General features: G+C 67.2%; 105 protein-coding genes, 1 tRNA gene, 1 other RNA gene, 1 pseudogene and 1 riboswitch (2 of these 109 running past the window's edge). Of the genes and pseudogenes, 52 read left to right on the top strand and 56 right to left on the bottom strand.

Annotated elements, in window-relative coordinates; genetic code table 11:
* Positions 1–642 carry the 5' portion of a response regulator gene (locus tag FFI87_RS12455; RefSeq protein WP_012364426.1) on the bottom strand. 84 nt of this gene lie to the left of the window's left edge, so the window shows 642 of its 726 coding nt (coding positions 1–642); the start codon lies at positions 640–642; the stop codon falls past the left edge of the window.
* 221 nt (positions 643–863) lie between these two features.
* Between FFI87_RS12455 and FFI87_RS12460 the strand changes: the two genes are divergently transcribed.
* Positions 864–1,415 (top strand): Spy/CpxP family protein refolding chaperone, encoded by a 552-nt coding sequence (locus FFI87_RS12460; protein WP_012364427.1) that lies wholly within the window; start codon positions 864–866, stop codon positions 1,413–1,415.
* A gap of 68 nt (positions 1,416–1,483) precedes the next feature.
* Here FFI87_RS12460 and FFI87_RS12465 read toward each other — a convergent pair whose 3' ends face one another.
* Positions 1,484–2,182, bottom strand: coding sequence for a pirin family protein (locus tag FFI87_RS12465; protein WP_138847342.1), 699 nt, complete (start codon positions 2,180–2,182; stop codon positions 1,484–1,486).
* 363 nt (positions 2,183–2,545) lie between these two features.
* On the opposite strand from FFI87_RS12465, the gene FFI87_RS12470 reads away from it, so the two are divergent.
* From FFI87_RS12470 to FFI87_RS12485, 4 genes are all read left to right on the top strand, one after another.
* Positions 2,546–3,322 carry an ABC transporter substrate-binding protein gene (locus FFI87_RS12470; protein ID WP_006755689.1) on the top strand — a complete coding sequence of 259 codons (777 nt, stop codon included), beginning with the start codon at positions 2,546–2,548 and terminating at the stop codon, positions 3,320–3,322.
* Between the two features lie 229 nt (positions 3,323–3,551).
* The gene (locus FFI87_RS12475; RefSeq protein WP_006755688.1) at positions 3,552–4,241 is read left to right on the top strand and encodes an ABC transporter permease; all 690 of its coding nucleotides are present in this window, start codon (positions 3,552–3,554) and stop codon (positions 4,239–4,241) included.
* Positions 4,238–4,951, top strand: a complete 714-nt coding sequence (locus FFI87_RS12480; RefSeq protein WP_011657623.1) for an ABC transporter permease — start codon at positions 4,238–4,240, stop codon at positions 4,949–4,951. The genes FFI87_RS12475 and FFI87_RS12480 overlap by 4 nt, the downstream gene beginning before the upstream one ends.
* A gap of 18 nt (positions 4,952–4,969) precedes the next feature.
* Positions 4,970–5,749 (top strand): ABC transporter ATP-binding protein, encoded by a 780-nt coding sequence (locus FFI87_RS12485; RefSeq protein ID WP_011657624.1) that lies wholly within the window; start codon positions 4,970–4,972, stop codon positions 5,747–5,749.
* 55 nt (positions 5,750–5,804) lie between these two features.
* Here the strand turns inward: FFI87_RS12485 and FFI87_RS12490 are convergent, their stop codons facing one another.
* A complete protein-coding gene (locus FFI87_RS12490) occupies positions 5,805–6,302 on the bottom strand; it encodes a GNAT family N-acetyltransferase (RefSeq protein WP_012364431.1) in 498 nt (165 codons plus the stop codon).
* Between the two features lie 139 nt (positions 6,303–6,441).
* Here FFI87_RS12490 and FFI87_RS12495 point away from each other — a divergent pair, with 139 nt between their 5' ends.
* Both FFI87_RS12495 and FFI87_RS12500 read left to right on the top strand, forming a co-directional pair.
* Positions 6,442–7,368, top strand: coding sequence for a LysR family transcriptional regulator (locus tag FFI87_RS12495; protein WP_138847341.1), 927 nt, complete (start codon positions 6,442–6,444; stop codon positions 7,366–7,368).
* Between the two features lie 580 nt (positions 7,369–7,948).
* A complete protein-coding gene (locus FFI87_RS12500) occupies positions 7,949–9,034 on the top strand; it encodes a porin (protein ID WP_041489944.1) in 1,086 nt (361 codons plus the stop codon).
* Positions 9,035–9,201: 167 nt separating this feature from the next.
* On the opposite strand, the gene FFI87_RS12505 is transcribed toward FFI87_RS12500, so the two are convergent.
* Both FFI87_RS12505 and FFI87_RS12510 read right to left on the bottom strand, forming a co-directional pair.
* Positions 9,202–9,540: a P-II family nitrogen regulator gene (locus FFI87_RS12505; RefSeq protein ID WP_006398637.1), complete on the bottom strand. Its 339-nt coding sequence runs from the start codon at positions 9,538–9,540 to the stop codon at positions 9,202–9,204.
* Positions 9,541–9,623: 83 nt separating this feature from the next.
* The gene (locus FFI87_RS12510; protein ID WP_138847340.1) at positions 9,624–11,354 is read right to left on the bottom strand and encodes an NAD+ synthase; all 1,731 of its coding nucleotides are present in this window, start codon (positions 11,352–11,354) and stop codon (positions 9,624–9,626) included.
* Between the two features lie 109 nt (positions 11,355–11,463).
* On the opposite strand from FFI87_RS12510, the gene FFI87_RS12515 reads away from it, so the two are divergent.
* Positions 11,464–12,642: a GNAT family N-acetyltransferase gene (locus FFI87_RS12515; protein WP_012364435.1), complete on the top strand. Its 1,179-nt coding sequence runs from the start codon at positions 11,464–11,466 to the stop codon at positions 12,640–12,642.
* Between the two features lie 30 nt (positions 12,643–12,672).
* Here FFI87_RS12515 and FFI87_RS12520 read toward each other — a convergent pair whose 3' ends face one another.
* On the bottom strand, positions 12,673–14,919 hold the full coding sequence (locus tag FFI87_RS12520; protein ID WP_138847339.1) for a glycoside hydrolase family 3 C-terminal domain-containing protein: 2,247 nt from the start codon (positions 14,917–14,919) through the stop codon (positions 12,673–12,675).
* A gap of 149 nt (positions 14,920–15,068) precedes the next feature.
* Between FFI87_RS12520 and FFI87_RS12525 the strand changes: the two genes are divergently transcribed.
* Together FFI87_RS12525 and FFI87_RS12530 are read left to right on the top strand one after the other, a co-directional pair.
* Complete coding sequence (locus tag FFI87_RS12525) at positions 15,069–16,103, top strand: helix-turn-helix transcriptional regulator (RefSeq protein ID WP_138847338.1); 1,035 nt, start codon at positions 15,069–15,071, stop codon at positions 16,101–16,103.
* A 49-nt stretch (positions 16,104–16,152) separates the two neighbouring features.
* Positions 16,153–17,010, top strand: coding sequence for a GIY-YIG nuclease family protein (locus tag FFI87_RS12530; protein ID WP_138847337.1), 858 nt, complete (start codon positions 16,153–16,155; stop codon positions 17,008–17,010).
* A gap of 55 nt (positions 17,011–17,065) precedes the next feature.
* Here the strand turns inward: FFI87_RS12530 and ppa are convergent, their stop codons facing one another.
* Positions 17,066–17,593, bottom strand: coding sequence for an inorganic diphosphatase (gene ppa / locus FFI87_RS12535; protein ID WP_006753432.1), 528 nt, complete (start codon positions 17,591–17,593; stop codon positions 17,066–17,068).
* 208 nt (positions 17,594–17,801) lie between these two features.
* On the opposite strand from ppa, the gene FFI87_RS12540 reads away from it, so the two are divergent.
* The 3 genes from FFI87_RS12540 to FFI87_RS12550 all read left to right on the top strand — a co-directional run bounded on the left by FFI87_RS12540 (position 17,802) and on the right by FFI87_RS12550 (position 21,524).
* Positions 17,802–19,241, top strand: a complete 1,440-nt coding sequence (locus tag FFI87_RS12540; protein ID WP_012364439.1) for an aldehyde dehydrogenase family protein — start codon at positions 17,802–17,804, stop codon at positions 19,239–19,241.
* A 75-nt stretch (positions 19,242–19,316) separates the two neighbouring features.
* On the top strand, positions 19,317–20,075 hold the full coding sequence (locus FFI87_RS12545; RefSeq protein WP_126228310.1) for an SDR family oxidoreductase: 759 nt from the start codon (positions 19,317–19,319) through the stop codon (positions 20,073–20,075).
* A 144-nt stretch (positions 20,076–20,219) separates the two neighbouring features.
* A complete protein-coding gene (locus FFI87_RS12550) occupies positions 20,220–21,524 on the top strand; it encodes an MFS transporter (RefSeq protein ID WP_012364441.1) in 1,305 nt (434 codons plus the stop codon).
* 243 nt (positions 21,525–21,767) lie between these two features.
* Here the strand turns inward: FFI87_RS12550 and FFI87_RS12555 are convergent, their stop codons facing one another.
* Genes FFI87_RS12555 through hemC form a run of 3 tightly spaced genes read right to left on the bottom strand, consistent with a single transcriptional unit; the run spans position 21,768 to position 25,911 of the window.
* Positions 21,768–22,955: a heme biosynthesis protein HemY gene (locus FFI87_RS12555; protein WP_012364442.1), complete on the bottom strand. Its 1,188-nt coding sequence runs from the start codon at positions 22,953–22,955 to the stop codon at positions 21,768–21,770.
* 2 nt (positions 22,956–22,957) lie between these two features.
* Positions 22,958–24,925: a fused uroporphyrinogen-III synthase HemD/membrane protein HemX gene (gene hemDX / locus FFI87_RS12560; RefSeq protein ID WP_138847336.1), complete on the bottom strand. Its 1,968-nt coding sequence runs from the start codon at positions 24,923–24,925 to the stop codon at positions 22,958–22,960.
* Positions 24,925–25,911 (bottom strand): hydroxymethylbilane synthase, encoded by a 987-nt coding sequence (hemC, locus tag FFI87_RS12565; protein ID WP_138847335.1) that lies wholly within the window; start codon positions 25,909–25,911, stop codon positions 24,925–24,927. Before hemC ends, hemDX begins: the two co-directional genes overlap by 1 nt.
* A gap of 217 nt (positions 25,912–26,128) precedes the next feature.
* Between hemC and ppc the strand changes: the two genes are divergently transcribed.
* The gene (gene ppc, locus FFI87_RS12570) at positions 26,129–29,125 is read left to right on the top strand and encodes a phosphoenolpyruvate carboxylase (protein ID WP_138847334.1); all 2,997 of its coding nucleotides are present in this window, start codon (positions 26,129–26,131) and stop codon (positions 29,123–29,125) included.
* A 161-nt stretch (positions 29,126–29,286) separates the two neighbouring features.
* Here the strand turns inward: ppc and FFI87_RS12575 are convergent, their stop codons facing one another.
* Positions 29,287–30,039, bottom strand: a complete 753-nt coding sequence (locus FFI87_RS12575) for a class I SAM-dependent methyltransferase (protein ID WP_138847333.1) — start codon at positions 30,037–30,039, stop codon at positions 29,287–29,289.
* Positions 30,040–30,221: 182 nt separating this feature from the next.
* Between FFI87_RS12575 and FFI87_RS12585 the strand changes: the two genes are divergently transcribed.
* The gene (locus FFI87_RS12585) at positions 30,222–31,031 is read left to right on the top strand and encodes a helix-turn-helix transcriptional regulator (RefSeq protein ID WP_011657642.1); all 810 of its coding nucleotides are present in this window, start codon (positions 30,222–30,224) and stop codon (positions 31,029–31,031) included.
* A 6-nt stretch (positions 31,032–31,037) separates the two neighbouring features.
* On the opposite strand, the gene FFI87_RS12590 is transcribed toward FFI87_RS12585, so the two are convergent.
* Positions 31,038–32,033, bottom strand: a complete 996-nt coding sequence (locus FFI87_RS12590) for a spore coat protein U domain-containing protein (RefSeq protein WP_138847332.1) — start codon at positions 32,031–32,033, stop codon at positions 31,038–31,040.
* A 295-nt stretch (positions 32,034–32,328) separates the two neighbouring features.
* On the opposite strand from FFI87_RS12590, the gene FFI87_RS12595 reads away from it, so the two are divergent.
* From FFI87_RS12595 to FFI87_RS12615, 5 genes are all read left to right on the top strand, one after another.
* Positions 32,329–32,865, top strand: coding sequence for a spore coat U domain-containing protein (locus tag FFI87_RS12595; protein ID WP_138847331.1), 537 nt, complete (start codon positions 32,329–32,331; stop codon positions 32,863–32,865).
* A gap of 6 nt (positions 32,866–32,871) precedes the next feature.
* Complete coding sequence (locus tag FFI87_RS12600) at positions 32,872–33,585, top strand: molecular chaperone (RefSeq protein WP_138847330.1); 714 nt, start codon at positions 32,872–32,874, stop codon at positions 33,583–33,585.
* A 24-nt stretch (positions 33,586–33,609) separates the two neighbouring features.
* Positions 33,610–36,072: a fimbria/pilus outer membrane usher protein gene (locus tag FFI87_RS12605; protein WP_138847329.1), complete on the top strand. Its 2,463-nt coding sequence runs from the start codon at positions 33,610–33,612 to the stop codon at positions 36,070–36,072.
* Positions 36,073–36,181: 109 nt separating this feature from the next.
* On the top strand, positions 36,182–37,591 hold the full coding sequence (argH, locus tag FFI87_RS12610) for an argininosuccinate lyase (RefSeq protein ID WP_012364451.1): 1,410 nt from the start codon (positions 36,182–36,184) through the stop codon (positions 37,589–37,591).
* Positions 37,592–37,663: 72 nt separating this feature from the next.
* A complete protein-coding gene (locus FFI87_RS12615; protein WP_012364452.1) occupies positions 37,664–38,347 on the top strand; it encodes an HAD family hydrolase in 684 nt (227 codons plus the stop codon).
* Between the two features lie 88 nt (positions 38,348–38,435).
* On the opposite strand, the gene FFI87_RS12620 is transcribed toward FFI87_RS12615, so the two are convergent.
* The 5 genes from FFI87_RS12620 to apbC all read right to left on the bottom strand — a co-directional run bounded on the left by FFI87_RS12620 (position 38,436) and on the right by apbC (position 44,152).
* On the bottom strand, positions 38,436–39,266 hold the full coding sequence (locus FFI87_RS12620; protein ID WP_138847328.1) for a lysozyme inhibitor LprI family protein: 831 nt from the start codon (positions 39,264–39,266) through the stop codon (positions 38,436–38,438).
* On the bottom strand, positions 39,266–41,545 hold the full coding sequence (locus FFI87_RS12625) for an arginine/lysine/ornithine decarboxylase (RefSeq protein ID WP_138847327.1): 2,280 nt from the start codon (positions 41,543–41,545) through the stop codon (positions 39,266–39,268). Before FFI87_RS12625 ends, FFI87_RS12620 begins: the two co-directional genes overlap by 1 nt.
* A gap of 81 nt (positions 41,546–41,626) precedes the next feature.
* Positions 41,627–42,196, bottom strand: coding sequence for a dCTP deaminase (gene dcd, locus FFI87_RS12630; protein WP_006398615.1), 570 nt, complete (start codon positions 42,194–42,196; stop codon positions 41,627–41,629).
* 195 nt (positions 42,197–42,391) lie between these two features.
* A complete protein-coding gene (gene sodC, locus FFI87_RS12635; protein ID WP_138847326.1) occupies positions 42,392–42,928 on the bottom strand; it encodes a superoxide dismutase [Cu-Zn] in 537 nt (178 codons plus the stop codon).
* A gap of 132 nt (positions 42,929–43,060) precedes the next feature.
* A complete protein-coding gene (apbC, locus tag FFI87_RS12640; RefSeq protein ID WP_138847325.1) occupies positions 43,061–44,152 on the bottom strand; it encodes an iron-sulfur cluster carrier protein ApbC in 1,092 nt (363 codons plus the stop codon).
* A 9-nt stretch (positions 44,153–44,161) separates the two neighbouring features.
* Here apbC and FFI87_RS34455 point away from each other — a divergent pair, with 9 nt between their 5' ends.
* The 3 genes from FFI87_RS34455 to metG all read left to right on the top strand — a co-directional run bounded on the left by FFI87_RS34455 (position 44,162) and on the right by metG (position 47,695).
* Entirely contained in the window at positions 44,162–44,332 is a 171-nt protein-coding gene (locus FFI87_RS34455; protein ID WP_175710843.1) for a hypothetical protein, read from the top strand.
* A gap of 176 nt (positions 44,333–44,508) precedes the next feature.
* Positions 44,509–45,156 carry an OmpA family protein gene (locus tag FFI87_RS12645; RefSeq protein WP_012364456.1) on the top strand — a complete coding sequence of 216 codons (648 nt, stop codon included), beginning with the start codon at positions 44,509–44,511 and terminating at the stop codon, positions 45,154–45,156.
* Positions 45,157–45,532: 376 nt separating this feature from the next.
* The gene (gene metG / locus FFI87_RS12655) at positions 45,533–47,695 is read left to right on the top strand and encodes a methionine--tRNA ligase (RefSeq protein WP_138847324.1); all 2,163 of its coding nucleotides are present in this window, start codon (positions 45,533–45,535) and stop codon (positions 47,693–47,695) included.
* A gap of 86 nt (positions 47,696–47,781) precedes the next feature.
* Here the strand turns inward: metG and FFI87_RS12660 are convergent, their stop codons facing one another.
* A complete protein-coding gene (locus tag FFI87_RS12660; RefSeq protein WP_138847323.1) occupies positions 47,782–51,864 on the bottom strand; it encodes a translocation/assembly module TamB domain-containing protein in 4,083 nt (1,360 codons plus the stop codon).
* 28 nt (positions 51,865–51,892) lie between these two features.
* Positions 51,893–53,728, bottom strand: coding sequence for an autotransporter assembly complex protein TamA (locus FFI87_RS12665; RefSeq protein WP_138847322.1), 1,836 nt, complete (start codon positions 53,726–53,728; stop codon positions 51,893–51,895).
* A gap of 264 nt (positions 53,729–53,992) precedes the next feature.
* On the opposite strand from FFI87_RS12665, the gene FFI87_RS12670 reads away from it, so the two are divergent.
* From FFI87_RS12670 to panD, 4 genes are all read left to right on the top strand, one after another.
* Positions 53,993–54,181, top strand: coding sequence for a DUF3460 family protein (locus tag FFI87_RS12670; RefSeq protein ID WP_006761252.1), 189 nt, complete (start codon positions 53,993–53,995; stop codon positions 54,179–54,181).
* Between the two features lie 4 nt (positions 54,182–54,185).
* Complete coding sequence (locus FFI87_RS12675; protein ID WP_006754526.1) at positions 54,186–55,058, top strand: segregation and condensation protein A; 873 nt, start codon at positions 54,186–54,188, stop codon at positions 55,056–55,058.
* 269 nt (positions 55,059–55,327) lie between these two features.
* Positions 55,328–56,167: a pantoate--beta-alanine ligase gene (panC, locus tag FFI87_RS12680; RefSeq protein WP_012364461.1), complete on the top strand. Its 840-nt coding sequence runs from the start codon at positions 55,328–55,330 to the stop codon at positions 56,165–56,167.
* 41 nt (positions 56,168–56,208) lie between these two features.
* On the top strand, positions 56,209–56,595 hold the full coding sequence (gene panD / locus FFI87_RS12685) for an aspartate 1-decarboxylase (protein ID WP_006754524.1): 387 nt from the start codon (positions 56,209–56,211) through the stop codon (positions 56,593–56,595).
* Between the two features lie 201 nt (positions 56,596–56,796).
* Here panD and FFI87_RS12690 read toward each other — a convergent pair whose 3' ends face one another.
* The 4 genes from FFI87_RS12690 to FFI87_RS12700 form a co-directional block, all read right to left on the bottom strand.
* On the bottom strand, positions 56,797–57,456 hold the full coding sequence (locus FFI87_RS12690) for a ParA family protein (RefSeq protein ID WP_012364463.1): 660 nt from the start codon (positions 57,454–57,456) through the stop codon (positions 56,797–56,799).
* 125 nt (positions 57,457–57,581) lie between these two features.
* A complete protein-coding gene (locus FFI87_RS12695; RefSeq protein WP_138847321.1) occupies positions 57,582–57,995 on the bottom strand; it encodes a DoxX family protein in 414 nt (137 codons plus the stop codon).
* A 162-nt stretch (positions 57,996–58,157) separates the two neighbouring features.
* Positions 58,158–58,298: a hypothetical protein gene (locus FFI87_RS34460; RefSeq protein ID WP_012364465.1), complete on the bottom strand. Its 141-nt coding sequence runs from the start codon at positions 58,296–58,298 to the stop codon at positions 58,158–58,160.
* A gap of 84 nt (positions 58,299–58,382) precedes the next feature.
* Positions 58,383–59,885, bottom strand: a complete 1,503-nt coding sequence (locus FFI87_RS12700; RefSeq protein ID WP_138847320.1) for a cobyric acid synthase — start codon at positions 59,883–59,885, stop codon at positions 58,383–58,385.
* 75 nt (positions 59,886–59,960) lie between these two features.
* On the opposite strand from FFI87_RS12700, the gene cobU reads away from it, so the two are divergent.
* The 4 genes from cobU to FFI87_RS12720 are packed head-to-tail and all read left to right on the top strand — an operon-like array spanning position 59,961 to position 63,394.
* The gene (cobU, locus tag FFI87_RS12705) at positions 59,961–60,521 is read left to right on the top strand and encodes a bifunctional adenosylcobinamide kinase/adenosylcobinamide-phosphate guanylyltransferase (protein WP_138847319.1); all 561 of its coding nucleotides are present in this window, start codon (positions 59,961–59,963) and stop codon (positions 60,519–60,521) included.
* Positions 60,515–61,459 (top strand): adenosylcobinamide-phosphate synthase CbiB, encoded by a 945-nt coding sequence (gene cbiB, locus FFI87_RS12710; RefSeq protein WP_138847318.1) that lies wholly within the window; start codon positions 60,515–60,517, stop codon positions 61,457–61,459. Before cobU ends, cbiB begins: the two co-directional genes overlap by 7 nt.
* Positions 61,452–62,471 carry a threonine-phosphate decarboxylase CobD gene (cobD, locus tag FFI87_RS12715; RefSeq protein WP_138847317.1) on the top strand — a complete coding sequence of 340 codons (1,020 nt, stop codon included), beginning with the start codon at positions 61,452–61,454 and terminating at the stop codon, positions 62,469–62,471. Before cbiB ends, cobD begins: the two co-directional genes overlap by 8 nt.
* Positions 62,468–63,394 (top strand): cobalamin-binding protein, encoded by a 927-nt coding sequence (locus FFI87_RS12720; protein WP_138847316.1) that lies wholly within the window; start codon positions 62,468–62,470, stop codon positions 63,392–63,394. The genes cobD and FFI87_RS12720 overlap by 4 nt, the downstream gene beginning before the upstream one ends.
* Before the next feature lie 80 nt (positions 63,395–63,474).
* Here the strand turns inward: FFI87_RS12720 and cobC are convergent, their stop codons facing one another.
* The 6 genes from cobC to FFI87_RS12750 form a co-directional block, all read right to left on the bottom strand.
* A complete protein-coding gene (gene cobC, locus FFI87_RS12725) occupies positions 63,475–64,059 on the bottom strand; it encodes an alpha-ribazole phosphatase (RefSeq protein WP_138847315.1) in 585 nt (194 codons plus the stop codon).
* Entirely contained in the window at positions 64,044–64,823 is a 780-nt protein-coding gene (locus FFI87_RS12730) for an adenosylcobinamide-GDP ribazoletransferase (protein WP_138847314.1), read from the bottom strand. Before FFI87_RS12730 ends, cobC begins: the two co-directional genes overlap by 16 nt.
* Entirely contained in the window at positions 64,813–65,868 is a 1,056-nt protein-coding gene (gene cobT, locus FFI87_RS12735; protein ID WP_138847313.1) for a nicotinate-nucleotide--dimethylbenzimidazole phosphoribosyltransferase, read from the bottom strand. Before cobT ends, FFI87_RS12730 begins: the two co-directional genes overlap by 11 nt.
* A gap of 53 nt (positions 65,869–65,921) precedes the next feature.
* Positions 65,922–66,734, bottom strand: a complete 813-nt coding sequence (locus tag FFI87_RS12740) for an ABC transporter ATP-binding protein (RefSeq protein ID WP_138847312.1) — start codon at positions 66,732–66,734, stop codon at positions 65,922–65,924.
* On the bottom strand, positions 66,731–67,729 hold the full coding sequence (locus tag FFI87_RS12745) for a FecCD family ABC transporter permease (protein ID WP_006750004.1): 999 nt from the start codon (positions 67,727–67,729) through the stop codon (positions 66,731–66,733). The genes FFI87_RS12740 and FFI87_RS12745 overlap by 4 nt, the downstream gene beginning before the upstream one ends.
* A gap of 344 nt (positions 67,730–68,073) precedes the next feature.
* Complete coding sequence (locus tag FFI87_RS12750) at positions 68,074–68,514, bottom strand: hypothetical protein (protein ID WP_138847311.1); 441 nt, start codon at positions 68,512–68,514, stop codon at positions 68,074–68,076.
* Positions 68,515–68,575: 61 nt separating this feature from the next.
* A riboswitch (cobalamin riboswitch) is annotated at positions 68,576–68,829 on the bottom strand.
* Between the two features lie 165 nt (positions 68,830–68,994).
* On the opposite strand from FFI87_RS12750, the gene FFI87_RS12755 reads away from it, so the two are divergent.
* The 5 genes from FFI87_RS12755 to FFI87_RS12775 all read left to right on the top strand — a co-directional run bounded on the left by FFI87_RS12755 (position 68,995) and on the right by FFI87_RS12775 (position 71,438).
* Positions 68,995–69,345, top strand: a complete 351-nt coding sequence (locus FFI87_RS12755; RefSeq protein ID WP_006750007.1) for a hypothetical protein — start codon at positions 68,995–68,997, stop codon at positions 69,343–69,345.
* Positions 69,342–69,656, top strand: a complete 315-nt coding sequence (locus FFI87_RS12760; RefSeq protein WP_006478091.1) for a cell division protein ZapA — start codon at positions 69,342–69,344, stop codon at positions 69,654–69,656. Before FFI87_RS12755 ends, FFI87_RS12760 begins: the two co-directional genes overlap by 4 nt.
* Positions 69,657–69,736: 80 nt before the next feature.
* Positions 69,737–69,918, top strand: a non-coding RNA gene (ssrS, locus tag FFI87_RS12765) — 6S RNA.
* 108 nt (positions 69,919–70,026) lie between these two features.
* On the top strand, positions 70,027–70,488 hold the full coding sequence (locus FFI87_RS12770; protein ID WP_006750008.1) for an EVE domain-containing protein: 462 nt from the start codon (positions 70,027–70,029) through the stop codon (positions 70,486–70,488).
* Positions 70,489–70,697: 209 nt separating this feature from the next.
* The gene (locus tag FFI87_RS12775) at positions 70,698–71,438 is read left to right on the top strand and encodes an SIMPL domain-containing protein (protein WP_012364477.1); all 741 of its coding nucleotides are present in this window, start codon (positions 70,698–70,700) and stop codon (positions 71,436–71,438) included.
* A 165-nt stretch (positions 71,439–71,603) separates the two neighbouring features.
* On the opposite strand, the gene lgt is transcribed toward FFI87_RS12775, so the two are convergent.
* On the bottom strand, positions 71,604–72,494 hold the full coding sequence (lgt, locus tag FFI87_RS12780; RefSeq protein WP_011657673.1) for a prolipoprotein diacylglyceryl transferase: 891 nt from the start codon (positions 72,492–72,494) through the stop codon (positions 71,604–71,606).
* An 89-nt stretch (positions 72,495–72,583) separates the two neighbouring features.
* Positions 72,584–73,501, bottom strand: a complete 918-nt coding sequence (locus FFI87_RS12785; RefSeq protein WP_012364478.1) for a LysR substrate-binding domain-containing protein — start codon at positions 73,499–73,501, stop codon at positions 72,584–72,586.
* 135 nt (positions 73,502–73,636) lie between these two features.
* On the opposite strand from FFI87_RS12785, the gene ilvD reads away from it, so the two are divergent.
* Together ilvD and FFI87_RS12795 are read left to right on the top strand one after the other, a co-directional pair.
* The gene (gene ilvD, locus FFI87_RS12790) at positions 73,637–75,310 is read left to right on the top strand and encodes a dihydroxy-acid dehydratase (protein ID WP_138847310.1); all 1,674 of its coding nucleotides are present in this window, start codon (positions 73,637–73,639) and stop codon (positions 75,308–75,310) included.
* Between the two features lie 125 nt (positions 75,311–75,435).
* Entirely contained in the window at positions 75,436–75,765 is a 330-nt protein-coding gene (locus FFI87_RS12795; RefSeq protein ID WP_012364480.1) for a c-type cytochrome, read from the top strand.
* 113 nt (positions 75,766–75,878) lie between these two features.
* Here the strand turns inward: FFI87_RS12795 and FFI87_RS12800 are convergent, their stop codons facing one another.
* The 3 genes from FFI87_RS12800 to FFI87_RS12810 are packed head-to-tail and all read right to left on the bottom strand — an operon-like array spanning position 75,879 to position 78,556.
* Entirely contained in the window at positions 75,879–76,568 is a 690-nt protein-coding gene (locus tag FFI87_RS12800) for a DUF2486 family protein (RefSeq protein WP_138847309.1), read from the bottom strand.
* A gap of 25 nt (positions 76,569–76,593) precedes the next feature.
* On the bottom strand, positions 76,594–77,010 hold the full coding sequence (locus FFI87_RS12805; protein WP_006750016.1) for a DNA polymerase III subunit chi: 417 nt from the start codon (positions 77,008–77,010) through the stop codon (positions 76,594–76,596).
* 34 nt (positions 77,011–77,044) lie between these two features.
* Entirely contained in the window at positions 77,045–78,556 is a 1,512-nt protein-coding gene (locus FFI87_RS12810) for a leucyl aminopeptidase (protein WP_012364483.1), read from the bottom strand.
* 122 nt (positions 78,557–78,678) lie between these two features.
* On the opposite strand from FFI87_RS12810, the gene lptF reads away from it, so the two are divergent.
* Genes lptF through FFI87_RS12825 form a run of 3 tightly spaced genes read left to right on the top strand, consistent with a single transcriptional unit; the run spans position 78,679 to position 81,331 of the window.
* Entirely contained in the window at positions 78,679–79,770 is a 1,092-nt protein-coding gene (gene lptF / locus FFI87_RS12815; protein WP_012364484.1) for an LPS export ABC transporter permease LptF, read from the top strand.
* Between the two features lie 3 nt (positions 79,771–79,773).
* On the top strand, positions 79,774–80,922 hold the full coding sequence (gene lptG / locus FFI87_RS12820) for an LPS export ABC transporter permease LptG (protein ID WP_011657681.1): 1,149 nt from the start codon (positions 79,774–79,776) through the stop codon (positions 80,920–80,922).
* A gap of 25 nt (positions 80,923–80,947) precedes the next feature.
* Positions 80,948–81,331, top strand: coding sequence for a sirohydrochlorin chelatase (locus FFI87_RS12825; RefSeq protein ID WP_011657682.1), 384 nt, complete (start codon positions 80,948–80,950; stop codon positions 81,329–81,331).
* Positions 81,332–81,442: 111 nt separating this feature from the next.
* Here FFI87_RS12825 and cobA read toward each other — a convergent pair whose 3' ends face one another.
* From cobA to FFI87_RS12855, 6 genes are all read right to left on the bottom strand, one after another.
* Entirely contained in the window at positions 81,443–82,192 is a 750-nt protein-coding gene (cobA, locus tag FFI87_RS12830; protein ID WP_012364486.1) for a uroporphyrinogen-III C-methyltransferase, read from the bottom strand.
* 78 nt (positions 82,193–82,270) lie between these two features.
* On the bottom strand, positions 82,271–83,587 hold the full coding sequence (locus FFI87_RS12835; RefSeq protein WP_012364487.1) for a sulfate adenylyltransferase subunit 1: 1,317 nt from the start codon (positions 83,585–83,587) through the stop codon (positions 82,271–82,273).
* A gap of 22 nt (positions 83,588–83,609) precedes the next feature.
* On the bottom strand, positions 83,610–84,572 hold the full coding sequence (gene cysD, locus FFI87_RS12840; RefSeq protein WP_012364488.1) for a sulfate adenylyltransferase subunit CysD: 963 nt from the start codon (positions 84,570–84,572) through the stop codon (positions 83,610–83,612).
* 75 nt (positions 84,573–84,647) lie between these two features.
* On the bottom strand, positions 84,648–85,397 hold the full coding sequence (locus tag FFI87_RS12845) for a phosphoadenylyl-sulfate reductase (protein ID WP_138847308.1): 750 nt from the start codon (positions 85,395–85,397) through the stop codon (positions 84,648–84,650).
* Positions 85,394–85,942, bottom strand: coding sequence for a DUF934 domain-containing protein (locus FFI87_RS12850; RefSeq protein WP_138847307.1), 549 nt, complete (start codon positions 85,940–85,942; stop codon positions 85,394–85,396). Before FFI87_RS12850 ends, FFI87_RS12845 begins: the two co-directional genes overlap by 4 nt.
* A 25-nt stretch (positions 85,943–85,967) precedes the next feature.
* Positions 85,968–87,647, bottom strand: coding sequence for a nitrite/sulfite reductase (locus FFI87_RS12855; protein WP_138847306.1), 1,680 nt, complete (start codon positions 87,645–87,647; stop codon positions 85,968–85,970).
* A gap of 219 nt (positions 87,648–87,866) precedes the next feature.
* On the opposite strand from FFI87_RS12855, the gene FFI87_RS12860 reads away from it, so the two are divergent.
* From FFI87_RS12860 to FFI87_RS12875, 4 genes are all read left to right on the top strand, one after another.
* Positions 87,867–88,808, top strand: a complete 942-nt coding sequence (locus tag FFI87_RS12860) for a CysB family HTH-type transcriptional regulator (RefSeq protein ID WP_126228346.1) — start codon at positions 87,867–87,869, stop codon at positions 88,806–88,808.
* A 151-nt stretch (positions 88,809–88,959) separates the two neighbouring features.
* Positions 88,960–90,117 (top strand): ABC transporter substrate-binding protein, encoded by a 1,158-nt coding sequence (locus tag FFI87_RS12865; RefSeq protein WP_138847305.1) that lies wholly within the window; start codon positions 88,960–88,962, stop codon positions 90,115–90,117.
* A gap of 97 nt (positions 90,118–90,214) precedes the next feature.
* Positions 90,215–90,299, top strand: a tRNA-Leu gene (locus tag FFI87_RS12870).
* A 172-nt stretch (positions 90,300–90,471) separates the two neighbouring features.
* Positions 90,472–91,686: a tyrosine-type recombinase/integrase gene (locus FFI87_RS12875; protein WP_138847304.1), complete on the top strand. Its 1,215-nt coding sequence runs from the start codon at positions 90,472–90,474 to the stop codon at positions 91,684–91,686.
* 616 nt (positions 91,687–92,302) lie between these two features.
* Here FFI87_RS12875 and FFI87_RS12880 read toward each other — a convergent pair.
* From FFI87_RS12880 to FFI87_RS12930, 11 genes are all read right to left on the bottom strand, one after another.
* Positions 92,303–95,155: a DUF927 domain-containing protein gene (locus FFI87_RS12880; RefSeq protein ID WP_186381701.1), complete on the bottom strand. Its 2,853-nt coding sequence runs from the start codon at positions 95,153–95,155 to the stop codon at positions 92,303–92,305.
* 123 nt (positions 95,156–95,278) lie between these two features.
* Entirely contained in the window at positions 95,279–95,605 is a 327-nt protein-coding gene (locus FFI87_RS12885; protein ID WP_138847302.1) for a hypothetical protein, read from the bottom strand.
* A gap of 10 nt (positions 95,606–95,615) precedes the next feature.
* Positions 95,616–95,963, bottom strand: a complete 348-nt coding sequence (locus FFI87_RS12890) for a hypothetical protein (RefSeq protein ID WP_138847301.1) — start codon at positions 95,961–95,963, stop codon at positions 95,616–95,618.
* Positions 95,956–96,168: a hypothetical protein gene (locus FFI87_RS12895; RefSeq protein ID WP_138847300.1), complete on the bottom strand. Its 213-nt coding sequence runs from the start codon at positions 96,166–96,168 to the stop codon at positions 95,956–95,958. The genes FFI87_RS12890 and FFI87_RS12895 overlap by 8 nt, the downstream gene beginning before the upstream one ends.
* Positions 96,161–96,463 (bottom strand): hypothetical protein, encoded by a 303-nt coding sequence (locus FFI87_RS12900; protein ID WP_138847299.1) that lies wholly within the window; start codon positions 96,461–96,463, stop codon positions 96,161–96,163. Before FFI87_RS12900 ends, FFI87_RS12895 begins: the two co-directional genes overlap by 8 nt.
* Positions 96,456–96,632: a hypothetical protein gene (locus FFI87_RS12905; RefSeq protein ID WP_063598016.1), complete on the bottom strand. Its 177-nt coding sequence runs from the start codon at positions 96,630–96,632 to the stop codon at positions 96,456–96,458. Before FFI87_RS12905 ends, FFI87_RS12900 begins: the two co-directional genes overlap by 8 nt.
* A 327-nt stretch (positions 96,633–96,959) precedes the next feature.
* Positions 96,960–97,484 (bottom strand): hypothetical protein, encoded by a 525-nt coding sequence (locus FFI87_RS12910; protein WP_138847298.1) that lies wholly within the window; start codon positions 97,482–97,484, stop codon positions 96,960–96,962.
* The gene (locus tag FFI87_RS34830; protein WP_261378256.1) at positions 97,481–97,792 is read right to left on the bottom strand and encodes a helix-turn-helix transcriptional regulator; all 312 of its coding nucleotides are present in this window, start codon (positions 97,790–97,792) and stop codon (positions 97,481–97,483) included. The genes FFI87_RS12910 and FFI87_RS34830 overlap by 4 nt, the downstream gene beginning before the upstream one ends.
* A 511-nt stretch (positions 97,793–98,303) precedes the next feature.
* A complete protein-coding gene (locus FFI87_RS12920; RefSeq protein WP_138847297.1) occupies positions 98,304–99,953 on the bottom strand; it encodes an RNA-directed DNA polymerase in 1,650 nt (549 codons plus the stop codon).
* A gap of 48 nt (positions 99,954–100,001) precedes the next feature.
* A complete protein-coding gene (locus tag FFI87_RS12925) occupies positions 100,002–101,126 on the bottom strand; it encodes a hypothetical protein (protein ID WP_138847296.1) in 1,125 nt (374 codons plus the stop codon).
* Entirely contained in the window at positions 101,123–101,623 is a 501-nt protein-coding gene (locus tag FFI87_RS12930) for a DUF4365 domain-containing protein (protein ID WP_138847295.1), read from the bottom strand. Before FFI87_RS12930 ends, FFI87_RS12925 begins: the two co-directional genes overlap by 4 nt.
* Before the next feature lie 413 nt (positions 101,624–102,036).
* On the opposite strand from FFI87_RS12930, the gene FFI87_RS12935 reads away from it, so the two are divergent.
* A complete protein-coding gene (locus FFI87_RS12935; protein WP_010114312.1) occupies positions 102,037–102,612 on the top strand; it encodes a recombinase family protein in 576 nt (191 codons plus the stop codon).
* Between the two features lie 202 nt (positions 102,613–102,814).
* Here FFI87_RS12935 and FFI87_RS12940 read toward each other — a convergent pair whose 3' ends face one another.
* Positions 102,815–103,507 (bottom strand): FRG domain-containing protein, encoded by a 693-nt coding sequence (locus tag FFI87_RS12940; protein ID WP_081469718.1) that lies wholly within the window; start codon positions 103,505–103,507, stop codon positions 102,815–102,817.
* Positions 103,508–105,184: 1,677 nt separating this feature from the next.
* On the opposite strand from FFI87_RS12940, the gene FFI87_RS12950 reads away from it, so the two are divergent.
* The 3 genes from FFI87_RS12950 to FFI87_RS34835 all read left to right on the top strand — a co-directional run bounded on the left by FFI87_RS12950 (position 105,185) and on the right by FFI87_RS34835 (position 106,459).
* Positions 105,185–105,742, top strand: a complete 558-nt coding sequence (locus FFI87_RS12950; protein ID WP_012364492.1) for a hypothetical protein — start codon at positions 105,185–105,187, stop codon at positions 105,740–105,742.
* 130 nt (positions 105,743–105,872) lie between these two features.
* Positions 105,873–106,271: a hypothetical protein gene (locus FFI87_RS12955; RefSeq protein WP_138847294.1), complete on the top strand. Its 399-nt coding sequence runs from the start codon at positions 105,873–105,875 to the stop codon at positions 106,269–106,271.
* Positions 106,272–106,333: 62 nt separating this feature from the next.
* Complete coding sequence (locus tag FFI87_RS34835; RefSeq protein WP_012364494.1) at positions 106,334–106,459, top strand: hypothetical protein; 126 nt, start codon at positions 106,334–106,336, stop codon at positions 106,457–106,459.
* A 206-nt stretch (positions 106,460–106,665) separates the two neighbouring features.
* On the opposite strand, the gene FFI87_RS12960 is transcribed toward FFI87_RS34835, so the two are convergent.
* The gene (locus FFI87_RS12960; protein ID WP_138847293.1) at positions 106,666–107,568 is read right to left on the bottom strand and encodes a LysR family transcriptional regulator; all 903 of its coding nucleotides are present in this window, start codon (positions 107,566–107,568) and stop codon (positions 106,666–106,668) included.
* Between the two features lie 117 nt (positions 107,569–107,685).
* Between FFI87_RS12960 and FFI87_RS12965 the strand changes: the two genes are divergently transcribed.
* Both FFI87_RS12965 and FFI87_RS12970 read left to right on the top strand, forming a co-directional pair.
* The gene (locus tag FFI87_RS12965; protein ID WP_138847292.1) at positions 107,686–108,423 is read left to right on the top strand and encodes an SDR family oxidoreductase; all 738 of its coding nucleotides are present in this window, start codon (positions 107,686–107,688) and stop codon (positions 108,421–108,423) included.
* A 76-nt stretch (positions 108,424–108,499) separates the two neighbouring features.
* Positions 108,500–108,631: pseudogene (locus tag FFI87_RS12970) on the top strand (SDR family NAD(P)-dependent oxidoreductase); the annotation flags it as partial.
* A gap of 40 nt (positions 108,632–108,671) precedes the next feature.
* Here FFI87_RS12970 and FFI87_RS12975 read toward each other — a convergent pair.
* Positions 108,672–109,562, bottom strand: coding sequence for an alpha/beta fold hydrolase (locus FFI87_RS12975; protein ID WP_138847291.1), 891 nt, complete (start codon positions 109,560–109,562; stop codon positions 108,672–108,674).
* A gap of 103 nt (positions 109,563–109,665) precedes the next feature.
* On the opposite strand from FFI87_RS12975, the gene FFI87_RS12980 reads away from it, so the two are divergent.
* Entirely contained in the window at positions 109,666–110,562 is an 897-nt protein-coding gene (locus FFI87_RS12980; RefSeq protein WP_138847290.1) for a LysR family transcriptional regulator, read from the top strand.
* Positions 110,563–110,645: 83 nt separating this feature from the next.
* On the opposite strand, the gene FFI87_RS12985 is transcribed toward FFI87_RS12980, so the two are convergent.
* Positions 110,646–111,575: a LysR family transcriptional regulator gene (locus FFI87_RS12985; protein WP_138847289.1), complete on the bottom strand. Its 930-nt coding sequence runs from the start codon at positions 111,573–111,575 to the stop codon at positions 110,646–110,648.
* A gap of 175 nt (positions 111,576–111,750) precedes the next feature.
* On the bottom strand, positions 111,751–112,346 hold the 3' portion of the coding sequence (locus FFI87_RS12990) for an SDR family oxidoreductase (RefSeq protein ID WP_138847288.1). 178 nt of this gene lie beyond the right edge of the window; only the last 596 of its 774 coding nucleotides appear in the window; the start codon falls outside the window, past its right edge — the gene reads right to left on this strand; the stop codon is at positions 111,751–111,753.

A 112,346-nucleotide genomic window follows, 5' to 3' on the forward strand; every position in this document is an offset into this window, starting at 1 on the left:
CGGATCCGTTTCCAGGATGCGGCGCAGGCGCCATACCTGGACGTCGATGCCGCGGTCGGTGCCGTCGTACTCTGGCCCGTGCAGCAGCTCGAGCAGCCGCTCGCGCGTGAGCGTGCGCAGCGCATGGTTCACGAAGATCTTCAGCAGCGCGAATTCGCTGCTCGACAGCGTCGCCGGCTTGCCGTCGACCGACAGCGTGCGCGCCTGGAAGTCGAGCACGAAGCGGCCGAACGCGAACGGCTCGCGCTGCTCGGGCGCCGCCGCCGACGGCGTCGCGCGGCGGCGGCGCAGCACGGCCTGCACACGCGCCAGCAGCTCGCGCGGGTTGAATGGCTTGCCGAGATAGTCGTCCGCGCCGAGTTCGAGCCCGACGATGCGGTCGACGTCGTCCGCGCGCGCGGTCAGCATGATCACGGGGATGTCGTCGCCGGCCGCACGCAACTGGCGCAGCGCGGTGAGGCCGTCCACGCCCGGCATCATCAGGTCCAGCACGATCAGGTCGGGCCGCTCGCGCTCGAGGCGCTTCTCGAGCGTCGCCGCGTCGTGCAGCACGGACACTTCCATCCCCTGGCGCACGAGATAGTCGCGCAGCAGGTCTCGGAGTTCTTGGTCGTCGTCGACGATGAGGATCTGGGTAGTCATGGCTTGAAGTTTACCGCGCGAGCGCGGCGTCGAAGAACGAAACAAAGGGACGAAAGGGTTACTGCGGGTTACGGCGCAAGGGAACTGTAATGCGCCGTAACCCGCCGGCCACCCCGCGTAACACCGGCCGGGACCCGCGCCGCTAACCTGCGTCTTACCGGATGCGGGCACGAATCACCGCGACCCGCATCGCCGGACCTTTGATACAAGGAGTTTCTGAAATGTATAAGAAGACTTCCCGCGTGGCCATTGCCGCCGCCACCGTGCTCGCTCTCGCATTCGGCACCGCGCATGCCGCGCAACCCAACGACATGCCGCCGCCGGGCGGCCCCGGCATGCACCAGATGCACGGCGGCCATGACGGCGGCCCGTTCGGCGTGATCATGAAGCTGCACGACCAGCTGAAGCTCAACGCGTCGCAGGAACAGCAGTGGCAGACGGCCGTCAACACGATGAAGCAGAACCATGAGGCGATGCGCAAGAGCCACGAGCAGATGCGCGAGCAATTCAAGGCGCAGCAGAACCAGCCGATCCTCGACCTGAGCGCGATGCACGCCGCCCGCCAGCAGGCCGAGCAGCAGAATGCGCAACTGCGCGAGCAGAGCGCGGCCGCGTGGCTCGCGTTCTACAACGGGCTGAACGACCAGCAGAAGACCACGGTCAGCACGGCGCTCAAGCAGCAGTTCGCACGGATGGAGCAGCGCCACGAGACGATGAAGGAACGCTGGCAGCAGCACCGCGCGGCCAAGGGCGCGTCGGCGCCGGCGCAGTAAGCCGGCAGGCCGCCCTCCGGGCGGCACCGCGGGGGACGCGCGCTTGACGCCGCGTCCCCCGTTTCATTTCAGGCGACGTCGAACAGCAGCACCTCGGCCGCCCGGCCGCGGGCGAACGCAACCATATCCATGCCGGCGATCCGCGCGCCGTCGCCCTCGGCCAGCGCGTGGCCGTTGACTTCCACATCGCCGCGCGCCACGTGCACGTACGTGCTGCGCCCGGCCGGCACGCCGAAAGCCGTCTCCTCGTCGCCGTCGATCAGCCCCGCGAAGATGCGCGCGTCCGCACGGACCGACAATGCGCCGTCGTCACCGTCGGGCGACGCGACGAGCCGCAGCCGGCCGCGCTTCTCGTCGTCGGCGAAGCGCCGCTGCGCATAGCCGGGCCGCCCGCCCCGCTCGGCCGGCTGCAGCCAGATCTGCAGCAGATGCAGCGGCCGGTCGCACCACGCATTGGTTTCGCTGTGCATGAGCCCCGTGCCGGCGCTCATCCGCTGGACGCCGCCGGCCCGCACGATCGCGCCGTTGCCGAGGCTGTCGCGATGCGCGAGCGCGCCGTCCAGCACGTAGGTGACGATCTCGAGGTCACGGCGCGGCTGCATTCCGAAGCCGCGCGTGGGTGCGATCCGGTCCTCGCTCAGCAAGCGCAGCGCGCCGAACGGCGGATGCGTGGCCCCGGCGTGGCCGGCGAGCGGGAAGCTGCTGCTCGATTCGAGCCAGCCTTGACGCGTATGGCAACGGTCGGCGGCGCGGCTGATCTGGAACATGGGGGTACTCCGGCAGGCGGCGATTCTTTTGCGGGTTTACCTGTACTGTAGGCTCGCCCCCATCCGGCCACAATTCGCCGCCCGCGCACCGCATCGTTGCGCTCACGAATCCAATGGACGCAATACTCGTTGCGAATACCACGATTGCCGCAACAGCCGATTCGAAGAATCGATCGGTCGCGCCGGATTGCCGTTTTCCGGATATCGCGTTCGGGTAAAATACCGCCCTTTTGGCGTTCGCCCGTCCGGCGAGCGCCATTGCCAGCGCGCCGAAACACGAATTTTGGCCGTCTAGAATACGCCGCGGCGCCCGGCCCGACCGGCCGCGAGCGCCCCCCGGAAGTGAGCGACAAAAGGATGGAAATGAAGAAGGCCGCCCTGTGCGCCGCCCTCGCCCTCGTGGCGGGCAGCGCCTTCGCGAAGGAGTGGAAGACCGTGCGGATCGGTGTCGATGCCAGCTACCCGCCGTTCGAGTCGACCGCGCCGAGCGGCGAGATCGTCGGTTTCGACGTCGATCTCACCAAGGAAATCTGCAAGCGGATCAACGTGAAGTGCGTGTGGGTCGCGCAGGATCTCGACGGGATCATCCCCGCGCTGAAGGCGAAGAAGTACGACGTCATCGTGTCGTCGCTGACCGTCACGGACAAGCGCCGCGAGCAGATCGACTTCTCCGACAAGGTGTACGACGCACCGGCACGCATGATCGCGAAGGCCGGCTCGCCGCTGCTGCCGACGGTCGCGTCGCTCAAGGGCAAGCACGTCGGCGTCGAGCAGGGCTCGACGCAGGAAACCTACGCGAAGGCGTACTGGGAACCGCAGGGCGTGACGGTCATTCCTTACCAGAACCAGGACCAGGTCTATGCCGATCTCGGCTCGGGCCGCCTCGACGCGACGCTGCAGGATGAACTGCAGGCCGACTACGGCTTCCTGCGCACGCCGCGCGGCAAGGGCTTCGCGTTCGCCGGGCCGGAAGTGAAGGATCCGAAGACGATCGGCGACGGCACCGCGATCGGCCTGCGCAAGGAAGACACGGACCTGAAGCTCAGGATCAACAAGGCGCTGGCCGATATGCACAAGGACGGCACGTACGACCGGCTGTCGCACAAGTATTTCTCGTTCAGCGTCTACTCGGCTCGCTGAGCGCCGACAATGACGGGAAGCGGATGCGGGGGCGGCCCCGCGTCCGGCGGTACAGGCAGTCCACCACGCGCCGCCCGCCCCCTTGCCCGCCGCTCGCGCGACGGGCGGGCCCGGCACCGTTGCCGGGGCGGACGGTCATGATACGCACGGGGCGTTCCGCGCAGCTTCGCGGGCGCGTATTTCGCGGCGCTCCGCATGCGCCCTCAGGGACCACACCAGGGACCACTCTATGTTTCTACAAGGTTACGGCCCGCTGATCCTCGCAGGCACCTGGCAAACCGTCAAACTGGCGGTGCTGTCGCTCGCGTTGTCGTTCCTGCTGGGCCTGCTCGGCGCGGGCGCGAAGCTGTCGCGCAACCGCGTGACGAACGGCATCGGCACCGTCTACACGACGCTGATCCGCGGCGTACCCGACCTCGTGCTGATGCTGCTGCTGTTCTACAGCCTGCAGATCTGGCTGAACTCCGCGACCGACGCGCTCGGCTGGGACCAGATCGACATCGACCCGTTCCTCGCCGGCGTGCTCGTGCTCGGCTTCATCTACGGCGCGTACTTCACCGAGACCTTCCGCGGCGCGTTCCTGTCGGTGCCGCGCGGCCAGCTCGAGGCCGGCAGCGCGTACGGGATGACCAGCTGGCAGGTGTTCGCGCGGATCATGTTCCCGCAGATGATGCGCTTCGCGCTGCCCGGCATCGGCAACAACTGGCAGGTGCTCGTGAAGTCGACCGCGCTGGTGTCGATCATCGGCCTCGCGGACGTCGTCAAGGCGTCGCAGGATGCCGGCAAGGGCACGCTGCGTTTCTTCTTCTTCACGTTGATCGCCGGTGCGGTCTACCTCGCCATCACGACGATCTCGAACTTCGTGCTGATGTGGCTCGAAAAGCGCTACTCGACCGGTGTCCGCAAGGCTGACCTATGATCGAACTCATCCAAGAATACTGGCGCAACTATCTCTATACCGACGGCTTCCGGATCACCGGCGTCGCGATCACGCTGTGGCTGCTCGTCGTGTCGATCGGCCTCGGCTTCTGCCTGTCGGTGCCGCTCGCGGTGGCCCGCGTGTCGAAGAGGAAGTGGCTGTCGGGCGCCGTGTGGCTCTACACGTACGTGTTCCGCGGCACGCCGCTCTACGTGCAGCTGCTGCTCTGCTACACCGGCCTCTACAGCCTGCAGTTCATACGCGGCACGCCGCTGCTCGATTCGTTCTTCCGCGACGGGATGCGCTGCACGCTGCTCGCGTTCACGCTGAACACCTGCGCGTACACCACCGAGATCTTCGCGGGCGCGATCAAGGCGACCTCGTACGGCGAGATCGAAGCCGCGCGCGCATACGGGATGTCCACCTTCACGATGTATCGCCGCGTGATCCTGCCGTCCGCGCTGCGCCGCGCGCTGCCGCTCTACAGCAACGAAGTGATCCTGATGCTGCACGCGACCACCGTCGCGTTCACCGCGACCGTGCCGGACATCCTGAAGATCGCCCGCGACGTGAACTCGGCGACCTACATGTCGTTCCACGCATTCGGCATCGCCGCGCTGCTCTATCTCGTGATCTCGTTCATGCTCGTGTGGCTGTTCCGCCAGGCCGAGCGTCGCTGGCTCGCGTATCTGCGCCCGCAAGGCAAGTAAGTTTTCGCAGGACTATTGATGAATTCCCAGACTCAGAAGCTTTTCGTCGACGATCTGCACAAGCGGTACGGCGACAACGAGGTGCTCAAGGGCGTGTCGCTGAAGGCGAACTCGGGCGACGTGATCAGCGTGATCGGCTCGTCCGGTTCCGGCAAGAGCACGATGCTGCGCTGTATCAACTTCCTCGAACAGCCGAACGCGGGCCGCATCGTCGTCGACGGCGAGGAAGTGCGCACCACCGCCGACAAGACGGGCGCGCTGCGCGCGGCCGATTCGAAGCAGCTGCAACGCGTGCGCACCAAGCTGTCGATGGTGTTCCAGCACTTCAATCTCTGGTCGCACATGAACGTGATCGAGAACGTGATGGAAGCGCCCGTCAACGTGCTCGGCATCCCGAAGAAGGAAGCCGAGGATCGCGCCCGCACGTATCTCGAGAAGGTCGGCCTCGCGCCGCGCGTCGAGAAGCAGTATCCGTCACACCTGTCGGGCGGCCAGCAGCAGCGCGTCGCGATCGCGCGTGCACTCGCGATGCATCCCGACGTGATGCTGTTCGACGAACCGACGTCGGCGCTCGACCCGGAACTCGTCGGCGAAGTGCTGAAGGTGATGCAGAAGCTCGCCGAGGAAGGCCGCACGATGATCGTCGTCACGCACGAGATGGGCTTCGCGCGCAACGTGTCGAATCACGTGATGTTCCTGCACCAGGGGCGCGTCGAGGAAGAAGGCGTGCCGTCCGAGGTGTTCGCGAATCCGAAGAGCGAGCGCCTGCGCGGGTTTTTGTCGGGCAGCCTCAAGTAACGCGCGCTGCGCGATACGACACACGAGCGGGCGCCGGGCGGCGCCCGTTTCGCGTTTACGCGGCGCCCACCGGCGCGCCGTCCGCGAACGCGCGCAGCGCATCGCCCGCGAGCCGGTAGCGCACCCATTCGCTCTGCGGCGCCGCGCCGACGCTTTCGTAGAAGCGGATCGCCGGCTCGTTCCAGTCGAGCACGCTCCATTCGAACCGCCCGCAGCCGGTGTCCACGGCGATGCGCGCGAGCGCCTTCAGCAGCCGCAGCCCGGCGCCCGCGCCGCGAAAGCGCGGCGATACGTACAGATCCTCGAGATACAGCCCCTGGCGGCCGAGCCACGTCGAGTACGAGAAGAAATACACGGCGAAGCCGGCCGGCTCGCCGTCGACCTCGCAGATCAGCGCACGCGCGGGCGAGCCTTCGCCGAACAGGCTGCGCTCGAGCGACGCGGGCGTCGCGACCACTTCATGCTCCGCCTTCTCGTAGACGGCCAGCTCGGTGATGAAGCGCAGGATTTGCGGGACGTCGGCGACGGTGGCGCAACGGATGTCGATTTGCACGGCGGGGAGCCCTCCTTCGGCCCGGACGGGAAACGGAATGCGGCGCCGCCCGCGCACATGCGCGTGGCGGCGGTCGGATCCACATGCTACGTTCACGGCTCAACTGCAGGAAGTGCAGTTTCTTCATCCTGACATGAACATGATGCATCCCGATCTGCGCCGTCTCGACCTGAACCTGCTGCTCGCGTTCGACGCGCTGTACCGCCACCGGTCGGTGGCAGCGGCCGCGCACGAACTGGCGATGAGCCCGTCCGCGCTGAGTCACGCGCTCGCGCGGCTTCGCGACGCGATCGGCGACGCGCTGTTCGTGCGGCTCGGCAACGAGATGCAGCCGACCGTGCGCGCCGACGACATCGCCACCTGGGCCGGCGACGCGCTCGACACGATGTCGAAGGGGCTCGCCCGCGCGCGCCGCTTCGATCCCGCGCAAAGCGACCGCACGTTCGTGTTCGCCGCGAGTGACTACACGGCGTTCGCCGTGCTGCCGGCCTTGCTCGCGCGCGTCGAGCGGGTCGCGCCGCGGCTGCGGATTCGCGTCGTCCATTCCGAGCGCAAGATTTCGGTCGACGAACTCGCGGCCGGCCGCATCGATTTCGCGCTCGGCTATCACGAGGAGTCGGCCGCCGACTCGCCGGGCATCGAGGATTTCGACTGGTTCTCGGACGACTACGTGGTGATCGCGAGCGCCGCGCATCCGGACATCCGCCGGCGGCTGACGCTGGACCAATATCTCGCGGCACGCCACGTGGTCGTCACGCCGTGGAACGAGTCGCGCGGCGTCGTCGACTACGTGCTCGACCGGCTCGGTCTCGCGCGGCAGGTCGCCGTGCAGCTGCCGAGCGTGCTGGCCGCACCGTTCGCGATCGCGGAATCGACGCTGCTGATGACGGTGCCGAACCGCGCCGCGCAGGCGCTGCGCCACGCGGCGCCGATCCGCATCTTCCCCGCGCCGTTCGAGATCCCGCGCTACACGGTGAAGGTCTACTCGCACGCGAAGCACGCACGCACCGATGCGCACCGATGGATCCGCGCGCAATTGCTCGATGCGCGCCCCGCGCAGGGTTGAGCGGGGCGCGCTCCCGGCGGACGAGGGCCCACGCGGCACAAGCCTTTCAGAGTCGTTTCACCCGCGGCCCGGCGCCGTTGTCCCACGCCCGATTTATTACGAAATACTTACCAATTTCGCCTCTCCGACGCTTACGCTCGCGCCTCGGCAACGTCAATAGTGGCAATCCTTGACCCCACACCGCCGAAACCGTGTCTTCCTTGTCGGACAAGGGTTTACGGCACCCGGCGCGCCTCCGCGCGGCCGCCGCGCACTCTGTTGCATGGCAAATTGGCGACACGTGTTAGTCAAACAACGATTTCGGTCGCCACAAAATTGTATTTTTGCTAAATTAGTAACCAAAGTAGCAAAACGAAGTTCGTGAAATGTAGTTTAGCTTCACGACACAACAAGGAGACCCCGCAAGCCGACCCGGCCGCGCGGGACCGCTCAACGGTTTTTCCGTCCGCTTGCCCGCGTGCCGCGCTTACCGGCCTGCACGAGGTCTCCCTGGTTATCCCGCTTTTCGCTTTTGCCCGACGCTCGCCGCGCCGGGCATCTCGTGCAGTCTGGGTTGACTTTTTGACAGGGTATGGAGGAGATGATGAAGAAAGCTTTGGTCGCGGCCGCGCTGATGGCTGCTGGGGTGGTTACGGCGCACGCGCAGAGCAGCGTCACGCTGTACGGTCGCCTGGATGCCGGCCTCGAGTACATGAACGGCCTGCAGGACGGCCATCGCTACCGGGCGGAGAGCGGCGACTGGGGCACGAGCCTGTGGGGCTTGAAGGGCAGCGAGGACATCGGCGGCGGCAACAAGATCCTGTTCCACCTCGAAGGCGCGTTCAACACGATGAACGGCGGGCTCGGCACGAGCGGCTCGATCTGGGATCGTTTCGCGACTGTCGGCATCTCCAACGACCGCTACGGTACGCTGCTGCTGGGTCGCGAACTCGCGATCGCGAACGGCGTGTGGGACTTCGATCCGCTGGGCCAGTCGAGCTGGTCGTCGGCATCGCTCGTGCGCGGCCGCAACTGGAACAAGACCAGCAACAACGTGTCGTACCAGTCGCCGCAGTTCTACGGCCTCGACTTCTACGGCCAGTTCGCGTTCTCGAACTCGACCAGCTTCAACGGCAACACGACGGCCGGTCAGCCGGGGCGTGCGGCCGGTGCGCAGGTCACGTACACGAACTCGCTGTTCCAGGTGCGCGGCATCTACGACGAAACGCGCGACAGCAACGGCCGCTTCTCCGACGTGTTCAACTATTCGCGTGAATACTTCGCGGGCCTGAACGTGTTCCTCGGCCAGTTCAAGCTGCAAGCGGCTTATCAGTCGTCGCACGCGGACGGCAGCGGCGGCCCGGCCGTCAACAACGGCATCACCGGCACCCAGCAGGTCTGGGGCGGCGTGACGTGGCAGGCCACGCCGGCGGCCGCGCTGATCGCAGCCGTGTACCACGTGAATGCGAACCACGGTGGCGGCAACGCGAACATCTACACGGTCGGCGGTTCGTACAACATCTCGAAGCGCACGCTGTTCGACGTGCAGGTCGCGACGGTGCGCAACAGCTCGACGGCCAACTTCGGCCTGAACGCGAACGGTGCGGGCACCGCCGTATCGACGGGCAACCCGCATCCGGGCGGCAGCCAGACCGGCGTCTACGCCGGCATCCAGCACCTGTTCTGATCAGGCGCCGTCCAGAGAACGATTCGACAACACTTTCCACGCTGCTGCGAGAGGCGCGTATCGGTGCGGTACCCACCCGGGTATCGCACCGTTTTTTATTGGCGGGCCGGAATCATGCGATCCGCGGCCCGATCGACCGGCCCGGCGGGATCGGCCGAATGCGGCGCTCAGACCGCCGCTTCGTTCTCTTCGCCGGTGCGGATGCGGATCACGCGCTCGACGTCCGACACGAAGATCTTGCCGTCGCCGATCTTGCCCGTGCGCGCCGCGCCGATGACCGCGTCGATCACCTGGTCGACCTGCGCTTCCGCGACGACCACCTCGATCTTCATCTTCGGCAGGAAGTCGACGACGTATTCGGCGCCGCGATACAGCTCGGTGTGCCCCTTCTGGCGGCCGAAGCCCTTCACTTCCGTCACGGTCAGCCCCGTGAGGCCGACTTCGGCGAGCGCTTCGCGGACTTCGTCCAGCTTGAACGGCTTGATGATGGCGGTGATGCGTTTCATGATGGTTGTCCCTCAATGCTCGTTTGGATGAAAAATCGCGATCCCGATTGTAAGCCGGCCGGCCGCGTACGGCCCAGCACCGCTCAGTCGAGACGTTCGGTAAAGCGTGACGTGATCGGATAGCGCCAGTCGCGCCCGAACGCGCGATGCGTGACGCGAATGCCGATCGGCGCCTGGCGGCGCTTGTATTCGTTGATCTTGATGAGCCGCGTCACGCGCGCGACGTCGGCCTCCGCATAACCGGCCGCGACGATCTCCGCGAGCGGACGGTCCTCCTCCATGTACATCCGCATGATCGCGTCGAGCACGTCGTACGGCGGCAGGCTGTCCTGGTCGGTCTGGTTCTCGCGCAGCTCGGCCGACGGCGCGCGCGTGAGGATCCGCTCGGGGATCACGTCGCGCTGCCCGTAGTCGGCGGTCGCGTTGCGATAGCGGCACAGCCGGTAGACCAGCGTTTTCGCGATGTCCTTGATCACCGCGAAGCCGCCGGCCATGTCGCCGTACAGCGTGCAGTAGCCGACCGCCATCTCGCTCTTGTTGCCGGTCGTCAGCACGATCGAGCCGAACTTGTTCGACAGCGCCATCAATAGCGTGCCGCGGATGCGCGCCTGGATGTTCTCTTCCGTCGCGTCCTCCGCGCGGCCCGCGAATTCGTCCGCGAGCGCCGCCCGGAACGCGTCGAACATCGGCGCGATCGCGATCTCGTCGTAGCGCACGCCGACGCGCCGCGCCATCTCCGCCGCGTCGGTGGTCGAGATGTCGGCCGTGTAGCGCGACGGCATCATCACCGCGCGCACGCGCTCGGGCCCGAGCGCGTCGCATGCGACCGCGAGCACCAGCGCGGAGTCGACGCCGCCCGACAGCCCGATCAGCACGCCGGGAAAGCCGTTCTTGCCGATGTAGTCGCGCACGCCGGTCACGAGCGCGCGATAGACCTGCGCGTCGACCGGCAGCGCTGGCGCGATCGCGCCGGGCAGCGGGCGGGCGCCGTCGAATTCGACGATCGCGTGCCCTTCGTCGAACTGCGGCATCTTCGCGACGAGCGCGCCCTGCGCGTCGAGCACGAACGAGCCGCCGTCGAACACGAGCTCGTCCTGGCCGCCGACGAGGTTCACGTACACCATCGGCAGCCCGGTCTCGCGGATCCGCGCGCGCAGGATGTCGATGCGCAGCGCCTCCTTGTTCATGTGATACGGTGAACCGTTCGGGATCAGCAGCACCTGCGCGCCGGCGGCCTTCGCGATCTGCGCGGCCGACGCATGCCATGCGTCCTCGCAGATGATCACGCCGAACTTGACGCCGTTCAGCTCGAACACGAGCGGTTCGGCGTCGGTCGCGAAATAGCGCTTCTCGTCGAACACGTCGGCGTTCGGCAGATCCTGCTTGCGGTAGGTGCCGGCGATCTGGCCGCCGACGATCAGCGACACCGCGTTGTAGGTATCGGCCGGCGGCACGCCGCGCTCGATCGGGCGGTTTGCATTACCATCGACGGCTGGCGCGCGTGCATCGTCGCCAAGCCCCCTGCCCGGCCCCCTGCCCGGACCCCGCAACGGATGACCGACCAGCACCGCGAGCCCGTCGAACGGACGCAGCGCGTCGGCGAGCGTGTCGAGCGCGGCAGCGGCCGCCGCGTAGAACGCGGGCCGCAGCAGCAGGTCTTCCGGCGGATAGCCGGACAGCGCGAGTTCGGGTGCGACCATCAGTTGCGCACCATCGTTGTGCGCGGCGCGAGCGGCCGCGACGATCCGCGCGACGTTGCCGGCGAAATCGCCGACGGTGACGTTGATCTGGGCGAGAGCGAGTCGGGTCTTCATGACGGGATCGGCGCAGCCCGGCGGCGCGCCCTGAACGGCTGACGAAAACGTCCCGGACGCGGGCCATGGCGGCACGCATCCGGCGGCATCCAACAGTACGGATTCACGCTTGAAACACGAACGCATCGATTATCGCACGGGCATCCTGTCGTCCCCCGCGGAAGTGCCGGCCGACGAATGGAACGCGCTGCTCGAACGCGACGCGCAGCCGACGCCGTTCCTGCGCCACGAATTCCTCGACGCGCTGCACGTCGCGCGCTGCGCGGTCGACGACACCGGCTGGTCGCCCCACTTCGTCACGCTGACCGACGCGCGCACGGGGCGGCTGGCGGCCGCCGCGCCCGTCTACGCGAAGCAGCATTCGTACGGCGAATACGTGTTCGACTGGGCATGGGCCGACGCGTACCAGCGCAACGGCCTGCCCTATTACCCGAAGCTGCTGTGCGCGGTGCCGTTCACGCCCGTGCAGGGCACGCGCCTGCTCGCGGCCGACGACGACGCGCGCCGCCGGCTCGCGGCCACGCTGCTCGCGTTCGCCGAGCAGAGCGACGTGTCGTCGCTGCACGTGCTGTTCCCCACCGGCGACGAGGCGCGGCTGCTCGAATCGCTGGGGATGATGCTGCGCGAAGGCGTACAGTTCCACTGGCTCAACGACGGCTACCGCGACTTCGACGACTTCCTCGGCACGCTCGAGCAGAAGAAGCGCAAGAACATCCGCGCCGAACGGCGCAAGGTGCGCGATGCCGGCGTCACGTTCCGGCGGCTGACCGGCGACCGGATCACCGATGCCGACTGGCGCTTCTTCTCGCGCTGCTACCGGCAGACCTACCGCGAACACTACTCGAGCCCGTACCTGAATCTCGACTTCTTCCGCGCGATCGGCGCGACGATGCCGGAGAACCTGCTGCTCGTGATCGCCGAAGCCGACGGCCGGCCGATCGCAAGCTCGCTCGCCGTCTACCGGCGCGGCGCGAACGGCGGCGGCACGCTGTACGGCCGCTACTGGGGCGCGCTCGAGCACGTGCCCTGCCTGCATTTCGAGACGGCGTACTACCAGTTGCTCGAATTCTGCATCGAGGCCGGGCTCGACACGTTCGAGGGCGGCGCGCAGGGCGAGCACAAGCTCGCGCGCGGCTTCCTGCCGACCGTCACGCATTCCGCGCACTGGCTCGCGCATCCGGCGTTCTCCGATGCGGTCGCGCATTTTCTCGCACGCGAGACCGAGCATATCCACGCGTACGTCGACGAGTTGCGCGAACACGATCCGTTCCGGCGCAGCACCGGCTAGCGTCATCCTGCATACCGGCATGCGGCCGGTTCAATGCGCGGCGAGCGCCACCGTCTGCGACAGCGCCTGCGGGTCACGCGACGACGCGGCCGCCGACAGCCCGTAGCTGCCCGCGCCGATCCGCCATGCGTGCGCATTCGCATCCCACACCGCGAAGCGCTGCGCCGGCACCGCGACACTGACCGTGCGCGCCTCGCCCGGCTGCAGCGCGACCCGGGTCCAGCCGACGAGCCGCTTCGGCGGCTCGCCGAGCGACGCGGGCAGCGCTGCGTAGATTTGCACCGTGTGCGTACCGGCACGCGTGCCGGTGTTCGTCACCGTGACGCCAACCGTCACGTTGCCCGCTGCGTCCGCCCGCGCCGACATCGCCGACAACGCATACGTCGTGTACGACAGCCCGTAGCCGAACGGAAACAGCGGCTCGATCGCCTTCGCGTCGAACCAGCGATAGCCGTACGCGAGCCCTTCCGCATAGACGTTCTGCGTGTTCGACGGATCGATCGTCGGCTGCGGCAGGTCGGCCTCCTGCTTCGGGAACGTCAACGGCAGCCGGCCCGACGGATTCGCGTCGCCGAACAGCAGGTCGGCGATCGCCTGGCCGCCCTGTGCGCCCGGATACCATGCGTCGAGCACGCCGTGCACGTTGGCAAGCCACGGCATCAGCACCGGGCTGCCGTTCTCGAGCACGACAATCACACGCTTCGCCTTCGCGGCGACCGCGGCGATCAGCGCGTTCTGGTCGTATTGCTGGTTGTACGGGTCGGCTTTCGCATCGGGCAGCGACAGGCTCGCGAGATCGAGGCCTTCGGTCTGCCACTGCGTGGCGAACACGATCGCGACATCGGCCTGCGCGGCCGCGGTGGCCGCCGCGTTCGCGTCGGTCCCGTCGAGGTAGCTGACCGACGCGTTCGGCGCCTTCGCGCGGATCGCCGCGAGCGGCGCAGACTTGTACCAGGTCGCGCACCCGCCGAACAGCATGTCGGCCGGTTGCCGACAGGACGTCACCGCGTTGCCGTCGATCGCCGGCACCGCACCCGAGCCGCCGCCCGACAGCACGCCCGCATCCGCGTGCCCGCCGATCACGACGACCGACCTGAGCGTGCCGGCGGCCAGCGGCAGCACCGGCTGCGTGTCGCCCGACGCGGCCGCGTTCTTCAGCAGCACCGCCGCTTGCCGGGCGATCGCGAGCGCGTCGGCATTGCCGGCGGCTTCGTCGATCGCGCCGCCCGGCTTCGGCGGCGCGTCCATTACACCGATGCGGATCAGCGTGCGCAGCTTGCGCTGCACCATGTCGTTCAGCCGCGCGGCCGACACGCTGCCGGCCTGCAGCGCCGCGCGCAGCTTCGAATTGAAGTACGAGCCGAGCGGCGCGTTGCCGTCGTCGGCCGCGCCGGGCTGTTCCTCGTCGAGCCCGGCCTGCACGGCCGCGACCGTCGAATGCGTCGCGCCCCAGTCCGACTGCACGACGCCCTTGAAGCCCCACTCGTTCTTCAGCACGGTCGTCAGCAGATACGGGTTCTCGCACGCATACACGCCGTTCAGCTTGTTGTACGAGCACATCACGTTGCCCGGCCGGCCGTCCTTCACGCCGATCTCGAACGCGAGCAGTTCGGCCTCGCGCATGGTCCGCTCGTCGACGACCGAATCGACCGTCATCCGGTTGGTTTCCTGGTCGTTGAACGCGAAATGCTTGATCGTCGCGATCACCTTCCGCGCCTGCGTGGCCTGCGTGCGCGCGGCGCTCAGCGTGCCCGCGAGCACCGGATCCTCGCCCATGTATTCGAAGGTGCGGCCGTTGCGCGGCTCGCGCGCGAGGTTCACGCCGCCGCCGAGCCCTTCCGCGAACCCGAGCGCGCGCAATTCGAGCGCGATGCGCGTGCCGTAGGTGCCCGCGAGCGCCGGATCCCACGTCGCCGCGAGCGCGACCGGCGCGGGCAGCGCGGTCACGCGCGCATTCTTAACGTTCACGCCGCCCGCCGAATCGGCGCTGCTGAGCGCCGGAATGCCGAGCCGCGGCACGCCCGGGATGTAGCTTGCGCCGTTCAGCGCGTCGGCCGGAAACGGGCCGCCGAGGTTGAGCGCGGGCATGCCGGTACCGTGCACGAGCTGCAGTTTCTCGTCGGTCGTCAGTTGCGCGACGAGTGCGGCCGCGCGCTGGCCGGCCGCCGCGTCGGGGTCGGCCGGCGCATGGATGTCGTCGCCGCCGCACGACGCGAGCAGCATCGTGAGCGCACATGCGGACGCAATCGTCGAACACCGGAACAGCGAAGTTTTCATTGATCCTCCAGAATCGTTCTGTTGTACTGGTCGCCAAACTCCAGCGTCGAGTCTAAAAATCGACCGGTCACCACGCTTGACCGGCAGGAGCATGCGTTGACCTCTCGCAGCGGGGACAAACCCGAACGGCATGACGACAGGGGGCAGGCATGGAGTTGAGACAGAAATCGGTATCCGTGCGGATCTACCGCTGGCTGTGCGAGGACGCGCGCGCAAACGGCATCGATCCCGCTGCGCTTTACGAGACGCTCGGCATCGGGCCGGCCGAGCTCGCCGACGACACGCGCCGCATCGCCGGCGACCGGCACGTGGCCGCGATGCAGCTGACGAGCGGCTGGCCGCTGTCGTGGCATCGCCCGCCACCGCAGGTCGTGCCTTGGCTCATGCCGTTTCCCGAGCTCGCGGGCATCACCTGCAACGCGGCGACGCTGCGCGGCGCGCTGCACGGCTATCTGCGCTATCGCGAGCTGATCGGCAACGTCGACTGGGTCTTCGCACACGAGAGAGGCGACGCGATCGCGCTCGAGTACGTGAACGAAGGAGACGGCCGGCACGCGGGCAGCGCGTTCGCCAATCTCGCGATCCTCGCGGCGCTTGCGCGCCTGTACGATCCGCACGTGCGCATCGACGACGCCGAATTCGCCGGCCGCGCGTTCGCGCCCGTTGCCGCACTGCGCGACATGCTCGGCGCGCCGGTGGCGTTCGAGGCCGCGCACAACCGCATCGTGCTGCGCTCCGCGCACTTCGACACGCCGTTCGAGCGCTACAACGCGCCGCTCGCCGGCATCCAGCGTCATGCGGCCGACGCCGCGCGCGAGCGCGTGCGCGCACGCTCGACGTTCGGCGCGTCGGTCGAACAATGCGTGCGCGACTGGCTGCGCACCTGCGACGATACCGACGTGCCGACCGATACGCTGATGCAGCACGTGTGCACGCGCTTTGCGATGTCGCGCTGGACGCTGCGCCGGCGGCTGCATCGCGAAGCGGTCGGTTTCCATGCGCTCGTCGCGCAGGCGCGGCTCGGCGAGGCGCGCGACCTGCTGCTCAATACGCAGTTGCCGATCGGCGAGATCGGCGTGCGCGTCGGCTTCCGTTCGACCAGCGCATTCACGCGCTTCTTCACGCGCGAACTCGGCGCGGCGCCGAGCCGCTTTCGCGACGGGCACGGCGACCGGTGCCGTTGACGCACGCTTTTTCTGAGACACTGGCGGCTTCGCATCCCGCCGCCCTGCCATGTCCTGGTTTCTGTATCTGATCGAATGCGCGGACGACAGCGTCTACACGGGCATCACGACCGATGTCGCCGCGCGCTTCGACGAACACGCGTCCGGCAAGGGCGCGCGCTATACACGCTCGCGCAAGCCGCGCGCGGTGCTCGCGGCGTTTCCTCTGCCCGACCGGTCCAGCGCGTCGCGCGCCGAATACTGGGTGAAGCGGCTCACGCCCGCGAAAAAGCGCGAGTTGGCGGCCGGCTTGCGCACGCTCGAATCGGTGTTGCCGGCGGTGGTTGCGCTCGACGAGCGCAACGATACGGCCGGGCCGAAGAAGGGGCGCGCGGAAGACCTCGGCGATGCGGCCAAGGCAACTGATACCGAACCGGTTGCCGGGAAAAAGGCGAAGGCGGGGAAACTCGCCGGGCCTGCAACGGCCGCGAAGACGGTGAAGACAGGGGAAACGGCGAAGCCTGCGAAAGGCAAGCAAGCGTCGAAGTCGCCGCAATCGAACCAGGCCGCACCGGACGCGAAACGGGCAAAAGCCGACGGCGACGCCACCGCAAAAAAGACGTCGTCGCGTGGTACGCCGGTAAAGAAGGCCGGCCCACCTCCAGCCGCGTCGCCAAAAAGGAAGGCATCGGCCGCCGTCGGCAAACCGGCAGCGAACGCACGCGAAGACGCCGCCTCCGCACCGACGCGGCGCCGTCCATCGACCACGCGACCCGCCGAAGCGACCAAGCCGGCCACGTCACCCGCTGCCCCGCCCCGCGCGAAACGCACGAAGCAGGCACCGGCCACCCCACGCCCGCAGGCGTCCGCGTCCGCGCCCACCCGCCGGAAAACCGTGCGCACAAAACAAAACCGCGCAGCCTCCTGAGGAGACACGCGCGGTTTGCGTTCCGAACGAACCGGCGCGAGGCCGGCCAACGGGCTTACTTCTTGTAGTTCGCGGCGCCGTCGGTGATTTCCTTGTGCGCGGCGTCGATGCCGGCCCAGCCTTCGACCTTCACCCACTTGCCCTTCTCGAGCGCCTTGTACTGCTCGAAGAAGTGCTTGATCTGATCCTTCAGGTACTCGGGCACGTCGTCGATCGACTTCAGGTTCGCCGTCATCGGGCAGACCTTGTCGTGCGGCACGGCGACCAGCTTCGCGTCGACGCCCGACTCGTCGGTCATCTGCAGCATGCCGAGCACGCGCGAACGCACGATCGAGCCGGCCAGCAGCGGGAACGGCGTGATCACCAGCACGTCGACCGGATCGCCGTCGCCCGACAGCGTCTGCGGGATGTAGCCGTAGTTCACCGGGTAGCGCATGCCGGTACCGATGAAGCGGTCGACGACGAGGAGACCCAGTTCCTTGTCCGCCTCGTACTTCACCGGATCGCTTTGCGCGGGGATCTCGATGATCACGTTGAAATCGTGCGGCAGGTCCTTGCCGGCCGGAACATGATTAAAGCTCATAGCGCTCTCTGTTGGTCGATGGAATTCGGGACAGGGGCGCCGCGGCCGATGCACCGCCGCGGGCGTCCCCGCAGGGAATGCGCCATTATAGCCAATCGACCGGTGGCGTCCGGATGACGATCGGCGCGATAATCGTTCCGGATGTCCGGCCACCGAACCACGGGCAACGTCGTCCGTCGCCGCGAAGCATGGGACCCGAGGAGCAGGCATGGAAGAAGCGAAGCACTTCATCGCGGGCGAATGGACGTTGCCCGCGCAACTGGAGACAATCCCGGTCGTCGATCCCTCCGACGGCCAGCCGTTCGCGACGATCGCGCGCGGCACCGCACCCGACATCGAGCGCGCGGTCGCCGCGGCCCGCGAAGCGTTCGCGGGCCCGTGGGGCGCGGCGAGCGCCGCCGAACGCGGCCGCGTGCTGATGCGGCTGTCGGCGCGCGTCGCCGACCATCTCGAGGAACTCGCGACGATCGAGGCGCGCGACACCGGCAAGCCGCTGAAGCAGGCGCGTGCCGATGCCGCCGCGCTCGTGCGCTATTTCGAGTTCTACGCGGGCGCCGCCGACAAGCTGCACGGCGAGACCCTCCCCTATCAGGCCGGCTATACGGTGCTGACCGTGCGCGAGCCGCACGGCGTCACCGGCCACATCGTGCCGTGGAACTACCCGATGCAGATCTTCGGGCGCAGCGTCGGCGCGGCGCTCGCGGCCGGCAACGCGTGCGTCGTGAAGCCGGCCGAGGATGCGTGCCTGTCGGTGCTGCGCGTCGCCGAGCTGGCCGCCGAAGCCGGGCTGCCGGCCGGTGCGCTCAATATCGTCACCGGCTACGGCCATGAGGCGGGCGCCGCGCTCGCGCGCCACCCCGGCATCGACCACATCTCGTTTACCGGCTCGCCCGCGACCGGCAAGCTGGTCACCCAGATGGCCGCGGAGAACCACGTGCCCGTCACGCTCGAGCTCGGCGGCAAGTCGCCGCAGATCGTGTTCGCCGACGCCGATCTCGAAGCGGCGCTGCCCGTGCTCGTGTCGGCGATCGTGCAGAACGGCGGACAGACCTGCTCGGCCGGCAGCCGCGTGCTGATCGAGCATGCGGTGTACGAGCCGCTCGTCGATCGGCTCGCCACAGCGTTCAACGCGCTGCGGGTCGGCCCGAGCCGCGCGGATCTCGACTGCGGCCCGCTGATCAACGCGAAGCAGCAGCAGCGCGTGTGGGATTTCCTGTCCGACGCGCAGCATGACGGCATTCCGATGGCTGGGCACGGCCAGGTCGTCGCCGACGCGCCCGAAAGCGGCTTCTACCAGGCCCCCGCGCTGCTGCGCGACGTGCCGGCGTCGCACCGGCTCGCGCAGGAGGAAGTGTTCGGTCCGGTGCTCGCCGCGATGCGTTTCGTCGACGAGGAGGAAGCGGTCGCACTCGCGAACGGCACGCCGTACGGCCTCGTCGCAGGCATCTGGACCCGCGACGGCGCGCGCCAGTTGCGCCTCGCGCGGCGCCTGCGCGCCGGTCAGGTGTTCATCAACAACTACGGTGCGGGCGGCGGCGTCGAACTGCCGTTCGGCGGCGTCGGCCATTCGGGCCATGGCCGCGAGAAAGGCTTCGAGGCGCTGTATGGCTTCACCGCACTGAAGACGATCGCGATCCGGCACGGCTGAACCAGCAACCGCCGGCCGGCAACGACCGGCCGTGCACCGACACACCACGCACGTGAACAACAGAGGAGACACACCATGCGGTTGAGCGGCAAGACGGCCATCGTCACGGGCGGAGGCTCGGGCTTCGGCGAGGGCATCGCGAAGACCTATGCGCGCGAAGGCGCGAACGTCGTCGTCAACGACCTGAACGGCGCGGCGGCCGAGCGCGTCGCGAGCGAGATCGCGCTGGCGGGCGGCAAGGCGATCGCGGTCGCGGGCGACGTGTCCCGGGACGCCGACTGGCGCGCGCTGCTGCAGGCCGCGCTCGACGATTTCCACTCGGTGCAGATCGTCGTGAACAACGCCGGCACCACGCACCGCAACAAGCCGGTGCTCGACGTGACGGAAGCCGAATTCGATCGCGTGTACGCCGTCAACATGAAGAGCCTGTTCTGGAGCGTCCAGACCCTGGTGCCGTATTTCCGCGCGCAGGGCGGCGGCGTGTTCGTGAACGTCGCGTCGACGGCCGGCGTGCGGCCGCGCCCGGGCCTCGTCTGGTACAACAGCACGAAGGGCGCGATGATCACCGCGAGCAAGTCGCTCGCGGCCGAGCTCGGCGCCGACCGGATCCGCGTGAACTGCATCAACCCGGTGCTCGGCGAGACGGGCTTGATGACCGAGTTCATGGGCTGCGAGGACACGCCGGAGAATCGCCGCCGGTTCCTCGCGACGATTCCGCTCGGCCGCTTCTCGACGCCGCAGGACATCGCGAACGCGGCCCTGTACCTCGCATCCGACGAAGCCGAGTTCATCACCGGCGTCTGTCTCGAAGTCGACGGCGGGCGCTGCATCTAGCCGCACGACCGCGATTGCGCCGCGCCGGCATCGGCGGCCGGATCCACGCATGGTGCGCCCACGCATCGGCATTGCTTCGCAAGACACCGGATCGGCGCCCACGCGCCGGCTCCGGCACATGACAAAAGAAGGACAGGAGACAACATGGCTACATCGATGCAGTCGCTGCCGGGCTCGTCCGGCGCATTCGAGGAAGCAACCTATCGCAAGGTGTCGTGGCGGCTCACGCCGCTGCTGCTGCTGTGCTACGTGGTCGCGTATCTCGATCGCGTGAACGTCGGCTTCGCGAAGCTGCAGATGGCGAGCGACCTGAATCTCAGCGACACCGTCTACGGGCTCGGCGCCGGGATCTTCTTCTTCGGCTACTTCCTGTTCGAAGTCCCGAGCAACATCATCCTGCACAAGGTCGGCGCGCGCGTCTGGATCGCGCGGATCATGGCGACGTGGGGCGTGATCTCGATCCTGACGATGTTCGTCACGACGCCCGCGATGTTCTACGTGATGCGCTTCCTGCTCGGCGTCGCCGAAGCCGGCTTCTTCCCCGGCGTGATCCTGTATCTCACTTACTGGTATCCCGCGCATCGGCGCGGCCGGATGACGACCTTCTTCATGACTGCCGTCGCACTGTCCGGCGTGATCGGCGGACCGATCTCGGGCTTCATCCTGAAGGCGTTCAACGGAGTGAGCGGCTGGCACGGCTGGCAATGGCTGTTCCTGCTCGAAGGGATCCCGTCGGTGCTGGCCGGCGTGCTCGTGTTCTTCGCGCTCGACGACCGGATCGCGAAGGCCAAATGGCTCACCGACGACGAAAAGGCGCTGCTCGCGCGCAACGTCGACGCGGAGGAAGCGACCAAGGAAGACCTGCCGCTCGGCGCGGTGATGTCGAGCCCGCGCGTGTGGCTGATGGCGCTCATCTACTTCTCGTTCGTGATGGGGCTGTACGGCGTCGGCTTCTGGCTGCCGACGATCATCAAGGCGACCGGCGTGGTCGACACGTTCATGATCGGCCTGCTGTCGGCGATTCCGTATGCGGCGGCGGTGGTTGCGATGATCCTGATCGCGCACAGCGCGGACAAGCGGCGCGAACGACGCTGGCACCTGGCGATTCCGGCCGCGTTCGGCGCACTCGGGCTCGTGTTGTCGGTGGTCTGGGCGCATCAGACGGCGCTCGCGATGCTGGGCCTCACGCTCGCGACGATGGGCATCCTGACGACGCTGCCGCTGTTCTGGAGCCTGCCGACGGCGTTCCTCGGCGGTGCGGCGGCCGCAGCCGGCATCGCGATGATCAACTCGATCGGCAACCTCGCGGGTTTCCTGAGCCCGTACCTGATGGGCTGGCTCAAGCAGGCGACGGGCGCCAACGACGCGGGCATGTACATGCTCGCGGCGTTCCTCGTGCTCGGCGGGCTGCTCGCGCTGTCGGTGCCGAAGCGGCTCGTCGACAAGTGATGCGGTGGGCCGGAGCTTGTCGCACTCGCGCACGAGCATGAAGCGGCCGGGGTCGCGCCCCTCACCGGTGCGTTGCATGACGACTGTCTCCCGGCTCGACAGCGGGCTCGCGGCCGCCGTGCTGCAAAAGCGCGTGAATCACGGCGTCCGGGCCCGCCTGCAAGGCGGCGCCGAATAAAAAATGCCCCGAAGGCCAATCGGCGTTCGGGGCATATTCACGCGCGGCAGAAGACCGCCGCCGCGTCAGACCACGGTGATCGCGAGCGCGCTTTCGCGGTAGTGCTTCGCCGCCTTGTCGGTTTCGCCGAGATGCTCGAACAGGCGTGCGAGCGCACGATGCGCACGCACTTTCAGCGCCTCGTTGTCGGCCTGCTTCAGCGCGGCCTCGAGGAACGACTGCGCCTTGCCCCACAGCTGCTGCTGCTGGCAGAGACGCCCGAGCGCGAACAGCAGGTCGGCATCGTCCGGGTGATCCTTCTTCCACCCTTCGGCCTTCTGGATCAGCGGCAGCGCATCGGCGCCGGCCGTATCCGGATAGCGGCGCAGCAGCCGCGCATCCCAGTTGTGCGCGAGCGCTTCCTCGACGATGCGGCGCGCTTCGGGGCGGCGCTCGAGCGGCACCAGCAGTTCGGCCGCGAGATCGGCGAGGCGCGGCGACTGACGCTCGAGCGGCGACAGCGACTGCCACACCTCGAGCAGCGCGTCCGGGTCGTGCCGGCGTTCACGCAGCAGATTCTCCGCCGCCTGCTGGCGCAGCCGCACGGCCGCGGCCGGATGCAGCGCCTCGCGCTTCTCGAGCGCCTTCGCGAGCTTCAGCACCTCGGCCCAGTTCTTCAATTGCTGCTGCGCGCGCAGCGCGACCTGCTGCGCATGGATGCGCTTGCCGCCCGCCTGCAGGTCGGCCAGCGCGGCGAGCGCGCCGTCGGCATCGCGCGCATCCGCGCGCATGTCGGCCGCGGCGAGCAGCCTCGCGTCCTGCCATTCGGGCGCGTCGACCTTCGACAGCCAGTCGTCGCGGCGCGTGTACTCGTGCATCCGGTGCGCGGCGGTCGCCGCGACGAGACTCGCGGCGCCCTGGTTCGCATCGACCGCGAGCGCGTCGCGCGCGGCCTTCTCGGCGCGCGAGAAACGGCCTGCATACAAGTTCGCGATCGCATCGCGCAGCGACGCCTGCGCCTTCTCGTTGCGCGAACGCGCACGATACGCGGCCACCCGCTGCGGCATGCGCCAGATGTTGCGCACGATGCGCAGCAGCGCGTACACGACGATAAACAGCACGACGATGGTGATCACGAACAGGTTCAGCGACACGTCGATCCGGTACGGCGGATAGACGAGCAGCACCTGCCCCGCGTCGAAACGGCCGACGGTGGCGAGCGCCGCGGCGATCCCGAACAGGATCGCGAGCCAGACGATTCCTCGAAGCGTCATCGTTACCCCCGGCTCTTGAACTGCTGAACGGCGTTCAGGCTCGTGTTCAGGTTCGGCACCGCGACCGTCAGCGATGCGCCGTCGACCTGCCGGAGCAGATCCTGGACGGTTTGCGTGTCCTTCGAGGCCTGGTCGAAATACTTGCCGAGCGACGCCTGCGCCGCATGCAGGTCGGCCTTCATCGCGGTGTCGTTGCGCGCGAGCAGCGACAGCCGCGCGGTGAGCAGGCGCAGCTTCACGTTCTCGCGCACGAAGTAGCCCTGGTCGGGCGACGCGAGCATCGCGTCCGCATTGTCGATCCGGCGCACCTGCACGAGGCCCTTCAGCTGCTCGCCGAGGCCCGCCGAGAAGTCATGCCACCACACCTTCCAGCGCGGGGTGTCGGCCGCCACCGACGAGGCGGCCTCGGCCGGCGCGGCCTTCGGCGCCGCGTGCGGGACGATCGCCTCGCCCGACAGCGGCAGCGCGTCGATTTTCGCGATCGCGTCGTCGAGCTTGATCGCGAGGCCCGTGAGGTCGGCCGACGGTGCGGCCTTCAGCTTCTCGATGTCCTGCGCGAGCGCCTTGCGCACCGTGACGGCCTGCGCGCTCTGCGACGTCGCGAGGCGCGCGTCGGCATTCTGCAGCGCGATCAGCGCGAGCTGCGTGTTGCCGGTGAGCTGCAGCTGCTGGCTCGCGCTCGACAGCATCTGGTCGACTTCTTCCAGCATCCACGCGTCGCGGTTGCGCGACAGGTCCTGGTACTGCTGCTGCAGCGCCTGCTGTGCGCTCTGCGCGTCGGCGAGCTTGCCGTCGAGCTGCGCGAGCTGCGTGTCGACCTGGTGCGTGCCCGCGAGCGCCTGCTCGGTCTTCATGCGGGTCTCGGCCGTTTGCGCGTCGAGCGCCTTCTGGCGCGCGACGAACGTCGCGTCGAGCCGGTCGACCTTGCGGTTCAGCGCGTAGGCGCCCACGCCCGCGGCGCAGCCGAGCACGACGACGACGAACCACAGCGCCGCGCTGCTGCCGCGGCGCGCAGGCGATTGCGCGAGATAAGGGGGACTGGACGGCGGCGCGGAGGCAGCGGCCGGCTGGGAAGCGACGCTTTTGGAATCGTTGGTATCTGTCATGCGTTTAGTCACCGGTGCGGCTGTCGCCGGTTGGACGGCCTCGTCGGCCATCGTTCGAAACGCGCGGACGATGCGCTCATCGCCCGCGCCGGTCAGCGTAATCCTATCAAAACCCAGTGCGCGGGCGGTCTGCTCGATGCGCGGGTGCGGCGTCACGAGCGGCGCATGCTTCAGCGCTTCGATCTCGGCGTCGTTCAGGTGCGTGCGCGCGAGTTCGTGCAGGTTGCGCACCCCTTCCGAGCTCGTGACGAGCCATGCGTGCGGCGCGCCGGCGAGCAGCGCATGCACGCGCTCCCACGCGCCGACGCGCGGCTCGGGCACGACGCGCCGGTACGCGGCGACCAGCGTGACGTCCGCGCCGGCTTCGCGCAGCCGCTCGGCGAGCCATTCGCGCCCGCCGTCGCCGCGCACGATCAGCACGCGCTTGCCGGCGAGTGCCTGCGCGCCGCCGAATGCGGCCTCGATGCTCGCGAACAGGTTTTCCGAATCGTAATGCGGGACACCGCCGTCGGCGGGCGCCTGCGGCGCGATCACGCGATGCGCGGGCGCGGCGATCCCGTGGCGCTCGAGCGCCGCGACGCTGCCCGGGCCGACGACGCCGACCGGCAGTGCATTCGGCCAGATCGCGCCGTACCGCACGAGCGCGCGGTCGATCGCGTTCGGCGACACGAAGATCACCAGCGCGTAATCGCCAAGCGCCGCGAACGCGGCGTCGAGCGGCGCCGGATCGTCCACCGGCGCGATGTCGATCAACGGGAATTCGAGCACGTCGCAGCCGGCCTCGGCCAGCTGGGCCGAGAGTCCGGCCGACTGGCCGTCCGGACGCGTCAGGACGGCGGTGAACGCGCGCGCGCCGCCCGCCATCAGGCGTCGCCCTTGCCGGCCTGCGACGCGGCCAGCAGTGCGTTGACGATGTCGAGCGCGCCCTGCGCCTCGAGCTCGTCGGACACCGCGCGGCCGAGCGCGAGCGCATCGGCGACGGTCATGACGGCGCCGCACTCCTCGGCGGTCAGCACGCGCTGGCCGTCGGTCGTCGACACGCGGCCCGTCAGGTACAGCTCGCCGGCGCGCCATACCGCGTGCGCGGCGAGCGGCACTTCGCAGCTGCCGCCGAGTGCGCGCGACACCATCCGCTCGGCCTCGACCGCGAGCGCGGTCTTCGGGTCGTGCAGCGGTGCGAGCCATGCGGCGACGTCGGTGCGGTGCGCGGCGATTTCGATGCCGAGCGCGCCCTGACCGGCGGCGGGCGGGCTGTCCTCGACGTCGATCAGTGTACGGATTCGCGCTTCGAGGCCGAGGCGCTTGAGGCCTGCGGCCGCGAGAATGATCGCCGCATAGTCGCCGCGATCGAGCTTCGCCAGGCGCGTGTCGAGGTTGCCGCGCAGCGGCAGCACGTCGAGGTGCGGATAGCGCGCGCGCAGCATCGCCTCGCGGCGCAGGCTCGACGTGCCGACGATGGCGCCGGCCGGCAGCGCGTCGAGCGACGCGTAGTCGTTCGACACGAACGCATCGCGCGGATCCTCGCGCTCCATGATCGCCGTGAGCGCGAAGCCGTCGGGCAACGCCATCGGCACGTCCTTCAGCGAATGCACGGCCAGGTCGGCGCGACCGTCGGCGAGCGCGTTCTCCAGCTCCTTCACGAACAGGCCCTTGCCGCCGACCTTCGACAGCGTACGATCGAGAATCTGGTCGCCGCGGGTCGTCATCCCGAGGATTTTCACGTCGCAAGCTGGATATAATTTGCGCAGCGCATCACGCACATGTTCGGCTTGCCACATCGCCAGGCGGCTCTCGCGCGAAGCAATCGTCAGCGTCGCAGGGGCTTGTGCCGAAATAGTCTCGGAATTCATTGCTGGAACATCGAAGGACGGGATGGAAGATCGAACAATGGTAGCACGCACGCTTCGGCCCGCCCGGGCCCGGAGCCCACGCCCGCCGCGCTTCGGCGCGGGCGGCGACACCGATGCGCGGATGTGCCGCACGTAGCTGGTTGCTTGACCGCAGTTCCCGTAGTTTCCGCAGTCCCCGCAGTCCCTTTTGACTCGAGCTTTCCCAAGGAAACCCATCGTGAAGTCTTCCGGATCGGCGCGTACGACGCGCCGCAATGCTGCCCTGCCCTCCTCCGACGCCCAGACGGGTACCATCGCCACCGCCGCGAACGGCCGTGCGAAAACGGCAACGAAACCGAAAGACCCGATACCTCGGACAAAACGCGCGATCAAGACCTCGGGCCCGGCTGCCCGCACGGCGAAGCCCGGCGTGCGCACGCGCGAGGACAAGGACGGCCCGCTGTTCGAGGACATCCGCTTCCTCGGCCGCCTGCTCGGCGACGTGGTGCGCGAGCAGGAAGGCGACACCGTGTTCGACGTCGTCGAAACGATCCGCCAGACCGCGGTGAAGTTCCGTCGCGAAGACGACAGCGAAGCCGCGCAGACTTTGGAAAAGAAGCTGCGCAAGCTGACGCCGGAGCAGACCGTGAGCGTCGTGCGCGCGTTCAGCTATTTCTCGCACCTCGCGAACATCGCGGAAGACCGCCACCATAACCGCCGCCGTCGCATCCACGCGCTGGCCGGCTCCGCGCCGCAGCCCGGCACCGTCGCGTACGCGCTCGAACAGCTGAAGACGACCGGCAACGCGTCGAAGCGCCTGCTGCAGCGCTTCTTCGACGATGCGCTGATCGTGCCGGTGCTGACCGCGCACCCGACCGAAGTGCAGCGCAAGAGCATCCTCGACGCGCAGCACGACATCGCGCGGCTGCTCGCCGAGCGCGACCAGCCGCTCACCGCGCGCGAACGCTCGTACAACGAATCGATGCTGCGCGCGCGCGTGACCGCGCTGTGGCAGACCCGCATGCTGCGCGACTCGCGCCTGACGGTCGGCGACGAGATCGAGAACGCGCTGTCGTACTACCGCGCGACGTTCCTCGACGAGCTGCCCGCGCTGTACGGCGACATCGAGGCCGCGCTCGCCGAGCACGGCCTGCCGGCGCGCGTGCCCGCGTTCTTCCAGATGGGCAGCTGGATCGGCGGCGATCGCGACGGCAACCCGAACGTCACGGGCCCCACGCTCGACGAGGCGATCAACCGCCAGGCCGCGGTGATCCTCGAACATTACCTGGAACAGGTGCACAAGCTCGGCGCGGAGCTGTCGGTGTCGAACCTGCTGGTCGGCGCGAACGACGCGGTGAAGGCGCTCGCGGCAGCCTCCCCCGACCAGTCACCGCACCGCGTCGACGAACCGTATCGCCGCGCGCTGATCGGCATCTACACGCGGCTCGCCGCCAGCGCGCGCGTGCGGCTCGGCGAAGGCACGGTGCCGGTGCGCAGCGCGGGCCGCGGCGCGCCGCCGGTGCGCGCGATTCCGTACGCGGATTCCGAAGCGTTCGTCGCCGACCTGAAGGTGCTGACCGCATCGCTCGAAGAACACCACGGCGCGTCGCTCGCCGCGCCGCGCCTGACTCCGCTGGTGCGCGCGGCCGAAGTGTTCGGCTTCCATCTCGCGAGCATCGACCTGCGCCAGAGCTCCGACATCCACGAAGCCGTGGTCGCCGAGCTGTTCGCGCGTGCCGGCGTCGAAGCCGACTACGCGGCGCTCGCCGAGGAAGACAAGCTGCGCGTGCTGCTGGCCGCGCTCGCCGATCCGCGCCCGCTGCGCTCGCCGTACCTCGAATACTCGGCGCTCGCGCAGAGCGAGCTCGGCGTGTTCGAGAAGGCCCGCGAGGTGCGCGCGCAGTTCGGCGCGCGCGCGGTGCGCAACTACATCATCTCGCATACGGAAACCGTCAGCGACCTCGTCGAGGTGCTGCTGCTGCAGAAGGAAACGGGGCTGCTCGAAGGCCCGCTCGGCAGCCATGCGAAGAATGGCCTGATGGTGATCCCGCTGTTCGAGACGATCCCCGACCTGCGCGATGCCGCGCGCATCATGCGCGAATACTTCGCGCTGCCGGGCATCGACGCGCTGATCGCGCACCAGGGCGCCGAGCAGGAGGTGATGCTCGGCTACTCGGACAGCAACAAGGACGGCGGCTTCCTGACGTCGAACTGGGAGCTGTATCGCGCCGAACTCGCGCTCGTCGACGTATTCCGCGAACGCAAGATCACGCTGCGGCTGTTCCATGGCCGCGGCGGCACGGTGGGCCGCGGGGGCGGCCCGACCTACCAGGCGATCCTGTCGCAGCCGCCGGGTACCGTGAACGGCCAGATCCGCCTGACCGAGCAGGGCGAGGTGATCGCGAGCAAGTTCGCGAACCCCGAAATCGGCCGGCGCAACCTCGAGACGGTGGTCGCCGCGACGCTCGAGGCGTCGTTGCTGCCGCAGTCGAACGCGCCCGCGCAACTGCCCGCGTTCGAAGCCGCGATGCAGACGCTGTCGGACGCCGCGATGGCATCGTATCGCGCGCTCGTCTATGAAACGGCCGGCTTCACCGACTACTTCTTCTCGTCGACGCCGATCACCGAGATCGCGGAGCTGAACATCGGCAGCCGCCCGGCCTCGCGCAAGCTGCAGGATCCGAAGAACCGCAAGATCGAGGATCTCCGCGCGATTCCGTGGGGCTTCTCGTGGGGTCAGTGCCGGCTGCTGCTGACGGGCTGGTACGGCTTCGGCAGCGCGGTGAGCGCGTATCTCGACGGCGCGCCGGACGCGGCCGAACGCACGAAGCGCCTGACGCTGCTCAAGAAGATGAACAAGACCTGGCCGTTCTTCGCGAACCTGCTGTCGAACATGGACATGGTGCTCGCGAAGACCGATCTCGCGGTCGCGTCGCGCTATGCGCAGCTGGTCGCCGACCGCAAGCTGCGCAAGCACGTGTTCGAGCGGATCGTCGCGGAATGGGAGCGCACGTCGCAGGCGCTCGCGGAAATCACCGGGCACGAAGGCCGCCTCGCGACCAACCCGCTGCTCGCGCGTTCGATCAAGAACCGCTTCCCGTATCTCGATCCGCTGAACCACCTGCAGGTCGAGCTGATCAAGCGTCACCGCGCGGGCGACACGAACGCGCGGCTGCGCCGCGGGATTCACCTGACCATCAACGGGATCGCGGCCGGCCTGCGCAACACGGGCTGATCCGCGCGCGGCGCGGGCTCGCCCCGCGCCGCGCCGGCATCGCGATACGAAAGCCGCGATACGCGCGTCATGCGTATCGCGGCTTTTTTTATCCGACGGCGCGACGGCACGGCGGTACGACGGTACGACGGTACGATTGAGACGGCCGCCGTGCCGCCGATTCATCGCGCGTCGATCAGCAACGCGTCGTGCTCGAACGATCCGTCCGGCTGCACCGCGTAGTAGCCGCGCACCTCGTCGGGCGCATGCGCCCACAGCGCGCGGATGCCCGCGACGCTGTCGGCCGGCGTGCGGATCCGCTCGACCCACGTCTCGAAATCGATCGGCAGGCGCCAGCGGCTCTGCACGTGTGCATCGAAACCGGCGCCGCGGAACATCGCGAGCCATTCGTCGGCACGGTAGTCGCGCACGTGGGACGCGTCGCGCAGCACTTCCGCGGCCTGCAGATACGTGTCGAGCAGCGGATGGTCATTGCCCGCGATGTCGATCATCAGCACGCGGCCGCCGGGCTTGAGCACGCGGCGCACCTCGGCGAGCGCCGCGCGCACGTCGTGCCAATGATGTGCACTCATCCGGCTGACCACCCAGTCGAAGGTGCCCGCGTCGAACGGCAGCCGCTCGGCCGGGCCCTGCTGCGTGCGGATGTTCGCGAGCCCGCGCTCGCGCGCGGCGGCGTCGACGGTCGCGAGCATCGGCGCGGCGAGATCGTAGGCGACCACGTCGCGCACGTGCGGCGCGACCGCGAAGCTCGCGTGGCCCGCGCCGCAGCCGAGATCGAGCACCGCGCCGTCGGGCGTCGCGCGCACGGCGTCCGCCAGTGCCTGCAGATCGGCGCCCGTCGCGTGGACCGTGCTCGTCAGGTAGGCGGCGGCCGTCGTGCCGAATGCGTCGGCGACCTGGTCGTGGTGTTTCATCGTTCGCTCCTTCGTTGGGTGGGGCGCCCGCTGCCTGTCAGCGCGCGAATCGCTACAATAGGGCCGCGCTTGTACCAGTACAAGTTAAGCGGTTATTCTGGTATTTGTTACACCTGCCTGATTTCCGGCCCGATCTTCGCCGCGCATCCCGCGCCCTTTTTCGTCGTTTCAGCCGTTTCCGCATGAACCAGCCGTCCTCCGCCCCCACCCCGCCGCTCGACGCCACGCCCGCCCGCGCGCTCGGCGAATTCATCCGCGCGCACCGCGAACGGCTGTCGCCGCAGGCCGTCGGCCTGCCGCCCGGCCCGCGCCGCCGCACGCCGGGGCTGCGGCGCGAGGAAGTCGCGCAGCTATGCGGCGTCAGCCCCACCTGGTACACGTGGATCGAGCAGGGCCGGCCGGTGTCGGCGTCGGCCGACGCGCTCGCGCGGATCGCCGTCGCACTGCAGTTGTCGAAGGCCGAACGCGCGTACCTGTTCGAGCTGGCCGCGCAGCGCGATCCGGCCGAGCCCGACGTCGCGGCCGGCGACCTGCCGCCGACGCTCGCGGCGACCGTCGCCGCGATCGCCACGCCCGCCTACGTGCTCGACCGGCAATGGAACGCCCTCGCGTGGAACGCGCCGGCCGCCGCGCTGTTCACGGGCTGGCTCGACGGCGAGCACGACCGCAACCTGTTGCGCTTCACGTTCATGGCGCCGGCCGCGCGCACGCTGATCGTCGACTGGGAAACCCGCGCGCGCCGGCTCGCGGCCGAATTCCGCGCCGACTCGATCCGCCACCTCGCCGACGCGCCGACCCGCGCGCTGATCGACGCGCTGATGGCCGGCAGTGACGCGTTCGCGCAGTACTGGGCGTCGCAGGACGTGTTCGAGCGCGAAGGCGGCCTGCGCGAGTTCGACCATCCGGCCGACGGCCGGCTCGTGTACCAGCAGATCACGCTGAAGCCCGCACACCGCGAAGACCTGAAGCTCGTCGTGCTGGTGCGCGATTGACGCGACTCAAAAGCTGATCGTCGCGGTAATGGTGTCGCTGTAGTTGCCGGGCGCCGGCGTCGCCTGCGCGGGGACGCGGCCATACACGGTGATCGCCTGCGCGAACCCGCTGCCGGTGCCGGTCGCCATCGACGTGCCGCCGGTGCCGTCGCCCCACGGCTGCGTGTGGCCGCTGTCCTGATAGAGCTGATAGCTGACCGAGCCGCCGCCCGTGCGCTGCATCGTGCGTGCGACGACACTGCCGCTGACCCCGCCGTTCAATGCAATCTGGAATGCATCGCCGTTCGTGCAGCGCGCACTGATCGAGCCGCTCGCGCTCAGCGCCGACGTCAGCACGCCCGCCGCCGGAAACGCCACGCCGGTCGCGCTGATGATGCAGTTGTTGATGACGGTGGCGGTGGCGGCAAAGCTCATCGTGCCGGCCGTCGACTGCGACACGCACGGCGTTGGCTGCACGCCGAGCAGCGAAAAACTGAAGCTGTAGGCGGCCTGGTTGCCGGCGAAACTTTGCGTATAGACGGTGCTGGCATTGTTCACGGTCGGCACGGTCGGCTGGTTCGACGCGATGCGGCCATAGACGGTCACGTTGGTACTCGCGGTCGTGCCGAGCACAGGTTTCGTCAACGATACGGAGATCGGCGTCGTGCCGGCACTGACGGCGCCCCAGGGCTGCGAATAGCCGGCGTCCTGATACAGGTCGTACTGCATCTGGTTCGTCCCGTTGGTCAGGTAGCGCGGGCTCGTGCCGTCGAGGTTCACGCAAACGAGCACGCCGGTGTTCACGCTCAGTGCATCCCACGTGCAACTGACCGTCATCGTGCTGTTCGTCGTATAAGCCTGCAGCGTGATCGGACTGACCGAGCCGAAGCTCGGCGCCGGCGGCGTCACCGAACACGTGTCCGCCCGGGCCGGCATCCACGGCATGCCAAGCAGCGCGGCCAGCAGCACGCACGCTAGCGCGCGGATCCAGCGTCGCGCCGTGTCGAATTCGTCATCCGCCATGCGTTCCCTCCGAACATGCTCGTCCGCTCGACCGGGCTTGCGGCCCGTTCGGCGCCCCATCGTATCCGGCTGCGCATCAATCGTTCGCACTGTTTTGATCCATGTCAAATCGGCCGCTGCCAATCGGTTCGCAACCCAAAACAATGCGTTCCGGTCAGCGTTTTCTCGATTGCGCGCGCCTGAATCCGTGGAGTAGTCTTCCAACAACGACAGAGCGGTTACGGCGACCGGCAACAGACCACGCGGCAGGCACTCCGCGTCCGGGCGACCCCTTGAACGGCAGGAGACCATCATAATGAACGATTCCCGACGTCGTGTTCTCTCGGCCCTGCTCGCGGCCAGCGTCGCATTCGCGCCCGCGCTGCAGCCCGTCGCCATTGCGGCAGTCTATTCGAACGGCACCGCTACCGCCCAATTCACCGTCACGCTCACGATCCAGGCCAACTGCACGATCGCCGCGAACCCCCTCGCGTTCGGCACGGCCGGCGTGCTCGCGTCGGCAGTCAACCAGCAGACCACGGTCTCCGTCACCTGCACGAACTCGACACCGTACAACGTCGGACTCGACGGCGGCACGGTAAGCGGCTCGACGGTCGCCAGCCGGCTGATGGGCGGCACGACGACCGGCAATACCAGCACGACGGTCGGCTATCAGCTCTACCAGGACTCGGGCCATACGACGATCTGGGGCAACACGCAGGGCACCGACACGGTCGGCGGCACCGGCACCGGTTCCGCGCAAGTGCTGAACGTGTACGGCCAGGTGCCCGCGCAAGCGACGCCGACGCCCGACACCTACCAGGCCTCCGTCACCGCCACCGTGTACTTCTGACGCGCCATGGCATGGTTCCCGCGCGCATTGGCCGCGCTGTGCGTCGCGTCCGCGTGCGCGGCCGCACCCGCCGCCACGCTGCAGATCACGCCCGTGACGATCGAGCTGGCGCCGTCGGCGGCCGCCGCGAGCATGACGCTCAGCAATCCTGGCGGACAGCCGATCTACGGCCAGGTCCGCACCTATCGCTGGACGCAGCAAAACGGCGACGACGTGATGACGCCGACCGACATGCTCGCCGCGTCGCCGCCGCTGCTGCAGATCGGCGCGAACGCCGAGCAGCTGATCCGGCTCGTGCGCACGGGCCGCGGCGCGCCGCCCGCCGAAGAAAGCTATCGCGTGCTGATCGATGAACTGCCCGCGCCCGGCACGCCGGTCGCGAACGGCGTCACGATCCGGCTGCGCTATTCCGTGCCCGTATTCGTCGAGCCCGATGGCGCACCGGTGTCGCCAAAACTTGACTGGCGCGTCGAGCGTGACGGCGCGGGCACACGGCTTGCGGTCGACAACCGCGGTGGACGGCGCGCGCAGATTTCCGCGGTTCGGCTCATCGACGCGCGCGGCGCCGTGCATGACGTCACGCGCGGCCTGCTCGGCTATGCGCTCGCGGGCAGCACGCGGCGCTGGCCGCTCAAGCTGGATGCGGGCCCGGCGACGTTCGTCAGGATCCAGGCGACCGTCAACGCGCAGCCGGTCGAAGCGCGGCTGACACCGCCCTGATCGGCTCGGAAGGATCGCACGACGTTGCCCGTTCCGACGACGCGCACGGCCCTCCAGGCTGCCGGCCCCGCACGATACGCGCGGCCCGCCGCAGCGGCGCTTGCACTGGCGCTTGCACTGGCGCTGGCACTGCGTGCAGGCACCGCCTGCGCGCAAACGGCGCCGGTGCAGGTGACAGCTGCGCCCGTGCTGGTGCCGGTGCCCGTACCCGTGCCTGCGCCCATGCCTGCGCCCGTGCCCGTGCCCGCGCCGGCGCCCTCGCCCGCATCCGACGCACTGTTTCTCGACGTATCGGTCAATGGCGAACCCACGCACCGGATCGCACGCTTCCAGCAAATCGGCGGACGCCTGTACGCGGCCTCCGCCGACCTGAACGACCTGGGTATCGCGACGAACGACCGGACGAACAACCGCACGCCGGAGCCGTCGAACGCGCTCGTCGCGCTCGACACGCTCGCCGGGCTGCGCTACGACTACGACGCGGGCCGGCAGACGCTCGACCTGCGCGTGCCCGATGCGCTGCGCATCCCGCACACGTTCGATACGCGCGCACTCGCGGCCGCGCCGCCCGCCTCGTCCGGCCGCGGCTTCGTACTGAACTACGACGCCTACGCGCAGACCATCGCCCATGCGCCGCTCGCGGTCTGGAGCGAGGCGCGCTATTTCGATCCGTACGGCGTATTCAGCAGCACCGGCGTCGCGTATCTGTACGACGACCGCCGGCGCTACGTGCGCTACGACACGTCGTGGAGTCATTCGAACCCCGGCACGCTCACGACGACCCAGATCGGCGACACGATTTCGTCGTCGTTGTCGTGGACCCGCTCGCTGCGCATCGGCGGCGTGCAGTGGCGCAGCAACTTCGGCCTGCGCCCCGATCTGGTCACGTTTCCGGTGCCCGCGCTGTCCGGCAGCGCGGTCGTGCCGACCTCGGTCGACCTGTACGTGAACAACGTGCGCCAGTTCAGCGGCAATGTGCCGAGCGGGCCGTTCGTGATCAACAGCGTGCCCGGCATCACCGGCGCGGGTAACGCCACGGTCATCACACGCGACGCGCTCGGCCGCTCGATCGCGACGTCCATTCCGCTGTACGTCGACACGCGCCTGCTCGCCCCCGGCCTCGCCAGCTATTCGGCGGAAGCCGGGTTCCTGCGCCGCGCCTATGGCATCGATTCGTTCGACTACGCGCGCACGCCGGCCGCGAGCGGCTCGCTGCGCTACGGCGTCAGCGAGCGGCTGACCGTCGAGGCGCACGCGGAAGCAACGGCCGGCGTCTACAACGCGGGCGCCGGCGCGCTCGCACGTCTGGGCGAACGCGGCGTGGCGAACGCGTCGCTGGCGCTCAGCGCGCCGGGCCGCACGGGCGTGCAGGCCGGCATCGGCTACCAGTACGTGACGCCGCGCTTCTCCATCGATGCGCAGACGCTGCGCGCCTTCGGCGACTACAGCGACCTCGGCAGCCGCGAAGGCGTGCCGGTGTCGCGCGCCACCGACCGCGTCACAGTCTCATTCCCGTTCCTGCGCAGGCAGACGCTGTCGTTCAGCTATCTCGGCCTCAAGTATCCGGGCGTCGCCGCGTCGCGCATCGGCTCGGTCGCCTACCTGGTCAATCTCGGCGGGCTGACCTCGGTCACGTTCAGCGGCTTCCAGGACTTCCGGCAGCGCGACACGCGCGGCTTCTTCGTGAGCCTGAGCATCGGGCTCGGCGGCAACACGTCCGTGTCGGTGAACGCCGGGCGGCAGAACGGCGACTCGACCTACACGCTGAGCGCGACACGGCCGCCCGACTATGGCGGCGGCGTCGGCTGGAACGTGCAGGCGGGCGCCAACGCAGGCATGCGCTACGCGCAGGGGCAGCTGCAGTATCTCGGCCGCGCGGGCGAGGTCACGCTGCTCGCGCAGTCGTTCGACGGGCACCGCAACGCGTCGGTCGACGTCACGGGCGCGATCGTGCTGATGAACGGCCAGCTGATGACGGCACGCCGCGTCGACGACGGCTTCGCGCTCGTCTCGACCGACACCGGGCGCGTGCCCGTACTGCACCAGAACCGGATGATCGGCGAGACGAACCGGGCCGGCTACCTGCTCGTGCCCGACCTGAATGCGTACCAGAGCAATCGCGTCGCGATCGACGGCACCGCGCTGCCCGCCGACGCCCGGATCGCCGACACGACGCTCGATGTCGTGCCGCAGGCGCGCTCCGGCGCGCTCGCGCACTTCGCCGTGACACGCTACAGCGCCGCGTCGATCGCGCTGCGCGCGCCGGACGGCACGCCGCTGCCGCCCGGGCTCGAGGTTCGCCACGTCGAAAGCGGTCAGCGCACGATCGTCGGCTACGACGGCCTGACCTTCGTCGACGGCCTCGTCGCGAACAACCATCTGGAAATCACCGGCGGCGGCCGCGATTGCGCCGTCGCGTTCGCGTACCGGCGCCCGGACGACGGCACGCTGCCGCGGATCGGCCCGCTGACCTGCGGCCCGCGGTGATCCACGCCCGTTCGCGGCCGGCGCGCGCCGGCCGTCAGCCCCGCGAATGTTAGAATTGCGGGATTCCCTCGGCGGCGCACGCCGCCCAACTCCCCTTCGAAGAATCGCCATGACGTCCCAACTGCACAAAAAGGGCGAGGCCTGGTCGGCCCGCTTCTCGGAACCGATGTCGGAGCTGGTCAAGCGCTACACGTCGTCGGTGTTTTTCGACAAGCGCCTCGCGCTCGTCGACATCGCCGGCTCGCTCGCGCACGCGAGCATGCTCGCGGCGCAGAAGATCATCAGCGCCGACGACCTCGCCGCGATCGAACGCGGGATGACGCAGATCAAGGGCGAGATCGAGCGCGGCGAATTCGAATGGCAGCTGGATCTCGAGGACGTCCACCTGAACATCGAGGCGCGCCTGACCGCGCTGATCGGCGATGCGGGCAAGCGCCTGCACACGGGGCGCTCGCGCAACGACCAGGTCGCGACCGACATCCGTCTGTGGCTGCGCGGTGAGATCGACCGCATCGGCGGCCTGCTGAACGACCTGCGCGGCGCGCTGATCGACCTCGCGGAGAAGAACGCCGACACGATCATGCCGGGCTTCACGCACCTGCAGGTCGCGCAGCCGGTCACGTTCGGCCATCACCTGCTCGCGTACGTCGAGATGTTCACGCGCGACGCGGAACGCATGCGCGACTGCCGCACCCGCGTGAACCGCCTGCCGCTCGGCGCGGCCGCGCTCGCGGGCACCAGCTACCCGATCGACCGTCACGCCGTCGCGAAGACGCTCGGCTTCGACGGCATCTGCGCGAACTCGCTCGACGCGGTGTCGGATCGCGACTTCGCGATCGAATTCACGGCGGCATCCGCGCTCGTGATGACCCACGTGTCGCGTTTCTCCGAGGAACTCGTGCTGTGGATGAGCCCGCGCGTCGGCTTCATCGACATCGCCGATCGCTTCTGCACCGGCAGCTCGATCATGCCGCAGAAGAAGAACCCGGACGTGCCCGAGCTCGCGCGCGGCAAGACGGGCCGCGTGAACGGCCACCTGATGGCGCTCCTCACGCTGATGAAGGGCCAGCCGCTCGCGTACAACAAGGACAACCAGGAAGACAAGGAACCGCTGTTCGACACGGTCGACACCGTCGCCGACACGCTGCGGATCTTCGCCGAGATGGTCGCGGGCATCACCGTGAAGCCGGACGCGATGCGCGCGGCCGCGCTGCAGGGCTTCTCGACCGCCACCGACCTCGCCGACTACCTCGTGAAGCGCGGGCTGCCGTTCCGCGACGCGCACGAAGCCGTCGCACACGCGGTGCGGATCTGCGACGACCGCGGGATCGACCTCGCCGACCTGACGCTCGACGAAATGAAGCAGGAACTGCCGAACGTCGCGCACCTGATCGGCGACGACGTGTTCGGCTATCTGACGCTCGAGGGTTCGGTCGCAAGCCGCAACCACGCGGGCGGCACCGCGCCCGACCAGGTGCGTGCGGCGGTCAAGGCTGCCCGCGCCGCGCTCGGCACGTAAGCCCGGCGTCCGTCCTTCATTCGGGCGGCCGCCGCGCCGCCCATTGCCTGCCCCGCTTCCCGGATACCGCCGATGACCTTCTCCGCCGCGCTCTTCGACATGGACGGCCTGCTCGTCGATTCCGAGCGGACCATCATGAACACGTGGATCGACGTGTCGACCGCGCACGGCGTCACGTTGACCGAGATCGACTACCTGCAGATCGTCGGGCGCTCGTTCGCCGAAGGCCAGGTGATTCTCGCGCGGCTGATCGGCGACACCAACACGTTCGACGCCGTGCGCCTGCTCGTGCGCGAACAGCTCGCCGCGCCTGAACCGCATCCGAAGTTTCCGCTGAAAGCAGGCGCGCTTGCGCTGCTCGAGGCGCTTGCGCAGGCCGGCATCCCGTGCGCGGTCGCGTCATCGTCCGCGCGCGACGTGATCCGTGCACGGCTCGACGCGGTCGGCGTGCTGCCGTTCTTCCACGCGATCGCGGGCGGCGACGAAGTCGCGCGCGGCAAGCCCGATCCGGCCGTGTACCGGCTCGCGGCCGAGCGCCTCGGCGTGCCGGCGCACGCGTGCGTCGCGTTCGAGGACAGCGACTTCGGCGCGCTGTCGGCCGCTGGCGCCGGCGCATCGGTCGTCACCGTGCCGGACCTGAAAGCTCCGACGCCCGAGATCGTCGCGCTGAGCCTGCACGTGCTCACGTCGCTCGACGATGCGCTCGCGCTCGTGCCGTCGTGGTTCGGCGGCCTCGACACGCAGCAATCCGCGTAAGCGCCGCACGCGGCACGCCATATGCAAACGGGCACCCTCGGGTGCCCGTTTTGCGTTGCCGCGCCGGCTGACCGGCGTCGCGGCGCCCCTAATTGTTGCCGGCCGTCTCCGACAGCCGCTTCATCGTCGCGATGCGCGCGCCGATCAGGTCGACGCGCCCGTCCTCGCCGACGAGCGGCGCCGTCGCATCGCGGAACGCGACCCATGCGCGTTGCGCGCGCACGAGCGTCGCGGCCGAATGCGCGGGCATCTTGCGACGCAGCTTCTGGTAATAGCGGTTCAAATCGAACAGCGCGTGCTCGCACGCGGCATCCTGCACGCACGGCCGCACGCGGCCGATCGCCGGATCGCGCGGCACGTTCGCAGGCTTCGCGCCGACTGACGCGGCGGCGCCCGGCGCCGCGCTCACACCGCCCTGCGCACCGCTCGTGGCGGCCACCGGCACGGCGGCAGGCGGCGGCGCATAGCGGTCGGCCGCCGCGCGCAGCGCGAGCGCGCGATCGCGCACCGGCTGCAGCTGCATGTCGGCGCTCGACATCGCGTATGCCGTGCCGCGCGTCGTGTCGTACACGGCCTTCAGCAGCTGAATTTCATCCTTGCGCCACGTGACCCAGTGGCGCTGGCTGTCCTGCCAGCCGCGCTTCACGTCGTCCGGCGCATCGTCCGACAGGCGCTGGTACGCGCGGTCCATCACCGTCTGCCACTGCTGCTGCGCCTCGCCCATGCACTGGATCTGGCCGGCCGTCGACGACCGGTCGCGCCGCGCGAGACACTGCCGCATCGCGACGTCGATCGGGTCGGCCGCCGCCACTTCCGCCTGCGCGACATTCAACCCCGCCGGCCCTGCCGACCACGCGGCCCAGACGGCGAGCGCGGCCAGCGCCGCGCGCATCGTCCGGATTCGTCCCTGCGCCGCCATCAGTCGCGCACGCAGTCGACGAAGTACTCGACGCGACCGTTCACTTCTTCCGCGACGAGGCCGTGGATGTCGGTATGGAAGCCCGGGAAGCGTTCGTTGAAGTCGCGCGCGAACCGCAGGTAGTTCACGATCGTCTTGTTGAAGCGCTCGCCCGGGATCAGCAGCGGAATGCCCGGCGGGTACGGCGTCAGCAGGATGCTCGTCACGCGGCCTTCGAGCTCGTCGAGCGGCACGCGGTCGATCTTGCGGTGCGCGAGCTTCGCGAACGCGTCCGACGGCTTCAGCGCCGGCTCCATGTCCGACAGGTACATCTCCGTCGTCAGGCGCGCGATGTCGTTCGCACGGTACACGTCGTGGATCTGCGTGCACAGGTCGCGCAGGCCGACGCGCTCGTAGCGCGGATGCTGCGCGACGAATTCCGGCAGCACGCGCCACAGCGGCTGGTTGTTGTCGTAGTCGTCCTTGAACTGCTGCAGCTCGGTCACCATCGAGTTCCAGCGGCCCTTCGTGATGCCGATCGTGAACATGATGAAGAACGAGTACAGGCCGGTCTTCTCGACGATGATCCCGTGCTCGGCCAGGTACTTCGTGACGATCGCGGCTGGAATGCCCGTCTCGCCGAACTCGCCGTCGACGTCGAGCCCCGGCGTGATGATCGTCGCCTTGATCGGGTCGAGCATGTTGAAGCCTTCCGCCAGCGGGCCGAAGCCGTGCCAGTGGTCGTTCGGCTTCAGCATCCAGTCCTCGCGCGAACCGATGCCTTCTTCCGACAGGTCGTCCGGGCCCCACACGCTGAAGAACCAGTCGTCGCCGTATTCGGCATCGACCTTGCGCATCGCGCGGCGGAAGTCGATCGCCTCGGCGATCGATTCCTCGACGAGCGCGGTGCCACCCGGCGGCTCCATCATCGCGGCCGCGACGTCGCACGACGCGATGATCGCGTACTGCGGGCTCGTCGACGTGTGCATCAGGTACGCCTCGTTGAAGCGGTGCTTGTCGAACGTGCGGTTCTCGGAATCCTGCACGACGATCTGCGACGCCTGCGAGATGCCCGCGAGCAGCTTGTGCGTCGAGTGCGTCGCGAACACGAGCGCGCCCGTGCGCGGACGGCCGTCGCCGATCGCGTGCATGTCGCGGTAGAAGTCGTGGAAGGTCGCATGCGGCAGCCACGCTTCGTCGAAGTGCAGCGTGTCGAGCAGGTCGCCGAGCAGGTCCTTGATCATCTCGACGTTGTAGACGACGCCGTCGTACGTGCTCTGCGTGATCGTCAGGATGCGCGGCTTCAGGTCCGGGTTCTCGCGCAGCGCTTCGCGTGCGAACGGGTTCGCCTCGATCTTCTTGCGGATGTTCTCCGGCTTGAATTCGTCGCGCGGGATCGGCCCGATGATGCCGAAGTGGTTGCGCGTCGGCGTGAGGAACACCGGAATCGCACCCGTCATCGTGATCGCGTGCAGGATCGACTTGTGGCAGTTGCGGTCGACCAGCACGATGTCGCCGGGCGCGACCGTCGCGTGCCAGACGATCTTGTTCGACGTCGACGTGCCGTTGGTCACGAAGAACAGGTGGTCCGCGCTGAAGATGCGCGCCGCGTTGCGCTCGGACGCCGCGACCGGGCCCGTGTGGTCGAGCAGCTGGCCGAGTTCGTCAACTGCATTGCAGACGTCCGCGCGCAGCATGTTCTCGCCGAAGAACTGGTGGAACATCTGGCCGAGCGGGTTCTTCAGGAACGCGACGCCGCCCGAGTGGCCCGGGCAGTGCCACGAGTACGAGCCTTCGTCCGCGTACTTGACCAGCTCCTTGAAGAACGGCGGCGCGAGCGAGTCGAGATAGACCTTCGCCTCGCGGATGATGTGGCGCGCGACGAACTCCGGCGTGTCCTCGAACATGTGGATGAAGCCGTGCAGTTCGCGCAGGATGTCGTTCGGCAGATGGCGCGACGTGCGCGTCTCGCCGTACAGGAAGATCGGGATGTCCGCGTTGCGGCGGCGCACTTCGGTCACGAACGCGCGCAGCTCGATGATCGCGGTCGCCAGCTCGGGCAGCTCGCCGTCCGAGCCCGTTTCGCCGAGCATGAGTTCGTCGTCGTCGATCGACAGGATGAAGCACGACGCGCGGCTCGACTGCTGCGCGAACGACGTCAGATCGCCATAGCTCGTGAGGCCGAGGACTTCGACGCCCTCCTTCTCGATCGCTTCGGCCAACGCCCGGATGCCGGAGCCCGAGATGTTCTCGGAGCGGAAATCTTCGTCGATGATGACGACGGGAAAACGAAACTTCATGGGCGATTCTCCAAAAAGAACGACCGCGGCGCGTCACGCGCAGCGGTCACCCGGAAACCGGTGAGACGATATGCAACCAGATCAGGTTTTCGGCAGCGTGACACCACGCTGACCCTGATACTTGCCGCCGCGATCGGCGTACGACACGTCGCACACTTCGTCGCTTTCGAAGAACAGCACCTGCGCGACGCCTTCGTTCGCGTAGATCTTCGCCGGCAGCGGCGTGGTATTCGAGAATTCCAGCGTGACGTAGCCTTCCCACTCGGGTTCGAACGGCGTCACGTTGACGATGATCCCGCAGCGCGCGTACGTCGACTTGCCGAGGCAGACCGTCAGCACGGTGCGCGGGATGCGGAAATATTCGACGGTGCGGGCCAGCGCGAACGAGTTCGGCGGGATGATGCACACGTCGCCCTTGAAATCGACAAACGAGCCCTCGTCGAAGTTCTTCGGATCGACGATCGTCGAATTGATGTTGGTGAAGATCTTGAATTCGTCCGCGCAGCGGATGTCGTAGCCGTAGCTCGACGTGCCGTAGCTGACGATCCGGCGACCATCCTCGGACGCGCGAACCTGATCGGGCACGAACGGCTCGATCATCTTGTGTTCTTCGGCCATGCGCCGAATCCACTTGTCGGACTTGATGCTCATGCGAGCCTCCGCCGGGCTGTCCCAAAGAGGCTGACCGCCCCGTCGGAGGGCAGCGAACAAAGTGAGCGTTGGGGTCGTTTCATATCGGGGCGCCTGGAAACGCTGCGTGACAGTCGGTGACGGCCGTACCCGCGAGGCGGCGGCCGGGAAAGGCGCACATTTTACGCGATCATCGGCTCGCGCACGCGGCGGCCGTCAACGGATCACGCCGCACGCGAGCGCAGCGCCCGCGCCATGCTGCGAAAAGATCGGATCGCTCGGGTCGCGGTGCACCAGCGCCGCGCGGTTCATCGCGGAGCGCACGCCATCGAGGGCCAGATCGGGCGCGACGATGAAACCGGCCGCGACGCCGTTCGCATCCGCATGGATATTGCCGAGATCGCCGGCGACCCGCGCGCCCGCGCGCAGGCGCTCGGCAGCCGGCGCGAACACCGGGCCGGCGCTCGAGCCGTCGCCCGCGTTGCAGTCGCCGCGCTCGTGCACCTGCAGCGCGTGATCGCTGTTCGGCGGCAGGCCGACCAGGTTGTACGTGACCTGGACGCCGTCCGGGCGTGCGACGAACGTCACCGCGCCGCGTGCCTGCGAGCCGACCGTCGGCTGCAACTGCGCGTCGGCGCGCTTTTCGTGCGACGAGGAAAAGGAGGTACAGCCGGCCAGCAGGCCCAGCGCGGCGGCGGCCAGCAGCGCGCGCCGCGCGCGGCCGGCGCGCACGCCGTGATGTCGTTGGTTCATTCGATCCTCATGCCGGCTGGCGGCTGTTGATGCGGCCGCCGTGCCGGGTGGGTAAAGGGACCCGGGAAAAGTCGCCATGATACCGCGCCTCGCGGCGCCGTAAACAGCGTGAGCCCCCGCCCCGCAAGGGTTTTACGTATTTTGAACAACGATCGACGGGAACTTCGACGTCATGTCGCGCGCGCGCTCGGCGATCGCCAGCGCGACGCCGCGGGCGATGTCGCGGTAGCGCCGCGCCAGCGCGCCGTCGGGCTCGGCCGCGACCGTCGGCGTGCCGCTGTCGGCGCGCTCGCGGATCGCGATGTCGAGCGGCAGGCTGCCGAGCACGTTCACGCCGTACTCCTGCGCCATCCGCTCGGCGCCGCCCGCGCCGAAGATGTGCTCCTCGTGGCCGCAGTTCGAGCAGATGTGGATGCTCATGTTCTCGACGATGCCGAGGATCGGAATCCCGACCTTCTCGAACATCTTGAGGCCCTTCTTCGCGTCGAGCAGCGCGATGTCCTGCGGCGTCGTCACGATCACGGCGCCCGTCACCGGCACGCGCTGCGCGAGCGTGAGCTGGATGTCGCCGGTGCCCGGCGGCATGTCGACGATCAGGTAGTCGAGCTCGCGCCAGTTGGTCTGGCGCAACAGTTGCTCGAGCGCCGACGTCGCCATCGGGCCGCGCCACACCATCGGATTGTCTTCCTCGATCAGAAAGCCGATCGAGTTCGCCTGCAGCCCGTGGCCGATGAGCGGGTTCATCGACTGGTTGTCCGGCGACTCGGGGCGCTGGCCGTGAATACCGAGCATCGTCGGCAGCGACGGACCGTAGATGTCGGCGTCGAGAACGCCGACCGATGCGCCTTCCGCGGCGAGCGCGAGCGCGAGGTTGACGGCCGTCGTGCTCTTGCCGACGCCGCCCTTGCCCGACGCGACCGCGACGATGTTCTTCACGTTCGGCAGCAGCTTCACGCCGCGCTGCACCGTGTGCGCGACGATCTCCTGCGACACGGCGACACGCGCGTCGCGCACGCCCGGCACGGCCTTCAGCGCAGCGGCGATGCGCGCGCGCACGTCGTCGTGCTGGCTGCGCGCGGGATAACCGAGCACCACGTCGACCGCCACGGCGTCGCCGTCGATCGCGACGTTGCGCACGCCCTTGTGTGCCGCGTACGGACGGTCGGTATTGGGGTCGACGACCGCCGCCAGCGCGGCGTCGACTTGTGCCCGGTCAATGCTCATCGAAACTCCATGAAAACGTTTTTCTCCCGCGCAAACGTCAAAAAATATCAAATTACGCTGCGAAAATCGGGAAAAGTGAAAGAATCTGTTGCACGCCATTGCGCGAACGCGCGCGGCGGCGCAATCTTCGCGTGCGGCATGCTATGGGGCCAAATCGGCCGCCAACCGCCTATATTGTAGAGGCTGACGCATCACCCTGTCCGGAACAGCCACGCTGGCGAACAGGGCATGCAGCCGCCTCGGCGGCTGCCGCGAGCCCGGGCCCGCCCGCCTTTGTCGGGCGCCCGTGGTGGGAGCCGTCACTGTTGTTTGTCGTCGTTGTCGACTCGTTCAACCAAGAAAGAGAGGAATCCAAGATGAACATGAAAATCGCGACCCGCTTGTCCGTCTTCGCATTGGCCGGCGCATTGCTGGCAGGCTGCGCCACGCAGCAAGGCAATAACGCGGCCGTCGGCACCGGCACCGGTGCGGCGCTGGGCGCGGGCATCGGCGCGCTGGCCGGTGGCGGCAAGGGCGCGGCGATCGGCGCGGGCGTCGGCGCACTGGTCGGCGGCGTGACCGGCTACAACTGGCAGGCGATCAAGAACAAGCTCGCACCGTCGGCAGCGCAGACCGGCACGCAAGTGACCGAGCAGCCGGACGGCTCGCTGAAGCTGAACGTGCCGAGCTCGGTGACGTTCGCGACGAACCAGTACGCGATCACGCCGGCCTTCACGCCGCTGCTGAACGACCTGGCGACGACGCTGAACCAGAACCCGCAGCTGACGGGATCGGTTATCGGCTACACGGACAGCACGGGTTCGGCACAGCTGAACCAGACGCTGTCGCAGAACCGTGCGCAGAGCGTCGTGAACGCGCTGGCGCAGCGCGGCGTCGCGGGCGGCCGTCTGTCGGCACAGGGCATGGGCCCGTCGAACCCGATCGCGGACAACGCGACCGAAGCCGGCCGTGCGCAAAACCGCCGCGTCGAGATCTACCTGCGCGCGCCGCAGCAGCATCAGTAAGCATCGCCACGAGAGGGAACGGGGCCGTGCGCCACGCGCACAGCCCCGCCGCACAAGGCTTCCAGCAGGGTCCGTAACAAATCGAAAAAAATTTCGAACTTCCGTCGTGGCCTGCGGTCTGTCTTTACGGTACGCGGCTGGCGCTGCCGGCCCGTCACCATTCTCCTCTTGTCGTTGTTGCTCCGGGGCCGTATCCGCCCCGGTTTTTTTTGCCCGAAAATCGTGTGCTGCGCCGCAGCATTCCACCGCCGGGCACGCGCCCCCCTCCCTCTCGCCCGTTGCGGCGCCCGCTCTCGAACACCCGCCCCGGCTGACCGGCGCGCGCCCCTGCTAGAATCGCAGTTTCCGTCGTTTCCGCCGTTCTTCTACAGACCCTATGTCCGCATCCGACCTGACTTCCGTGCAGGCTACGGCGCCGCAAGGCCGCCGCCAGATCCTCGTTACGTCCGCACTGCCCTATGCCAACGGCCAGATCCATATCGGCCACCTGGTCGAGTACATCCAGACCGACATCTGGGTGCGGACGCTGCGAATGCACGGCCACGAGGTCTACTACATCGGCGCCGACGACACGCACGGCACGCCGGTCATGCTGCGCGCCGAGAAGGAAGGCCTCACGCCGAAGCAGCTGATCGACCGCGTGTGGACCGAGCACAAGCGCGACTTCGACAGCTTCGGCGTGTCGTTCGACAACTTCTACTCGACCGACTCGGACGAGAACCGCGTGCTGAGCGAGAGCATCTATCTCGCGCTGAAGGAAAACGGCCTGATCGCCGAGCGCGCGATCGAGCAGGCGTACGACCCGGTCAAGGAAATGTTCCTGCCGGACCGCTTCATCAAGGGCGAGTGCCCGAAGTGCCACGCGAAGGACCAGTACGGCGACAACTGCGAAGTGTGCGGCTCGACCTACCTGCCGACCGAACTGCTGAACCCGTATTCGGTGGTGTCGGGTGCGACGCCGGTGCGCAAGACGTCGACGCACTACTTCTTCCGCCTGTCCGACCCGCGCTGCGAGTCGTTCCTGCGCGAATGGGTCAGCGGCCTCGCGCAGCCCGAAGCCACCAACAAGATGCGCGAATGGCTCGGCGACGCCGGTGAAGCCAAGCTCGCCGACTGGGACATCTCGCGCGACGCGCCGTACTTCGGCTTCGAGATCCCGGGCGCGCCCGGCAAGTACTTCTACGTGTGGCTCGACGCGCCGGTCGGCTACTACGCGAGCTTCAAGAACCTGTGCGACCGCGAGGGCATCGACTTCGACGCGTGGATCCGCGCGGGTTCGACGGCCGAGCAGTATCACTTCATCGGCAAGGACATCCTGTATTTCCACACGCTGTTCTGGCCGGCGATGCTCGAATTCTCGGGCCATCGCACGCCGACCAACGTGTTCGCGCACGGCTTCCTGACGGTCGACGGCGCGAAGATGTCGAAGTCGCGCGGCACGTTCATCACCGCGCAGAGCTACATCGACACCGGCCTAAACCCCGAATGGCTGCGCTACTACTTCGCCGCGAAGCTGAACGCGACGATGGAAGACATCGACCTGAACCTCGACGACTTCCAGGCGCGCGTGAACAGCGACCTCGTCGGCAAGTACGTGAACATCGCGAGCCGCGCGGCCGGCTTCCTGATCAAGCGTTTCGACGGCCGCGTGCAGGACAGCGCGATGAACCACCCGCTCGTCGCGAAGCTGCGCGATGCGATCGCGTCGATCGCCGCGCACTACGAAGGACGCGAATACAGCCGCGCGCTGCGCCAGACGATGGAGCTCGCGGACGAAGTGAACGCGTACGTCGACGGTGCGAAGCCGTGGGAACTCGCGAAGGATCCGGCCAACGCGGTCGCGCTGCACGAAACCTGCAGCGTGAGCCTCGAGGCGTTCCGCCTGCTGTCGCTCGCGTTGAAGCCGGTGATGCCGCGCGTGGCCGAAGCGGTCGAGGCGTTCTTCGGCGTCGCGCCGCTCGCGTGGGCCGATGCCGCGAAGCCCCTGTCGTCGGCGCAGCCGATCAAGGCGTACCAGCACCTGATGACGCGTGTCGATCCGAAGCAGATCGACGCGCTGCTCGCCGCGAACCGCGATTCGCTGCAGGCCGACGCAGCGGGCGCCGCTGCCGCGGGCACGACCGCCGCCAACGCCGCGAAGGACGCGAAAAACGCCAAGGCGAACGCGAAGGCGGTTGCCGCGAACGGTGCCGACGACGCTCCGATCTCGATCGACGATTTCGCGAAGGTCGACCTGCGCATCGCGAAGATCGTCGCGTGCCAGGCCGTCGAAGGCTCGGACAAGCTGCTGCAGCTCACGCTCGACATCGGCGAGGAAAAGACCCGCAACGTGTTCTCTGGCATCAAGTCGGCCTACCAGCCCGAGCAGCTCGTCGGCAAGCTGACGGTGATGGTCGCGAACCTCGCGCCGCGCAAGATGAAGTTCGGGCTGTCCGAAGGGATGGTGCTCGCCGCGTCGGCGGCCGACGAGAAGGCCGAACCGGGCCTCTACATCCTCGAGCCGCACAGCGGCGCGAAGCCCGGCATGCGCGTGAAGTAAGCAGCGCCCGCCGCTACCTGAGCAAGAAAGCCTCGCACGATCCGTGCGGGGCTTTTTTCATGGCGGGGCCGGACCGCGCCCCTTGATCACCGCTGGCTGAACCAGCGATCGAAGCGCCGCGTGTAGTTCAGGTCGACGCCCTGGAACGTGCCGCCATACGCGGACACCGACCAGAAGCGCGTCAGGTTGATGGTCGCCTTGAACGCGTTGCTCGCCGATTGCAGCCCTTGCTCGTAACCGAGCACGAAGCGCTCGTTGATCGCCTTCGAGATCTGCACGACCTGCGCATCGGTCAGGCCGACGTCGCTGCGGCCGATCGAGAATTCGTCGAGACCGATACTCTGCGCGACCCGCTTGCCGGTCGCGCTGCCGAGCAGCGCAAGCGCGGCGGTCATCGCATTCTGCTGGCCGACGTTGTTGCCCTGATCGGTGCCGTGACCGAACAGCAGCCACGACAGCTTCTCGTTGTCGGTGACGTTCGGCTCGGACACGAGCTTGACCGTCGGCGACTGGATCGTGCCGATGACCTGCACGCCGGCCTCGACCTCCTGGTTGCGCCGCATCGCGAGGATGTTGATGCCCGGATTCGACACCGGGCCGTTGAACGTGAAGAACCCGTTCTCGACCGCGAGCTTGCGGCCGAACGACGTATAGGTCGACCCCTCCGTCACGCGCACGTTGCCGACCGCGCGTAGCGGCACGCCCGGCGCGCTCATCACGGTGATCGTGCCGCGCAGCCCGAGGTCCGCGCCGTGGCCCCGGAAGCGGAAGTTGTTGCCGAGGCCGATGTCGATGTTGGCGCGCGGCGCGAGCGACGGCGCCGGCTTTTCGTCGACCTTCTGCGGCTTCGCGACCGCGGTGCCCGTCTGCACGTCGCCGCGCACCGTGCCGTCCGGGCGCACGATCACGACGTCGTCGGACAGATGCGGCGCGCCGTCCTCCGGCAGGTCGAACAGCGCGCGGTCGACGACGAACTTGCCGTCGATCGCCAACGCGCCGCGCGGCCCGTCGTTCGCGACGGTCGCCTTGCCCGACAGCGACAGCTTGCGGTCCGGCGCCGCGAACAACTCGAGCTTGTCCGCGACGATGCTCGCGGTCAGGTCCGGCGCCGCGCCGTCGAGACGCACTCGGCCGATCGCGCGCAGCGTGCCGTCGCCGCCGTGGAACTCGACCTGCTGGAATTCGACGAGGTTCTCCGCGAGCTTCACGCGCACGATGCCGTCCTTCAGCTGCACGCCCTGGTCGACCAGCGTCGCGGACAGGTCGTCGCCCGTGAGGCTCCCCGACACGTTCGGCTTCACCGGCGTGCCCGCGACCGTCAGGTGCAGCGCCGCGCGCCCGCCGAGCAGGTAGCTCGGCCCGAACAGGTTGCCGGTCGCCTTCAGCGACGGAATGTCGGCGTCGATGCGGCCCGACAGCGGACCATCGTCGACGACGCCGAACACGCCGTCGCGCAGCGCGAACGGGACGGTGACGTTCGCGGCGAGCGTGCCGATCCGGTTCGCCTTCGCGAGCGCTACCACGTTGAGCCGGTTGCCGGGTGCGAAGGTCGCGCGCGCGGACAGGTCGGTCAGCCCGAGCGACGCAATGCCGCGGCCGCTCTCGATCGTCACGTCGCCGCCGCGCCGCTTCATCTGCACATGGCCGGTCGCATTCGCGCCGAGCGAGAAGTCCCAGTCGGCATCGAGCACGACGTCGGTACGCACCGGCGGCCGCTGGCCCGTCAGCGCCTGGCGGACCTCGAGGAAACGCGCGACCGATGCATCGCGCACGGAGCCTGCCGAGCGCATCTGGCCGCGATCGAACACGAACGACTTCAGGTCGATCGACGCGCCTTCGAGCGTGAGCCGCGTCGCGCCGAGCGTCACGCGACCGGCACCGGCCGATATGGTGAGCGGCGCCTGCAGCGCGAGCGCCGGCGTGCCGCGGTTCGCGAGGCGCGTGACGGTGCCGTCCCAGCGCATCCCGTCGCGGTTCTCGACCACGCCGCCGTTCGCCGCGAGCGTCAGGTTGATCACGCGGCCGTCGGCGATCCCCATCGCCGACGCATCGAGCGTGTGCTTCGCGCGCGTGCCGTCGAGGTTCGCGCGCAGCGATTTCAATTGCAGCGAGCCGAGCGCGAGGTCGGTCGCGTCGGCCGTGAACACGAGCGCGCCGTGCGCGCCGTCGCGGATGTCGGCGCGGCCCTGCGCGGCGCCGATCCGGTTCGAGCCGACCACGACGTGCTGGGCCTTGTAGGTGCCCGTCACGTTCGGATGCGCGAAGCTGCCGGTCAGCTCGCCCTGCGCCTGCACCAGCCCCTGCATGCCGAAGCCGAGCCGGTCGAGCTGCGGCGCATCGACGACGAAGCGCAGCCGGTCGCCAGGCGCGCCGAAGCTGCCGCGCAGATCGACGTGGTTGCCCGCGATCGACAGGGTCGCGTTGCTCGGCAGGATCCGCGGGCCGGCCAGCTGCACGACGCCGGCGCCGGTCAGCGGCACGCCGTCGTACAGGCTGTCGCCGAGCTTGAAGGTCGCCTTCGTCGACACTTGCGGCGCGAACGCGCCGGAGGCCGTCAGCGTGCCCGATACGCGCGTCTCGCCGTGCTTGACCGGCGCCTTGGTCGCTTTGGCCGCGTTCGCCGTCTTGGCCGGCTTTGCAGCCGTTTTTGCACCCAGCTTGCCGCCAGCCGCACTCGGCGCATTCATCGCGGCGAGCAGCAGCGGATCGAACGCCGTCAGCGTCGCCTTCGCGTCGTAGCTCGAATGCGCGTCGTGGCGGAACACGCCCGTCAGGTCGATACGGCCCTTGCCGGCCGTCACGCGCGCATCGGTCAGCACCGTCTGCTGCGCGGTCAGCGCGACCTTCGCACGCGCGCCGAGCGCGAGCTTCGGATCGTTCAGGTTGAAGTCGACGGTCGTCACGTCGCCCGCGAGCGTCACGCCGAGCGGGCCGCCGAGGCGCATCGGCCGCAATTGCGCGACGAATGCATTGAGGTCGAGATTCGCGACCTGCAGGTCGAAGCGGCCCTTGCCGCCCGTCAGCGTGCCGCTGCCGGTCACGCTGCCGTCGCGGATCAGCTTCACCGCGAGGCCGTCGATCCGCTGCGCGTGCGCGTCGAGATTCACGGTCGCATGCGCGTCGACGACCGGCAGCAGGTGCTCGCCGAGCAAGCCGGGCTTCGCGTTGACGATCGACACGGGGCCCGTCACCGCGAAGCCCTGCGCCGGTGCGGCGCCGGCCGGCGCAGTCACGGGCGCCAGCTCCGCGCGCACCGCGAGATCGGCGGCCGGCGCGCCCGGCGAAATCGCCTGCGGATTCACGTGCTCGAACGCGATCGACGCCCGCGTGAGCGGCACCGCGCCGAACGGCGCGGCCTCGACGTGCGCGCGCCCGTGCAGCTTCATCCCGCTCGCGGCGACGTCGGCGACCAGCGCCTCGAGCGAACCCGATACGTTCGCGCTCGCGTTGACCGCTTCGTCCGCGAGCTTGCCCACGTAGGTCGCGTTGCCCGTCAGCGCGAACGGCTTCACGCCGTCGAGCTTCGCGCGCGCGGTCAGCGCGCCGTACGGCGTGTCGACGCCGTCGAGCGCGAGTTCATGGTGACGGCCGTCGCTGCGGCCGTTCAGCGCGAGATGGTCGAGCTGCGTCGTCGAGCTGCCTTCGTGGATCGCCAGGTGATCGACGCGCAGGTCGTCGATCCGCACCTGCAGCGGCAGGCTCAGGTCCTGCGGTGTCGTGGCCGGTTTCGACGGCCCCGGCACGATCCGCACGTCGATCGTGCCCGCGCGCAGGTACGCGACAGACAGTCGCCACGGCGCGCGGGTCAGCGCCCAGCGGCCCTCGAGCCGGTCGATCCGCACTTCGGTGCCGGCGCCGCCGGGGCTGGTCCACGCGAAGCCGCGCAGCCGCACGCCGGTCGCGAGCGCGCCGCCTTCCAGCGTGCCCGTCAGCCGAGCGCCCAGCACGCGCACGGCCGTCTGCCAGGCGAGCCGCGTGCCGCGCTCGGTCGTCGCGGCGGCCAGCACGAGCCCGACCGCCAGCACGACGAGCAGCACGACCGTCGCGAGCGTCCACGCGACGACCCGGACCGCCCGCCCGCGGCGCGGTGCGCGCGGCGGCGCGTCGGGCGCGCGCTCGGGCGAATCCGGATCGTGAGGCGGCGGCGTGTCGTTCGGGTCCTTCGTCATGCGGTTCGTCGTGGATCGGGCAATAAGGTCAGAAAGCGATGCCGAGCGTCAGGTACGGGCGCACGCTGTGGTTGCGCAGCCCGTACGCGACGTCGACGTTGATCGGGCCGACCGGGCTGCGCCAGCGCGCGCCGATGCCGACACCCGGGTAGAACACCTTCTCGCCCCACGCATCGGTCGCGGTGCCGATGTCGAAGAACGTCGCGGCGCCCCAGTCGCGGTTGAACCAGTGCTGGTATTCGGCGGTGCCCGTCATCAGGTACTTGGTCGGCAGCACGGAGCCTGCGACGCTGTTGCCGATGCTCTGGTAACCGTAGCCGCGCACCGAGTTCGAGCCGCCCGCGCGGAACAGCAGCGACGCCGGCACGCCGGTCGAGCTGCCGCTCGTGAACACACCGCCGAGCTCCGCGCGGAACACGAACAGGTCGCGCTTGCCGATCGGCACGTACTGCTGACCGCGCGCGTAACCGCGGATGAAGGTCTGGTCGGTCAGCACGCCCTTGATCGCGAAGCCGGCCTCCGCGTGGATCAGGTTGCCCGAGCGCGGGAACAGCGGATCGTCGACGTTGCGGCGTGTCCATGACCACTGCGGCACCAGCGCGCGGCTCGTGGTCGGGCCCGCGCCGTTCTGGTCGAGCCGGTCCTGGTAGTACATCAGCGAGTACGCGTAGTCGATGAACTGGCCGGTGCGCGTGCGCTGCGCGCCGATCCGCGCGCTGTAGATGCGCGTGTCCGACACGTTGGTGTTCGTGTACGACGCGAGCACGCTGTTGGTCCACCCTTTCTCGCCGGGCGGCATCGACAGCTGCACCTGGCCATACTGCTGGATCTGGTCGACCCGGCCGGACACGGTGAACGGCCATGCGGCGCCGAACGTATCGAGGTACGTGTACGAGCCCTGCACGTGCGGGCCCGTGTCGGTCGCGTAGCCGACGCCGCCGCGAATGTTGTTGTACGGGAACTCGCTGACCTTCACGTGCACGGGCGTGAGCTCGGGCTTCGACGTATCGTCGCCGACGTCGATCGCGACGCTTGCGTAGTACGGCGTGTTCTGCAGTTGCCGCTGCAGCTCGGTGATGCGCCGCGCGTCGTAGATCTCGCCTTCGGACAGCGGGTTGACGTTCGTGACGATCTTCTCCGGATAGCGGCGCACGCCATCGACATCAACCTTGCCAATCGTAAATGTCGGGCCGCTATCGAACGCGACGGCCAGCGTCGCGCGCTGCGTGCGCGGGTCGATGCGCGCCTCCGACGACGTGATCTTCGCGCCCAGGTAGCGGCGCGACTGCAATTGCTTGAGCGCCTCGCCCTTTGCGGTGTCCCAGCCGGACTGCGTGAACGGATCGCCGGGCTTCAGCGAGAACGCGAAGCGGGTCGCGGTCTCCTGCTTCGGATCCTCGGTGTCGACGGGCCCCTTGAACGTCAGGTCGACCGTCGACACGACGGTCTGCGGCCCCGGATCGACGGCGACGCGCACGTCGCGCTTGCCGTCGCGCGTGCGCACGTCGGTACGCACGACCGGCGAAAAATAGCCGGCTGTCGCTGCCAGGTCGCGAACCTCCTGCGGCGTGGCGGTCACGAGGAAGTCGAACTGGTCGTCGCTGATGTCGTCGCGCTTCGCGAAGCGCGCGATGTCGAGATGGGCCTTGAGGAGCTTGCGGATCGAGCGCGGCGCGTCGATGTCGACGTCGTACTTCGCGTAGGCCGGCAATACGACGCACGCGGCGAGACAGCCCACGACGGCGGCCCGGGCCGCGGTAGCGACGCCGCGCCGCGCGCGATCACCCGCGTGCCGGGCCGCGCGCGGTTCGCGCGGCGCCGCCTCATGCGCCGGATATGCTTGCTGGTTCGCCTGACCCGCCAAATATGACCTCGCCCTCGGTTGTCATGGTTTCGTGGAAAGCCCTGTATTTGACCACAGGGCGGCATCCCTGCCCGCGCCGGCGCCGCTTTGACGCTTGCGCGCAACGACGCGCGTGACCGGCCGGTCACGCGCTGCCAGTCGCGCCGCACGCGCCGGCCAGCGGATTCGACGCGCGATTGCCGCCGGCTGTTCCCCGCGATGCGGTAAAATCCCGCCATCGAGAATCCGGCGCATCGTGCGCCCCCCGAAACGGAAAGCCAAGCCATGCCGTATCAGTCCGACGTCACGCAATTCCTGAATCAGCTCAAGCAACAGAAGCCGACGCTCGAAGCCGAGCAACGCAAGGGCCGCTCCCTGCTGTGGGACAAGCAGCCGATCGACCTCGACGAGCGCGCCGAGCAGCAGGAATCGCGCGTGAAGCAAACGTCCTACGTCTACTACCAGAACTTCTAAGCACGTGAGCGCCGCCGACGAGGCCAGCGCCGCCCCGCAGGACGACGCGATCGCCGCGCCCGCGGGCGCCGATTCGACGCCCGACACGGTCGACGGCGTCGCGGCGTTCGCACGCCTGTACGGCGAGCCGCTCTTCAAGCTGCCGCAGGATCTCTACATCCCGCCCGATGCGCTTGAGATCTTCCTCGAGACGTTCGAAGGCCCGCTCGACCTGCTGCTGTACCTGATCCGCAAGCAAAACTTCAACGTGCTCGACATCCCGATGGCGCAGGTCACCGCGCAATATCTCGGTTATGTCGACCAGATCCGCACGTCGAACCTCGAGCTGGCCGCCGAATACCTGCTGATGGCCGCGATGCTGATCGAGATCAAGTCGCGGATGCTGCTGCCGGTCAAGAAGGCCGATACCGGCGAGGAAGCCGAGGATCCGCGCGCGGAACTCGTGCGCCGCCTGCTCGAGTACGAGCAGATGAAGCTTGCCGCGCAGCGCCTCGACCAGTTGCCGCAGCTCGGCCGCGACTTCCTGCGCGCCGAGGTCTACATCGAGCAGAGCACCACGCCGCGCTTCCCGGACGTCGATTCGAACGACCTGCGCGCCGCGTGGGCCGACGTGCTCAAGCGCGCGAAGCTCGTCCAGCACCACAAGATCTCCCGCGAGGAGCTGTCGGTGCGCGAACACATGAGCCTGATCCTGCGCCGGCTGCAGAATGCACGCTTCATGGAGTTCGCCGACCTGTTCGACACGTCGCGCGGCGTGCCTGTCGTCGTCGTGAACTTCATCGCGATGCTCGAGCTCGCGCGCGAATCGCTGCTCGAGATCACGCAGGCCGAACCGTTCGCGCCGATCTACGTGCGCCTCGCCTACCTGCCCGCGTAACGCGCGCCGCCGCGCCCGGGTCGTCCCCGCGCACCGCCCCACACCTCCACGCACTGCATTGCGCCGCCGGGCCCGCCCGCACGGCCGGCCAGCGGCACGCCCGATTAAAAAGTGAACGATCGTTCTTTTTTCGATGCACCCGGCGGCCAAATCCTCTACAATCCGCCGACGCCCGATGCGCCGCCCGCGCGCCGGCGTTCTCCGCTTCGACCCCGACGCCGCTGTTGCGGCGCCAACGCGCGCATGCGCGAGGAACCCGCTACCCGATCATGAAAGTCATCAGCTCGATCCAGGAACTGCGCGACCAGTTGCGCGGCCAGAACCGCACGGCGTTCGTGCCGACGATGGGCAACCTGCACGAAGGTCACCTGTCGCTGATGCGCCTCGCGCGCCAGCACGGCGACCCGGTCGTGGCGAGCATCTTCGTCAACCGGCTGCAGTTCGGCCCGAACGAGGATTTCGACAAATATCCGCGCACGCTGCAGGACGACATCGAGAAGCTGCAGAAGGAAAACGTCTACGTGCTGTTCGCGCCGACCGAGCGCGACATGTATCCGGAGCCGCAGGAGTACCGCGTGCTGCCGCCGGACGACCTCGGCGGGATCCTCGAGGGCGAGTTCCGCCCCGGCTTCTTCGCCGGCGTGTGCACGGTCGTCACGAAGCTGATGTCCTGCGTGCAGCCGCGCGTCGCCGTGTTCGGCAAGAAGGACTACCAGCAGCTGATGATCGTGCGCCGGATGTGCCAGCAGCTCGCGCTGCCGGTCGACATCATCGCGGCCGAGACGGTGCGCGACGAGGACGGCCTCGCGCTGTCGTCGCGCAACCGCTATCTGACGACCGACGAGCGCAAGGAAGCACCCGAACTCGCGAAAACGCTGCAGCGCGTGCGCGACGGCGTGCTCGGCGGCGAACGCGACCTCGGCAAGCTCGAGCAGACTGCGCGCACGCACCTGGCCGAGCGCGGCTGGGCGCCCGACTACATCTCGATCCGCCGCCGCGCGAACCTGATCGCGCCGAGCGCCGCCGAACTCGAAGCCGGCGAGCCGCTCGTCGTGCTCGCGGCCGCGAAGCTCGGCGCGACGCGCCTGATCGACAACCTGGAAATCTGACGGGCCGCCCGCCCTCGCCTCTCACGCATCACGGAGATACCATGCAGCGCCATATGCTCAAATCGAAGATCCACCGCGCGGCCGTCACGCACTGCGAGCTGCATTACGAAGGCTCGTGCGCGATCGACGAAGACCTGCTCGAAGCGGCGAACCTCGTCGAAAACGAACGGATCGATATCTGGAACATCAACAACGGCGAGCGCTTCTCGACGTATGCGATCAAGGGCGAGCGCGGCAGCGGGATGATCTCGCTGAACGGCTCGGCCGCGCGCCGCGCCCAACTCGGCGACCTCGTGATCATCGCGGCGTTCGCGATGGTCGACGAAGCCGAGCTGCAGGCCGGCTGGAAGCCGAAGCTCGTGTTCATCGACGAAGGCAACAAGATCAAGGGCCACCGCGATCACGTGCCGACGCAGAACTGGACCTGATCGAGGCGGCCGTCGGCGTGTCGCGACACGCTGGCTTGTTGTATCGCGGCGCGCCGCGCGCCGTGGCGGCCGTGTCGTGTAGCCGTAGACGTAGACGTACGAAGGGCCTGATCCGGCGCGATGCCGGATCAGGCCCTTCGTCATTCGATCGGGTTCGCCGCTTCGCCGCCGCGGGGTTGGGCCGGGTTCGGCCCAGCCCGGTCAGGACGCCTTGCCGACCTTCTCCGCTTTCGGCGCGCGCCGCTCGGCCCATTCGACGATCGGCCGCCACTGCTCGAGATCCTTCTCGACGCGGCTCTTCGCGACGTCCCACAGCGTCAGGCCGTGCGCGGCGATCTGCACGTAGTTCTGCGTGTCGCGCACATAGCCGAGCACCGGCAGCCCGAGCCCCTCGACGAAACGATGCAGCTGGTCGGACGAGCGCGTGCGCGCGTCGACCCGCATCCCGACGATCCCGACCTCGACGCTGCCCTTGCGCACGGCCTTCTCGCCGGCGAGGCGCTCCAGAAACTGCTGGGTCGCGAGAATATCGAACATCGACGGCTGCAGCGGCACGATGACCTTGTCGGCGAGTTGCAGCGCGACGCTGAGCCGGTTGCCGTGCAGGCCGGCCGGCGTGTCGATCACCGCATATTCGAGGCCGCGCGGCGGCTTCGACGGCGCGTCCGGATCGAGCGCCCACGCCTCGATCGCCGGCAGACCGGCCGGCCGCAGGTCGAGCCACGCATGCGCGGACTGCTGCCGATCGAGATCGGCGAGCGCGACCCATGCGCCCTGCGCCGCGAAATAGCCGGCAAGATTGGTGGACAGCGTGCTCTTCCCCACGCCGCCCTTCGGATTCGCCACCACGATGACCGTCATGAATTCCCCCAAAAAGCCGCGCGGCGCCTGCCGCCTCGCAGGCGCCGCTCGATTGCGGATACAGGGAGCGATGATATCGGCAAACGGGGGGTCACCGGAACGGGTCGCGCCGATGCCCGCCCCGTTTATGCGGCCCGCGTCGCGGTGCGCAGTGCGCCGAGCGCGAACGCGCCGCCGCCCAGCAGCGCCTGCACGGCCAGCGTGACGGCCCAGAACGCCGGGTATTCCCAGCCGCCGTTCGGCGACCCGAAGCTCCAGCCGTTCGGCAGATGCGCGGACACCGCGCCGAGCATGAACGGCAGCAGCACGAGCGCGACGACGCGCACGCGGAAGCCCGCCAGCAACGCGAGGCCGCCAGCCAGTTCGACGAACGTCGTCACGTACGCGAGCCAGCCCGGCAGGCCGATCGACGCGAAGAACTGCGCGGTGCCGGGCAGCGTGAAGACGAACACCTTCTGCGCGACGTGCGCGAGATACAGCACGCCGAGTGCGACACGCAGCAGCGTCGCGCCGAGATCGTTCAGGCGATTGGGGTTCATGGCGAATTCCTTGTGAGTGGCTGAGAATGGATTGCACTCTATTCGAATCGATTCGGCCGATAAACACGCGCCAACGCTTTAATTGATTCCCAATGAGAACGAATCAGGCCGTAAAAAAGGGCATGACCGATCATGCCCTGCGTCCTGTCTCGCCTACGCCTGTCAGCCGCCGCTCTTGCCTTGTGTCGCGTCGCCCGAGCCGGCCGGACCGCCACCCGGTGCATACGAGTCGCACGCATGCGCAAGCGCCGACGCGCCCAGCAGCGCCGCGAGCAGCACGCTCAACCACCATCGAGCCTTCATCGTCGCGCTCCTTCGGGCGGACCTCCGCCCACCTGTGAGTTGTACGCGATCCTGCGCAAAATGCCAGGCCGGCCGCGCCGCGCGTCAGCGGAACTCGGCGTACAGCGCGCGCAGGTCGAGATGCTCGGCGAACGAATCGGCCAGCCGCTCCAGCGACGCTTCGCGCAGCGCCGGGTAGTCGATGCGTTCCGCGCCGTCGAGCCCGGCCCACGCGAGCAGCACCGCGCACGCGTCAGGTGCATCGAACAGCCCGTGCACGTAGGTCGCGAGGATCTGCCCGTCGGCCGACACCGCGCCGTCCGGGCGCACGCCATCCGATGCGCCGCCCGCCGCCAGCGTCAGCGCGGGTGCCGCGAGCGCCGGCCCGCGCGTGTCGCCCATGTGGATCTCATAGCCGTGCACGGCGGCCGCGCCGGGCAGCGCGAGATGCCCGGTCACGTTCTTCAGCGTCTTGTCCGGCTGCAGCGTCGTGTCGAAGTCGAGCAGCCCGAGCCCCGGCACGCTGCCGGGCGCGCCCTCGAGGCCCAGCGGATCGTCGAGCGTGCGGCCAAGCATCTGCATCCCGCCGCAGATGCCGATCACCTTGCCGCCATAGCGCAGGTGCCGGCGGATCACCGTGTCCCAGCCCGCGTCGCGCAGCCATGCGAGATCGCGCTGCACGCTCTTCGAGCCGGGCAGGATCAGCAGGTCGGCGTCCGGCACCGGGCCGCTCTTCCAGTACGTGCACTCGACCTGCGGATGCGCGCGCAGCGGATCGAAATCGGTGTGGTTGCTGATCCGCGGCAGCGCGGGCACCACCACGCGCAGCACGCCGGCGTCGCCGCGCGCGGCGGCGCTGCGCGCCTGCGACGGCAGCATGTCCTCGGCGTCGAGCAGCAGCCCGTGCAGGTACGGCAGCACGCCGAATACCGGCTTGCCCGTCTGCGCGCGCAGCCAGTCGAGACCCGGCTCGAGCAGCTTGATGTCGCCGCGAAAGCGGTTGATGACGAAACCGCGCACGCGCGCGCGCTCGCTGTCAGACAGGCACGCGAGCGTGCCGACCAGGTGCGCGAATACGCCGCCGCGATCGATGTCGGCCACGAGCACGACCGGGCAATCGACGCGTTCGGCGAAACCCATGTTCGCGATGTCGCCTTCGCGCAGATTGATCTCGGCCGGGCTGCCCGCGCCTTCGACGAGCACCGTGTCGTAGCCGGCGCGCAGCCGCGCGTATGATTCGAGCACCGCGTCGAACGCGACCGGCTTGTAGTCGTGGTACGCACGCGCATCGAGGTTCATGCGCGCCTTGCCGTGAATGATCACCTGCGCGCCGCGATCGCTCGTCGGCTTCAGCAGCACCGGGTTGAAATCGGTATGGGGCGCGACGCCCGCGGCGAGCGCCTGCAGCGCCTGCGCGCGGCCGATCTCGCCGCCGTCGGCCGTCACCGCGCTGTTCAGCGCCATGTTCTGCGGCTTGAACGGCGCGACGCGCGCGCCCGCGCGGCGCGCGAGGCGGCACAGGCCCGCGACGAGCGTGCTCTTGCCCGCGTCGGACGTCGTGCCCTGGATCATCAACGTGCCGCGCGGCGGCGCTTCGGGTGCGTTCATCGTGTGCAAGGTCGTGGCGAAGCAAAGGCCGCATTATCGCCCGCGCCGCCGCGCGCGCGCCGTTACAATCACGCGATGATTTCGCACGACCTCACCTTCGTCCTCGGCGGCGCGCGTTCGGGCAAGAGCGCGCACGCCGAGCGGCTCGCCGCCGACAGCGGCCGCTCCGTCACCTATATCGCGACCGCAACCGCGAGCGCCGCCGATGCCGAGTTCGAACAACGCATCGCGCATCACCGCGCGCGCCGGCCGGCCGACTGGGGCTTCGCCGACGCGCCCGTCGACCTCGCCGGTACGCTCGCGCGGCTCGACGATCCGCGCGCGTGCCTGCTCGTCGACTGCCTGACGCTGTGGCTCACGAACCTGCTGTGCCCGCTCGACGGCCAACCGCTCGACGACGCGCAGTACGCGGCGCAGGTCGAGCGGCTCGAACACGCGTTGCGCAACGCGCGCGCGAAGGTGATCGTCGTCAGCAATGAAATCGGGCTCGGCGTCGTGCCGCTCGGATCGGTCACGCGCCGCTACGTCGACGAGCTCGGGCGCCTGAACCAGCGCATCGCCGCGCTCGCGACCCGCGTGACGCTGCTGGTGGCCGGGCTGCCGCTCGAGCTCAAGGCCGGAGCACCGTCATGCTGATGCTGTCGCTGCCCGTCGTCGCGATGCTCGCGGTCGCGGCCGTGATCGTCGATCGCATCGTCGGCGAACCGGCCGGCTGGCATCCGCTCGTCGCGTTCGGCCGGCTCGCCGGCCGCATCGAAGCCGCGCTGAACACGGGCCGGCGCGGCCGCGTGGTCGGCGTCGCCGCATGGGTCGCGGCGGTGGTGCCGCCGGTGGCCGTCGCCGCGTGGCTCGCGGCCGTGCTGCCCTGGCCGCTCGCGGCCGCGCTGCACGTCGTGCTGCTGTGGTTCGCGCTCGGCGCGAAGAGCCTCGCCGATCACGTCGCCCCGATCGCCGCCGCGCTGCTGCGGCACGATCTCGACGCCGCACGCGCGCTGACCGCGCGCATCGTGTCGCGCGACACGAGCGAAGCCGACGAAGGCGCGCTGTCGCGCGCGGCCGTCGAATCGGCGCTCGAGAACGGCAACGACGCGATCTTCGGCGCGCTGTTCTGGTTCGTGGTCGCGGGCGGCCCCGGCGCGCTGCTGTTCCGGCTCGCGAACACGCTCGACGCGATGTGGGGGTACCGCACGCCGCGCTTCCTGACCTTCGGCTGGGCCGCCGCGCGCCTCGACGACGCGCTCAACTGGATTCCCGCCCGCCTCACCGCCGCGAGCTACGCGCTGCTCGGCGATACGGCCGCCGCGTGGCGCTGCTGGCGCACGCAGGCACGCCACTGGGACAGCCCGAACGCCGGCCCCGTGATGGCCGCAGGCGCCGGCAGCCTGAACGTGCAGCTCGGCGGCCCGGCCGTCTATCACGGCGAAATCGAAGACCGTCCCGCGCTCGGCACCGGCGCGAGCGCGACGGCCGTGCACGTCGTCGCCGCGCTGTCGCTCGTCACGCGCACGCTCGCGCTGTGGCTCGCGCTGCTCGTCGCGAGCGGCGCACTCATCCTCGCTACCCATCATGTCTGACGCACGCATCCCGCATGGCGGCAACCTGCACGAAGCCGCGCGCCGCCACGGCATTCCGCACGACGACTGGCTCGACCTGTCGACCGGCATCAATCCGGTCGGCTATCCGGTGCCGCCGGTCCCGGCCGACGCTTGGCGCCGGCTGCCCGACGACGGCGATGCGCTCGCCGCGTGCGCGGCCGGCTACTATCACGCGCCCGATGCAGCACACGTGCTGCCGGTCGCCGGCAGCCAGGCCGCGATCCGCGCGTTGCCCGCGCTGCTGCCCACCGGCGACGCCGGCGTCGCGGCACTCGCGTATGGCGAATACGCACCTGCCTTCGCGCGCCACGGCCATCGCGTCGTGCCGCTCGACATCGACGCGAACATGTTGCCGGCAACGGTGCGTCACGTCATCGTCGGGAATCCGAATAATCCGACCGCTGAATGCGTGCCGGTCGAACGGCTGCTCGGCTGGCATGCGCAGCTGTCGGCACGCGACGGCACGCTGATCATCGACGAGGCCTTTTCCGATACGGGCGCCACGCCATCGCTCGCGCAGCACACCGATCATCAGGGTCTGGTCGTGCTGCGCTCGGTCGGCAAGTTCTTCGGGCTCGCCGGCATTCGCGCGGGCTTCGTGCTCGCGCATCCGGACCTGATCGCCGCGCTGCGCGACGTGCTCGGCGCATGGACCGTCAGCGGCCCCGCGCGTCACGCGGTCACCGCCGCGTTCGCCGATCGCGCATGGCAGGCGGCCGCGCGCGAACGGCTCGCAACTGACGGCGAACGACTCGCCGCGCTGTTGCGCACGCACGGCTTCGCGGTGCACGCGACACCGCTCTTCAGCTGGACCGACGACCCGCGCGCCGCCGCGTTGCATGCCGCGCTCGCCGCGCGCGGAATCTGGACGCGGTACTTCGCGCAACCGTCGAGCGTGCGCGTCGGCCTGCCGGGCTGCGAAGCCGAATGGCGGCGGGTCGCCGGCGCGCTCGCGGAATGCGTCCCGATGCTGCAACAGGCATCCGTATGAATGCTCGCCTGTTGCGCCTGTTGCGCCCGCTGCTGCCGCTCGCGACGCTGGTCGCGCTCGTGCACGCGCCCGTCGCGCACGCCGACGTCACGGCCCGCGACGATGCAGGCAATACCGTCACACTGCCCGCCCCGGCGCAGCGCGTGATCAGTCTCGCGCCGCATGCGACCGAACTGGTCTACGCGGCCGGCGGCGGCGCGAAGCTGGTCGGCACGGTCACGTACAGCGACTATCCCCCCGCCGCGCAGGCCGTGCCGCGCGTCGGCGACAACAAGGCGCTCGACCTCGAGCGGATCGCCGCGCTGAAGCCGGACCTGATCGTCGTCTGGCGGCACGGCAATGCCGAACGGCAGACCGATGCGCTGCGGGCGCTGCACATCCCGCTGTTCTTCAGTGAACCGAAGCACCTCGACGACGTGGCGACGTCGCTGCGCCAGCTCGGTACGCTGCTCGGCACGGCACCGGTCGCCGACGCGGCCGCGGCATCGTTCTCGCGCGACATCGCGGCGCTGCGCGCACGCTACGCGGCGCGCGCACCCGTCACGATGTTCTTCCAGGTATGGGACCGGCCGCTGACGACGCTCAACGGCGCGCACCTGTTCAACGAAGTCATTACGCTGTGCGGCGGCCGCAACGTGTTCGCGGCGCTGAAGCCGCTCGCGCCGAGCGTCACCGACGAGGCCGTGCTCGCGGCCAATCCGGAAGCGATCGTGACGACGAGCGCCGGCGCGACGCGCTCGGACGCGCCGCTGCCGAACCTCGCGCGCTGGCGCGCATGGCCCGCGCTGACGGCCGTGGCGCGCAACAACCTGTTCGCGATCGACGGCGATCTGCTGACCCGGCCGTCACCGCGGATCGCACAAGGCGCGGCCGCGCTGTGCGAGGATCTCGAAGCGGCGCGGGCGCGGCGGCCGGCGCGCTGATTTCCGGCTTCCACGCGCTTCCGCGCTTGCGCACTTGCGCACTTGCGCACTTGCGCACTTCAGGCGAGCATGCGCTTCGCCTACGCGTCCCAGTGGACGACTTCCCACGTGCGCGCGGCATCATCCCTGCGCAACCACACGACACCGGCCGTCGGCACCGGCCGCGACAGCAGCGTATCGAGCGGCACACGCAACGCGTGCGCGGCGAGCACGCGAATCACGCCTGCATGCGTAAGTACCCATTGCGGCGCGTCGGTCGGCGCGACCGCGTCCGCAGTCCGCGCGACACGCTCGGCGAACCGTGCAACGCTTTCGCCGCCATGCGCGCACGCATGCATCAGGTCGGCCGCCCACGCATCGAGCGCGGCGCGGTCGATATCGTCCCAGCGCTGCAGCTCCCACGCGCCGAAGTCCATTTCCTGCCAGCCTGCGTCGCGTCGCAGCGGCACGTCCAACTCCTGCGCGAGCCGCTCGGCGACCGACGCGCAGCGTATCAGCGGGCTCGTCCAGACCTGCTCGGGCAACGGCGCCCCAAGCGCCGCCAGGCGCTCGCGCACGGCCCGCGCGCCCGCGTCGGCCGACGCGGCGAGCGGCACGTCGCTGCATCCGTAACACACGCCCGGCTCGATATCGACGGCCGGATGGCGAATCAGGACGAGATCCATCCGAGCACCACCAGATAGATCGCGAGTTCACTCAGTTGCTGCGCGAAGCCGAGACAGTCGCCGGTATAACCGCCGATCCGCTTCACGAAATAGCGGGCCGCCCATGCCCGCACGAGCACGAGCGCGACGAAGGCCGCGACGCCCGCGCGCCAGTCCGGCCACAACAGCCACGGCAGCCCGAATGCGGCCGCGACCCAGGCCGCGCGCGCGCCCATGCGCTGCGCGACCGGCTTCGCCTTGCCCTCCGGCCGAACGTAGTCGAGCGACATCAGCAGGCTCACGGCTGCCGCCCGGCTCGCCGCATGCGCGGCGACCATCGTCCACGCGGCGCGCAGCGGCGGCATGGCCGCGAGCGCCTGCCATTTCAGGCCGAGCGTGATCACGAGCGCGGCCGCGCCGAACGTGCCGATGCGCGAGTCGTGCATGATCCGCAGCACGTCTTCGCGCGTATAGCCGCCACCGAACGCATCGCAGCTGTCGGCCAGGCCGTCCTCATGGAACGCGCCGGTTGCGAGCAGCGTCGCGGCCATCGACAGGCCGACCGCGATCGACGCGGGCAGCACGCGCAGCGCCGCAAGATAGACGAGCGCGCCCCACGCGCCGACGCATGCGCCGATGAGCGGGAAGTAACGCGCGGCCTGATCGAGATCGCCGGCCGCATAGCCGATCGCGCGCGGCACCGGCACGCGCGTGAAATAGCCGAGCGCGACGAAGAAGTAGCGCAGTTCGGCGCGTACGCCGCCGCGCGCGCGCTCAGGCGTCACGATTGTCGACGCCCGCGGATTCGAAGCTCGCCATCTCGGTGAGGAACGCGGCCGCCGCGCGCACCAGCGGCAGCGCGAGCGCGGCGCCCGTGCCTTCGCCGAGCCGCAGGTCGAGCGCGAGCAGCGGCTTCGCACCGAAATGCTCGAGCATGCGCCGGTGGCCGGCCTCGTGCGACGCATGCGAGAACACGCAGTAGTCGCGCACCCCGGGCGCGATGCGCTCGGCGACGAGCAGCGCCGCCGTCGCGATGAAGCCGTCGACGAGGATCGTCATCCGCTCGCTCGCGGCCGCGAGATACGCGCCCGTCATCATCGCGATCTCGAAGCCGCCGAACGTCGCGAGCACGTCGAGCGGCGCGATCGCGTGCGAATGCCGGACCAGCGCGCGGCCGAGCACCGCGCGCTTGTGCGCGAGCCCCTGGTCGTCGAGGCCGGTGCCGCGCCCCACGCACGCGTCGATCGGCACGTCGAGCAGGCGGCTCATCAGGCACGCGGCCGACGACGTGTTCGCGATCCCCATTTCGCCGAAGCCGATCACGTTCGTGCCGAGCGACGCGTGCAGGCGCACGCGCGCGGCACCAGCCGCGAGCGCCGTCGCCGCCTCGTCGCGCGTCATCGCGGGTTCGGCCGCGAAGTTGCGCGTGCCGTGCCCAACCGGCAGCGACACGAGCCGGTCGGATACCGGCAGCGGCGACGCGACGCCCGCGTCGACGATCTCGAGCACGCACTGCGCGACACCCGAGAACGCATTGATCGCCGCGCCGCCGGCCAGGAAGTTCGCGACCATCTGCGCGGTGACCGCCTGCGGATACGGGCTCACGCCCTCGGCCGCGATCCCGTGGTCGCCGGCGAACACGATCGTCACGGGACGCTGCACGTGCGGCCGCTCGGTGCGCTGGATCAGGCCGATCTGCAACGCGATCGCCTCGAGCTGGCCGAGGCTGCCGGGCGGCTTGGTCTTGTGATCGATCACATGCTGCAGGCGCTTGCGCAGCGCGTCGTCGAGCGGCGCGATCGCGGGCGGGAAGTCGGTCGGATTCGTCATCGGAAGGTTTACCTCGTTGGCGCGGCCGGTGCCGCGCATCGAAAGAAGGAAGTTCATCGCCGCTCGGGCCACGCGGGCAGCAGCGCGTCGCGACCGTTCTCGCGGATCAGCACGAGCGGGTAGCCGAACGCGTCGCTCGCGCGCGCCGGCGTCAGCACGTCGTGCACGGGGCCCGCCCACGCATGGCCGCGGCCGTCGAGCAACAGCGCGTGCGTCGCGAAACGCCGCGCGAGATTCAGGTCGTGACACGAGAACAGCACCGTGCGCGGGCCCGCGTCGAGCCACGTGCACAGCGCGGTGAGGCCATCGATCTGGTGATGCAGGTCGAGATGGGCGAGCGGCTCGTCGAGCAGCATCAGCGGCGCGTCCTGGCACAGCGTCGCGGCCAGCGCGACGCGCTGCCGCTCGCCGCCCGACAGCGACAGCACGTCGCGCGACGCGAGCGCGCTCAGCCCGAACGTCGCGAGCGCATCGCGCGCGGCCGCGCGGTCGCCGTCGCGCTCCCAGCCCCAGCCGCCGAGATACGGAAAGCGGTTGAGCAGCACCGTGTCGAATACGGTCGCGCTGAACGCGTCGTGCAATTGCTGCGGCATCAGCGCGCGGCGCCGTGCGAGCTGTTCGGGCGGCCACGCGGCGAGTGGCACGCGGTCGATCTCGACGTGACCGCCGGCCGGCTGCCGCAGGCCCGCGAGCGTCGCGAGCAGCGTCGTCTTGCCGGCGCCGTTCGGCCCCGCGACGCACCAGATCTCGCCGGGCCGGAACGCCTGCGTGAAGCCGTCGAGCAGCGTGCGTTCGCCGGCCTTCAGCGTCAGGTCGACCGCCGCGCAGGTCATGTCGCCGGCGGTGTGCGGTGCGGCGTGCGTCATCGCATCGGTCTCCTCAGCAACATCCACAGGAACACCGGCACGCCGATCAACGCGGTCATCACGCCGACCGGCAATTGCGCCGGTGCGATCGCGGTGCGCGCGAGCAGGTCGGCCGCCATCACGCCACCGCCGCCCGCGAGCATCGCGGCGGGCAGCAGCATGCGCTGGTCGTTGCCGAACGCGAGCCGCAGCGCGTGCGGCACGACGAGGCCGACGAAACCGATCGTGCCGGCCGTCGTCACCGCGGCCGCGGCGGCCAGCGACGCGACGAGGTAGATCCGCATGCGCAGCCGCGCGACCGGCACGCCGAGCGCGAGCGCGGTCGCGTCGCCGCGCAGCAGCACGTTGAGTTGCGGCGCGGCCGGTAGCGCGACGCATGCGGCCAGCAGCAGCGCGCCCCATGCGAACCAGGGTGCCGTCACGCCGTTCAGGTCGCCCGTCAGCCAGAAGATGATGCCGCGCAGCCGTGCATCGGGCGCGAGCGACAGCAGCAGCGTGACGAGCGCGCCCCACCCGGCCGCGATCACGACACCCGTGAGCAGCAGCCGCGGCGACGCGTCGCGCGAATCGCCGCGCCCCAGCTCGCGGCGAGCAAGCCCCAGCACGAGCGCGACCGACACCAGCGCGCCGGCGAACGCGGACGCATCGACGAGCCACCACGCGGCGCCCGCGATCATCGCGACGAGCGCGAAGCCGGCCGCCCCGCCGGATACGCCGAGCACGTACGGCTCCGCGAGCGGATTGCGCAGCAGCACCTGCAGCAGCGCACCGGCCAGCGCGAGCAGCGCGCCGCAGGCGAAGCCCGCGAGCGCACGCGGCAGCCGCAGCGTGCGCACGATGTCGGCGAACAGCGCGTCGCCGCCGTGCGGCACGAGCGATGCGAGCGCCTGCCACGGCGACATCGGCACGCTGCCGATCGACAGCGACGCGACGAACAGCAGCGCGACGACGACCGCGAGCGCGGCCCAGATCGACGCGGCACGCGCGGCGCTCATGCGGGGCACGACATCGTGCATGACGCACGATGTCGTCGCTTGTCGCCGTTGCCGGCCGTGCGCGGCACGGGCATCGCGCCGCGGCGTGTTGTAGGCATACGCAAGCTCGTCATCCTTGTTGAGCAGGTTGTTGATGTGTGCACGGACGACCGGTGGCCCCGAACAGCAGCGCGACCACGGCCACGAGCGCGGCCCCGATCGACGCGGCACGCGCGGCGCTCATACGGTGCACGAGGCGTCGTCATCGCGCGCCGCAGGATTGACGACACCGTCGTCGCAACGCCGCGTGCCGCCCGAGTCATTGTGCGCACGGCTCAGGCGCCACGCGCCGCCGAACGCGCAATTCACCGCCATCGACGCACGATACCGCGTGCGGCGATCGCCCCCGAATCCGCGTTTCGCCGCTCGCGTCGCGCGACGTGGCGGCAGCTCCCGCGTCGGTCGAGCCGACGCGACACCACCGCACAGATGGCCGCGCACCCGGCCGCGATCCGGCGAGCCCCACGTTCGCGCGGCCGACGCTCTGCGCAATATAGTGGAAGCCGCCCCATCGGGTCGATCGGCGTCGCGCTGGCGTCACCGTCAAGCACGATCGGCTCGGCAACGGCGCCTTTCGGCGGCAACGGTGCGTCGGTACACCGCGCGACGAATCGCGGCGCCACGTGACGCGCGACGTGCGACGTCGCCGCTCCGGGCGGATCGGCGTACGCCGCAGCCCGCGCGACGGCGGCAAGCGGCACACCGCGGCGCGCACCGAACGCCGGTCGAACGATTGGGGTCAGCATCGAAGACAAGTCCCGTGATGCACTGCGCGCCCCGCTTCCCCGCAGGCCGCGCGTCATGAAGCCGCAGGCTCCTCGCCTCGGCCGGTATCCGGGCTGGCGGCGTGCCGGCTCGCCTTCCCGCGCGTTTCACGCGCAGTGGCCCGCGCCCGCGTGCGACCTGCACGCGAAACGCGCCCGAGCCGGCCTGCGTCATGCGACGCGGCCGCTTACCGTTGCGGGGGCAGCGCAGGTTGGCGATCTCCGTGCGGAGCACGCGCCCTGCTTCCCGTTTAACCGCGCGACGCACGCGCGAGCACCGAGGCGGCGCCAGTTTAGGAGCGGGCCGCACGAGCGTCAAGAAAGCGTCCGGACGCATGCCGGGAGCGCGTCGGACGCGCATATTCGCGGCAAGAAGCGGGGGTGTTACGACTGGAAACGTTACAGATGTCGGAATGCGCGTTATTCCGCGCTAAAATGCTGGGTCTTTAGAGGACGCAGCAGATGCTCAACGAACTCGAAACTTTATCTCAAAATATTGGCCGTCTGATCTCGCTGAACAAGCGCTATCACTCGGAACGGCTCGCGCTCGAGGAGCAGGTCGCGCAAATGCGCGCGGAAGCGGACACCGTCCGCGCGGAACTCGCGCAACTGCGCGACGAACGCAATGCACTCGCGGCGGAGCGCGACACGCTGTCGGCAAAGATCGACGACGCCCAGGTCAAACTGAACGCGATTCTCGAAAAGCTGCCGCGCACGAAGAGCGCCGAGCAGGCCGACAACCAGCTCGATCTGCTGGATGCGCAGGCGCGGCCGGATAGCGACGACGCGGCCAGCCACGGAGAACATGCATGAGCACCAAGCAGATCGAAGTCTCGATTCTCGGTCAGCCCTATCGGCTCGCCTGCTCGGCCGAGACCGAAGCAGCGCTGCTCGAGGCCGTCGCGCGCGTCGATGCCGAAATGTCGAAAATCCGCTCGAACAGCTCGGTGCGCGGCACCGATCGCATCGCGGTGATGGCGGCCTTGTCGCTCGCATCCGAATTGCTGCGACTGCAAACGAGCGTGCGGCACGGTGAAGCATTTCCGGCGGAAGAAATCCGTCGTACAATGCACCAGATGAACGAACAGCTCGGCGCGGTGCTCGCACAGCACGAGACGCAGTAACGTTTGATCGATGCGTCGATTCCCCTTGATCTCGGCGATCAACGGTGGTCAAATTGGCGCAACGAAACACAGTTCAGTCAGCTTCCCTGCCTGGTTCGCCAAGGTCATATATTCCTTGAACCAATGCCATGTGCACGGTTGCGGAAATTTGTAGCACGGGCGCGCGCGTCACTCTGTCTGATGTACCCGAAGTGCTGCTAACTGCGACCAATTCTGAACCTCAGGTTCAGGATGCCGGCCTAGCGGCCAAGGTGGGGACCTATTCAACGGCATCGGGGCTTCCCGATGCCGTTTCCTTTTCAAGGTCTGTCTGCATGCAGAACGCGTGTGCAGACAGACCGTCACGCCCTTTCTGCATCGATCACGATCCATGCAATACTGGCTGATGAAGTCCGAACCGGACGAAGCAAGCATCGACGATCTCGCCCACGCGCCGCAGCACTCGCTGCCGTGGACCGGCGTGCGCAACTATCAGGCGCGCAATTTCATGCGCGACACGATGAAGATCGGCGACGGTGTGTTGTTCTATCACTCGAGCTGCCCCGAGCCGGGCATCGCGGGCCTCGCCGAAGTGTCGTCGACGCCCTACCCCGATCCCACCCAGTTCGATCCGAAAAGCCCGTATTACGATCCGAAGTCGACGCAGGAAGCACCGCGCTGGCTGCTCGTCGACGTACGCTTCGTGAAAAAGTCGCCGCTCGTGCCGCTCGCCGCGCTGCGCGAACACGACGAACTCGCCGACATGCGCGTGCTCGCACGCGGCAACCGGCTGTCGATCACGCCCGTCACGCGCGCCGAATGGCGCTTCATCACCGAAAAGCTGATGAAGTAGGCGCACGCAGCAGGCGCGCGCAGCAGGCGCGCACGAGCCAAACGTCAAATCCCGTCAACACGCGCACCGCCACGGAACTCGCGGCGCGTTCGCGCGGCCTAAGCAACCGCTGTCGCCCGATCTGGCCGACGGCCGTTTTTTCGTCGCGCGGCACATCCGCGTCGCGCACGCGTGATCCGCGTGCGCGCCCTCGCACAAGGAGTCCAACAATGACCAAGAAAACCGCACTCGCGCTGTCGCTCGCCCTCGCCGCCGCCGTGCCCGTCGCGCTGACGCTCGCGTCGCCGGCCGCGCATGCGCAAACGGCGAACCCGCACTTTCCGGAGCCGGCGGGCGTGCTGTCGCTGTCGTCGCAGGCCAGCGCCGACGTGCCGCAGGACATCATCCACATCACGCTGTTCTACGAACAGCAGGCGAAGGACCCGGGCAGCCTGACGTCCGCGCTGAACCAGCGCGCCGATGCCGCGCTCGCGCAGGCGAAGGGCGTATCGGGCGTCACCGCGCACACCGGTGCGTTCTCCGTGTATCCGAGCACCGATCGCGACGGCAAGATCTCCGCATGGCGCGGCCGTACCGAAGTCGTGCTCGAATCGCGCGATTTCGCGGCGGCATCGAAGCTCGCGGGCCAGTTGTCGAACCAGATGCAGATCGCGAACGTCGAGTTCTCGCTGTCGCCCGAAGCGCAGCGCGCGGCCGAGCAGAAGCTCACGACCGAAGCGATCAAGTCGTTCCGCACTCGCGCGGACGAAGCCGCGAAGGCCTTCGGCTACGGCAGCTACTCGATCCGCGACGTGAACGTCGGCGGCGGGCGCAGCGTGCAGCCGTATCCGCGCATGATGGCGATGGCCGCGGCGCCGATGGACAACGCGAAGATGAGCGCACCGATCGCGGTCGAAGGCGGCAAGGCGACCGTGTCGGTCACGGTCAACGGCTCGGTGCAGATGAAGTAACGCACATCGCACATTCGGCGGATGCAAAAACGCCGGCCCGAGGGCCGGCGTTTTTTCGTTTGCGCTCCTGCGATCGACGCGCATGCCGATCGTATGCATCGGCATCGCATCAAGCGTCATGCGTCACACTGCTCGCGCATTCCGCAGTCCCATCACGCAACCCCATCACGCAGCCGCATTCACCGGACGTCGGCGGTAGCCCCACACCAGCAGCGCGATGCCCGCGAGGATCATCGGCAGCGACAGCCACTGCCCCATCGACAGGCCGAGCGCGAGCAGGCCGAGGAAGTCGTCCGGTTCCCGTGCGAATTCAACCGTGAAGCGTGCGAGCCCGTAGCCGATCAGGAACAGCGCGGACACCGCACCCAACGGGCGCGGCTTGCGCGAGAAGAAGAACAGCACGAAGAACAGCGCAATGCCTTCGAGCGCGATTTCATAGAGCTGCGAAGGATGGCGCGGCAGCATCTGGTACTGCATGAACACGTCGGCGAGATGCCACTTCTCGACGAGCGCCGGATGCTTCGACAGCCACGCCGCGTCGTCGCGCATCGCGCCAGGGAACAGCATCGCCCACGGCGCATTCGGATCGGTCACGCGGCCCCACAGCTCGCCGTTGATGAAGTTGCCGAGCCGCCCGGCCGCGAGCCCCGCCGGCACCATCGGCGCGACGAAATCGGTGACCTGCAGCCAGTGGCGCTTGCGCTGCCACGCGAACAGCACCATCGCGAGCGTCACGCCGAGGAAGCCGCCGTGGAACGACATCCCGCCCTCCCACACCTTGAACACGTCGAGCGGATGCGAGAAGTAGAAGTCGGCCTTGTAGAACAGCACGTAGCCGAGCCGGCCGCCGAGCACGGTGCCGAGCACGCCGTAGAACATCATGTCGTCGATGTCCTTCGCGGTCCAGCCCTGCGCCGCGACGTGCGGCAGCTTCAGGCGGATCCTGCCGACGACGATCGCCGCGATGAAGCCGACGAGATACATGAGGCCGTACCAGCGCACGGCCAGCGGCCCGAGATGGATCGCTACGGGGTCGAAATTCGGGTGAATGATCATGGATTAGCGATGAAGTTTTCGAATGCGGTACGGCGCCCGCACCGGCGCCGCTCCGCGCATTGGACGGCGCCGGCGCGCCATCGTTCGCATCACGTGGCGAGACCGTGCGCGCGCACGACGTCGATGAAGCCGGCGAGCACGGGACTGACATCGCCCGTGCGCCACACGAGGCCCGTCTCGACGACCGGCGCGTCGCCGGCGAGCGGCCGGTAGACCACGCCGGTGCGCCGCAGGTTACGCAGCGATTGCGGCACCAGTGCGACGCCCATGCCGGCCGACACGAGGCTGACGATCGTCTGCATCTGGATCGCCTCCTGGCCGATGTGCGGGGTTTCCCCCGCCGCGCCGTAGCAGCCCGTAATGATGTCATAAAAGCCGGGCGCCAAACGACGCGGGAAGATCACGAGCGGCAGCGCGGCCAGGTCAGCCAGATGCACGGGCTCGTCCTCGGGCCCATCGGGCGCCGCGGCCGCCGGCATCGCGACCACCAGCGGCTCGCGCACGACGGGCAGGTACGACAGCCCGGCCGCGTGGCGCGGCGGCACCGGTGGAATCACGAGCCCCGCGTCGATGCGTCCCGCGACGAGTTCGTCGATCTGCACGTCGCTCGTCGCTTCCGCGAGCTGCAGCCGCACCTGCGGATAGCGCGCGCCGAACGCGCGCAGCAGCGACGGCAGCAGCCCGTAATCGGCGGTCGACACGAACGCGAGCGACAGCGAGCCGGCTTCGCCGCGCGCGAGGCGCCGCGCGAGCGGCGGCAGCGCGTCGGCCGACGCGAGCAACCGGCGCACGTCGGGCAGCAGCGCCGCGCCGACCGCCGTCAGCGCGACCGAGCGCTTGGTACGCACGAACAGCGCGACGCCGAGCGCCTCCTCGAGCGCCCGGATCGCCTGCGACAGCGGCGGCTGCGTCATCGACAGGCGCTCGGCCGCGCGGCCGAAATGGCGCTCGTCGGCAACGGTCACGAAATAGCGCCACTGGCGCAGGTCGGGTGTTGGATCGGCCATGCTTCACTCATTCGCAAAACGACTTAATAAGCGACAAATAATATATTGGACATCCCAAACCGGACACGCCATCCTTGATCGATCCGAACCGGCGCGCCGTTCGCGAGCGTCGCCCACACAACGATGGAGTCCCCCATGCCGTACAACCGTCGCTCGAAGCACATCACGCAAGGCGTGGCCCGTTCGCCGAACCGCTCGATGTATTACGCCCTCGGCTACCAGAAGGACGATTTCGACAAGCCGATGATCGGCATCGCGAACGGTCACTCGACGATCACGCCGTGCAACTCGGGCCTGCAGCGGCTGTCGGACGCGGCCGTCGCGGCGATCAAGGCGGCCGACGCGAACCCGCAGATCTTCGGCACGCCGACGATCTCGGACGGCATGTCGATGGGCACCGAGGGGATGAAGTACTCGCTGGTGTCGCGCGAAGTGATCGCCGACTGCATCGAGACCTGCGTCCAGGGCCAGTGGATGGACGGCGTGGTGGTGGTCGGCGGCTGCGACAAGAACATGCCGGGCGGGATGATCGCGCTCGCGCGCCTGAACGTGCCGGGCATCTACGTGTACGGCGGCACGATCCGCCCCGGCCACTGGAAGGGCCGCGACCTGACGATCGTGTCGTCGTTCGAGGCGGTCGGCGAGTTCACCGCCGGCCGGATGTCGCAGGAGGATTTCGAAGGAGTCGAGAAGAACGCGTGCCCGAGCTCGGGGTCGTGCGGCGGGATGTACACGGCGAACACGATGAGCTCGTCGTTCGAGGCGCTCGGCATGTCGCTGATGTACTCGTCGACGATGGCGAACCCCGACCAGGAGAAGGTCGATTCGGCCGCCGAATCGGCGCGCGTGCTGGTCGAGGCCGTGAAGCGCGACCTGAAGCCGCGCGACATCATCACGAAGGCATCGATCGAGAACGCGGTGTCGCTGATCATGGCCACCGGCGGCTCGACCAACGCGGTGCTGCACTATCTCGCGATCGCGCGCGCGGCCGAGATCGACTGGACGATCGACGACTTCGAGCGCATCCGCAAACGCGTGCCGGTGCTCTGCGACCTGAAGCCGTCGGGTCAGTACGTCGCGACCGATCTTCACCAGGCAGGCGGCATCCCGCAGGTGCTGCGCATCCTGCTCGATGCGGGGCTGCTGCACGGCGACTGCATGACGATCACCGGCCGCACGATCGCCGAGGAACTGAAGGACGTGCCGGGCGTGCCGCGCGCGGATCAGCAGGTGATCTTCCCGATCGATCGCGCGCTGTACAAGGAAGGGCATCTGGCGATCCTGAAGGGCAACCTCGCGGAAGACGGCGCGGTCGCGAAGATCACCGGCCTGAAGAACCCGGTGATCACGGGCCCCGCGCGCGTGTTCGACGACGAGCAAAGCGCGATGGATGCGATCCTCGGCGACCGGATCCGCGCGGGCGACGTGCTGGTGCTGCGCTATCTCGGCCCGCAGGGCGGCCCCGGCATGCCGGAAATGCTCGCGCCGACATCGGCGATCATCGGCAAGGGGCTCGGCGAATCGGTCGGCTTCATCACGGACGGCCGCTTCTCGGGCGGTACCTGGGGGATGGTGGTCGGCCACGTCGCGCCCGAGGCGTTCGTCGGCGGCACGATCGCGCTCGTGCAGGAAGGCGATTCGATCACGATCGACGCGCACCAGCTGGTGCTGCAGCTGAACGTCGACGACGCGGAGCTCGCGCGCCGCCGCGCCGCGTGGAAGCAGCCGGCGCCGCGCTACACGCGCGGCGTGCTCGCCAAGTATGCGGCCCTCGCCCGCCCGGCGAATCAGGGCGCCGTCACCGGTTGACGCGGCGCGCGGTTCATGCGACCCCACTTCACGCGGCCGCCCGGGAAACGCGCAAAACGCGTTTCCCCTTTGCTTTTATAATGCGCGGACCGTGAAGCCGGCCGTCCCCGCCGGCGGAGAACCGCATGAAACAGACGATATTGCGCGCGCTGCTCGCGGCGCTGCTGACCGGCAGCGCGGCGGCTGCGCACGCCGACCTGGCCGGCGACGGGCTCGCGCTCGCACAGCGCAAGAACTGCGTGGCCTGCCATGCGGTCAGCAAGCCGCTGATGGGCCCGCCGTTCCACGACATCGCCGGCAAGTACGCGGCGCGCGCCGACGCGGTCGATTACCTCGCGCAATCGATCGTAAAGGGCAGTATCGGGGTGTGGGGCAGCGTGCCTATGCCCGCCAACACGCAGCTGACGAGCGCCGAGGCGCACACGCTCGCGCAGTGGGTGATGTCGCTGCATTGAGGCGGATGAACGGGCACCGCCCCGCTCTCCTCGACATGACCGGCTCGGCGATCGTCATCGACGAGGAACGGAACCACCGCGCTCGCGTTCCCGTGCACGAAACGATCGTGCACTCAGCCTGAACGACCGGTCCAGCGGCGGGCGATCTCTTCGTCGACCGCGTCGCGGACCCACTCCATCACTTCGGTTTCGAGCGCCAGCGCCACCTCGCGCGTGATCTGGCCCACCAGCCACGCCGTATGGTCGTGCAACGCGTCTCGGCAGCGGGCCTCGATGGCCTCGCGCCCTTCCCCGGTCAGATAATTCGTCAGCCGATTGCGCAGCCGCTCGGCGATATGCTGCGCGTCCTCAGGCGTCAGCGCGGCGGCCGGATGCGTGTCCGGCTGCGCCGCGCCGGCGAGATGATCGCTAGCCAGCTCGTCGGCACCCGGCACGACCCCGTGCGGCAGCATCGCTTCGTCGGCCTGCGCCGGCGTCGCGGCAAAGGCCGGCTGCTGCGCCTCGTCGGGGGCCAGCGCGGAGCGCAGCGGCGCCTGCATCCCGGCCGCTTCCTCGGCCACCACACGCCCGGCGGCACCGGGTAGCGCCGGCGCGTCGCTGTCACCCGGCAGTTCGACGGTCGGCACGTGCGGCGTCGGCACCGGCTCGACCACCACGGATTCAGGGTCGATTCCGGCGTGTTCCGGCACGGCGGCTTCGTCGCGCGGCGGCACATCGGCCGCGGCAGAACGCGCCGGCACCGGCTTGCCAGGCACCAGCACGTCGGTCAGCGTCGGGATCGAAGAGGATTCGGCTTGTGTCACGGGAAGGCTCCGTCGACGGTTGCGGCTAGCTGCCCTGCTTGTAGTTGTTCAGCGCGTAGCCGCGATCGCGATAGAAGCGATAGCGGTCGCGGCCCGCGGCCAATTCGTCCGGCGCGTTGCCGACCACCTCGAGCAGGCGCTCGAAGCGGGCGAACTGCGCGGGCACGGCCGCGCCGAGGTTCAACAGCACATGGTAATGCGGCGCCTGGTCGAGATCGGCGGCCAGCACGATCGGCGTGCCGGCCGCGTGCGCGCTATCGACGCCGCAATGCGGGATGAAATCGAGCGGCGAGAATGTCCAGAGCCGCTCGTCGAGCGCGCGCAGGCGCGCGGGTTCCGCGAGCACGACGACCGGCTGCCCGGCCTGATAGGCCTTGCGCAGCAGCCGGCACGCGTATGCGAGCGAATCGCCGACGTTCGAATGGAAATCGATTCGCGTCATTGCCCGCGCACCCGCATCGTCGTGAGACCTGCCATCACTGGCCGGCGCGGTCGATCAGGAACTGCGCGAGCAGCGGCACCGGACGGCCGGTCGCGCCCTTCGCCGCGCCGCCCTTCCAGGCGGTGCCGGCGATGTCCAGGTGCGCCCACGGATAGCTGTCGGTGAAGCGCGACAGGAAGCACGCCGCCGTCACGGCACCGGCCGGACGCCCGCCGATGTTCGCGATGTCCGCGAAATTCGACTTCAGCTGGTCCTGGTACTCGTCGTCGAGCGGCATGCGCCACGCCGGATCGTTCGCTTCGCGCGATGCGTCGAGCAGTTCGCCCGCCAGCGCGTCGTCCTTCGAGAACAGGCCGCTGTTGTGGGCGCCGAGCGCGATCACGCACGCGCCTGTCAGCGTCGCCACGTCGATCACCGCGGCCGGCTTGAAGCGCTCCGCATAGGTCAGCGCGTCGCACAGGATCAGGCGGCCCTCGGCGTCGGTGTTCAGCACCTCGATCGTCAGCCCCTTCATGCTGGTGACGATGTCGCCCGGCTTCGTCGCGTTGCCGCCCGGCATGTTCTCGCAGGTCGGCACGATCGCGACGACATTGATCTTCAGGCCCATTTCCGCGACCGCACGCATCGTGCCGAGCACCGAACCGGCGCCGCACATGTCGTACTTCATCTCGTCCATGGCCTCGCCCGGCTTCAGCGAGATGCCGCCCGTGTCGAACGTGATGCCCTTGCCGACCAGCACGACCGGCGCGGCCTTCGCGGCGGCGCCCTGGTAGTGCAGCACGATGAACTGCGGCGGCTCGACCGACGCGCGCGCGACCGACAGGAACGAGCCCATGTTGAGCGCCTGGATCTGCTTCAGGCCCAGCACCTCGGCCTTCAGACCCCAATCCTTCGCGATCTTCTTCGCGGTATTGCCGAGATAGGTCGGCGTGCACACGTTGCCGGGCAGGTTGCCCAGGTCGCGCGTGAGATCCATCCCGTTCGCCAGCGCGACGGCCTGCTTGACCGCCAGCTTCGCCGCCTTTTCATCGGCCGGATCGACGCTGAACACGACACGCTTGAGCGTGTGCGACGCCGGTTCCGGCTTGCTCTTCATCTGCGTGAAGCGGTAGGTCTCGTTGCGCAGCGCGAGAATCGCCGCACGCACGCCCCAGTCGGAGCTGCGCTCGTCGACCGGCAGCTGCGCGAGCGTGAACGTGACCTGGACGATCTTGGTCGACAGCAGCGCGCGCCATGCGGCCGTCACCGCGTCGGTGTAGGCTTTCTGATTGAAAGCGTCCTGCTTGCCGAGGCCGACGAGCAGCACGCGCGACGCACCGATGCCCGATACTTCATGCAGGAACAGCGTCTTGCCGCGCTTGCCGTCCATGTCGCCGGCCTTCACCACGCGCGAGATCAGCCCCTTGGTGGCAGTGTCGATGTCGAGCGCCGCGCCCGAAAGGGTTTGCGCCTCGAAGATGCCGAGCACGATGCAATCGGACTTCCCCGTCAGGAACCCCTTGGCCTCGCCTTTGCTCCAATCACAGCCTTTTATGCTAAAGTCCATCGCGCTTGTCCTCGGATAAAATCTGGGCTAAGGATGAAAGCCGCAATTATCCGCTATTTTTCCCGTGGCGGCGCGAGCGCTCCACCACGCGTGCGCAGCCTCCCGCCCTCTTCTCATCAAGAATGATCTTCGAACGCTCCCTCCAGCGCGAGCTTGCGTATACGGCTGGCGCCGTGTTCATGGTGCTGCTCACGATCATGCTCACGACGATGATGATCCGCATCGTCGGCTATGCCGCGTCCGGCGAAATCGATCCGCGGGACGTGCTCGTGCTGATCGGACTGACCGTGATCGGCTATCTCGCCGTGATGCTCGTCGTCACGCTGTTCGTGTCGATCCTGTTCGTGCTGACCCGGTGGTACCGGGACTCCGAAATGGTCGTCTGGCTCGCGTCCGGCGTCAGCCTCACGCGCCTGATCAAGCCGATCGGCGTGTTCGCCACGCCGCTCATCCTGCTGATCGCGTTCTTCGCGTTCGTCGGCTGGCCGTGGTCGAACCAGCAGAGCAAGATGATCAAGGCGCGCTTCCAGCAGCGCGACGAGATCTCGCTGCTCGCCCCCGGCCAGTTCCGCGAATCGGCGTCGAACCATCGCGTGTTCTTCATCGAGAAGATGTCGCCGGACCAGAGCAAGGTGCAGAACGTGTTCGTCACGTCGACCGAGAACGGCAAGGTCAATATCGTCGTATCGCACACGGGCCATACGGAAACGAAGGACGGCGATCGTTTCGTCGTGCTGGAGGACGGCCGCCGCTACGACGGCACGCCCGGCCAGCCGAACTTCAAGATCATGGAGTTCCAGCGCTACGGCGTGAAGATCACGAGCACCCCGGTCACCAACGTGCCGACCACCAACAGCACGCCCACGCCCGACCTGCTGCGCAACCCGACGCGCGACAACCTCGCGGAATTCGCGTGGCGCGCGGGCTTGCCGCTGATCGCGATCAACCTGATGGTGCTCGGCATCCCGCTGTCGTACCAGAACCCGCGCCGCAGCCGCACGATCAACCTCGTGATGGCCGTGCTGATCTACCTCACGTACTCGAACCTGCTGAACGTGGTGCAGGCGCAGATCGAGCAGGGCAAGATGTCGTTCGGCGTCGGCCTGGTCGGCCTGCATGTGATTGTCGCGGCGATTGTCGCGCTCATCTTCTGGTTGCGCGTGCGCAACCGTCCGCTGTTGACACGCGCGCTGTTCGGCCGCTCGGGAGCATGATCGATGCGGCTCTATGAAAAATACTTCGCGCGGCAGATCTACGTCACGTTCATCTTCATCCTGTTCGCGTTCTCGGGCCTGTTCTTCTTCTTCGACCTGATCAGCGAACTGAACTCGGTCGGGCACGGCAACTACAAGTTCGGCTACGCGGTGCTGCGCGTCGCGCTGCAAACCCCGTCGCGCTTCTACGAGATCATCCCGGTCGCCGCGCTGATCAGCGCGATCTACGTGTTCGCGCAAATGGCCGCGAACTCGGAATTCACGATCTTCCGCGTGTCGGGCCTCGCGACCAACCAGGCGCTGCGCTCGCTGCTGAAGATCGGCATTCCGCTCGTGATCATCACCTACCTGATCGGCGAATTCGTCGGCCCGTACGCCGACCAGCTGTCCGAACGCGTGCGGTTGCAGGCGCTCGGCGCGTCGGTGTCGTCGAACTTCCAGTCGGGCGTGTGGGTGAAGGACACGCTCGCGGCCCGCGAGAACGGCGAGCAGGTCACGCGCTTCGTCAACGTCGGCAACCTGTCGCCCGATTCGACGATCAGCAACGTGCGCATCTACGAGTTCGACTCGAAATTCCAGCTGCAGAACGTGCGGATCGCGCAGACGGGCCGCTACGAGCCGCCCGGCCACTGGCTGCTAACCGGCGTGACGGAAACCGAACTGACGCCGATCAAGCCGATCAGCGGCGCCCCGGCCGATGCGCTGAACCCTGTATACCGGTCGCAGCAGGTCACGCTGCCGGAATACCGGCTCCGCTCGGACCTGACCCCGCAGATCCTGTCGGTGCTGCTGGTGTCGCCGGAGCGGATGTCGCTCATCAACCTGTTCCGCTATATCCAGCACTTGCGCGAGAATCAGCAGGACACGCAGCGCTACGACATCGCGCTATGGCGCAAGCTGCTCTACCCGTTCGCGGTGTTCGTGATGCTCGTGCTGTCGCTGCCGTTCGCGTACCTGCATACGCGCGCCGGCGTGGTCGGCGTGAAGGTGTTCGGCGGCATCATGCTCGGCATGAGCTTCCAGCTGCTCAACACGCTGTTCTCGCACATCGGCACGCTGAACACGTGGCCCGCGCCGCTGACCGCGGCGACGCCGGGCCTCATCTATCTCGCGCTCGGCCTGTTCGCGCTCAAGTGGGTCGACCGGCACTGAGCGCCGTCACGACGGAGGCTTCGACATGAGTTCGCACGGCATCGTCCTGTTCGGCCACGGCGCACGCGATCCGCGCTGGGCCGAGCCGTTCGAACGGCTGGCCGCGCGGCTGCGCGGCAGCGGCGCACCCGCGCCGCACGTGTCGCTCGCGTTCCTCGAACTGATGACGCCTTCGCTCGACACGGCCGTCGCCGCGCAGGTCGCGGCCGGGTGCACGCGCATCACCGTGGTGCCCGTGTTCTTCGGCCAGGGCGGCCATGTCCGTCGCGATCTGCCGCAGCTCGTCGACGCCTGCCGGGCCGCCCATCCGAATGTCGAGATCCGTTGCGCGACGGCGGTCGGCGAAGACGACGGCGTGCTCGATGCCATCGCACGCTACTGCATCGACCAGCTCGGCCGCAACGCGTAGCCCGTAGCCGGATCAACGGCACCAATGAAAAAGCGCCGGCTTCCGCCAGCGCTCATTCGAATCACCCACCGCGAAGCCGAGCGGCTGCCGCGTCGGAACCGCTACGTCGACTCAAGCCGCATTGCGCAACGCATCGCCCGCTTTCGCGGGTCGCACGCGTTCGGCGAATGCATCGCCGATCATCAGCAGGCTCGGCTCCGCCGGATCGAGCCACGCCTGCGCGTCACCCGCCGCCATCTGCGCGAGTGTGAGCGTCAGCGTGCGTTCGCGCGCGGTGCTGCAGGCCTCGACGATCGCCACCGGCGTCGCCGGCGCACGGCCCGCGTCGATCAGCTCCTGCGCGATTCCCGGCGCGCTGTCGCGGCCCATGTAGTAGACGATCGAATCGGCGCGCGCGGCCTCGCGAATCTCGTCGCTGCCGGGTGCGCGGCTATGCGTCGCGAACGCGACGCTGCGCGACACGCCGCGCAACGTCAGCGAGCGCTTGAGCGTCGCCGCGCCGGCCAGCGCCGCGGTGATGCCCGGCACGACCTCGAAGTCGATGCCGGCCGCCTCGAGCGCACGCATTTCCTCTTCGGCGCGACCGAACAGCATCGGGTCGCCGCCCTTCAGCCGCACGACGCATGCATGCTCGCGCGCCGCGTCGACGATCTGCTTGTTGATGAAGTGCTGCGCGGTCGAACGCTGCCCGCAGCGCTTGCCGACCGCGATCTTGCGCGCGTTCGGCGCGTAGTCGAGCATCGCCGGCTCGACGAGCGCGTCGTGCAGCACGACGTCGGCTTGCTCGAGCAGCCGCGCGCCGCGCACCGTGATGAGGTCCGCGGCGCCCGGCCCTGCTCCGATCAGATACACCTTGCCCATGTTTGTCGCTTCGCTTCGGTTCTGCCCGTGCGGACGGAGGCCGGCCCGCGCCGCCACGAGGGCGGCGCGCAACGCCGGTTACGCCGAGAACGCCCGGATCATGCCGGCGGCGACCGTGTGGTGCGTCGCCTCGTCGATGAGCACGAATGCGCCCGTGCCCGGATGTGCATCGTACGTGTCGCAGACTATCGGCTTCTGCAGCGTCAGCGCGACGCGGCCGATGTCGTTCATCTTCAGTTCCTGGCGGTCGGTCGCTTGCGACAGCGTATGCACGTCGAGCACTTCCTTGACCGCGCCGATCTTCGCGAACACCGTGCTCGTGGTCTGTTTCAGCAGATACTTGCGCTGCGGCGACAGCGGCGTCTCGTCGAACCAGCACAGGTCGGCCTCGAGTTTCTTCGCCGGCTCGACCGGCTCGGCGGTCGTGACGAACATGTCGCCGCGCGACACGTCGACATCCTCCTCGAGGCGAATCGTCACCGTCTGGCCCGCGAATGCGTGCGCGACGGACGCGGTGCCGCCCGGCACCGGCGCGACGATCTCGGCGACCGTCGCGGTGCGGTTCGACGGCAGCACGACGATCTGGTCGCCGACCTTCACCTCGCCCGATTCGATCCGGCCCATGTAGCCGCGGAAATCGTCGGCCGAGCTGCCGTCCTGGCGTGCGACCCACTGCACCGGGAAGCGCAGCGCGTCATGCGCCTGCGTCTCGACCGGCAGCGACTCGAGCACGTCGAGCAGCGGCTCGCCCGCGTACCATGGCATGCGTTCGCTCGCGCCGACGATGTTGTCGCCCTTCAGCGCCGACACCGGCACGAAGCGCACGTCGGTCAGGCCGAGCTGCTTCGCGAGCGTGACGTAGGCGTCGCGGATCTCGTTGAAGCGCGCTTCGCTGTAGTCGACGAGGTCCATCTTGTTGATCGCGACGATCACGTGCTGCAGCGCGAGCAGCTTCACGATCGCGCTGTGGCGCTTGGTTTGCGGCAGCAGTTGCGCAACGCCGTTCTCGATCGTCACGCGCGTCGCGTCGACCAGGATGATCGCCGCATGCGCGGTCGATGCGCCCGTCACCATGTTGCGCGTGTACTGCTCGTGGCCAGGCGTGTCGGCGATGATGAACTTGCGCTTCGCGGTCGCGAAATAGCGGTACGCGACGTCGATCGTGATGCCCTGCTCGCGCTCGGCCTCGAGCCCGTCCGTCAGCAGCGCGAGGTCGAGCTCGTCGCCGACGGTGCGCTTGTTCTTCGCGCGCGACAGCGCGGACAGCTGGTCGGACAGCACGGCCTTGCTGTCGTACAGCAGGCGGCCGATCAGCGTGCTCTTGCCGTCGTCGACGCTGCCTGCGGTGATGAAGCGCAGCACGCCGAGGTCTTCGGTGTTCTCGATGATGCTCATGATTTGAATGTCCTCGTGTGCTTCAGAAATAACCTTGCTTCTTGCGCTGTTCCATCGCGGCTTCGGAGGCCTGGTCGTCCATCCGGGTCGCGCCGCGTTCGGTGATCTCGGTCACGGCCGTCTCGGCGATGATCTTCTCGACGTCGTCCGCATCGCTCGCCACCGGGCACGTGCAGCTGATGTCGCCCACCGTGCGGAAGCGCACCTGCGCGATCTCGCTCGTCTCGCCTTCGCGCATCGGCGTGAGCGGCGTGACGGGCACGAGCAGCCCGTTGCGGCGCACGATCTCGCGCTGGTGCGCGTAGTAGATCGACGGCAGTTCGAGGTTCTCGCGGGCGATGTACTGCCACACGTCGAGTTCGGTCCAGTTGGAGATCGGGAACACGCGCAGGTGCTCGCCCTTGTGCAGGCGTGCGTTGTACAGGCTCCACAGTTCCGGGCGCTGCGCCTTCGGATCCCACTGGCCGAATTCGTCGCGGAACGAGAAGATCCGCTCCTTCGCACGCGCCTTCTCTTCGTCGCGGCGCGCGCCGCCGATCAGCGCGGTGTAGCCGTGCTGCTCGATCGTCTCGAGCAGCGTGACGGCCTGCGCGGCGTTGCGCGAATCGGTTTCGCGGCGCAGCACGACCGTGCCGCGCTTGATCGAATCCTCGACGTGGCCGACCACCAGCTCGGCGCCGAGTTCTTGCGCGCGGCGGTCGCGGAAGTCGATCACTTCCTCGTAGTTGTGGCCCGTGTCGATGTGCACGAGCGGGAACGGCAGCGTCGTCTTGCGGTTCGCGCCGAGGCCGAAGGCCTTCAGCGCGAGATGCAGCACGACGACCGAATCCTTGCCGCCCGAGAACAACAGCGCCGGCTTGCTGCACTCGGCGACCAGCTCGCGCAGGATGTGGATCGACTCGGCTTCGAGCCAGTCGAGGTGGCCCATGCGGTTGTCGGCACCGGTGGGCGGGGCAAAGGCGGATTGCTCGAGCGTCGTGCTCATGATTTCAGTCCTTCTCTTCTGGGTTCGTGCCGCCCGCTGTCGCAGGCGGCGCAATATTCGGTTTCTGGTCGGCTGTCAGTGCGCGGCGCCGGCTTCGGCGTTCGCGGGAATCGGCGTGATCGTGATGTGCAGCCCGCATTCCTTCGTGTCGCGCGACTCCCACCACCAGCGGCCCGCCCGGCTGTCCTCGCCAGGACGGATCGCGCGGGTACACGGCTCGCAGCCGATGCTCGGGTAGCCGCGCGCATGCAGCGGGTTGACCGGCACGTCGAACGCCTTCAGGTACGCCCACACGTCGGCTTCCGTCCAGTCGGCGAGCGGGTTGTACTTCGCGATCCCGCGCGCTTCGTCCTGTTCTTCCTCGTGCAGCTCCGCACGCGTGACCGACTGCTCGCGACGCTGGCCCGTGACCCACGCGCCGACGTCGGCCAGCGCACGGTTCAGCGGCTCGACCTTGCGGATGTGGCAGCACGACTTGCGCAGCTCGACGCTTTCGTAGAACGCGTTCAGGCCGTGCTCGGCGACGTACTGGTCGACCGCGTCCTGCTGCGGGTGAAACTGCTCGATCTCGTAGCCGTAGCGCTCGCGCACGCGGTCGATCATGCCCAGCGTTTCCGCATGCAGGCGGCCGGTGTTCAGCGAGAAAATGCCGATCGACACGCCCTTGGACAGGATCGCGTGCGTGAGCAGCATGTCTTCCGCGGCGAGGCTGCTCGCGAACTTCACCTTCTCGTGCCGGGCGCCGATCCGCGCGAGCAGCGCGTCGAGGCGCTCGACCTTCGCGGCGAGTTCCGGCGTCAGTGCGGTGGCGGTCGCGGTGCTCATGCGCTCACCTTCGCGTCGGGCGTCGCTACGTCGGCGCGGCGGCGGAACAGCGGCGCCGGCTCGTCGAACGCGCCCTGGTAACGCTGCGTGAATTCGCCAAACGCGTTCAGCGCGTCGTGGATGTCCTTGTCGGCACGCACCGCGAACGCGTCGAAGCCGCAACGCGACATGTACAGCAGCTGGTCGCGCAGCACGTCGCCGATCGCGCGCAGCTCGCCGGTCCAGCCATGGCGCTCGCGCAGCAGGCGGCCGATGCTGTAGCCGCGGCCGTCCGCGAAGCGCGGGAATTCGACGGCGATCAGCGAGATCGCGCCGAAGTCGGCCACGAGATCGGCCGGCTCGCTGTCGGGCGCGAGCCACACGCCGAGTTCGTCCTTCGTCTTCGCGGCGACGAGCGCCGCGCGCTCGGCCTGCCACAGGGTGAACGGCACCAGCACCTTGCCGGCCGGCAACGCGTCGACCGCGGGCAGCGTACCGTCTTCCGCCGCGCGCACGACCTGCCATGCGTCGTCGATCACTGCGCGGTTCTTGATAATCGAAGCCATCTGCAAATTCCTTCTAGCCGGTTGGTTACGCGTTCACTGCCTGGCGCGCCGCATACACGCGCTCCTTGAACGGTGCGAGGCCGATGCGATCGTACGTGTCGATGAAGCGCTCGCCGTCGATGCGCGCCTCGACGAACGTGTCGATCAGCTTCGCGATCACGCCCGGCACTTCTTCCGCCGAGAACGACGGCCCGATCACGCGGCCGAGGCGCGCGCCGTTGCGGCCCGTGCCCTGCTCGCCGCCGAGCGACACCTGGTACCACTCGGCACCGTCCTTGTCGACGCCGAGGATGCCGATGTTGCCCACGTGATGATGACCGCACGAGTTCATGCAACCGGAAATATTCAGCGACAGGTCGCCGAGGTCGTACACGTAGTCCAGATCGTCGAAACGCTGCTGGATCGCCAGCGCGATCGGGATCGACTTCGCGTTCGCGAGCGAGCAGAAATCGCCGCCCGGGCACGCGATGATGTCGGTCAGCAGGCCGACGTTCGGCGTCGCGAAGCCGGCCGCCTTCGCCTTTTCCCACAGCGCGAACAGGTCGCGCTTCTTCACGTTCGCGAGAATCAGGTTCTGCTCGTGCGACACGCGCAGTTCGCCGAACGAGTACGCGTCGGCCCAGTCGGCCACCAGATCCATCTGCGCGTCGGTCGCGTCGCCCGGGGCCACGCGGTGGTCCTTCAGCGACAGCGTGACGGCGGCATAGCCCGGCACCTTGTGCGGCGCGACGTTGCGCTCGACCCAGCGCGCGAACGCCTTGTTCTCGAGCAGGTGCTGTTCGAACGATCCGTCGGTGTCGGCGAGCTTCTCGTAGACGGGCGGCACGAACGACTGCGACACGCGGTCGAGCTCGGCCTGCGTGAGCGTCGACGGGCCGTCCTTCAGGTGCTGCCACTCTTCCTCGACCTGCTGCGCGAACTTCGCGGGCGACAGCGCCTTGACGAGGATCTTGATCCGCGCCTTGTACAGGTTGTCGCGGCGGCCGTAGCGGTTGTACACGCGCAGCACGGCTTCGCAGTAGGTGAGCAGGTGCTGCCACGGCAGGTCTTCCTTGATCACCGCGCCGACGATCGGCGTACGGCCGAGGCCGCCGCCCGCGAGGATGCTCGCGACCACGTCGCCCTGCGCGTTCTTCTTCAGGTACACGCCGAGGTCGTGGATCTGCACGGCCGCGCGGTCGTCCTTCGAGCCGGACACCGCGATCTTGAACTTGCGCGGCAGCCATGCGAATTCGGGATGGAACGTCGACCACTGGCGCAGGATCTCGGCCCACGGACGCGGGTCGATCTCCTCGTCCTGCGCGACGCCGGCGAACTGGTCGGCCGTGATGTTGCGGATGCAGTTGCCCGACGTCTGGATCGCGTGCATCTGCACCGATGCGAGCTTCGCGAGGATTTCCGGCGTGTCTTCCAGCTCGACCCAGTTGAACTGGATGTTCGAGCGGGTCGAGAAGTGGCCGTAGCCGCGGTCGTGTTCGCGGGCGATGCGCGCCAGCATGCGGAGCTGGTCGCTGCGCAGGTTGCCGTACGGAATCGCGATGCGGTGCATGTACGCGTGGCGCTGCATGTACAGGCCGTTCTGCAGGCGCAGCGGACGGAACTCGTCTTCGCTCAGCTCGCCCGACAGGCGGCGGCGCACCTGATCGCGGTACTGTGCGACGCGTTCGTCGACGATCGTCTGGTCGTACTGGTCGTACTGATACATTCGGGGACCCCAGGGTTTTCGTGGTGACCGCGCGACGTCCTAGCCACGTCGCGCCCGAATCTCCGTTCCGCCGCCACCGCCGGCGGCCTTCCGCTGCCCGGCTGGATTGCTAATGACGAAAACAGATATCCATATTTGAAAAACTCCGGTGAATCGTAATAAACTCGCCTTATATTTCAAACGACTAAAAAATTCTGTTGATATGCGGAAGGGTTATAAATGAACCTGCACCAATTTCGCTTCGTGCGCGAGGCCGTCCGGCAGAATTTCAACCTCACCGAGGCCGCCAAGGCGCTCTACACGTCGCAGCCGGGGGTTTCGAAGGCGATCATCGAGCTCGAGGACGAGCTCGGCGTGGAGATCTTCACGCGGCACGGCAAGCGCGTGCGCTCGCTCACCGAACCCGGAAGGATCATCCTCGCGTCGGTCGAGCGGATCCTCCAGGAAGTGGAAAGCCTGAAAAGGGTCGGAAAAGATTATGCGGCGCAGGATCAGGGCAACCTGACGATCGCCGCCACCCACACGCAGGCGCGCTACTCGCTGCCGGCCGCGATCGCCGAGTTCAAGAAGCGCTTCCCGAAGGTGCACCTGTCGATCCTGCAGGGCAGCCCGACGCAGGTGGCCGAGATGGTGATCCACGACCAGGCCGATCTCGCGATCGCGACGGAGGCGATCGCCGACTACAAGGAACTCGTGTCGCTGCCCTGCTTCCAGTGGCATCACGCGGCCGTGGTGCCGGCCGACCACCCGTTGCTCGAACGCAAGCCGGTCACGCTGGACGATCTCGCGCAGTACCCGCTGATCACGTACGACGATGCGTTCGCGGGCCGCAAGAAGATCAACCATGCGTTCGCGCTGCGCGGGCTGGCGCCGGACATCGTGCTCGAGGCGATCGACGCCGACGTGATCAAGACCTATGTCGAGCTCGGCCTCGGCGTCGGGATCATGGCCGACATCGCGTTCAACCCGGAGCGCGACCGCAACCTGCGGCTGATTCCGGTCGGCCACCTGTTCGGCAGCAACGTGACGCGCGTCGCGCTCAAGCAGGGTGCCTATCTGCGCAGCTATGTGTATACGCTCGTCGAGCTGCTGTCGCCGACGCTGAACCGCAAGCTGATCGAGCAGGCGCTCAAGGGCGAAGCCGAATCGTACGAGCTTTGACCGGCGCCCCAGGCCGGTCGCTTTGCGCCAGACGCCCCGCGGGGATCAGTAACACCCTGGGGCGGCCGGCGTTTTCTCGAAGCGACGTGTACGTGTATAACCACAGGGGCGCATATCGCGCCCCTTTTCGTTGCCCGACGGAGATTCCCGCATGACGCTTCCCGCCCTGTTGCGCCGCGCCGCCGGCGCCGCCCTCGCGCTCGCCTGCATGGCCGCGCATGCCGACCTGAAGGTCGGCGTCGACCTGTCGTCCACCGGCCCGGCCGCCGCGATCGGCATCACCAGCAAGAACGCGATCCTGATGTGGCCGAAGACGATCGCCGGGCAGCCGGTGCAGGTGACGGTGCTCGACGACGCGTCGGACCCGGGCACCGCCGTGCGCAACATCCGCAAGCTGGTCGACGAGGATCACGTCGACGTCGTGGTCGGGCCGAACATCACGCCGGCCGCGCTCGCGGCGCTCGACGCGGTGGCGGCTGCGCAGACGCCGATGATCACGCTGGTCGGCTCCGGCGCGATCGTCGAGCCGCAGGAAGGCGCGCGGACCTGGGCGTTCAAGATGGCGCAGAGCGACAGCGCGATGGCCGACGTGATGACGCGCTACATGGCCAATCACGGCGTGAAGACCGTCGGCTTCATCGGCTTCGCCGACAGCTACGGCGACAGCTGGCTCAATGAATTCACGCGCTTCGCGCAAGTGCGCAAGATTCGCGTGATCGCGACCGAGCGCTTCAACCGCACCGACGCGAGCGTCACCGGCCAGGCGCTGAAGCTGATCGCGGCGAAGCCCGATGCGATCCTGGTCGCAGGCTCGGGCACGCCGGCCGTGCTGCCGCAACGCACGTTGATCGAGCGCGGCTACAAGGGCGCGATCTATCAGACGCACGGGATCGCAACGCCGGAATTCATCAAGCTCGGCGGCAAGGACGTCGACGGGACGCTGTTCCCGACCCAGCCGGTCGTCGTCGCGCGCACGTTGCCTGCCGATCATCCGGCGCGCAAGGCAGCGCTGGCATTCGTCGACGCCTATGAAGCGAAATACGGCGCCGGCACCGTCACGCAGTTCGCGGGCGACGCGGCCGGCGTGTACCCGCGCCTGTCGGACGCGGTCGGCCGCGCGCTGAAGACCGCGCAGCCGGGCACGCCCGCCTTCCGCGCGGCGCTGCGACGCGAACTCGAACGCGCGAACGAGCTCGTCGTGCCGAACGGCGTGGTCAATACCAGCGACAAGGATCACGTCGGGCTCGATCAGCGCGCAAGCGTGATGGGAATCGTCAAGCATGGCCAGTTCGTCTACCTGAGCCAGTAACGCGCGAACGGCTCGCCGGGCATCTTGCCCGACGCCCCGTTTTCCGCCATAATCTGCCGTTCGCCGCGCGCAACCGCAGCGCGGCCAGGATCAAAAAGCCCAGGTGGTGAAATTGGTAGACGCAGGGGACTCAAAATCCCCCGCCGCAAGGCGTGCCGGTTCGATTCCGGCCCTGGGCACCATGACATAGTTCCGGGAAATTCCCGGAAGTCCCAAAACCCGCGACAGCACAAGGCTTCGCGGGTTTTTTCATTCCGGCAAAGTGCCGTGTGGTGCGTAGACAGCCGGGGGCAAGCGGGGGCAACATTGGGGGCAACCCATCCGAAATTGCCTTACCTGTCAGGAGTTGCCCCCGTGCCATTAACCGATACAGCCATCCGGAACGCCAAGCCTGCCGACAAGCCCGTGCGCCTGTTCGACGGAGGCGGCCTCTATCTAGAAATCGCCCCGAGCGGGGGCAAGTGGTGGCGCCTCAAATACCGGTTTGGGGGCAAGGAAAAACGCTACTCGCTCGGCGTCTACCCGGAAGTTACATTGGCGACCGCACGGAAGAAGCGCGACGAAGCCCGTGAAAAGCTCGCTGCCGGCATCGATCCGGGTGAAGCGAAGAAGGCAGAAAAAAGAGCCAGCCTGCTCGCGGCCGCCAATTCGTTTGAGGTTGTCGCTCGCGGTTGGATGGACGAGCGCAAGACGACTGTAGAGCCAGCGCAGCATGACAAGACGCTCGCCCGCATGGAGAACGATGTATTCCCATGGCTCGGCAAGCGCCCTATCGCTGAAATCGACGCCCCGGAGATACTGGTTGTACTGAAGCGCGTAGACGGGCGCGGAGCGAGATTTACGTCCCATCGCATCCGCAGCGAGATAAGCCGGGTATTCCGCTACGGCATCAAAGAGGGGCACTGCAAGACCGATCCAGCTCGTGATTTGGTAGATGCCATTCCGCCCGCCCAGACAACGCACTTTGCCTCGATCACCGAGCCCGAGAAAGTTGGCGAGATGCTTCGCGCGTTCGACGGCTTCACGGGTACATTCCCAGTTCTCTGCGCGCTCAGACTAGCCCCGATGCTGTTCGTCCGCCCCGGCGAATTACGCAAGGCGCAGTGGTCACAATTCGAGCTCGACAGGGGCGAGTGGCGCTATTTCGTCAACAAAACGAAAACGGATCACCTTGTTCCACTGGCTACACAGGCGGTTGCGATTCTGCGCGAGCTTCACGCCCTGACTGGCGAAGGCGTCTACGTGTTCCCCGGTGCTCGCGACCGAAACCGGCCGATGAGCGAGGCCGCTATCAATGCAGCCCTTCGTCGGCTTGGCTACGACACACGCACCGAGATTACCGGTCACGGCTTCCGGGCAATGGCACGGACGATCCTGCATGAAGAGTTGGAGGAAAAGCCGGAAGTGATCGAGCACCAACTAGCGCATACCGTCCCTGACAGCCTTGGGCGGGCGTACAACCGAACAAAATTCATCAAGGCCCGACGTTCGATGATGCAACAGTGGGCGGACTACCTCGACAAGCTCAAAGCCGGAGCGGAAATCATCCCGATCGCGGCGGCAAGATAGACCCGTGCCGCCACACGTATGACCCCCTTGCCGCGCGCCTCCCACCGATTTCTCAGGGTTGGCATTGCACTGCCGCCCCCCTGCACTTCGGTATGAATATGACCCCCCTTAGGCGGGCCGGGAGTAGGAAAAACACGCGGGTGTGAGCCCCCGCGTCTTTGCCCTGGACGCAGGGTCCCCCGCTTTCCGGCCGCCTCGACACTTGCGGCCGGCGCAACAATGCCCGATCGGGGCGCATCGCGGACACCCCCCTCGAAAACACGTTGCCGACACCCTTCGAATCCCGGAGATCCGCGCCCCGCTTGGCTTCAAGGTCGATGCAGTCGGTCGACGCCTGTCCGCTCAGTGCAAAACGAGTTGGAGATTTGGAGATAAACGCCTGAATCGGCCGCAAAGCCTTATGGAGTAAGGCCTCGCGTGTCTCCAAACGATTTGGAGAACGCTGGAGATACTGGAGATAAACCGGGCTGGATTGTTACGGTTACGGCAAGATTCGCGGCAGCCGCCGGCCCGGTTCCATCTGGAGCGGACCGCTCAAAGTAACTTTGACGCGCAGGCCAAAAATGCCGCGCAAAGGAATGCCCGCCACCGCCCTCCCGGACGGCGGCGGTGCATTTCACAGCTCAAGTGTGAAGATGGACGGCAACACGCGATAGACCATGAACTTGCCGTGACCGGGGATGTACTCCTGCCGGTACGGATAGCCGTCACTACGCGGCATCAGCACGCCCCGCTTCATCAGTGCCTTGGCGACGATCTTGTGATCGAAGCCGGCGCACACGTCCTTGCGGAATACGGCCGCCTCGATCAGGTATTCCGTCTCGACGCTTTCGGCATCGTCGGCGCTCATCTTGCCGCCGAACTCGGCGTAATACTCGCGATCGGATGCGATGGGTGTGCGCCGCTCGTCGCGCTTCACGTGCTGCTTGAAGCCCGCTCGATGCGGCACGTTCGGCCGATGGTCGTCCTGCGCACGGTTCATCCACACGAAACGGTTGTCGCCGTGCGCGGCGAGGAAATGCTGTACCTGCCGCACGGCTTCCGCCTCGTCCGAATTGCCGGTGCCGCCGCGTAGTTCGAGCCAGCCTTCGAAGCAGCGACGCGCGGCCTCGACCGCTTCGCCCTGCGGCCAGCCGGTCAGCCCGTGCGCCGTCGCCAGCTCGCCGGCCACCGCAACGAGGCAGAACCGCTTGGCGACGCGCGCGACCTGCGAATGCGAGCCGTCCGGCACCCATTGCCCGACCAGCTCGTCGACGCGCATGCGCAGATGCTCGGCCAGCTCGCCGGCCTGCGACGACGCCCACTCGATGAACGCAGGGCCGGCCGTGCCGTAGTGCATGCCTGCGTGCCGCTCTAGATGCTCGATCAGCGCGGCCGGCGTCGGGAAGCCGTGCAGCTTCTCCACGACGCCCATTTCGCCGACTTCGGCCGGGATCGCTGGCAAGCGCACCTCGATACCGCCTTTCATCGGCTTGTTGCCCTCGGCCATCAGCGCGGACACGCTCTTTTCGCCGTTCGACAGGAACAGCAGCCGCCACGTGAGAACCGGCTTGGCCGAGCCGCTACGCGACGCGCGGGCCTTGCCCGACTCGTTCGCAAGCATGTAAATCACATCGCCGACCAAGCGCGGCTCGACCTGTCCGATTTCGTCGAGGATCAGCAGCGCGTCGCTATGCTGCGTGGCGACGGCTTCGAGCGCATTGTCGGTTGCCTTCCAGCTCCGCACGTAGTCGGGCGAGCCGAACACGGACGCGGCGATGACGCCGCCCGTCGACTTGCCCTTGGACGTCGTGCCGAGCAAGTGGAAACCTCCCGACTGAAGCCCGGAGAAGTGCAGCAACGGACCAGCGAAGGCGGTTGCGACGCAGAACAGCAGGCGGCTGTTGCCGACGCAGTAGGCCGCGACCTCGCGCTGCCAGTCGTCCAGCGTGCCGCGCTCCTTGAACTGGCTCTGGATCGGCGTGTCGGCCTGATAGATCAGTGCTTCTTTGCCGGTGCCGATGACGCGATCGGGCAGCACGAACGCGCCGTGATGCCAGCCGACGCGCGGCACGCAGCGCACGCGCTCGTCCGGCTGCGCCATCTGCACATAGTTCGCGATCTGCGTGCGGGCGATCTGCGTCACGCCGAGCTTCACGCCCATATCGAGCAGCATGCGGCGCAGCTCCGTACCGTCGCCGGCAAAGAGGCCGGCCGGCACCGCCCACCGTTTCAGGATGCCGTCGCGGTCCGTGAATTCGAGCAGGTAGCCCCACTCGCTGTTCATCTCGTTTCGCGTCTCCGCGATCACGTCGATACGCGTGCTGACCCAATGCGGCGGAAGCGGATCGCCTTGATTGTTGAAGCCGTGAAACCACACGCCCTTGTCATCAACGACGAACCGCGACTTACCGTCCTGCGCGCGGGCTGTTTTCGGACGCTTGGCGGGCTTTGCGGCGGGCAGTGCTGCCTTGGCCTTGCCGGCATCCGACGAGCCGGCCGGCGCGAGTGCAGCACGCACGGCGGCGGCCACCGCATCCGGGCCGACGTGCGCAGCCAGGTCGTTAAAGTCGGTCCCGGCCGCCGGGCGGTTCGGACCGAAATCGGGCACGGCGACGATGCCGGCGACGGCCTCGGCCGCCGCGCGGGCCTTCGTTACCCCCGGATTGCCCTTCGTCGTGTGATCGTCGTCGGCGCACACGACGATGCGCGCATCCGGATACTGGCCGCGTAGCGCCGTCGCCACGGCGTGCAGGTTGCCGGCGTCGAACGCGACAGCGGCCGGATAGCCCGACGCGGCCGCGAGCGTCGCGCACGTGGCGTAACCCTCGCCAATCAGCAGCGTCGACGACACCGGGCCGCCGATCAGCGAGAAGCAGCCCGCCTTGCGGCCGTTCGGCAGATAGCGCTTCTGGCCGTCCGTGAGGATGAATTCCAGCGTCCACAGCTTGCCGTCCGCATCACGCGCCGGGATGACGAGTGCGCCGTCGCATGCGGCCGTGCCGATGCACAAGCCGCCGCGATAGATGCGCAGCGCGTCGACCGGGATGCGCTTGCGAACAAGATACGGGTGATCGGCCGGCGCAGGCTCAGCCGCCGACCAGATCGATTCAGCGAGCGCCGACGCGGCTTGCTGCTTCTCGGTCAGTTCGGCCAGCTCGGCCGCCTCGCGAGCCGCGCGTTCGGCCTTCTGCCGCTCGCGTTCCGCTGGATCGACCGGCTTCGCTCGATGCGCGCGCGGATCGAAGCCGCCTTGTTTGGCGAAGTGGAATAGCGTGTTGATGGTGATCTTGCCGCCCTTGAACGACTTCCACACATCGCGCGCGTCTTTGCCGTTGTAGTTCTGCGCGCCTTGGCTCCATTCGTTCCAGAGGGCAAAGCCCTCCTCGTCAAACTCGGCCTTGAGCGCCATCCCCACCTGACGCCACGTATCGCGGTCGTCGGGCGGGACATAGCCGAGCGCGACTCTCGCCCGCTCGAATTCGGACATGGGTGCGTTACTCATAGGTTCCCACTGGACGCGCGTCGGTCCACTTCCGATTAGTAGTCCATATCGGGCAAGCAGCTACCCGACGCGCGAAGAATTGAAGATGCGATGCCTAGCGGCGGAGCGTCAGCCGGCCGCGCGAGGCACCGACAGAACCGCACCGCCGGCCGTGACGTCGTTGCTATAGACGTAGCGGCCGAGCCGCGACTCGCCAAGGGCATCGTTGGCCGCCTCCAGCGCCGCGCCGATCGACGGCAGGGATGCGCGGAACAGGCTCAGCACAAGCCAGAAGTCGTCATCGGACATGGCCTTGTCGGCCGCCCAATGCAGGCTGTCCAGCAGCTCCATGGCGTCGCTGATCCGCGTGCCGATTCGGTTGCGATCGGGGCGGTTCACCTCGGCCACGAAGTGCGGCGCGAGCGGTTGCACGGCGTTCTTGTTCGTCTTTGCCATGGCCGGTCCCTTAGTGTGTCGTGCGCGGTTCGCGCGTGACGAGGCCGAGGGCCGCGAACAGGTGCTGTTGCACGCGGCCCATCAGGCCGGCCGCGAACGCTTGACGGCTGATCGTCACGCGATGCGCGTCGACGTCGCCTACGTCCTGCATGGCGGCTTCCATGCCGCGTGCGAACGCGGCGGCTTGATGTGCCGCGTAGTCGTGCAGGCGCACGTCGCCTTTCAGGTCGAGCCACGCGTCGGCGCAGATCGCGCCAAGGTCGACGGCGAATTGCAGCTCGATCGGAGCGCCGGTATCGAGCGGCGGTGCGTTGTCGAATCCGTCGACAACCGCGGTTCGGATGCGCTGATCAGTCATGGCACACCTCTGGTTGCGCGGTACGGCGCATTTCGGCCGAATAGCGGCTCGCAACGCTTTGCCCCATGTCAACGAGTGCTCGCTCGTAAGTGCCCTCCGCAAGATGCGAGCGGACAGCATCAAACAGCGCTTCGAGTTGGGCGAATTGATGGGCCGCACACATGGCAATCATCGCGACTTCGTTCGGAAGGCGGAATTCAGACATGGCGCACCTCCAGAATCGACGTGAGGAGTTGCCCGACGTCGATCGTGCAATCCAGCTCCGCTTCGCCGCGAATCGGCGTGAGGTTCCAGTCGTGGACGGCTGCATGCGTGAATTCGCCGAACCGCCGGTCGTGGACGCTGCGCCCCGTGACGGGGCCGCCCAAGATCCGCACGCGCCAATCGTGATCGGGCGTCGGACAAGCCGATGCCACCTCGACCAGCATGCCGATGCGCGAGCGCGCATCGCATTTCGTGACGATCGCCAGATCGCCAATCTTGCAGCGCAGGTCAGCCATGACGCACCTCCGCACGGACGAGCGCCGCGATCGCGGCCAGTGCTGCACCGGTCGCGTCGAGCGCATCTTGATACGTGCTGGCGGTTGCCGCGTCGCGCAGTGCTGTACGGACGATGGATTGAATGAGGTGGGATTGCTGCCCGGTACGGGCGTGCGAGGGCTGGCGCAAGATGCGACCTCCGACGTTGGCGTTTCGGAAGCCCGCGCCCCACTGCAAATTGGGGTGGGCGGGCGAATAGCAGGGTTTGCAGACCGGAACGTCGGCACCGGCAGGCCGAAGCCTCCCCACCATCGCCCACCCATTGAAAAGGCGTGCAAAGGCACACGGACGTAAAAAAGCCGCTCATTCGCGGCCGTCCGCCGACATTTTCCGGGCTGCAAATCCCGGGCCGCTGCTGTTTCAGCGACGCGCATAGGATACCGCGTGGTGCCAGACGAAGCAAATCGTGCCCCCGTCGCCGCGCATTGCCGAGTACAAAGTGACTTTGAGCAAGCATCAGGCGGCCTCCCCCTTGAGTACGGCGGTTGCCAGCTTGAGCTGTTCGATATCCAGTTGCGAGCTGCCCTGCGCCAGTGATTGACCGAGCGCGACGCCCCGCAGCATGGCGCTGACTTCCAAGCGGCGCGTCACGTCCGTGCACTGCGCATCGATGTCGTTGTAAAGCGCACGATAGGCTTTCCGCAGCTGTCGATACTGCCGACGACGATAGTTCGTCGAATCCTGTTCAGCAGCGACGATCGCCTGGACGAACTTCTCGCAGGCGGTGCCAAGTTGCTTTGTCGTCAGGTGCGGGGCTTCGAGCGCGAGCGTCGAGGCGAGCGTGACGGCGATCGCTACGAGCTTCCCGGCGTCGTCGCCACGGTTCCAGAAGCAGCCCTCGATGTCATCGAGGATTCCTGCGAGCTTGCGGAGTCGGGCGTCGCGGCAACGCACGAACGCGGCGTCGCGGGCCGTGACGGCCGCGCCCATCGCACGACCATACGGGCCGCCGCGACTGATCAGCGGGGCATGCGCGCTCATGCCTGCCCCCGTGTGGACTGACGGGATTCAACCCATTGCTGGACGTCGTTCGCGCGCCAGCCGACGCTACGAGCACCTAACTGGACCGGCGCTGGAAACTTGCCTTCACGAATCCAGCGATACAGCGTTGTTTTCTTGACGCCGACGCAATCCAGCACACCAATAAGTCGAAGAATCTTAAGAGCCATTTTCTGTTCAGAAATGGCCTGTTCCGCAAGAAGGAGGAAAGCGGCGGCAATAAACCGCGCCGTACTATCAAAGTACGGGCGCAATGAAGTTCGCGGAAGACGCACAAAGTAATCTTGCAAAGTTACTTTGCACGGCGCGCCGCGCGCGGTATCATTCGTCCTAACAAGAGCTATGCGTTTCCTAGGCGCGATGGCTCTTGTCGTTCCCCCAATTATGGAACAGGCAGCCAAGCCAAAAAATCGCCGGTGGGATGTGTTGGTAGCACACCCCCGGCACCCTCTCGTCAGCTCGACGAAATATGCTCAACGATTGAGCATTCCTCGCCTTTTTTCCTTGCATCGCCCACAGATCCCTAGAGCCGTGTTCGATTAGGTACCAACAAGTGCCGCCATTATATCGAAAGGTCTGCCCCCATAAAAGATTCGTCTCGGATTATCCAAGACCGCAATACATGGTGTCACCGTTTGGCCATCTACGGTCGGCGTTCGCTAACGGACATTCGCGCAAATACTGTCCGCGCGTGATGCCGTCAAAGGAGCTGTTTCTTTAGCTGTATCTTGGGGAGATTGCGGCACCTGATCGACGCATAGAATCCAAATACGGCATATTTCGACTAACCCCAAGGCGGGTTTAAGGCGCTTGACCGCGAATGATGTCATCCGCCATTTTCGTAGCCAAGAAGTCCGCCTGAAGCATCGGCTTGATCGCGCGCCCCCACGCCCGCCGCTCATCGTCCGGAAGAGCAATTGAGGCACCGATTATTCTGCGCTTTTCCCACTCGTCGCATCGGTCGAACCATTCGCGGATTGTCCGGAACTCCTCCCTTGTCAATCGCCCCTTTAATCCTTCCAGGGCGATCATCGAGGGGTACGTAACACTGTCCTTGTTGGGAACTCTTACGATGTGAATGAGTGCAGGTTTTCGAAAATATCCATCGCTGGAGAGCAGCTTCGCCAGCGTTGCTTGATGCCACTCAAGCGAGCCAAAGCCAGATGATAGGACCAGTTGCGAGTAGTAATTGGTTATATTTTCTTTGTTTCCCTGAGGAATAACGTCACTATTTTTTAACAACATATCGACGAAGTACTCCAGCGAATAAAGATAGTCCCCGCACAATATCGCCACTTGCTCCAAAAAATCAAAGTTCTGCTGTATTAGGCAGGCAATAATCAGCTTTTGGATGCCGGAAAATTCCGGTATTCCGTTGGCTTTGAGTGAGTTGATTTCGTGGGGGATATCAATTTTTTTGAATGCATCATATTTATCGCTGGCCGGCATTATGAACGTTCGCGCGATTCGATTGTAGCCCCCCGTCAATTTCGTTACTTTCTTGATGATTGCCTCTGGGCTGTCATCAGGCTGAGTCGCGGTAGCCTCCTCATTCTTTTCAGACAGATAGAGTTTTGTCTTCCCTGTGTTCAACATCAACCCGTCACGAAAGAGGCGCGTTGTAAGCAGGTTCATCCAGCGCTGCGCAGTAATGAGGTTTGGTGCGAAAATTCGAAAATCGTCAACGTAGCGAACAAACTTAACGCCTTCATCGATGAGATATCTATCAACGTCGATAAGGGCGGCCTCCGCAATTATCCGACTTGCCGCATTACCAACCGGTATTCCGTAGCTATCTTTCTTTGACCAAAGGAGTAGCAAGCTATTTAATGCGGTGACAATTTGCTGATCAACCCCGACATCCAAGAGAGTCGACTCGACGCGATGAATGTTAATGCGATCATAGAATGACGCAATATCGCATTGGACAACGTATGTACAGGCATCCTCGTTCGCTAGTTCTTTGACCCGCTCCCGCCAATCGCCATAGCCAATGCTCTTATCGAAAAGTGTTCCCTCATTCGGCGCGAATCTTGCCGAGTAAACGATTTTGTCTGCAACCGGAATTCTAGCCCGCTCTATCTCTTCTGCGGCCTGAAGTACGATGGCAGTATATTTCGCCAAACATAACGGATCAATTATTGCGGCCTTTCGATAATCAAAGACATATCGATTTTTTGGGGTTAAGATGTGCTGAACAGGCTTGAAGCCCATGTCATATACATTTCCCCTGCGAACTTTTGCGCGGACTTCGCTAATAATATCCGCCTTGTGCGCCTTGATTAACGTCGTTTCCAACGTTTCTCGCGTGATATCGCTGGAGCCATGAACCGCTAGGTGCTCAATGCTAAGACTGCAGGCGTCATCTAGGTTCATGGCTTTGAGGACCCTATTTGTGACAATTCTTTTGTCGAGTATCCAAGGCAGATCAGACTTATCGACCGACAGCATACGGGATGCGGACTGAGGCTACGTCGATGAACGCTTGCCGGCGCTCGCCTACAGGAGGTCCTCGATCTCGATAACCCCAAAGTTCTTCGGGTTCAACAATTGGGCGGACTTGCTCTTGATGTGCACGTCACCTTCAACCCGAACCATCTTCGAGTTGTCGTGCGCCACGACTGCCTGATGATAGTCATCGCCCATCAGCTCGACTTGCACCTTGCGCTCGACGTCACCAACGGTTGAGTCGATGGTGATCGTGCCTGACGTTTCGTCCTTCGGCCTGCTCAGCTTAGTGATGTAGCCGGTCAGCCTGCGCTCGGGAAGGATGTAATCGCCCTTGTAGTAGTCCGTCGCCTTTTCCAACGCCTCAACGTACCTGCCATCGAACATAAACTTTGCTGGCTCGGTCTCGAAGAGTGGGCTTGGAGCTGCCGTCACTGTAATCTCGAAGTTCCGGTTGTGCTTTTCACCGCTGAAGCCTAGCAACGCATCGCACATGTTAGAACTTGCACCAGCGAGAACAGCCTCGTCAAAAGCGCCGAGGTCGCCCTTCTCTTCGTAGGTCGCAGTCGCCTTCTCTAGAGCACTCAGGCCGGCGACTAGGTTCGAAGTGATTGCTTGCGCGAGCGGGATCGTGGTCACGTTATTTGACCCATCGCCAACCATCTGCACTGGAGCGATAACATTGACGACATAACTACCAATCTCGGTCTGCCCTAGCAACAGCGTCTCAAGGTATTCCTTCGCCTCCTTTGGAGCACCTCGGGTGAATTGCTTCCGCTTCGCGTAAAGCGACCGCGCTGCCGCAGACAAAAGATCCTTAGCCTTTGCGATCAGGAGAACGCCGTCGTTGATGGGGATCGTTCCGTCGTTCGTGTCGTCATGCACCACACGAATAGTGATGACATTCGCGAACAGCCGTTTGACTTCGTTCAGGACCTCATGGACTGCGCGTCCTTCAAAGGACGCGATCGACGCGAGAGCGTCCCGAATCCGCTGACGGTAGTCCTTGACGTACGAGAACGGCAGGACCACCTCGGCGTCTTCATTGTCCTGCCGGTGCCAGGTCGTTGCGACGTTGCGAATCTTCCCGTCTTCGAACCACTGCTTGTGTTCTAGGTATGCCCTTAGCTGGTAGGAGGACACCTCACGGTCCAGGCGGCGATCGGAGCTAGTCATAGCCACTCCCCCTCGCTAGCGCGATCCATCATAGCCTTTAGGGTCTCGGTCGTTAGCCGTTGATTCAACGGAATCGAGACCGTCACCGTGTACATGTTGTCGGTCGGCTCGTAGTCGCGCAGCGAAAGCCAGTAGCAGTTTTTGTGAAGCTCTATGTGCTCGTCGTTGTGGCCGATCCAGTGCTCAACATCTTCAGGTACAAGCAGTACCGCGAGATAGCGCGGGGAGGCGAAGTCAGAGCCCCGGAGGTCGTCGTAGTTCTTGCGGGGAAGTGGGAACTTGATCACTTCACCATCGACAAAATCTTGCGAGGTGCACTTGAGCTGAAACTCGATTTGCGGGCTGCGAACAAGGTGCCCGTGGTACCCCTTACTCTTGAAAGCAACATCAATGCTGTCGTCGTCAACGGATGACGAGGTACGGTTCAGTCCTGCATGCGCGGCGAGCGCGCATACGTAGGCGTAGTTGAACTCCTCCTTCTGCTTCTGCGGGTCCATGCGCGCGTGTATTCATTTTTTATATGGTCGCACAGTAGCATGGTTTCCCGCCGCCGAAACCCTCGGCATTCGCGACCGGCTTTCTCCTTGGAGGTCGTTGGAACAGGAGGCTCGAACGGCAGGTCATTGGCCAGCAGCGGAAGTCCAGTGAAGAAGTTCGATCGACCGCGATCGCTGCAAAGCGGCTGATGGGCGTCACACCTCGAAGGACCGCAACGGGTCGGTTGTTAGTGGGACCTTCCTGTCTGTCCCAGCGAACGACCAGAAGGCAATCGGCCTCCAATCAAATGCGCCTGTCCAAAACCGATCCCTTGCGGACAGGGGCATTTTGCCCTGTCCGTAAATAAGGGTTGAAATGTTTTGGACATTGCCTTACATTCGGACGTCCATTTCGTACAGATTGAGTGCCCGATATGTCCCGAACCTTTGCCTATGCCCGTGTCAGTACGTCCGACCAGACCACCGCGAACCAGTTACGAGAGATCGAGGCGGCCGGCTTCTCGGTCGACAAGCGCCGCGTTGTGTCGGAAAGCATTTCGGGGAGCGTAAGCGCCGATCAGCGGCCGGGGTTTGCGCAGTTGCTCGTCAAGATGGAAGAAGGCGACGTGTTGATCGTGACGAAGCTCGACCGACTCGGCCGCAATGCGATGGACGTGCGGGCCACAGTCGAGGGATTGGCCGAACGCGGTATCCGGGTTCATTGTCTCGCCCTGGGCGGCGTCGATCTGACTAGCGCGGCCGGCCGGATGACGATGCAGGTGTTGAACGCGGTGGCCGAATTCGAGCGGGATCTGTTGATTGAGCGCACGCACGCCGGTATCGCTCGCGCGAAGGCGGAAGGCAAGGCGATGGGGCGGCCGTCCGCCCTGTCAAACGAGCAGCGGGCGGACGTGCTGCGCGAGTTGGACGCGGGGGCAAGCGTGGCCGCACTTGCTCGGCGATTTGGCACGAGCCGCCAGACGATCATGCGGGTACGCGACGCAGTCTAAGCGGCGCGCGTCGTTCAACTCACGCCCTGCTAGAGCCCGACTCAGCGGACCAAGCAGACAGGTTGTCTGGCTGAGTTCGGCCAGAAGGAGACCGTCATTCGATGCGCCGCCAAGACATTGAGACGGCTGCTGAACTCCGCAAGCGGTCACTCGATCGTCGAGTGCCGGCGTCGCGCTATCGACCTTTGTCTATGGGGCGGTTTTATATCACCGAAGGCGACAATTGTTTCCAGTATTCCTTGGCTTCGATCGTCCAATTGATGTGACTTGATACTCCATCAAGCCCCGGAAACAATGTTGCATCATTGAATCCGTAATATGACAACTGGCTACGCAACGTATTTCTGAACCCCTCTGAGATCCGAATTTCGTCCAGACCCAGAACACCCTTGGAGTCCGCTCGAATTGGCAACTTAGGGTCGGGATGTATCGTAAATGCTCCACTTTGACTCGTTATGCGTTCGGCGATCCGATGAGTTCGAAATACTGCCAAATCTGAGAACTTGTGGGGACTACTTTCGGTCTCTGGAGGAACTGTCCATTGAAATTTCGCTGCGTAAACGATCGCATCGCCCGGTTGCTGTTCACGCACAGCGAAGTAGCATGCTACGAGCGGATTGAGCGACCAGTCTAGGAGACGAGTGGCGAGGCCATGATGCTGCCCAACGGCAAGCCATTCCCAATCGTCTTGAGGTCGTGAAGTAATGTAGGCGACAGCCTGCCGGCGCCATGACTGAAATACGACTTTATCGTCTATCTGCTGGTACGGCTCTCGGCCGGCCTTCGGGATCAGCGGCCAATCTGCTTTGGCATGCCCTCGGAAAATCCAGCGCTTGTCAGACCGGTACGCATCGAATGCGGCGTGCAACTGCTCGAAAGTTGAAATCATTGCCATAGGAATTTGTTCAGTATCGACCTATTATCACTGACCTTCTGCCATTTCAGCTAACGACAGTTTCTACGGGAAACTTGAGTTTACGTTCTATCTTCGACTTTATGCGCTGCGCTTTCGATGTCGCGATCGAGGGCCGCTGTACTTTGGAAGCCGCCATAGAGGTCCGCTCGTGACGAGCGGCGGTAATGGGTCGATCACGGCCCTTGATGAGGTGACGTCCACGTAATCTCAGACCTGATCTGCATCCGACTGAGAGATCAGGTCTGGACTTGCGCATCTCAGCCCCCGAATCACCAATCTTGTCGCGATTATGCCGCACTTGCTCGTGCCAATCACTGACGTGATGCGACGGTTGCAAAGTAGCTTTCTAGCGTGACGGCGGCTCGGGGGTGTGGGCGCGCGGGGCGTTCTTTGCGCGCAGCGTTCCAGAAGGCGGGGCAACTCTCAACGTCGTCGTACGGGCCCCATGGCTAAGCAGCCTGTCTCCAACTTTATCTCCAAGAAAATGTGTACTTTGGAGATAGACTTGGAGATGACCACAGCCTTACCAGACAAGGCTTACAGGCCGATACAACCGTCTATCTCCAAATCTCCAAATATTTTTGCTTCCGGCGGCACAGCAACGTTCCGCACGGCACGGGCCTTCGACTGATCGAGCCTACGCCGATACGCCCGTCGGTATCTTCTGAACGACCTCGCCCGAACGGCACACGCAGCAGAGCGATATGAATTCTGCGGCTGCCAGAAGCGCGGGGGGCAACTCTGGGGGCAACTCAGCAACACCCAACAAGCAATGCCCTTACACTACCGGCATCACAGAGAATTATTTCATTCCGGCCCTGGCACCAGAAGAAAAGCGCAAGAGAATCGAAAACTTGCGCAGCGCCTTCCCCCCGGAGGGCTGTAGAAGACCGAAGCAGCAAACATCTTCCGAGCGACAAGACGCGCCGAAGAGTCTGCCGGAACAGAGCCCCGTGTCAGTGATGACCGGGGCTTTTTCTTTTCGCGCTTCGTCCAGTGGCCAACAGCGGGTTCGCCGGCCTGCTCCCGTTCCTGCTCGACCGGCTAATACGTGCGGTGCGCCGCCCCCTCGAGCTTCGAACTCGCATGCTGGCCCCCCGGAAGAACGCACGGGTAACGTACGGCAGCAGCAATGAAACACCGCTGAAGCAAAAGCCGTCACTTCGGGGATCGCCCACGTATCGGAATACAAATAGGCCAGCCGGTCAATTGCCCCCAGCCATCAGGCGATTACCACAAACATATAAATCCGATGTTTGCTTGACGGCATATTTTGTTTTATTGCGCAGCCAAATTTCAACGTTAAATATTTGCAGAACCTCATTTAACAAATATTCACAATGATCCTGTAGGATTTGTCAGCTTGCCGAATTTATGCCAAGCAATAAACTCAGATCACGTTATGTTTCAGGCGCCCCGTATAGAAACAAATAGAGCCAGACACACCCTTGCTTAATCGAGCTCCATTCTCGATTCATTCCGGAGTGGCCGGGACGTTTTTTGCAAAACGACGCAGCCCTATAGGACATTCACATACGAGATCGCAGGTCGGCAATTTCCATCCAGTCTGTAGATATTGCGCAATAAACGAAAAACGGCCGACCGAGCGAGGCGCAATACCTTCATCGCGACATTAAGATCATAGAGGTCGTTAAAATGAGTGAAACGCTTACAGATGTGACGCCGGATCAGATTGCCGAACTCGACAAGAAATCGCAGGCGGCCTACGATGTCGCGATCAAGAACAGACAAGCACTGGTCGCCAAGAAGCCGGAACTAAAGACTGCCTTTGACCAGAGCGTGCATCCGCAATCCTTGTGTGGTTGCGGATCCCGGCTGTATATCTGCGGATATTTTTCCTTCGAGGGTTGCGGCAGCGGTGGCGGGCCTAATAACGAAACGGTCTGTATCAGTTCGTCACGTGCCAATATCGGCCCCCAGCCCAATCAAGGGATCCAGGTGACGCTCGCTGGGCACGCTACAGGGGCGGGAACGAATATCGACCTTTCCAACATCTACATGCAGGGGATAGTTCCCGACGCCGCCAAACTGATCGGCGTTTCGCTTTCGTTCACGCTATCGATCAATTCCGGCTCGGTTTCCCTGACCATATCGGAAGGCCCGCGGTTGCTGGCCGTGTTGGTCTCCGGATCGGGGGTACAGGCCAACGGCGAGTTCACGGGCTCCGGAAGCGGCGTGTTCACGCAAGCCTGAAGCAGCCGGCGGTACGACGTTACGTCACTGGCGCGCGCTACACGCCCGAGGCCAGCCGACGACCCCTCAGGGCGTCACTTCGACGGCGCCCTGATCCGTTCAATAGAAAGACATCCATTCAGGACACGAAATGACTGCCATTACCCTCAAATATTCTGGAACGCCTTCACTCTATTTGTCCGTAGACAGCAACGGACTATTGGCGTTCAGCGAAAATCCGTCGATATGGAACACCAGCAACCCTGTCACCAGTAACGAATTCGAGAAGGTGACGTTGCAGCTGAATTCCCCGGGAAATGGTTTTGACAAACGGTATCTCAGTTGCCCTCCCAATCCGGAGTCCGGCAATCCCTTTTTGCTCCTCCCGGATGCTCATCTCGCTGCCCGGCTTTCCCAGCTCGGCCCGAGCATCAATGGTTTTCCGATCACTGTCAACGGCCTGACGAATGCCTTCCTGAACCGCACCGTTGAAAACGATGTCATCGTCGGAAGCGACGGGATGCAAGCTTTTATCGTGACCCCGGTTTAACAGTCGAGAAAGCACTTCGCTTCAACAAAATTCACGCGGCATTCTTATCCGAGGAAAACCGGATGAACAAGGAAGCATTGAAAAACGATGCGCGATTCCAGGCATTCGCGTCTCGTGATAGCTCGGCGTCGTTGGCCTTCGTCGCGGTCACGGGAGGAGATTTCGTCGACAAGTTCGGCGCACGTTGACCGACGTGTCCGATCGTACCGATTGAGGTAGCAGAAAGCTGAAGAGAAGCGAGTGGCGTTGATGTAATGGGTAATTGACGCCACTCGATGCCCCGCTATGGTCTTCCGTCCCGATACTCGGGGTTTAATCTGGCCGGCTCGCCTTGTCCGATTGTCGCGTGACGCACTTCCCAGCGCACGACCGCGTCGCGTCCTGTCACATCGCCTCAGCCCGTCAATTCCCGCACGAAGTCGAGAAACACGCGCACCTTTGCGGAAACGAGATTCGACGCATGGTGATACGCGTAGAGCGGGAATGTCTCGTCCGCCCATTCCGGCAGCAACTGTACCAGCCGCCCGTCGGCGAGGATGTCCCTCGCATAGAGTTCCAGCAGCTGCGCGACGCCCTCACCGCCAACGCATGCGCCGAGCAGCGCGCCCGTATCGTTGACCGTCAGCCGCCCGGTGGCATCGAACGGCACCACCTCGTCGCCGCAATGGAATTCCCATCCGTACGGCCGGCCCGTCACCGGATCGCGAATCAGCACGCAGCGGTGGCCGTCCGCGAGATCCCGCGGGTGCCGCGGCTCGCCGTGACGCGCAACATAGGCCGGCGACGCGCAGGTCAGCACATGCGTCTCCAGCAGCAGCCGCGCACGGTATGACGACGGCTCCGGAATGCCGAAACGCACCGCCACGTCGAACCCGTCGGCGACGAGGTCGCCCATCCGGTCGCGCACGCTTATCTCGACGGACAGTTCGGGGAAGCGGTCGAGGAATTCGGCCATCCTCGGCGCCAGCACGTAGTGGCCGAAGGTGCCGTCCACGTTGACCCGCAGCCGTCCCCTGACGCGAGCGCGGGAACGGCCGGCGTCGACCGCCGCCTCCTCGATGCCGGCCAGCAGCGGCGCGACCGCCTCGTAGAAGCGCCGCCCTTCGTCGGTCAACGTGATCGCGCGCGCCGTGCGGTTGAAGATCCGGATGCCGACGCGCTCTTCCAGCCGCGCGACCGCGCGGCTCACCGCCGGCTGCGTCAACCCCATCGCCTCGCCCGCGCGCGCGAAGGTGCCGGCCTCGATCACCGCCGAGAGCACACCGATACCGCTGAGGAGCCTGCTGTCGAATGCCATCAGACATACTTTCAGTCATTCTTGATCTGATCATTATTCATTATTTTTATTGACCGCGGAAGCCTACATTAGTCCTGTCGCCGGATCGCCCGGCACACACGAACCAAGGAGCAGGACATGAACGCATCGAAACAGGTCGCCCTCGTCACGGGCTCGTCGCGCGGCATCGGCGCGGAAATCGCCCGCCGGCTCGCCCGGGACGGCTTCCGGGTCGTCGTGAACTACGCCGGCGGCGCCGGCCCGGCGCGCGAAGTGGTCGACGCGATCGCCGCCGACGGCGGCGAGGCCATCGCGGTACAGGCGGACATCGCCGACCCCGCGGCGGTGGCCGCGCTGTTCGATGCGGCCGAGCAGGCGTTCGGGCGCATCGACGTGGTCGTCAACAGCGCGGGCGTCATGAAGCTCGGTGCAATCGCCGACTACGACGACACGACGTTCGACCAGACCGTCGCGATCAACCTCAAAGGCACCTTCAACGTCAGCCGCGAGGCGGCAAAGCGCGTGCGCAGCGGCGGCCGCATCGTCAACCTGTCTTCGACGATGGTCGGCGTGCGTCTGCCCACCTACGGCGTGTACGTCGCGACCAAGGCGGCCGTCGAGGGACTGACGCAGGTCCTCGCGCAGGAAATGCGCGGCCGCGGCATAAGCGTGAACGCCGTCGCGCCGGGACCGGTCGCGACCGAGCTGTTCCTCGAGGGCAAGAGCCCCGAGCAGGTCGATCGCCTGGCGAAGATGAACCCGCTCGAGCGGCTGGGCCAGCCCGCGGACATCGCCGGCGTCGTCGCGTTCCTCGCCGGCCCCGACGGCGCGTGGGTCAACGGCCAGATCCTGCGCGCCAACGGCGGCATGTGCTGACCGCCGCAGCAACCGCGCGCACCACGCAAGGGCCGCCCGCCGTGGCCCGCTCCCACCCGCTTGCAGGAGATCGATCATGAAGGCATTCATTCTCGTCACGGGCGCGTCCAGCGGCTTCGGCCTGCTGACGGCCCAGGCACTCGCCCGCGCCGGCCATACGGTCTATGCGTCGATGCGCGAGAGCGCCGGCCGCAATGCGCCGCGCGTCGGCAACTGATCGCGCCGAGCGCCGGGCCGGCCGGCGCGCGTCAGTCTCGCTCGCAGAACCGGAGGATTGCCTGCGCGACCGCGGCCGGCGCCTCCCGCTGCGGAAAGTGCCCCACGCCGTCCAGCAACTGTCGCGCGTAGCGCCTCGTGAAGAACCGCTCGCGCCCGGCCGAGCTGTCCGGGTGGTTGCACGCATCCGCGCCGCCATGCAGCACGAGCGTCGGCACCGACAGCCGCGGCGCCGGGTTCAGCCGCGCGTCGTCGTCCGCATAGGCCGGCGTGCCGGGCGCGAAGCCCCACCGCTGCCGGTACGAATGCAGCACGACCTCGATCCAGTCGGGCCCGTCGAACGCCGTGGCAGCCGCGTCGAATTCCACATCGCGATACCAGCCCGGCGGCGACCACGTATCCCACATCAGGCGTGCGAACGCGCGCCGATCGTCGCGCAACGCCTGTTCGCCGCGCGGCGTCGCCATGAACCAGTGATACCAGTAATTGCGCGCCTGCTGCAGCGACAGCGGCTGCGCGGGATCGTTGGTGCCGTAGCCGACCGACAGCATCACCAGGTGCGACGCGACGCCGTCGCGCAGCCCGCACGCGTTCGCGACCGCGCGGGCGCCCCAGTCGTGTCCGACCAGCACGGGCCGCTTAAGGCCGAGCACGTCGACGAATTCCAGCAGGTCGCGCCCGAGCGCCGCGAGCTGGCCGCTGCGCGGCACCGTCGTATCGCGAAAACGGGTCGGCGCGAAGCCGCGCAGCGCGGGCGCGAGCACGCGGTAGCCGCGGACAGCCAGCGCCTGCGCGACCGTCTCCCAGCCGACCGGGCTGTCCGGCCAGCCGTGCAGCAACACGGCCACGCGTTCGCCGCGCGGATTCCATTCGAGATAGGCGAGTTCGAGCGACGCGGTCGTCGCGAATCGATAAGCGGTCATCGTGCACTCCGGTGAGGCGTCTGAAGGTCGATGATAGAGCCGCCTCTCATCACGATTCGCGGCGTATCATGATCCATTCTTTGAATATCACGTTGAATCGACCATGGAACCGACGACTGATCGCGCGTCGACCGCGCTCGACATCGCGCTGTTGCGCACCTTCCTCGAAGTCGTCGACAGCCGCGGCTTCGCGCCCGCCGCGGAGCGCCTCGCGCTGACGCCGTCCGCGGTCAGCGGCCATATCAAGCGGCTCGAGCAGGCGGCCGGCACGGTGCTGCTCGCGCGCACCACGCGCCGCGTCGCACTCACGCCGGCCGGCGACACGCTGTACGCGTATGCGCGCAACATCGTCGACATGGAGCGCGAGGTGCGTGCGCGGCTGCGCGGCGCGCCCGCGCATGGCCGGCTGCGCGTCGGCGCGTCGGAGGACTTCGCGGGCACGTGGCTGCCGCAGGTGTTGCGCACGTTCCGCGACAACCATCCGCGCACGTCGATCGAGCTGAAGGTCGGGATCACCGCGTCGCTGTTGCGCGAGCAAGCGCTGGGCCGGCTCGACGTCGTGTTCGGCAAGCAATGCCGGCAGGTCGACGCACCGGGCGAACTGCTGTGGGAAGAACCGCTCGTGTGGGCGTTCGCGTCGGATACGGCGCTTAACGCCGACGGCGACGTGCCGCTCGCGCTGTTTCCGGAGCCGTGCGTGTATCGGGAAGCCGCGGTGTCCGCGCTCGCCGCCGCGCTGCGGCCGTTTCGCGTGCTGTTCGAAAGCGGCAGCATGGCCGGGTGCGTATCGGCCGCGCTCGCCGGCTTCGCGGTCACGGCACTCGCGCGCAGCCAGTTGCGCGACGGCCTGCGCGCATGCGGGCCCGACGAAGGCCTGCCGGCACTGCCGGCCGCGCGCTTTCATGCGTTCGCGTCGAAGCGCGACGGTGCGGCAGCCGCGCTGATCGACGCGGTGCGGGCCACCGGGCGCAGCCGGCAGTTCGCCGCCCCGCCCGGCTGAACCCGCACGCCGCGGCCGCGACGCCCTTCGCAGGTCTCTCGCACCTGCCGATCGCGGTCGGCGCACGCGAGCGCGGCGCCCCTTCAGTCGCCGCGCGCGGCCGCGCCCGTGTCGTTCAGCGCATCCGCCATCAACTCCCCGAACCACTCGATGAACGCGTTGAGCCGCCGCGACCGGTGCCGGCGATGCGGATACACGGCCGACACGTCCATCGGCGCGGCGCGATGGCCGGGCATCACCTCGACCAGCGCACCGCTGTCGAGCAGGTGCACGACGTCGAAGCGCGGAATCTGGATCAGCCCCATCCCGGCGATGCAGCTCGCGATATACGTTTCGGCGTTGTTGACGATCACGCGGCTCGGCAGCGCCAGCGTGTGCTGCCCGCCATCCGCGCAGTATTCCCAGCCGAGTTCGCGCCCGGTCGTCGGCGACGCATAGCCGATCGCCCAATGTCCGTGCGCGAGCGCATCGGGATGCTCGGGCACGCCGCATTCGCGCAGGTAGTCGGGGCTCGCGCAGTTGATCAGCGCGAACTGCCCGAGCGGCCGCACGACGAGGCTGCTGTCCGCGAGCCGCCCGACCCGGATCGCGCAGTCGACGCCCTCCTGCACGAGATCGATCGTGCGGTCCGTCGAGCCGAGCGACAGTTGCAGCTTTGGGTGGCGGCGAAACAGCGACGGCAGTGCCGGCGCGATCACGCGGCGCGCGATCCGGCTCGGCGCATCGACGTTCAGCCGCCCGACCACGTCGCGATCGCGACGCCGGAACAGCCGGTCAAGTTCGTCGGCTTCCGCGAGCAGGCGCCGGCCGCGCTCGAGCAGCAGCGCGCCGTCGGCGGTCAGCTGGACCTGCCGCGTCGTGCGGTGCAACAGGCGCGTGCCGAGCGCCGTCTCGAGTTGCTGGACAGCGGCCGACACGGTCGCGCGCGGCACGTCGAGCGCATGCGCGGCCTTGATGAAGCTGCCCATCTCGGCAACCTGAAGGAAGATTCTGACCTGGTCCAGCTTGTCCATCGGAGCAAAACGTAAGTTCGGACGACCGTCGCCGGCACCCGCCGCATGGCGCGGCCGAGCCCGGCGGCACAGGAAAAGCGGGCGCGCGGCTTCGTGCCCGCGCGCCCGTCCATTGTCCATGCAAAAGGTCCATTGCGGGCGGCCGCGCGCACGCGGCGACCGCCGGCGCGGCCCATTACTTGGTCGTATAACCGCCGTTGATCAGGATCGTCTGGCCGGTGATCCACCAGCCGTCGGTCACGAGATGACGGATGAACGGCACGACGTCCTCGATGTCGGTGAGGCCCGTCTTGCTGAACGGCGACAGCGCGGCCGCCGTCTTGTGATACGCGACCGCGTCGGCGCCTTCGGCCGGATAGAAGAACGGCGTGTCCATCGGCCCCGGCCCGACCGCCGTCACCGAGATGCCGCGCGCGCCGTACTCCTTCGACGCGGCGCGCGTGAAGTGCTCGACCGGCGCCTTCGACCCTTCGTAGGCCGCATAGAACGGCGTGAACGCGCCGAGCAGCGACGTCACGAGCGTGACGAGCTTGCCGTGATCCTCGAGGTGCCGCCCCGCCTCCTTGATGAAGAAGAACGCCGACTTGCTGTTCACCGCGAACATCTCGTCGTATTCGGCCTCGGAGATGTCGGTGAACGGCTTCTTCAGCACCTTGCCGACGGTATTGATCGCGATGTCGATCTTGCCGAAGCGCTGCTTCGCGTCGTCAAACAGTTTCTCGACTGCAGTGGCCGTCGTCAGGTCGGCCTGGAACGTCGCGGCTTGCGCGC

The sequence above is a fragment of the Burkholderia sp. KBS0801 genome (assembly GCF_005937855.2).
Lineage (GTDB): Bacteria > Pseudomonadota > Gammaproteobacteria > Burkholderiales > Burkholderiaceae > Burkholderia > Burkholderia ambifaria.

What these genes read in the sequence shown, in the direction of transcription:
- FFI87_RS12460 (WP_012364427.1), top strand. Translation starts at nt 864, where the DNA reads ATGTATAAGAAGACTTCCCGCGTGGCCATTGCCGCCGCCACCGTGCTC.
- FFI87_RS12465 (WP_138847342.1), bottom strand. Translation starts at nt 2,182, where the DNA reads ATGTTCCAGATCAGCCGCGCCGCCGACCGTTGCCATACGCGTCAAGGC.
- FFI87_RS12470 (WP_006755689.1), top strand. Translation starts at nt 2,546, where the DNA reads ATGAAGAAGGCCGCCCTGTGCGCCGCCCTCGCCCTCGTGGCGGGCAGC.
- FFI87_RS12475 (WP_006755688.1), top strand. Translation starts at nt 3,552, where the DNA reads ATGTTTCTACAAGGTTACGGCCCGCTGATCCTCGCAGGCACCTGGCAA.
- FFI87_RS12480 (WP_011657623.1), top strand. Translation starts at nt 4,238, where the DNA reads ATGATCGAACTCATCCAAGAATACTGGCGCAACTATCTCTATACCGAC.
- FFI87_RS12485 (WP_011657624.1), top strand. Translation starts at nt 4,970, where the DNA reads ATGAATTCCCAGACTCAGAAGCTTTTCGTCGACGATCTGCACAAGCGG.
- FFI87_RS12495 (WP_138847341.1), top strand. Translation starts at nt 6,442, where the DNA reads ATGATGCATCCCGATCTGCGCCGTCTCGACCTGAACCTGCTGCTCGCG.
- FFI87_RS12500 (WP_041489944.1), top strand. Translation starts at nt 7,949, where the DNA reads ATGATGAAGAAAGCTTTGGTCGCGGCCGCGCTGATGGCTGCTGGGGTG.
- FFI87_RS12505 (WP_006398637.1), bottom strand. Translation starts at nt 9,540, where the DNA reads ATGAAACGCATCACCGCCATCATCAAGCCGTTCAAGCTGGACGAAGTC.
- FFI87_RS12510 (WP_138847340.1), bottom strand. Translation starts at nt 11,354, where the DNA reads ATGAAGACCCGACTCGCTCTCGCCCAGATCAACGTCACCGTCGGCGAT.
- FFI87_RS12520 (WP_138847339.1), bottom strand. Translation starts at nt 14,919, where the DNA reads ATGAAAACTTCGCTGTTCCGGTGTTCGACGATTGCGTCCGCATGTGCG.
- FFI87_RS12525 (WP_138847338.1), top strand. Translation starts at nt 15,069, where the DNA reads ATGGAGTTGAGACAGAAATCGGTATCCGTGCGGATCTACCGCTGGCTG.
- FFI87_RS12530 (WP_138847337.1), top strand. Translation starts at nt 16,153, where the DNA reads ATGTCCTGGTTTCTGTATCTGATCGAATGCGCGGACGACAGCGTCTAC.
- ppa (WP_006753432.1), bottom strand. Translation starts at nt 17,593, where the DNA reads ATGAGCTTTAATCATGTTCCGGCCGGCAAGGACCTGCCGCACGATTTC.
- FFI87_RS12540 (WP_012364439.1), top strand. Translation starts at nt 17,802, where the DNA reads ATGGAAGAAGCGAAGCACTTCATCGCGGGCGAATGGACGTTGCCCGCG.
- FFI87_RS12545 (WP_126228310.1), top strand. Translation starts at nt 19,317, where the DNA reads ATGCGGTTGAGCGGCAAGACGGCCATCGTCACGGGCGGAGGCTCGGGC.
- FFI87_RS12550 (WP_012364441.1), top strand. Translation starts at nt 20,220, where the DNA reads ATGGCTACATCGATGCAGTCGCTGCCGGGCTCGTCCGGCGCATTCGAG.
- FFI87_RS12555 (WP_012364442.1), bottom strand. Translation starts at nt 22,955, where the DNA reads ATGACGCTTCGAGGAATCGTCTGGCTCGCGATCCTGTTCGGGATCGCC.
- hemDX (WP_138847336.1), bottom strand. Translation starts at nt 24,925, where the DNA reads ATGGCGGGCGGCGCGCGCGCGTTCACCGCCGTCCTGACGCGTCCGGAC.
- hemC (WP_138847335.1), bottom strand. Translation starts at nt 25,911, where the DNA reads ATGAATTCCGAGACTATTTCGGCACAAGCCCCTGCGACGCTGACGATT.
- FFI87_RS12575 (WP_138847333.1), bottom strand. Translation starts at nt 30,039, where the DNA reads ATGAAACACCACGACCAGGTCGCCGACGCATTCGGCACGACGGCCGCC.
- FFI87_RS12585 (WP_011657642.1), top strand. Translation starts at nt 30,222, where the DNA reads ATGAACCAGCCGTCCTCCGCCCCCACCCCGCCGCTCGACGCCACGCCC.
- FFI87_RS12590 (WP_138847332.1), bottom strand. Translation starts at nt 32,033, where the DNA reads ATGGCGGATGACGAATTCGACACGGCGCGACGCTGGATCCGCGCGCTA.
- FFI87_RS12595 (WP_138847331.1), top strand. Translation starts at nt 32,329, where the DNA reads ATGAACGATTCCCGACGTCGTGTTCTCTCGGCCCTGCTCGCGGCCAGC.
- FFI87_RS12600 (WP_138847330.1), top strand. Translation starts at nt 32,872, where the DNA reads ATGGCATGGTTCCCGCGCGCATTGGCCGCGCTGTGCGTCGCGTCCGCG.
- argH (WP_012364451.1), top strand. Translation starts at nt 36,182, where the DNA reads ATGACGTCCCAACTGCACAAAAAGGGCGAGGCCTGGTCGGCCCGCTTC.
- FFI87_RS12615 (WP_012364452.1), top strand. Translation starts at nt 37,664, where the DNA reads ATGACCTTCTCCGCCGCGCTCTTCGACATGGACGGCCTGCTCGTCGAT.
- FFI87_RS12620 (WP_138847328.1), bottom strand. Translation starts at nt 39,266, where the DNA reads ATGGCGGCGCAGGGACGAATCCGGACGATGCGCGCGGCGCTGGCCGCG.
- FFI87_RS12625 (WP_138847327.1), bottom strand. Translation starts at nt 41,545, where the DNA reads ATGAAGTTTCGTTTTCCCGTCGTCATCATCGACGAAGATTTCCGCTCC.
- dcd (WP_006398615.1), bottom strand. Translation starts at nt 42,196, where the DNA reads ATGAGCATCAAGTCCGACAAGTGGATTCGGCGCATGGCCGAAGAACAC.
- sodC (WP_138847326.1), bottom strand. Translation starts at nt 42,928, where the DNA reads ATGAACCAACGACATCACGGCGTGCGCGCCGGCCGCGCGCGGCGCGCG.
- apbC (WP_138847325.1), bottom strand. Translation starts at nt 44,152, where the DNA reads ATGAGCATTGACCGGGCACAAGTCGACGCCGCGCTGGCGGCGGTCGTC.
- FFI87_RS34455 (WP_175710843.1), top strand. Translation starts at nt 44,162, where the DNA reads ATGAAAACGTTTTTCTCCCGCGCAAACGTCAAAAAATATCAAATTACG.
- FFI87_RS12645 (WP_012364456.1), top strand. Translation starts at nt 44,509, where the DNA reads ATGAACATGAAAATCGCGACCCGCTTGTCCGTCTTCGCATTGGCCGGC.
- metG (WP_138847324.1), top strand. Translation starts at nt 45,533, where the DNA reads ATGTCCGCATCCGACCTGACTTCCGTGCAGGCTACGGCGCCGCAAGGC.
- FFI87_RS12660 (WP_138847323.1), bottom strand. Translation starts at nt 51,864, where the DNA reads ATGACGAAGGACCCGAACGACACGCCGCCGCCTCACGATCCGGATTCG.
- FFI87_RS12670 (WP_006761252.1), top strand. Translation starts at nt 53,993, where the DNA reads ATGCCGTATCAGTCCGACGTCACGCAATTCCTGAATCAGCTCAAGCAA.
- panC (WP_012364461.1), top strand. Translation starts at nt 55,328, where the DNA reads ATGAAAGTCATCAGCTCGATCCAGGAACTGCGCGACCAGTTGCGCGGC.
- panD (WP_006754524.1), top strand. Translation starts at nt 56,209, where the DNA reads ATGCAGCGCCATATGCTCAAATCGAAGATCCACCGCGCGGCCGTCACG.
- FFI87_RS12690 (WP_012364463.1), bottom strand. Translation starts at nt 57,456, where the DNA reads ATGACGGTCATCGTGGTGGCGAATCCGAAGGGCGGCGTGGGGAAGAGC.
- FFI87_RS12695 (WP_138847321.1), bottom strand. Translation starts at nt 57,995, where the DNA reads ATGAACCCCAATCGCCTGAACGATCTCGGCGCGACGCTGCTGCGTGTC.
- FFI87_RS34460 (WP_012364465.1), bottom strand. Translation starts at nt 58,298, where the DNA reads ATGAAGGCTCGATGGTGGTTGAGCGTGCTGCTCGCGGCGCTGCTGGGC.
- FFI87_RS12700 (WP_138847320.1), bottom strand. Translation starts at nt 59,885, where the DNA reads ATGAACGCACCCGAAGCGCCGCCGCGCGGCACGTTGATGATCCAGGGC.
- cobU (WP_138847319.1), top strand. Translation starts at nt 59,961, where the DNA reads ATGATTTCGCACGACCTCACCTTCGTCCTCGGCGGCGCGCGTTCGGGC.
- cbiB (WP_138847318.1), top strand. Translation starts at nt 60,515, where the DNA reads ATGCTGATGCTGTCGCTGCCCGTCGTCGCGATGCTCGCGGTCGCGGCC.
- cobD (WP_138847317.1), top strand. Translation starts at nt 61,452, where the DNA reads ATGTCTGACGCACGCATCCCGCATGGCGGCAACCTGCACGAAGCCGCG.
- FFI87_RS12720 (WP_138847316.1), top strand. Translation starts at nt 62,468, where the DNA reads ATGAATGCTCGCCTGTTGCGCCTGTTGCGCCCGCTGCTGCCGCTCGCG.
- cobC (WP_138847315.1), bottom strand. Translation starts at nt 64,059, where the DNA reads ATGGATCTCGTCCTGATTCGCCATCCGGCCGTCGATATCGAGCCGGGC.
- cobT (WP_138847313.1), bottom strand. Translation starts at nt 65,868, where the DNA reads ATGACGAATCCGACCGACTTCCCGCCCGCGATCGCGCCGCTCGACGAC.
- FFI87_RS12740 (WP_138847312.1), bottom strand. Translation starts at nt 66,734, where the DNA reads ATGACGCACGCCGCACCGCACACCGCCGGCGACATGACCTGCGCGGCG.
- FFI87_RS12745 (WP_006750004.1), bottom strand. Translation starts at nt 67,729, where the DNA reads ATGAGCGCCGCGCGTGCCGCGTCGATCTGGGCCGCGCTCGCGGTCGTC.
- FFI87_RS12750 (WP_138847311.1), bottom strand. Translation starts at nt 68,514, where the DNA reads ATGCTGACCCCAATCGTTCGACCGGCGTTCGGTGCGCGCCGCGGTGTG.
- FFI87_RS12755 (WP_006750007.1), top strand. Translation starts at nt 68,995, where the DNA reads ATGCTCAACGAACTCGAAACTTTATCTCAAAATATTGGCCGTCTGATC.
- FFI87_RS12760 (WP_006478091.1), top strand. Translation starts at nt 69,342, where the DNA reads ATGAGCACCAAGCAGATCGAAGTCTCGATTCTCGGTCAGCCCTATCGG.
- FFI87_RS12770 (WP_006750008.1), top strand. Translation starts at nt 70,027, where the DNA reads ATGCAATACTGGCTGATGAAGTCCGAACCGGACGAAGCAAGCATCGAC.
- FFI87_RS12775 (WP_012364477.1), top strand. Translation starts at nt 70,698, where the DNA reads ATGACCAAGAAAACCGCACTCGCGCTGTCGCTCGCCCTCGCCGCCGCC.
- lgt (WP_011657673.1), bottom strand. Translation starts at nt 72,494, where the DNA reads ATGATCATTCACCCGAATTTCGACCCCGTAGCGATCCATCTCGGGCCG.
- FFI87_RS12785 (WP_012364478.1), bottom strand. Translation starts at nt 73,501, where the DNA reads ATGGCCGATCCAACACCCGACCTGCGCCAGTGGCGCTATTTCGTGACC.
- ilvD (WP_138847310.1), top strand. Translation starts at nt 73,637, where the DNA reads ATGCCGTACAACCGTCGCTCGAAGCACATCACGCAAGGCGTGGCCCGT.
- FFI87_RS12795 (WP_012364480.1), top strand. Translation starts at nt 75,436, where the DNA reads ATGAAACAGACGATATTGCGCGCGCTGCTCGCGGCGCTGCTGACCGGC.
- FFI87_RS12805 (WP_006750016.1), bottom strand. Translation starts at nt 77,010, where the DNA reads ATGACGCGAATCGATTTCCATTCGAACGTCGGCGATTCGCTCGCATAC.
- FFI87_RS12810 (WP_012364483.1), bottom strand. Translation starts at nt 78,556, where the DNA reads ATGGACTTTAGCATAAAAGGCTGTGATTGGAGCAAAGGCGAGGCCAAG.
- lptF (WP_012364484.1), top strand. Translation starts at nt 78,679, where the DNA reads ATGATCTTCGAACGCTCCCTCCAGCGCGAGCTTGCGTATACGGCTGGC.
- lptG (WP_011657681.1), top strand. Translation starts at nt 79,774, where the DNA reads ATGCGGCTCTATGAAAAATACTTCGCGCGGCAGATCTACGTCACGTTC.
- FFI87_RS12825 (WP_011657682.1), top strand. Translation starts at nt 80,948, where the DNA reads ATGAGTTCGCACGGCATCGTCCTGTTCGGCCACGGCGCACGCGATCCG.
- cobA (WP_012364486.1), bottom strand. Translation starts at nt 82,192, where the DNA reads ATGGGCAAGGTGTATCTGATCGGAGCAGGGCCGGGCGCCGCGGACCTC.
- FFI87_RS12835 (WP_012364487.1), bottom strand. Translation starts at nt 83,587, where the DNA reads ATGAGCATCATCGAGAACACCGAAGACCTCGGCGTGCTGCGCTTCATC.
- cysD (WP_012364488.1), bottom strand. Translation starts at nt 84,572, where the DNA reads ATGAGCACGACGCTCGAGCAATCCGCCTTTGCCCCGCCCACCGGTGCC.
- FFI87_RS12845 (WP_138847308.1), bottom strand. Translation starts at nt 85,397, where the DNA reads ATGAGCACCGCGACCGCCACCGCACTGACGCCGGAACTCGCCGCGAAG.
- FFI87_RS12850 (WP_138847307.1), bottom strand. Translation starts at nt 85,942, where the DNA reads ATGGCTTCGATTATCAAGAACCGCGCAGTGATCGACGACGCATGGCAG.
- FFI87_RS12855 (WP_138847306.1), bottom strand. Translation starts at nt 87,647, where the DNA reads ATGTATCAGTACGACCAGTACGACCAGACGATCGTCGACGAACGCGTC.
- FFI87_RS12860 (WP_126228346.1), top strand. Translation starts at nt 87,867, where the DNA reads ATGAACCTGCACCAATTTCGCTTCGTGCGCGAGGCCGTCCGGCAGAAT.
- FFI87_RS12865 (WP_138847305.1), top strand. Translation starts at nt 88,960, where the DNA reads ATGACGCTTCCCGCCCTGTTGCGCCGCGCCGCCGGCGCCGCCCTCGCG.
- FFI87_RS12880 (WP_186381701.1), bottom strand. Translation starts at nt 95,155, where the DNA reads ATGTCCGAATTCGAGCGGGCGAGAGTCGCGCTCGGCTATGTCCCGCCC.
- FFI87_RS12885 (WP_138847302.1), bottom strand. Translation starts at nt 95,605, where the DNA reads ATGGCAAAGACGAACAAGAACGCCGTGCAACCGCTCGCGCCGCACTTC.
- FFI87_RS12890 (WP_138847301.1), bottom strand. Translation starts at nt 95,963, where the DNA reads ATGACTGATCAGCGCATCCGAACCGCGGTTGTCGACGGATTCGACAAC.
- FFI87_RS12895 (WP_138847300.1), bottom strand. Translation starts at nt 96,168, where the DNA reads ATGTCTGAATTCCGCCTTCCGAACGAAGTCGCGATGATTGCCATGTGT.
- FFI87_RS12900 (WP_138847299.1), bottom strand. Translation starts at nt 96,463, where the DNA reads ATGGCTGACCTGCGCTGCAAGATTGGCGATCTGGCGATCGTCACGAAA.
- FFI87_RS12910 (WP_138847298.1), bottom strand. Translation starts at nt 97,484, where the DNA reads ATGAGCGCGCATGCCCCGCTGATCAGTCGCGGCGGCCCGTATGGTCGT.
- FFI87_RS12920 (WP_138847297.1), bottom strand. Translation starts at nt 99,953, where the DNA reads ATGCTGTCGGTCGATAAGTCTGATCTGCCTTGGATACTCGACAAAAGA.
- FFI87_RS12925 (WP_138847296.1), bottom strand. Translation starts at nt 101,126, where the DNA reads ATGACTAGCTCCGATCGCCGCCTGGACCGTGAGGTGTCCTCCTACCAG.
- FFI87_RS12930 (WP_138847295.1), bottom strand. Translation starts at nt 101,623, where the DNA reads ATGGACCCGCAGAAGCAGAAGGAGGAGTTCAACTACGCCTACGTATGC.
- FFI87_RS12935 (WP_010114312.1), top strand. Translation starts at nt 102,037, where the DNA reads ATGTCCCGAACCTTTGCCTATGCCCGTGTCAGTACGTCCGACCAGACC.
- FFI87_RS12940 (WP_081469718.1), bottom strand. Translation starts at nt 103,507, where the DNA reads ATGGCAATGATTTCAACTTTCGAGCAGTTGCACGCCGCATTCGATGCG.
- FFI87_RS12950 (WP_012364492.1), top strand. Translation starts at nt 105,185, where the DNA reads ATGAGTGAAACGCTTACAGATGTGACGCCGGATCAGATTGCCGAACTC.
- FFI87_RS12955 (WP_138847294.1), top strand. Translation starts at nt 105,873, where the DNA reads ATGACTGCCATTACCCTCAAATATTCTGGAACGCCTTCACTCTATTTG.
- FFI87_RS34835 (WP_012364494.1), top strand. Translation starts at nt 106,334, where the DNA reads ATGAACAAGGAAGCATTGAAAAACGATGCGCGATTCCAGGCATTCGCG.
- FFI87_RS12960 (WP_138847293.1), bottom strand. Translation starts at nt 107,568, where the DNA reads ATGGCATTCGACAGCAGGCTCCTCAGCGGTATCGGTGTGCTCTCGGCG.
- FFI87_RS12965 (WP_138847292.1), top strand. Translation starts at nt 107,686, where the DNA reads ATGAACGCATCGAAACAGGTCGCCCTCGTCACGGGCTCGTCGCGCGGC.
- FFI87_RS12975 (WP_138847291.1), bottom strand. Translation starts at nt 109,562, where the DNA reads ATGACCGCTTATCGATTCGCGACGACCGCGTCGCTCGAACTCGCCTAT.
- FFI87_RS12980 (WP_138847290.1), top strand. Translation starts at nt 109,666, where the DNA reads ATGGAACCGACGACTGATCGCGCGTCGACCGCGCTCGACATCGCGCTG.
- FFI87_RS12985 (WP_138847289.1), bottom strand. Translation starts at nt 111,575, where the DNA reads ATGGACAAGCTGGACCAGGTCAGAATCTTCCTTCAGGTTGCCGAGATG.